This is a genomic window from Streptomyces sp. NPDC017202 (genome assembly GCF_044331705.1).
Classification (GTDB): domain Bacteria; phylum Actinomycetota; class Actinomycetes; order Streptomycetales; family Streptomycetaceae; genus Streptomyces.
This window is the reverse complement of sequence record NZ_JBIRNP010000018.1, coordinates 1-115,343: the sequence shown is the minus strand read 5'-3', so window position 1 is coordinate 115,343 and position 115,343 is coordinate 1. Positions and strand designations below refer to the sequence as shown.

General features: G+C 72.7%; 72 protein-coding genes and 1 tRNA gene. 36 read left to right on the top strand and 37 right to left on the bottom strand.

Annotated elements, in window-relative coordinates:
- The first annotated feature begins 342 nt into the window (after window positions 1-342).
- On the top strand, window positions 343-1,449 hold the full coding sequence (locus tag ACH4N1_RS27550; RefSeq protein ID WP_398101089.1) for an ABC transporter substrate-binding protein: 1,107 nt from the start codon (window positions 343-345) through the stop codon (window positions 1,447-1,449).
- A 180-nt stretch (window positions 1,450-1,629) separates the two neighbouring features.
- Here the strand turns inward: ACH4N1_RS27550 and ACH4N1_RS27545 are convergent, their stop codons facing one another.
- Both ACH4N1_RS27545 and ACH4N1_RS27540 read right to left on the bottom strand, forming a co-directional pair.
- Entirely contained in the window at window positions 1,630-4,203 is a 2,574-nt protein-coding gene (locus ACH4N1_RS27545) for an FtsX-like permease family protein (RefSeq protein ID WP_398101087.1), read from the bottom strand.
- Entirely contained in the window at window positions 4,203-4,982 is a 780-nt protein-coding gene (locus ACH4N1_RS27540; protein WP_398101085.1) for an ABC transporter ATP-binding protein, read from the bottom strand. The genes ACH4N1_RS27545 and ACH4N1_RS27540 overlap by 1 nt, the downstream gene beginning before the upstream one ends.
- Before the next feature lie 287 nt (window positions 4,983-5,269).
- On the opposite strand from ACH4N1_RS27540, the gene ACH4N1_RS27535 reads away from it, so the two are divergent.
- From ACH4N1_RS27535 to ACH4N1_RS27520, 4 genes are all read left to right on the top strand, one after another.
- The gene (locus ACH4N1_RS27535) at window positions 5,270-6,556 is read left to right on the top strand and encodes a sensor histidine kinase (protein WP_398101083.1); all 1,287 of its coding nucleotides are present in this window, start codon (window positions 5,270-5,272) and stop codon (window positions 6,554-6,556) included.
- On the top strand, window positions 6,543-7,220 hold the full coding sequence (locus ACH4N1_RS27530; RefSeq protein ID WP_398101081.1) for a response regulator: 678 nt from the start codon (window positions 6,543-6,545) through the stop codon (window positions 7,218-7,220). The genes ACH4N1_RS27535 and ACH4N1_RS27530 overlap by 14 nt, the downstream gene beginning before the upstream one ends.
- The gene (locus ACH4N1_RS27525; RefSeq protein ID WP_398101079.1) at window positions 7,217-7,417 is read left to right on the top strand and encodes a hypothetical protein; all 201 of its coding nucleotides are present in this window, start codon (window positions 7,217-7,219) and stop codon (window positions 7,415-7,417) included. Before ACH4N1_RS27530 ends, ACH4N1_RS27525 begins: the two co-directional genes overlap by 4 nt.
- A gap of 265 nt (window positions 7,418-7,682) precedes the next feature.
- The gene (locus ACH4N1_RS27520; protein WP_398101078.1) at window positions 7,683-7,964 is read left to right on the top strand and encodes a hypothetical protein; all 282 of its coding nucleotides are present in this window, start codon (window positions 7,683-7,685) and stop codon (window positions 7,962-7,964) included.
- 55 nt (window positions 7,965-8,019) lie between these two features.
- On the opposite strand, the gene drmC is transcribed toward ACH4N1_RS27520, so the two are convergent.
- Genes drmC through drmA form a run of 3 tightly spaced genes read right to left on the bottom strand, consistent with a single transcriptional unit; the run spans window position 8,020 to window position 14,503 of the window.
- Window positions 8,020-8,784 (bottom strand): DISARM system phospholipase D-like protein DrmC, encoded by a 765-nt coding sequence (gene drmC, locus ACH4N1_RS27515; RefSeq protein WP_398101076.1) that lies wholly within the window; start codon window positions 8,782-8,784, stop codon window positions 8,020-8,022.
- The gene (gene drmB, locus ACH4N1_RS27510; RefSeq protein ID WP_398101074.1) at window positions 8,781-10,676 is read right to left on the bottom strand and encodes a DrmB family protein; all 1,896 of its coding nucleotides are present in this window, start codon (window positions 10,674-10,676) and stop codon (window positions 8,781-8,783) included. Before drmB ends, drmC begins: the two co-directional genes overlap by 4 nt.
- Complete coding sequence (gene drmA, locus ACH4N1_RS27505; RefSeq protein ID WP_398101072.1) at window positions 10,673-14,503, bottom strand: DISARM system helicase DrmA; 3,831 nt, start codon at window positions 14,501-14,503, stop codon at window positions 10,673-10,675. Before drmA ends, drmB begins: the two co-directional genes overlap by 4 nt.
- A 178-nt stretch (window positions 14,504-14,681) precedes the next feature.
- On the opposite strand from drmA, the gene ACH4N1_RS27500 reads away from it, so the two are divergent.
- The gene (locus ACH4N1_RS27500) at window positions 14,682-16,853 is read left to right on the top strand and encodes a UvrD-helicase domain-containing protein (protein ID WP_398101071.1); all 2,172 of its coding nucleotides are present in this window, start codon (window positions 14,682-14,684) and stop codon (window positions 16,851-16,853) included.
- Between the two features lie 99 nt (window positions 16,854-16,952).
- Here the strand turns inward: ACH4N1_RS27500 and ACH4N1_RS27495 are convergent, their stop codons facing one another.
- Window positions 16,953-22,898: an AAA domain-containing protein gene (locus ACH4N1_RS27495; RefSeq protein WP_398101069.1), complete on the bottom strand. Its 5,946-nt coding sequence runs from the start codon at window positions 22,896-22,898 to the stop codon at window positions 16,953-16,955.
- Between the two features lie 360 nt (window positions 22,899-23,258).
- Between ACH4N1_RS27495 and ACH4N1_RS27490 the strand changes: the two genes are divergently transcribed.
- The 3 genes from ACH4N1_RS27490 to ACH4N1_RS27480 all read left to right on the top strand — a co-directional run bounded on the left by ACH4N1_RS27490 (window position 23,259) and on the right by ACH4N1_RS27480 (window position 27,485).
- Window positions 23,259-24,107 (top strand): hypothetical protein, encoded by an 849-nt coding sequence (locus ACH4N1_RS27490; protein WP_398101068.1) that lies wholly within the window; start codon window positions 23,259-23,261, stop codon window positions 24,105-24,107.
- A 116-nt stretch (window positions 24,108-24,223) separates the two neighbouring features.
- A complete protein-coding gene (locus tag ACH4N1_RS27485) occupies window positions 24,224-26,773 on the top strand; it encodes a DUF262 domain-containing protein (RefSeq protein ID WP_398101066.1) in 2,550 nt (849 codons plus the stop codon).
- Window position 26,774: 1 nt separating this feature from the next.
- Window positions 26,775-27,485 (top strand): hypothetical protein, encoded by a 711-nt coding sequence (locus ACH4N1_RS27480; protein ID WP_398101065.1) that lies wholly within the window; start codon window positions 26,775-26,777, stop codon window positions 27,483-27,485.
- 75 nt (window positions 27,486-27,560) lie between these two features.
- Here ACH4N1_RS27480 and ACH4N1_RS27475 read toward each other — a convergent pair whose 3' ends face one another.
- A complete protein-coding gene (locus ACH4N1_RS27475) occupies window positions 27,561-28,223 on the bottom strand; it encodes a hypothetical protein (RefSeq protein WP_398101063.1) in 663 nt (220 codons plus the stop codon).
- A 265-nt stretch (window positions 28,224-28,488) separates the two neighbouring features.
- On the opposite strand from ACH4N1_RS27475, the gene ACH4N1_RS27470 reads away from it, so the two are divergent.
- The 3 genes from ACH4N1_RS27470 to ACH4N1_RS27460 all read left to right on the top strand — a co-directional run bounded on the left by ACH4N1_RS27470 (window position 28,489) and on the right by ACH4N1_RS27460 (window position 32,079).
- Window positions 28,489-28,857 (top strand): hypothetical protein, encoded by a 369-nt coding sequence (locus tag ACH4N1_RS27470; RefSeq protein WP_398101061.1) that lies wholly within the window; start codon window positions 28,489-28,491, stop codon window positions 28,855-28,857.
- 58 nt (window positions 28,858-28,915) lie between these two features.
- The gene (locus ACH4N1_RS27465; RefSeq protein WP_398101059.1) at window positions 28,916-30,919 is read left to right on the top strand and encodes a serine/threonine-protein kinase; all 2,004 of its coding nucleotides are present in this window, start codon (window positions 28,916-28,918) and stop codon (window positions 30,917-30,919) included.
- A 71-nt stretch (window positions 30,920-30,990) separates the two neighbouring features.
- Window positions 30,991-32,079 carry a MerR family transcriptional regulator gene (locus ACH4N1_RS27460; RefSeq protein WP_398101057.1) on the top strand — a complete coding sequence of 363 codons (1,089 nt, stop codon included), beginning with the start codon at window positions 30,991-30,993 and terminating at the stop codon, window positions 32,077-32,079.
- A gap of 480 nt (window positions 32,080-32,559) precedes the next feature.
- Here the strand turns inward: ACH4N1_RS27460 and ACH4N1_RS27455 are convergent, their stop codons facing one another.
- Both ACH4N1_RS27455 and ACH4N1_RS27450 read right to left on the bottom strand, forming a co-directional pair.
- Window positions 32,560-34,536, bottom strand: a complete 1,977-nt coding sequence (locus tag ACH4N1_RS27455; RefSeq protein WP_398101055.1) for a hypothetical protein — start codon at window positions 34,534-34,536, stop codon at window positions 32,560-32,562.
- Window positions 34,537-34,734: 198 nt separating this feature from the next.
- Complete coding sequence (locus ACH4N1_RS27450) at window positions 34,735-37,338, bottom strand: hypothetical protein (RefSeq protein WP_398101054.1); 2,604 nt, start codon at window positions 37,336-37,338, stop codon at window positions 34,735-34,737.
- 330 nt (window positions 37,339-37,668) lie between these two features.
- On the opposite strand from ACH4N1_RS27450, the gene ACH4N1_RS27445 reads away from it, so the two are divergent.
- A complete protein-coding gene (locus tag ACH4N1_RS27445; protein WP_398101052.1) occupies window positions 37,669-40,974 on the top strand; it encodes a type ISP restriction/modification enzyme in 3,306 nt (1,101 codons plus the stop codon).
- 7 nt (window positions 40,975-40,981) lie between these two features.
- Here ACH4N1_RS27445 and ACH4N1_RS27440 read toward each other — a convergent pair whose 3' ends face one another.
- The 3 genes from ACH4N1_RS27440 to ACH4N1_RS27430 form a co-directional block, all read right to left on the bottom strand.
- Window positions 40,982-41,389 carry a hypothetical protein gene (locus ACH4N1_RS27440; RefSeq protein WP_398101050.1) on the bottom strand — a complete coding sequence of 136 codons (408 nt, stop codon included), beginning with the start codon at window positions 41,387-41,389 and terminating at the stop codon, window positions 40,982-40,984.
- Between the two features lie 169 nt (window positions 41,390-41,558).
- Entirely contained in the window at window positions 41,559-42,821 is a 1,263-nt protein-coding gene (locus ACH4N1_RS27435; RefSeq protein ID WP_398101140.1) for a hypothetical protein, read from the bottom strand.
- A 410-nt stretch (window positions 42,822-43,231) separates the two neighbouring features.
- Window positions 43,232-43,771 (bottom strand): ATP-binding protein, encoded by a 540-nt coding sequence (locus tag ACH4N1_RS27430; RefSeq protein WP_398101049.1) that lies wholly within the window; start codon window positions 43,769-43,771, stop codon window positions 43,232-43,234.
- 243 nt (window positions 43,772-44,014) lie between these two features.
- Between ACH4N1_RS27430 and ACH4N1_RS27425 the strand changes: the two genes are divergently transcribed.
- The 4 genes from ACH4N1_RS27425 (at window position 44,015) to ACH4N1_RS27410 (ending at window position 48,427) form a co-directional block, all read left to right on the top strand.
- Window positions 44,015-44,221 carry a DUF397 domain-containing protein gene (locus ACH4N1_RS27425; protein WP_398101047.1) on the top strand — a complete coding sequence of 69 codons (207 nt, stop codon included), beginning with the start codon at window positions 44,015-44,017 and terminating at the stop codon, window positions 44,219-44,221.
- 333 nt (window positions 44,222-44,554) lie between these two features.
- The gene (locus ACH4N1_RS27420) at window positions 44,555-44,926 is read left to right on the top strand and encodes a hypothetical protein (protein ID WP_398101045.1); all 372 of its coding nucleotides are present in this window, start codon (window positions 44,555-44,557) and stop codon (window positions 44,924-44,926) included.
- Window positions 44,910-47,939, top strand: a complete 3,030-nt coding sequence (locus ACH4N1_RS27415) for an orotidine 5'-phosphate decarboxylase / HUMPS family protein (protein ID WP_398101043.1) — start codon at window positions 44,910-44,912, stop codon at window positions 47,937-47,939. Before ACH4N1_RS27420 ends, ACH4N1_RS27415 begins: the two co-directional genes overlap by 17 nt.
- Window positions 47,940-47,950: 11 nt before the next feature.
- Window positions 47,951-48,427, top strand: a complete 477-nt coding sequence (locus ACH4N1_RS27410) for a GNAT family N-acetyltransferase (RefSeq protein ID WP_398101041.1) — start codon at window positions 47,951-47,953, stop codon at window positions 48,425-48,427.
- Here ACH4N1_RS27410 and ACH4N1_RS27405 read toward each other — a convergent pair.
- Both ACH4N1_RS27405 and ACH4N1_RS27400 read right to left on the bottom strand, forming a co-directional pair.
- A complete protein-coding gene (locus ACH4N1_RS27405) occupies window positions 48,406-49,248 on the bottom strand; it encodes an inositol monophosphatase family protein (RefSeq protein ID WP_398101039.1) in 843 nt (280 codons plus the stop codon). The two genes, ACH4N1_RS27410 and ACH4N1_RS27405, sit on opposite strands and share 22 nt — an antisense overlap.
- 254 nt (window positions 49,249-49,502) lie before the next feature.
- Complete coding sequence (locus ACH4N1_RS27400; protein WP_398101037.1) at window positions 49,503-50,348, bottom strand: hypothetical protein; 846 nt, start codon at window positions 50,346-50,348, stop codon at window positions 49,503-49,505.
- 328 nt (window positions 50,349-50,676) lie between these two features.
- On the opposite strand from ACH4N1_RS27400, the gene ACH4N1_RS27395 reads away from it, so the two are divergent.
- Together ACH4N1_RS27395 and ACH4N1_RS27390 are read left to right on the top strand one after the other, a co-directional pair.
- The gene (locus ACH4N1_RS27395; protein WP_398101035.1) at window positions 50,677-51,498 is read left to right on the top strand and encodes a helix-turn-helix domain-containing protein; all 822 of its coding nucleotides are present in this window, start codon (window positions 50,677-50,679) and stop codon (window positions 51,496-51,498) included.
- Entirely contained in the window at window positions 51,495-51,698 is a 204-nt protein-coding gene (locus ACH4N1_RS27390; protein ID WP_398101033.1) for a DUF397 domain-containing protein, read from the top strand. Before ACH4N1_RS27395 ends, ACH4N1_RS27390 begins: the two co-directional genes overlap by 4 nt.
- 261 nt (window positions 51,699-51,959) lie before the next feature.
- On the opposite strand, the gene ACH4N1_RS27385 is transcribed toward ACH4N1_RS27390, so the two are convergent.
- From ACH4N1_RS27385 to ACH4N1_RS27365, 5 genes are all read right to left on the bottom strand, one after another.
- On the bottom strand, window positions 51,960-52,229 hold the full coding sequence (locus tag ACH4N1_RS27385) for a hypothetical protein (protein ID WP_398101031.1): 270 nt from the start codon (window positions 52,227-52,229) through the stop codon (window positions 51,960-51,962).
- An 86-nt stretch (window positions 52,230-52,315) separates the two neighbouring features.
- The gene (locus tag ACH4N1_RS27380; RefSeq protein WP_398101029.1) at window positions 52,316-56,632 is read right to left on the bottom strand and encodes an Eco57I restriction-modification methylase domain-containing protein; all 4,317 of its coding nucleotides are present in this window, start codon (window positions 56,630-56,632) and stop codon (window positions 52,316-52,318) included.
- Window positions 56,629-59,883 carry a DISARM system SNF2-like helicase DrmD gene (gene drmD / locus ACH4N1_RS27375; protein WP_398101027.1) on the bottom strand — a complete coding sequence of 1,085 codons (3,255 nt, stop codon included), beginning with the start codon at window positions 59,881-59,883 and terminating at the stop codon, window positions 56,629-56,631. Before drmD ends, ACH4N1_RS27380 begins: the two co-directional genes overlap by 4 nt.
- Window positions 59,884-60,025: 142 nt before the next feature.
- Window positions 60,026-61,288 (bottom strand): protein kinase, encoded by a 1,263-nt coding sequence (locus tag ACH4N1_RS27370; protein ID WP_398101026.1) that lies wholly within the window; start codon window positions 61,286-61,288, stop codon window positions 60,026-60,028.
- Window positions 61,289-61,571: 283 nt separating this feature from the next.
- On the bottom strand, window positions 61,572-61,763 hold the full coding sequence (locus tag ACH4N1_RS27365; RefSeq protein WP_398101024.1) for a hypothetical protein: 192 nt from the start codon (window positions 61,761-61,763) through the stop codon (window positions 61,572-61,574).
- Between the two features lie 147 nt (window positions 61,764-61,910).
- On the opposite strand from ACH4N1_RS27365, the gene ACH4N1_RS27360 reads away from it, so the two are divergent.
- The gene (locus ACH4N1_RS27360; RefSeq protein ID WP_398101023.1) at window positions 61,911-63,932 is read left to right on the top strand and encodes an N-6 DNA methylase; all 2,022 of its coding nucleotides are present in this window, start codon (window positions 61,911-61,913) and stop codon (window positions 63,930-63,932) included.
- Between the two features lie 244 nt (window positions 63,933-64,176).
- Here ACH4N1_RS27360 and ACH4N1_RS27355 read toward each other — a convergent pair whose 3' ends face one another.
- The 5 genes from ACH4N1_RS27355 to ACH4N1_RS27335 all read right to left on the bottom strand — a co-directional run bounded on the left by ACH4N1_RS27355 (window position 64,177) and on the right by ACH4N1_RS27335 (window position 70,829).
- Window positions 64,177-66,096: an ABC transporter ATP-binding protein gene (locus ACH4N1_RS27355; protein WP_398101138.1), complete on the bottom strand. Its 1,920-nt coding sequence runs from the start codon at window positions 66,094-66,096 to the stop codon at window positions 64,177-64,179.
- Between the two features lie 39 nt (window positions 66,097-66,135).
- Complete coding sequence (locus ACH4N1_RS27350) at window positions 66,136-67,503, bottom strand: NAD(P)/FAD-dependent oxidoreductase (protein WP_398101022.1); 1,368 nt, start codon at window positions 67,501-67,503, stop codon at window positions 66,136-66,138.
- The gene (locus ACH4N1_RS27345) at window positions 67,500-67,793 is read right to left on the bottom strand and encodes a hypothetical protein (protein WP_398101021.1); all 294 of its coding nucleotides are present in this window, start codon (window positions 67,791-67,793) and stop codon (window positions 67,500-67,502) included. Before ACH4N1_RS27345 ends, ACH4N1_RS27350 begins: the two co-directional genes overlap by 4 nt.
- On the bottom strand, window positions 67,790-69,226 hold the full coding sequence (locus ACH4N1_RS27340; protein WP_398101019.1) for an FAD-dependent oxidoreductase: 1,437 nt from the start codon (window positions 69,224-69,226) through the stop codon (window positions 67,790-67,792). Before ACH4N1_RS27340 ends, ACH4N1_RS27345 begins: the two co-directional genes overlap by 4 nt.
- A 163-nt stretch (window positions 69,227-69,389) precedes the next feature.
- On the bottom strand, window positions 69,390-70,829 hold the full coding sequence (locus tag ACH4N1_RS27335) for an FGGY family carbohydrate kinase (RefSeq protein ID WP_398101018.1): 1,440 nt from the start codon (window positions 70,827-70,829) through the stop codon (window positions 69,390-69,392).
- Window positions 70,830-71,150: 321 nt separating this feature from the next.
- On the opposite strand from ACH4N1_RS27335, the gene ACH4N1_RS27330 reads away from it, so the two are divergent.
- The 4 genes from ACH4N1_RS27330 (at window position 71,151) to ACH4N1_RS27315 (ending at window position 77,505) form a co-directional block, all read left to right on the top strand.
- Window positions 71,151-72,146 (top strand): hypothetical protein, encoded by a 996-nt coding sequence (locus tag ACH4N1_RS27330; RefSeq protein WP_398101017.1) that lies wholly within the window; start codon window positions 71,151-71,153, stop codon window positions 72,144-72,146.
- A 69-nt stretch (window positions 72,147-72,215) separates the two neighbouring features.
- Window positions 72,216-73,748, top strand: coding sequence for an amino acid permease (locus ACH4N1_RS27325; protein ID WP_398101015.1), 1,533 nt, complete (start codon window positions 72,216-72,218; stop codon window positions 73,746-73,748).
- Between the two features lie 222 nt (window positions 73,749-73,970).
- Window positions 73,971-75,062 carry a mechanosensitive ion channel family protein gene (locus tag ACH4N1_RS27320; RefSeq protein WP_398101013.1) on the top strand — a complete coding sequence of 364 codons (1,092 nt, stop codon included), beginning with the start codon at window positions 73,971-73,973 and terminating at the stop codon, window positions 75,060-75,062.
- Between the two features lie 223 nt (window positions 75,063-75,285).
- On the top strand, window positions 75,286-77,505 hold the full coding sequence (locus tag ACH4N1_RS27315) for an NADP-dependent isocitrate dehydrogenase (protein ID WP_398101011.1): 2,220 nt from the start codon (window positions 75,286-75,288) through the stop codon (window positions 77,503-77,505).
- Window positions 77,506-77,873: 368 nt separating this feature from the next.
- Here the strand turns inward: ACH4N1_RS27315 and ACH4N1_RS27310 are convergent, their stop codons facing one another.
- From ACH4N1_RS27310 to ACH4N1_RS27300, 3 genes are read right to left on the bottom strand one after another with little or no spacing between them, the layout of a single operon-like run.
- Complete coding sequence (locus ACH4N1_RS27310; RefSeq protein ID WP_398101009.1) at window positions 77,874-78,386, bottom strand: hypothetical protein; 513 nt, start codon at window positions 78,384-78,386, stop codon at window positions 77,874-77,876.
- 5 nt (window positions 78,387-78,391) lie between these two features.
- Entirely contained in the window at window positions 78,392-79,030 is a 639-nt protein-coding gene (locus ACH4N1_RS27305; RefSeq protein ID WP_382784947.1) for an RNA polymerase sigma factor, read from the bottom strand.
- A gap of 7 nt (window positions 79,031-79,037) precedes the next feature.
- On the bottom strand, window positions 79,038-80,474 hold the full coding sequence (locus ACH4N1_RS27300) for a S8 family peptidase (RefSeq protein WP_398101007.1): 1,437 nt from the start codon (window positions 80,472-80,474) through the stop codon (window positions 79,038-79,040).
- A 329-nt stretch (window positions 80,475-80,803) separates the two neighbouring features.
- On the opposite strand from ACH4N1_RS27300, the gene ACH4N1_RS27295 reads away from it, so the two are divergent.
- On the top strand, window positions 80,804-83,368 hold the full coding sequence (locus tag ACH4N1_RS27295; RefSeq protein WP_398101136.1) for a CHAT domain-containing protein: 2,565 nt from the start codon (window positions 80,804-80,806) through the stop codon (window positions 83,366-83,368).
- A gap of 141 nt (window positions 83,369-83,509) precedes the next feature.
- Here the strand turns inward: ACH4N1_RS27295 and ACH4N1_RS27290 are convergent, their stop codons facing one another.
- Window positions 83,510-85,414, bottom strand: coding sequence for a LuxR C-terminal-related transcriptional regulator (locus ACH4N1_RS27290; RefSeq protein ID WP_398101005.1), 1,905 nt, complete (start codon window positions 85,412-85,414; stop codon window positions 83,510-83,512).
- A 182-nt stretch (window positions 85,415-85,596) separates the two neighbouring features.
- On the opposite strand from ACH4N1_RS27290, the gene ACH4N1_RS27285 reads away from it, so the two are divergent.
- Window positions 85,597-86,682 (top strand): M12 family metallopeptidase, encoded by a 1,086-nt coding sequence (locus ACH4N1_RS27285; protein WP_398101003.1) that lies wholly within the window; start codon window positions 85,597-85,599, stop codon window positions 86,680-86,682.
- Window positions 86,683-86,884: 202 nt separating this feature from the next.
- On the opposite strand, the gene ACH4N1_RS27280 is transcribed toward ACH4N1_RS27285, so the two are convergent.
- Complete coding sequence (locus ACH4N1_RS27280) at window positions 86,885-87,640, bottom strand: class I SAM-dependent methyltransferase (protein WP_398101001.1); 756 nt, start codon at window positions 87,638-87,640, stop codon at window positions 86,885-86,887.
- Window positions 87,641-87,787: 147 nt separating this feature from the next.
- Window positions 87,788-87,864, bottom strand: a tRNA-Pro gene (locus tag ACH4N1_RS27275).
- 860 nt (window positions 87,865-88,724) lie between these two features.
- On the opposite strand from ACH4N1_RS27275, the gene ACH4N1_RS27270 reads away from it, so the two are divergent.
- The 6 genes from ACH4N1_RS27270 to ACH4N1_RS27245 are packed head-to-tail and all read left to right on the top strand — an operon-like array spanning window position 88,725 to window position 103,554.
- The gene (locus ACH4N1_RS27270; RefSeq protein WP_398100999.1) at window positions 88,725-95,594 is read left to right on the top strand and encodes an SDR family oxidoreductase; all 6,870 of its coding nucleotides are present in this window, start codon (window positions 88,725-88,727) and stop codon (window positions 95,592-95,594) included.
- 44 nt (window positions 95,595-95,638) lie between these two features.
- Window positions 95,639-100,159 carry a beta-ketoacyl synthase N-terminal-like domain-containing protein gene (locus ACH4N1_RS27265; RefSeq protein WP_398101134.1) on the top strand — a complete coding sequence of 1,507 codons (4,521 nt, stop codon included), beginning with the start codon at window positions 95,639-95,641 and terminating at the stop codon, window positions 100,157-100,159.
- Window positions 100,156-100,473 carry an acyl carrier protein gene (locus ACH4N1_RS27260; protein WP_398100997.1) on the top strand — a complete coding sequence of 106 codons (318 nt, stop codon included), beginning with the start codon at window positions 100,156-100,158 and terminating at the stop codon, window positions 100,471-100,473. The genes ACH4N1_RS27265 and ACH4N1_RS27260 overlap by 4 nt, the downstream gene beginning before the upstream one ends.
- A 2-nt stretch (window positions 100,474-100,475) precedes the next feature.
- Window positions 100,476-101,330 (top strand): alpha/beta fold hydrolase, encoded by an 855-nt coding sequence (locus tag ACH4N1_RS27255; protein WP_398100995.1) that lies wholly within the window; start codon window positions 100,476-100,478, stop codon window positions 101,328-101,330.
- Window positions 101,327-102,490, top strand: coding sequence for a glycosyltransferase (locus tag ACH4N1_RS27250; protein WP_398100993.1), 1,164 nt, complete (start codon window positions 101,327-101,329; stop codon window positions 102,488-102,490). Before ACH4N1_RS27255 ends, ACH4N1_RS27250 begins: the two co-directional genes overlap by 4 nt.
- Window positions 102,487-103,554, top strand: a complete 1,068-nt coding sequence (locus ACH4N1_RS27245) for a class I SAM-dependent methyltransferase (protein ID WP_398100991.1) — start codon at window positions 102,487-102,489, stop codon at window positions 103,552-103,554. The genes ACH4N1_RS27250 and ACH4N1_RS27245 overlap by 4 nt, the downstream gene beginning before the upstream one ends.
- A 639-nt stretch (window positions 103,555-104,193) precedes the next feature.
- On the opposite strand, the gene ACH4N1_RS27240 is transcribed toward ACH4N1_RS27245, so the two are convergent.
- The 6 genes from ACH4N1_RS27240 to ACH4N1_RS27215 all read right to left on the bottom strand — a co-directional run bounded on the left by ACH4N1_RS27240 (window position 104,194) and on the right by ACH4N1_RS27215 (window position 110,075).
- On the bottom strand, window positions 104,194-105,525 hold the full coding sequence (locus ACH4N1_RS27240; RefSeq protein ID WP_398100989.1) for an MFS transporter: 1,332 nt from the start codon (window positions 105,523-105,525) through the stop codon (window positions 104,194-104,196).
- Between the two features lie 183 nt (window positions 105,526-105,708).
- Window positions 105,709-106,659, bottom strand: a complete 951-nt coding sequence (locus tag ACH4N1_RS27235; protein ID WP_398100987.1) for a catechol 2,3-dioxygenase — start codon at window positions 106,657-106,659, stop codon at window positions 105,709-105,711.
- Entirely contained in the window at window positions 106,656-107,732 is a 1,077-nt protein-coding gene (locus tag ACH4N1_RS27230) for a 4-oxalomesaconate tautomerase (protein ID WP_398101132.1), read from the bottom strand. Before ACH4N1_RS27230 ends, ACH4N1_RS27235 begins: the two co-directional genes overlap by 4 nt.
- A 50-nt stretch (window positions 107,733-107,782) precedes the next feature.
- Window positions 107,783-108,496, bottom strand: coding sequence for a 4-carboxy-4-hydroxy-2-oxoadipate aldolase/oxaloacetate decarboxylase (locus tag ACH4N1_RS27225; protein ID WP_398100985.1), 714 nt, complete (start codon window positions 108,494-108,496; stop codon window positions 107,783-107,785).
- Entirely contained in the window at window positions 108,493-109,245 is a 753-nt protein-coding gene (locus tag ACH4N1_RS27220; RefSeq protein ID WP_398100983.1) for a PIG-L deacetylase family protein, read from the bottom strand. Before ACH4N1_RS27220 ends, ACH4N1_RS27225 begins: the two co-directional genes overlap by 4 nt.
- Window positions 109,246-109,424: 179 nt before the next feature.
- Complete coding sequence (locus ACH4N1_RS27215; protein ID WP_398100981.1) at window positions 109,425-110,075, bottom strand: GntR family transcriptional regulator; 651 nt, start codon at window positions 110,073-110,075, stop codon at window positions 109,425-109,427.
- 233 nt (window positions 110,076-110,308) lie between these two features.
- Between ACH4N1_RS27215 and ACH4N1_RS27210 the strand changes: the two genes are divergently transcribed.
- Window positions 110,309-110,653, top strand: coding sequence for a cupin domain-containing protein (locus ACH4N1_RS27210; protein ID WP_398100979.1), 345 nt, complete (start codon window positions 110,309-110,311; stop codon window positions 110,651-110,653).
- Between the two features lie 143 nt (window positions 110,654-110,796).
- Window positions 110,797-111,957: a Gfo/Idh/MocA family protein gene (locus tag ACH4N1_RS27205; RefSeq protein WP_398100977.1), complete on the top strand. Its 1,161-nt coding sequence runs from the start codon at window positions 110,797-110,799 to the stop codon at window positions 111,955-111,957.
- Window positions 111,958-112,100: 143 nt separating this feature from the next.
- On the opposite strand, the gene ACH4N1_RS27200 is transcribed toward ACH4N1_RS27205, so the two are convergent.
- Window positions 112,101-113,132: a LacI family DNA-binding transcriptional regulator gene (locus ACH4N1_RS27200; protein WP_398100975.1), complete on the bottom strand. Its 1,032-nt coding sequence runs from the start codon at window positions 113,130-113,132 to the stop codon at window positions 112,101-112,103.
- A gap of 143 nt (window positions 113,133-113,275) precedes the next feature.
- Here ACH4N1_RS27200 and ACH4N1_RS27195 point away from each other — a divergent pair, with 143 nt between their 5' ends.
- Together ACH4N1_RS27195 and ACH4N1_RS27190 are read left to right on the top strand one after the other, a co-directional pair.
- The gene (locus ACH4N1_RS27195) at window positions 113,276-114,424 is read left to right on the top strand and encodes a phytanoyl-CoA dioxygenase family protein (RefSeq protein WP_398100973.1); all 1,149 of its coding nucleotides are present in this window, start codon (window positions 113,276-113,278) and stop codon (window positions 114,422-114,424) included.
- Between the two features lie 15 nt (window positions 114,425-114,439).
- Complete coding sequence (locus ACH4N1_RS27190) at window positions 114,440-115,252, top strand: SDR family oxidoreductase (protein WP_398100971.1); 813 nt, start codon at window positions 114,440-114,442, stop codon at window positions 115,250-115,252.
- Window positions 115,253-115,343 lie beyond the last annotated feature (91 nt).

The following is a 115,343-nucleotide window of genomic DNA, read 5'->3' as shown; positions in this document are numbered from 1 at the left end:
AGGTAGGAAAACTAGGGAACACCGGGGGTGCGGCGATGGGAACGCTCGACCGCGGCGTCCGGTTGCCGCCTCGCCTGACCTCGCGCCGCCACATCGACTTCGGCCGTGTGTCCAGCGCCATCTGTCGGCCCGTCCGATAGCGCCCTCGCGCCCTCCTGACCCACGTCCCGGGCGTGGCACGACGACGCCGTGGGCGCGACCTCCACCCCCCGCGATCCGCTCCTCCCCGAGACGGCATGCCTGCCGACGAGGGGGCGAGTGGCACGCCGGTGCACACCCGCGGGCCCCGCCCCCCACGTTCGCGTACCTCCCTGATCACCCATCCCCTGAGAGGACACCTCCGTGTCTGCCGCAAGACCGCTCACGACCCTGCGCGTCCTCGCCGTCATGACGGCGCTCCCCGTCCTGCTGACCGCCTGCGGGTACGGATCCGAGTCGACCGACGACGGCAAGAAGACCGCGGTCGCGGCCGACGCCGAGAAGCTCTCCGCCGACGAGGTGAAGATCGGCTACTTCCCGAACCTCACGCACGCCACCGCCCTCGTGGGTGTCCAGGAGGGGCTGCTCCAGAAGGAGCTCGGCGGCACCACGATCAAGGCCTCGACCTTCAACGCCGGTCCCTCCGAGATCGAGGCGCTCAACGCCGGCTCCATCGACATCGGCTGGATCGGCCCCTCCCCCGCCATCAACGGCTACACCAAGTCGAACGGCAAGAACCTGCGCATCATCGGCGGTTCCGCCTCCGGCGGCGTGAAGCTCGTCGTCGACCCGAAGAAGATCAAGTCCCTGAAGGACGTCAAGGGCAAGAAGATCGCGACCCCGCAGCTCGGCAACACCCAGGACGTCGCGTTCCTCAACTGGATCACCGAGCAGGGCTGGAAGGTCGACGCGGAGAGCGGCAAGGGCGACGTCTCCGTCGTCCGCACCGACAACAAGATCACCCCCGACGCCTACAGGTCCGGCTCCGTCGACGGCGCCTGGGTGCCCGAACCGACCGCGTCCAAGCTGGTCGCCGAGGGCGCGAAGGTGCTCCTGGACGAGTCCGACCTGTGGCCCGACAAGAAGTTCGTGATCACGAACATCATCGTGTCGCAGAAGTTCCTCAAGGAGCACCCGGACGTCGTCGAGGCCGTACTGCGCGGCTCGGTGAAGACCAACGAGTGGATCAACGCCAACCCGGACAAGGCGAAGGCGTCCGCCAACACGGCGCTGGCGGCGCTGTCCGGAAAGGCGCTGCCCGCCGAGATCATCGACCCGGCCTGGAAGTCCGTCACCTTCCTCGACGACCCGCTGGCCTCGACCCTCGACACGGAGGCGGAGCACGCGGTGAAGGCCGGTCTGCTGGACGAGCCCGACCTGAAGGGCATCTACGACCTCACACTGCTCAACAAGGTCCTGAAGGCCGAGGGCAAGGGCGAGGTCGACGACGCCGGTCTGGGTGCCCGGTAACGACGAGCCGACCCGGATGCCCGGCAACGACGAGCCGGTCCGGGCACCCGGCAACGACGAGAGGACCGGGGAGTTCCCGGAGGGTGACGTCCCCGGCGGCCACGATCTGCGGGGCCGCCGGGCCCGAGGAGCCGTTCGGCGCCCCAGGCACCGGCCACGCCGGCCTCACCGGCCACGCCGTCACTCCTTCGTCCCGACGGCCTCCACCGGACGGGCCCTCAGCAGCAGGCGTGCGGGCACCATCGCGCCGGCCACGGTCAGCGCGGCGGTCAGGCCGACGATCGCCAGGTACCCGGGCACGGAGACGGACGGCCACACCGTTCCGTTCACGGCCGTCGCGACCAGCGCCAGGGGGAAGGCCGACAGAGCGGTTCCGAGCAGGACTCCCACCACGGCCACCGTGAGGCTCTCGCGGCGCATCATGGCCATCACCTGACGGCGGGTGGTTCCGCTCAGCCGGAGCAGGGCGAACTCACGGCGCCTGGTGGCGGTGTTCATGGCCTGGGTGTTGACCACCGTGATCGCGGTGTAGGCGATGATCACGGCGACGACGAGGTAGTTGACCCAGGCCGTCGCGCGCTGCTCGGCCACCTGCGCGTCGGTCGTCGGTCCGTCGTCCAGTGAGGTGCCGGGATAGTCGGCGGCGAGCGCCGAGAGCGCTCCGGCCGGGTCCGGCCCCGCGGACGCCGACCGGACCAGCACGGACCGGTCGAGGCGGTCGGTGGTGTGCGCCAGCAGCAGGTCGTGGTCGAAGGTGACGTCCGCGAAGCCGAATCCCCGCTCGTAGACGGCGATCACCCGGCCGGTGAAGGCCGTGCCGTCCCCGAGATGCAGCCGCGCCCGGTCTCCGACGCCGAGGCCCAGCCAGGAGGCGGTGGTGGTGCTGACGGCCACCGTGCCGGAGGACAGCTCCGCAAGGTCGCCCCGCGTCACTCCCAGGTCCATGGTGGCGGCCGCGGCCCGCGGCTCGACGCCCTGAGCGCTCAGGGAGACCGCTTCCTCCTCCCCGAGCAGGGAGCCCACTCCCACCACCTTGGAGCGCACGATCCCCGTGGCCGCGCGCACGCCCGGCAACCGGCCCGCCCGCCGGGCCAGTTCGGGGGAAACGCCGGACGGCGCGGTCAGGACGTGGTCGGCGACGGTGCCGGCGTGGAGCTGGTCGGCGGACTCCTTCAGCTGCGTGGTCTGGGTGAAGACCACCGTGGCCGCGAAGGCGACGACCAGCACGAGAGGGGTGACGGCCCCCGCGGTGCGGGTGGCCTGACTGCGCGCGTTCGCCGTGGCCAGCCAGCCGGTGACGCCGGTCCCGCGCAGGGCGGGGGCCAGGATCCGGATCGCCGTGCGGGTGAGGGCCGGGCCGAGTACCGCCACCGCGATCACGAGCACGAGGACCAGGGAGTTGGCCAGCCCGACGAGGGTGAGGAAGTCGGTGCGCGTGCCGAGACCGAGGCCGGTGGCGGCGGCCGCCAGGGCCAGCAGCACGCAGCCGGTGACGGTGCGTCCGCGCCCCAGGCGCGTGGGCTCGGCCGCGGCCTCGCCGAGAGCTTCCGTCGGACGGATGCGGGTGGTGCGGCGCGAGGCGAAGAACACCGCGGTCAGCGCGGTCAGGACGGTCACGGCGATCGCGGCGAGGAACGGCAGCGGCCCCGGCGTCGGCCGGAAGTCGGGAGGCACGATGCCGTGCCCGGCGAACCGGGCGCCGAGCCAGTGGACCGCTCCGGCGCCGGCCGGGCACCCGGCGACTCCCGCGGCCAGGGCGACCGCGACCGTCTCGGCGACGAGCATGCGGCGCAGCTGACGCGGGGTGGTGCCGACGGCCCGCAGGAGCGCCAGTTCCCGGCGCCGGTGCAGGATCGCCAGCGAGATGGTGGCGTACAGGACGAAGACCGCCACGAGCAGTACGTTGCCGCCGATCGCGGTGGCGAGTTCGACGAGGTTGGCGGCGCCGACGGCGACGTCGTCGAACTCCGCCCTGCCGCGTCCCGCGCCGGTCTCGACGACGGCAGGCTGTGCGGCGAGGGCCTTCTCGACGGCCGAGGCCACCTGCTCCGGGGAAGCGCCCGGCGAGGTCAGGACCCCGAAGGCGCGGACGCCGTCGGAGGCGCTGTCGTCGAGGCGGTCCATGGCGGCGTCGGTGACGAACAGCACCGACTGGCGGGGGGTGCGTCCGTCGCCGAGCGCGACCAGCCCGGCGACGCCGTACGTGCGCGGGGTGGAGGAGGTCATGAGCCTGACGGTGCCGCCGGACCGGACGCCGGCCCTGGCGGCGAGGTCGGTGTCCAGCACGACCTCCCGGCTGCCTCGCGGCGCGCGTCCCTCGGTGAGGCGGAAGCCGCCCAGCGCGAGGCCGGCCCAGGTGTGCGCCTGGGGCACGCGACCGTTGCGGCCCGTGACGGCGTGTCCGCCGGCGAGTACGCGGACCGTGGCCCCGCGGTCCGCGACGACCGACCCGACCCCGTCGACGGCGGCTATCCGTTCCGCCGTCGACCGCGGGAGCAGGGCTCGCTCGGACAGCGGCTGCCCGCTCCCGTGGGCCGATCCGTCGGCGGACCGCACGTCGAGCACGACCTCCTGCTCGCCGGAGACGACGACCGCGGCCCTCGCGTACCGTTCGGGCGGCAGGGTGGAGCGGAGTCCGGACTCCAGGAGCACGCCGCAGGCACTGATCACCGTGGCGCCCAGGAACAGGGCGAGGAAGGTGGCGGCGAACGCTCCCCGGCGCGCCCGCAGGCTCGACAGTCCCAGGCGCAGCATCACGAGGTCCCCCGCAGTCCGGACATGATGTGCCTGACCTGCTCCGCGGTCGGCCGGTCCAGATGCCGCACGATGCGTCCCTCCCGCAGGAACAGCACGTGGTCGCCGTGCTCCGCCGCCACGGGGTCGTGGGTGACCATGACGACCGTCTGGTGCAGGTCGGTGACCGTCTGCCGCAGGAGCGCCAGGATCTCCAGGGCGGTGTCGGGGTCCAGGGCGCCGGTCGGCTCGTCCGCGAACAGCACCTCCGGCCGGGTGACCAGGGCCCGTGCGACGGCCACGCGCTGCTGCTGCCCTCCGGACAGTTCCGCGGGCCTGCGCTCGAGCAGCCCGGACAGCCCCGTTCTCCCGGTGACGTCACGCACCCAGCCGTCGTCCGCGCGCGTGCCCGCCAGCCGGAGGGGGAGGGTGATGTTCTCGGCCGCGGTGAGGGAGGGCAGCAGGTTGAACGCCTGGAAGACGAATCCGACGCGGGTCCGGCGCAGTTCCGTCAGCCGTGTCTCGTCGAGCCGGGCCAGGTCCTGCCCGCCCAGGTGCACCGTGCCGGACGTGGGCCGGTCGAGACCGGCGGCGCAGTGCAGGAACGTGCTCTTGCCGGAGCCGGAGGGCCCCATGACGGACGTGAAGGTCCCGGGCGTGATGCCGACGCTGACCTGGTCCAGAGCCGCCACGCCGGAGGCCGCGCTCCCGTAGTACTTGGTGACCTTCGTCAGTCGTACGGCGCTCGTGGTGGTGACCGGGGCGGCGGCCGGTTCGTCGCGGCTGTGCAGCCTGGCCATGGAGTCCTCGCAGGTCGGTGGGGTGTGAGAACTCCACTTCAGCCGAGGTGTGGGCCCGTGGCCTCCTCCCCCGCGGCGAAGTCCGCGCTCCTTCGCGCGGGCGAGGCGGGCGGAGGGGTCCTGCGTCCGGACGAGCGGACGCGGCGGGGCGACGGCACCGTCGCGCGCGGGTCTCCTCCTCGCGGAGGAGGTGGCGGGGAGGAGGTCTGCCGGGGCATGTCCGCCTCCAGGCAGAGCCGCGGCCCGCGAAGGCCCGTCTACGGTGGGGTCATGAAACTGGTGGGGTCATGAAACTGATGGACTCGTTCGCGGGGCTCCGCGTACCTGCCGCCCTGACCGACACGAGTCTGGCGGCGGTGGTGGCCGCGGGCTGTCTGGCCCTGCCCGGTGTGATTCCCCCGGGCGGACCGGAGCTGCGCGGCCCGGACGCCCGGTGGTTCGCGCTCGTCCTGCTCTCGACCCTGCCCATCGCCCTGCACCACCGCTTCTTGTGGGCGAGTCCGCTGATCGTGGCGGCCGCCACCAGCACCCTTCAGGGGCTGTCGTACATTCCCGACCTCTCCGGCCCGGAAGGCACCTCGATCGGCCCGGCCTACCTCGGCGTGGCCGTGGCCGTCTTCCTCACCTCCGTACGGTGCGAGCCGCGGATCACGACGCCGACGGCCCTGCTCATTCCGGTGCACGCGTTCGTCGAGGCGCTGCTCGCCTCCGCCGGGAACCGCATCGCCACCTTCCTGACGGACGCCCTGCTCCTGCTGGCGGCGTGGGCCCTGGGGCTCCTGATGCGGGCCCGGACGGCGATGCGCAACGAGGCGGTGGAACGCGCCGCCGCCCTGGAACGGGAGCAGACGGCCAACGCCCGCGCGGCCGTGATGGCGGAACGGGCCCGCATCGCCAGGGAGATGCACGACATCGTGGCGCACAACGTCAGCCTGATGGTCGTCCAGACCATCGCGGCCGACCGGGTCCAGAACCGCTCCCCCGAGAAGGCCCACGAACTGCACGCGACGATCGAGCAGACGGGGCGGGACACCGTCACCGAGCTGCGCCGGCTGCTGAGTGTGCTGCGCACCGACGAGGACGCCGACGACGACCCCACGCGCCAACCGCCCCAGCCGACCGTCGACGCCCTTCCCGAGCTGATCGACTCGGTCCGCGCCACCGGCCTGGACGTCGACCACCGCACCGCCGGGACCCCGGTCGTCCTGCCGGCGGGCGCGCACCTCACGGTGTACCGGGTGGTCCAGGAGGCACTGACCAACACCCTCAAGCACGCCGGTCCCACCCGCACCGGTGTGAGCCTCGACTGGGACGGGGACGGCGGCCGGCTCGTCGTGCGGGTCTGCGACGACGGCCCCCGCGACGACGCCCGTCCGCACCGGCCGCCGACGGCGCCGACCGGCACCGGTCACGGCCTGCTGGGGATGCGTGAGCGCGTCTCCGCGGTCGGCGGCACCCTGTACACGGGCGCGCGGCCGGGAGGCGGCTACTGCGTGCACGCCACGCTGCCCCTGCCCGAGCCGGACGAGACCACCGCACAGCACGAGGGAAGCCCACGGTATGCAGCCCATTAGCGTCCTGCTGGTCGACGACCAGCCCATGATCCGGACGGGGTTCCGGCTCATCCTCGAGGCGGAGCCCGACATCACCGTCCTCGGGGAGGCGTCCGACGGCCACGGCGCCGTCGAGGAGGCCCGTCGGCTGTCCCCCGACATCGTGCTCATGGACATCCGGATGCCGCACATGGACGGTGTGGAGGCCACCCGGCTGCTGTCGGAGTCGGGGTCGCCCAGCCGGGTCATCGTCCTGACCACGTTCGACCTCGACGCGCACGTCGTGGACGCGCTGCGGGCGGGCGCGAGCGGTTTCCTCGTCAAGGACGGCCCGGCGGACTCGCTGGTGAGCGCCATCCGTACGGTGGCGGCGGGCGACGCCGTGCTCGCCCCCCGGGTCACCCGACGGCTGCTGACGCGGTTCGCCGCGATGTCCCCGGAAGCCGAGTCGGCGGTGCCGGCCCGCCTGGACGCCCTGACCTCCCGGGAGCTCGACGTGCTGCGTGCCCTGAGCCGGGGCCTGTCGAACGCGGAGATCGCCCAGGCCCTGGGCATCGGGGACACGACCGTCAAGACCCACGTGGCCCACATCCTGGCCAAGTACGGCCTGCGCGACCGGATCCAGGCGGTGATCCTCGCCTACGACTGCGGCCTCGTGACCCCGGGCACGACGGGGAGGGCGTGAACCAGGGGCCGGGCGGGGAGGGCCGGCAGTGCGTCCGGCGCCGTACGCCCCTGCCGGCACGGGCGACGCAGCGGCAGGGGTGGGGGCAGGTGCCCGGGCCGACGATCGTCGGGGCCCTGCGGCAGCTCGGCTTCACCGGCGGGGACACCCTCGTGCCGGAGCGCCCGTCCGCCCTCGACGACGCCGGACGCGGCTGACTCCGCCGTGCGACGGCGCGTCACGGACCTGTACGCCCCTGTACGGCAGCGGCCCGGCCGCGCTCCGACGGCACTTCGCCGCCTCCCGGACGGCCGACCGGACGTCCACCCTGACCCGGCCCGCCGTTCTGCGGCCGGGCGGACGCGTTCGGGAAGCCCTGCCGCAGACCCGGCTCCACCGACACGGCATTCTGGACCGGTACCGCTGAACTCCTGCCCGGGGAAGGAGAGTTCCCCGGGGAAATCGATCGATCGGACAGCACCAGTGGATGTTCTCGTTCTCCTCGTCATCGTCATGACCGGCGTCACCACGATCGTGACGGTGGAGAGCAGGGCCAGTCGGCTCGACAAGCGGATCCGGGGCCTGGAACGCAAACTCGACGTGCTGTTGGACCACTGGGGCCTGGAGGCCGGCGATGCCGCACTGGCCGAAGTGGTGGCGCTGGCACGTGCCGGGAACGACGTCGCCGCGATCCGGAAGTACCGGGAGGTCACCGGTGCCGGCCTCCTGGAGGCCAAGCAGGCCGTCGACCGGATGAGCCGCTGACACGGGCGGGGCCGCACCGGTCTGCTTCGCGCGGGCAGCGGCGGCCGGGTCGGCTTCAGAGTCGGAGCGGCCTCAAGATCCCCAGCCGCTGCAGTTCGACGATGTGTTCCGCCGCTCGTCTCGGCGCTTCACCACCGCTCACCAGAACGCCCGCCTCGATGTTGCGGTGAGCCGCGGACTCGGTCAGGTTGGCGCTGCCCAGGAAGAGCGTCCGCCGATCGGCCACCGCGAGTTTGGCGTGCTGACGCGAACGCGCTTCGTCGGCCCGGTCCCGCGCCCAGTGCCACAGGTTCAGGCCGGGAACGGAGGTGAACGCCTCGGCCGGCTCACGGCCCTTGAGGAGCCCTCTCGCACCGGCCAGCGTCTCGACCACCACGTGGATCTTCACGCCGCGTTCTGCGGCTGCCTCGAGAGCCCGCGACAGAGCCGGGTACGGGCGGGCCGCGTAGGTCATGGCCAGCAGTTCGGCAGTGGCCTCGTCGATGACGTCGATGAGCACTTGGGCGGTCGCCCGCACCGGCACGGCGGGAGTCGACGGGCCGGTCCACACGGTGCGGACCCGCACCCGGTCCCGGGCCCGCAGCATGGCCGCGACGTAACCCCGCACATAAGCCGCGGCCTCGGTGGGCGGGACCGATTCCCTCTCCATGGCCTCGTACAGCTCGGCGACCGCTTCGCCGGTTCCCGGGCCGGTCAGTTCGGTGCGGGCACGTTCCTTGCTGCCTCGCCGCGACAGCAGCCCGGCGAGGTCCTTCCCCCGGGAGAGGCCGAGGACCGCGACGGCGGCGGCCGCCGCGGCCTCGAAGTCACGCCGGCTCACGGCAGCAGACCCGCGGGCGTCAGTATCTGGTCCTCGTCCCCGGACAGCGGCACGAGGAAGCGACGGTCGAGGAACCGGTTGGCACGCTCACAGGTGGTCTCGGAGACGAAGAGACAGACGTGGCAGGCCGCCCCGTGGAGGTAGTCGCCCGGGTCGTGGGGAAGACGCTCCGAGCACAGTGGATCGGCCGAGCAGTGCCCGGCGTCGGCCAGGGCCCTGCGGACGATCCGGCCGAAATGACGCTCCTCGGCGAGGGAGACCAGGCCGCCGAGCGTGCCCTCGGAGTCCGGAACGGCGGTGTAGATCAAGATGCCCGTCCGCGGGTTCTGTCCGTCACCGGCGTAGATCCGTTCGGCCAGAGAGGCCGAGCTGTAGCCGCACTCCAGGGCGATGGTGCGGATCAGCAGGTGGGAGAGGGTGTGCAGGGCGATGTAGCGGGCACCGGGCCAGCCGTGGAAGGGGTCGAAGTCGCTCGTCTTGCGGTCCGACTTCCGGTTGGTGCGGAAACGGCCGTAGGCCTCCCGGTGCGCCTCCATCTGCGGCGACTTCTCCATGCGCGCCACCCACTCCGCCATGAGGTCGTCGCGCACGCGCAGGAAGATCCCCTCTCCGCGGACCTCGCTGGCCGGCACCCAGTTCTGTGTGCCCCGCGACAGGTCCACGCGGGTGGCGATCTCCGGGGACTCGGGATCGGGGGCGTCCAGCCGGGTGAAGCCGATGAGGGCCCGCGCCTCGCGCAGTCGCTCGACCTGGCGGACGTCCGAGAAGAGCTCGTCCAGCGGAGCGGGAACGGACACCGCTCTGAGGGCGAAGTCGTCACTGGGCAGCGGGACGGGCCCCGACAGGGCGTCCCATTCGGGGCGGAAGAGGTCGGCCTGGACGTCGGGAGCGGAAGGTGCCGGACCGGCACTGCCCTGCTTGCGGGCCACGACGGCCGCGAAGACGGCGTCCGCGTCGAATTCCTGGAGGAACCCGAACTGCGGCAGGGTCGCCATGAAGGTGAGCTGGCTCCGGTCCTGGACCTTCTCGAGTTCCGGCCAGTGGTCGTCGAGCAGCTTGTCGACGTCCCCGCCCTGGCCCTTGGGCAGCGCGAGCGCGCTGAGGGTGAGCGGGAACCACTGGTTGGAGGCGCCCGCGACCATCAGCACCGAACTCTGGTCACAGCCGTCCGGCGCGTAGGTGCCCAGGTGCGGGTGGCGACCACGGCACCGGGGCAGGTGACGGCGTCCGCGTTCGCCCATGGCCTCGCGGATGTTGCGCTTGGCACCACAGGCGACGCACTCGATGGTGACGTTGGCCGCCTGGTTGCCGCCGTGGTCCTTCATGCGCAGCTTGGGGCGCGGCATCCTGCCGCAGGCCTGCCCGTGGTGGACGTACGGGGTGTAGGGAAACTCGTCCAGATGGCCTGCCGTGCACACGAGGGTGAAGCGGGCGGCCACGGCGAGCGGGGGCTTGCCCCGCTTGCAGTCGTGGACGAACTTGGCCTCGTGGGGCGCGCGCGGGTTGGCGTTGACGAAGGTGAACTCGTCGGAGTCGACGGCGGCGAGGACGTTGCAGGCGGTGCAGCGCAGCCACTGCGGGAACGGCGCGACGGGCACGCCGACTCCCTGCGCCGCCCAGCCCCTGGGATCCGCGTCCGCCCCTTCGAGCCAGGGGGCGGCGCGCAACTGCTCGATCTGTCCGCGCCCGTGGCGCTGGAGCGAGCGGTTGACGGCGGCGCGCAGCCGGGGTTCGTCGATGTCGTAGTCGGTGATGCCGGAGTAGCTCCAGGCGTCGGTTCCCCTGACGAGGACGGAGAAGTTCGGCAGGTCGACGAGGGAGCCGACGCCGGCGGTGAACATGAGGTGGCTGGGGCGGACGGCTCCGACCCTGCGGTTGCTCCACGTGGTCATCGCTGTGCCTTCCTGGGGGTGTCCGCGGTGGTGGGTCCGTACTCGTCGCTGTCCACGGTGGCCGCCAGGTCGCGGTCGGCGCCGTCGTCGGCGCCGGCCGTCCCGAAGCTCCAGTCCGGGCCGCCGCCCGAGGGGTCTTCGAGGAAGGCTCCGCCGCCGGGCAGGAGCAGGTTGATCTCGTTCTCCGTCTCGCGCATCGACATGCCGACGGTCAGTTCGGTCCAGCGGGATCCGTCCGCCCGCCGGAGCAGTCCGTTCACGACGGTGGTCTTGTGCTTCTCCTTGCGGTAGCCGAGGGCCGCGCTGTTCTCGTCCCGTTTGCGGCGCCACTCGTCCTTGAGCCGGTCCAGCCGTTCGCTCAGGTACTGACGGGGGAGGTCGCCCCCCACCCGTTCCGCGCGCTCCAGCAGTCGGCGCTCGACGTCGCGGGCCAGCGGACCGTCGAGGTCCACCTGGTGGGCGTCCAGGTTGCGCGAGGTGTCGTAGGCCGCCTGGCGCAGCGCCGCCACGTAGGTGGCGGCGACGCCCCGGTCGAGGGCGCGGCGGGTGAACGGGGTGACGGAGAGGGCCTCGACCTGGCGGTAGAACGTGGCGTGGTAGTGCTCGAAGTCCTCGTAGTGGGCGAGGTCCCGGGGGCGCGACCAGTTGTAGAGGGTCACCACGAGGCCGGGGCGCGAGGCGTCACGGCCGACGCGTGAGGACGCCTGGATGTACTCGGCGGTGTTCTTGGGCTGACCGACGACCAGCATCAGGCCGAACCGGGAGACGTCGACGCCCACTTGGAGCATGGAGGTGGCGAGGACGACGTCCACTGCCTGCCTGGCCATCGGCGTCATCGCGGCACGGGGTTCGCGTTTCTCCTTCGCGGCGACCGCGTACTCCCGCAGGAAGGCGCGTCGCCGCTCGGAGGTGTCCCGCTCGGGGTCGAACCCGGTCTCCAGGCGTTTGAGGGCGGCGCCGATGTCGGAGGAGGAGATGCGCGAGGTCAGTTCCTGGAGGTTGAGCATGCCGGTCCGGCTCACGATGCGGTCGGCCAGGGTGTCCCGGCCCCGGCGGCTGCCGTTGGAGCGGACCCTGGTCGTGATGTCGTCGTCCATGTACCGCCGCATGCCGGCGAGTTCACGCGTGGCGTTGAAGTAGCCGACCAGCGTCATGTACGGGTCGGCCGGCTTGCCGTAGTCGTCGAAGAGCTGCTGCCCGGCCAGGAGCAGGATCTCCGCGACCCGGATCTCGGCGGCCTTGAGGCGGGTGCCGTGGGCGCACACTCCGAGGTAGCGCCGGCCCGGATCGGCGCGGCTCAGTTCGACCTGCCGGGAGAAGAAGGTGTCCCCGACGTCGAGGACCTGGGGCGGGAAGACGGCCACCTTGCGTCCGAAGACGCCCAGGACCTGGTCGGCGGCCCGTTTGGTCGTCGCCGTGGAGGCGACGATCTTGGGTCCGGTCTCGTGGCGTCGCCCCTCGGCGTCGGTGACGCTCCAGGTGCACAACTGGTCCACGGCGGATTCGAAGAGACCGACGGTGGTGCCGAGGGCTCCGGAGATCAGGTGCAGCTCGTCCTGGATGACCAGGTCCGGGGGACGCAGGCGCGTCACCGGCTGCGCGGTGACGCCGGGCAGGTCTCCCCTGGCGTTGTGGCGGCTGCCGCACCCGGTCTTGGCGTCGAGGTCGTCGTGGCGGTAGCCGTGGCGCGGGCACAGCTCGGTGACCCTGCCGAACAGCAGGCCGGCGTAACCGTTCCAGGGGAGCTGGGCGAACTTGTCCACGGTGGCGATCAGCAGGGACGGTGCGAGCCGGTAGATCTCCTCGTCGACCGTGAGCACCGGGATGCCCTCACCGGGCGACTCGCGCCGGGAGAAGGGGCAGCGGTCCTCGCCCTCCCCGCGCGGGCAGTAGACAAGGACGCGACGCCGTCCTTCGTCGTACTCCATGTGGGAGCGGGCCGTCAGTCCGGTTCCGCACCACGGACAGGTGAGGACCTGGAGGACGCGGGCGTGCTTGTCGCTCGCGTTCTCCCGGGCCTCGGCGATCTGCTCCTTGGCCTCGTCGAACCAGTTGGGCGAGACGGATGTTCCCACCCACAGCCCGATGCGGAAGGGGGTGGCACCCCAGCGGACGTCTCGGGCGAACTCCTCGCGGCGCAGGACTTCGCAGGCAGTGACCAGGGCGGCGGCGCGCTGGAACTGCTGGGCGGTCAGAAGGCGGAGGGTGTAGCGCATGAGGACGCCGACGCCCGCCTCACCGCTTCGTGCCTCCGTGCCCGAGCCGATGGTGCCCTGCAGGCGCCGCAGCGCGAACGTGTAGGCGGCGAGGCCCAGGTAGGCCTCGGTCTTGCCGCCGCCGGTGGGGAAGAAGAGCAGGTCGACGAGGGCTTCCCGGCCGGTGCCGCGGTGGGGGTGTCCGGGCCGGCTGAGGGAGTCGAGGTTGAGCAGGACGAAGGCGAGCTGGAAGGGGCGCCAGCTGGCGCCCGCCTTGCCCTTGGCGTGGATCTCGTCGTAGGCCTCGCGGTAGGAGGCCCGGTCGTCCTCGCGTCCGGCGCGGGCGGCGGCGATCGCGGTGTTGCGGCGCTGGAGGGCCATGGCCCGGTTGGCGAACCGGAAGGCCTCCAGGGCGGTGTCGTCGGCAACGAGCCGGTCGATGCCGAGGGTGATGCGGTCGCAGATGTCCAGTGCCTGGTCGATGGCGACGTCGGCCGATGCCCGCAGGTCGTCCGGGAGCGAACGGGCCTCGGCGCGCTGTTGTGCGAGCCAGGTGCCGTAGCCGTCGGCGAGCGGGGCGAGGGCGGCGCTCAGTTCGGACCGTCGGGCGGGCACCGCGAGGGCCGCGAGTTCGTCCATGCCGAGTTCGAGCCCGCGGAGCAGGTCCTGCTCCCGCACGGTCGGCGCGGTGGTGGCCCGGACGTCGTACTCGGGCAGCCAGGTGGTCGTGAGGCGGTGGGCGTTGCGTTCGCCGTCCCGCACGTGGGCGTGCACGGCGATGTTGCGGCCCTTGGCGTGGCTGAGACTGTCCCGGTAGAGAAGCCGGAGCCTGCGCTCCTCGGCGTCCTCGGTGCCGTAGCCGCCGTGGGCGGGGTCGAGCGGGTCGTCGACCGGGTGGAAGACCGCGGCCTGGTCGTCCGGAAAGGCGGTGACCACGAGCTCCGTCTGGAAGAGCCAGCGGGCGTCGCGGGCCTCGCGGCTGTCCTCCTGCCGGTTCACCAGGGCCAGTTCGACGACCCGGAGATCCTCGGCTCCGGCCCGGCCGGTGTGCCGGCGCACCTGCACGTCGAGGACGACCCCTCCCCCCTCCAGTTCGACGGTGTGGTCCGTGGCACCCGTGACGTCGATGTCCACCGGGTGCTCGACCGGCTCGCGCGACCAGACCCTGCGGGTCGTGCCCCGGTCGGTCGCCTCCTCCGACTGCGTGTAGCGGCCCCAGCGGGCGGTGACGCTGAGCGTGCCGACGGAGGCGGGAACCATGAACGACAGTCCCATGGAGGAGGCCCAGATGTGGCCGGCGGCCTGCGGGGTCAGCCGGTCCTGCAGCTCGGTGTCGTCGCCCTCCTGTTCGTCGCCCGACTCGCCGTCCGCGCTCTGGGCGGCCGCGAGGGCGATCCGGTCGGCGGTGACGGACCGGGGCCGCGGCCCGAGCATGCCCACGAGATACCGGTCCCGCGGTCCGGAGGAGGCACTCGGCAGGGTCTCGGTCCCGCCGTCCCACGGACCCAGCAGATCGCGGCGGACATAGGTCACGAGTCCGTCCCGGACCTCGTAGGAGTCCCCGGCGCGGAACGTCTGGGGCACTTCGTCGAGCGGGTGCGGAACAGCGGCCTGGGCGGGCTGGGCCGGCATGCGGTGGGTCCTTCCGAACGGATCCGATGGAGCACGGGCGGGATCGTACGTGGGGCAGCAGACGAAGAATAGATCGTTGACTCAGTTCACACAATGAATATCCGACGCTCCGTCGCTCCGGCCGGCCGGAGTCTCTAGGCTAATCCCGATCTCCGCCCACCCGTCACCGAGGACCCCGATGCCCCGACTCGCTCTTTCCGACGACTTCGTCGCGGACCTCATCTCGCTGCAGCGACCGGTCCAGAAGGAGGTCAACGACGCGATCCTGATGTTCCGGAGCATGACCGTCCCCCAGCTCCACGCGAGCAAGGGCATCCATCTGGAGAAGCTCGAGCGGGCCCGCGATCCCCGGATCCGCACCATCCGCATCACCAAGTTCCACCGGGGCGTGCTCCTGGCCCCCGACGACGGCAGCGACCTCTTCACCCTGCTGCGGGTCGCGCCGCACGACGAGGCGATCAACTGGGCCTGCAAGCGCGCCTATTCCGTCAACGGCGCGACCGGTGGTCTGGAGGTGCGCAACGTCGAGGCCCTGGAGCAGATGGAGACCTATTTCGAGACGAAGGCGGACACCGCGCCCGCCCGTCTCTTCGCGGGCCACTCCGACACCGTGCTGCGCGACCTCGGCGTCGACGACCAGGTGTTGAGACTGGCCCGCGTCTGCGTCACGGCCGACGACCTGACGGTCATGGCACCGCCCATGATGCCCGCCGACCAGTACGAGGTGCTGTGGTTCCTGGCGCAGGGCGAGTCCCCCGAGGACGTCTGGGAGCAGTTGATCGCCCCGCGGGGCCAGACCGTGCGCACGGCCAAGGACCGGCCCGCGGTCACCCTCACCGAGGCGATCCTCAACACGCCCGACCGCATCGTGGAGGTGACGGGCCCCGGCGAACTGGAGCGCATCCTCACCGAGGACTTCACCCGCTGGCGGATCTTCCTCCACCCCGCCCAGCGCCGCCACGCCTACCACCCCGGTTTCAACGGTCCCGCACAGGTCACCGGCGGTCCGGGCACCGGCAAGACGGTGGTCGCCCTGCACCGCGTACGGCACCTGCTGCGCACCGGCCGCGAGGGGGACCGGATCCTCCTGACCACCTTCACCAACGCCATGGCGGCAGCCCTGCGGGACAGCCTCGCCCTTCTGCTCGGCGACGCGGACGCCCACCTGTTGGAGCGCGTCGACGTCACGACGGTGGACTCCCTCGCCGCACGGGTCATCAGGGAGGCGAGGGGCAGTGCCCCGAAGCCCCTCTCGGCCGCCGCGGAGAAGAGCGCCTGGACCCGTGCCGTCGCACGCGAGGAACTGCCCTGGACGGAAAAGTTCCTGTCCCAGGAGTTCCGCAACGTCGTCCTGGCGCAGGGACTGCGCACGCCCGAGGAGTACCTGCGCTGTGTGCGGCGTGGCCGCGGCACCCAGGTCGGCCGGGTGCAACGCGCCCGGTTGTGGCGGGTGATGGAACGGTTCACGGCGGACCTCGCCTCGCGCGACGCGGCGACGTACACCCAGCTGTGCGACCAGGCGGCCCGCATCCTCGCCGAGGGCTCTCCGCGCTACCGCCACGTCGTCGTGGACGAGGCGCAGGACCTGCATCCCGCCCAGTGGCGCGTACTGCGCGCCTGCGCCGCCGTCCGGGCCGACGACATCTTCCTGGTCGGCGACCCTCATCAGCGCGTCTACGACTCCCGCGTGTCGCTGCGCTCGCTGGGCATCGACGTCCGCGGACGCGCCTCCCGACTGCGGCTCAACTACCGCAGCACGGAGGAGATCCTGCGCTGGTCCGCGTCCCTGCTCGACGGCCGGCCGGTGGGCCGGCTCGGCGAGGACGACGACGAGGACGGCGGGCGGGACTCGCTGCACGGTTACCGGTCCCAGTTGCACGGCCGCGTCCCGGCGGCGCGCGGGTACGGCAGTCAGGACGAGGAACTGCGGGCACTGGTCGAACAGGTGCGGACCTGGATCGAGCAGGACGGGGTGAAGCCGTCCGAGGTGGCGGTGTGCGCCCGGTTCAACACGATGGTGGACGCGATCATCACGCGCCTGCGCCGCGAGCGCATCCCGGCGGTGGCGGTCAAGGACAACCCCGGAGCGGACGTGTCGGGCGTCCGCGTGGCCACCATGCACGCGATGAAGGGACTGGAGTTCCGGTGCGTGGCCGTGGTGGGCGTGAACTCCGGTGTGCTGCCGTTCGCCCCGCAGGTGACACCGGACGACGTCGATCCCGTCCAGCACCAGTCGGATCTGCTGGCCGAGCACTGCCTGCTGTTCGTCGCCTGCACGCGGGCCCGCGACGCGCTGGCGGTCTCGTGGAGCGGTGAGCGCAGCCGGATGCTGGATCCGGTCGTCGGCTGACGCGGGCAGGCTTCGGTGCCCCGTACCCGGGACGGGGTACGGGGCACCGAGGCCGTCACTGCGGGAGCCTGCGCCCCCGCTCCGGTCCACCGGACATCGTCAGACCCGGATCTCCCGGACGACGGCCGTGTGGGTTCGGCCCCGGGAGGCGTCGTACGGGATCTCCCGGCCCCTCGGCTGCCACATCAACGCCTGTCCCAGCGGGGACGACGGGGAGATGACCTCCGCGTCCTCGGTGGGCAGCTCGGCGACGGTGTACAGGGTCGTGTCGTCGACCTTTCCGTCGAACTCGAGGACCAGCAGCGCTCCGGGGAACACCGTTGCCGGTATTCCTTCCTGGCCGACGTGCACGGCGTCGAGGAAGGTGCGCAGGAAGCCGAGCCGCTTCGTACGGCGCTCCCGCTGGTCGGCCCTCGTCCTCCTGAGGAAGACGAGGTTGGCCGGGTCCGCGTCCACGGGTGTCTCGTCGGGAGCGTCGATGGCGGCCTGCAGTCCCTGCATCTCGCGCACCAGCCGCTGGAACGCGGCGGCGGGGATCTCCCGGACGGGGAGGACGTTCCGCGCGACGGGGGACGCCGAACGGGGTGCCGGCTGCGCGGCCGGTTCCTCGGTCGGCTGCGCGGCCGGTTCCTCGGCCGGCTCCTCCCGGAGGGCCGGCCAGGACAGGCGCGGATCCTCGGACCCGACGGCGGAGGGCGGTGCCGTCTCCGGCGCGAGGTCGGGCGCCGGGCCCGGGTCCTGGGGGCGCTCGTCCGCCCGTTCCTCCTCCACCCCGTCGTCCTCGTCCCGGCCGTCGGCCGGCGGCACCGGGGACGCCGTCGCCCCGGGAGCGGCATCGGCGAGCGTCTCGGGGACCTCCGGCCGTTCGGGGAGCGGATCGATGCCGAGCCGCTCCAGTTCCGCCCAGAGCGGGGCGAGGGCCTGCTCGCGGTCGAGGTGGAAGCGGCTGCCGCGGATCCGCACGAAGGTCCAGTCGACGCGCTCCAGGTCCCGCTGGCGGGCGGCGGCGGTGGAGGCGTCCTCGCCCTCGGCGAAGGCGTCGCCGTCGCAGGCGACCGCCAGTCTGCGGGTGCCGCCCTCGACGACCAGGTCGATGGTGTGGCGGCCGACCCGGTAGCCGGGCCGCACCCGGTAGCCGCGGGCCGTCAGCTCCAGGTACACCTTCTGCTGGAACAGGCTGTCGAACGACTCGTGGCGCACGTCGGGCCGCACCTCGCCCTCCACCGCGGTGATGTCCTCCTCCGCGGGCCGGGTGAGGTGGTCGAGCCACCGTCGGCGCAGGTCGTTCTCGTGGAACTGCTCCGGCCGGGCGCTGTGGAACACCCACACCTGGTCCTGGGCGCGGGACGCGGCCACGTTGAGCCGCTGCTCGTACGTCTTGCCGTTGAAGCCGCCCGGTACGGTCCCGGCCGCGGTGGTGGCCGAGTTGACGCAGGAGACGAACAGGACGTGGCGTTCGTCGCCCTGGAAGTCCTCGGCGTCGCCGACCCGGATGCGCCGCTCCTCGCGCTGTTCGTAGTCGAGGCGTTCGGCGAGCAGGTTCTCCAGTTCCGTCAGGTGGCCCTTGGCGCCGCGGAGGCTGACGACGCCCATGGTCTTCCCCTCGTACGCGGGGTCGGCACAGCAGCGCGCGACCGCGTCGACGAGGGCCTCGGCCTCCGCGGTGTTGACCAGCCGGTCGTTGCCGCCGGTGGCCTCCCCGCCGTCGACGTACACGGTGCGGACCGGGGGCAGCCGGTCGGCGCCGTACTGCCGCAGCGGCTGGAGCCGGCCGTTGTAACAGAGGTCGTTGGAGAAGGAGATGATCTCCGGCATGCACCGGAAGTGCTCCTTGAGCATGAGCGTGCCGCGGCCCGCGGACAGCGCCTCGGTGAGGTCGAAGAAGCTGGAGTCGGGACCGAAGAGGCTGCGCACGTCCGGTTCGAGCGCGGTCAGCAGCCGGTCCCGCAGGTGGAAGTACTCGTCCTGCTTGAGGCCGACGTTGGACGGGCTGACCTGCTTGCTGTCACCGACGACCACCATCCGGTCGGCGAGCCAGCTCAGCAGCATGGCCTCCAGGCCCGACTGGCTGGCCTCGTCGACGATGACGACGTCGAACATGCCGGGCCGGTCCATGGGGACGGTCTCGGCCACCTGGTGCAGCGGCATGATCCAGGCCGGCACCGCCGTCTGCGCCTTGCGCAGGGCGGCCTGGGCGTCGCGCCGGTAGCGGTGCTGGTACTTGCCCTTGATGCGGCGGGCAGCCTGCTGGTAGGCACTGAGGGCGCGGGACTGGTCGCCGGTCAGCAGCCCGAGGCAGCGGTGCCAGGCGCGGGCGGCGGCGAGCCGGGCGAGCATGATCCGGGCCTCGTCGTCGGCCTCCGTCAGGCGGCGGCGCAGGGCGCGCTCGGCCTCCGGGTCGGTCAGTCGTTCCATCCGCTCGCGCCACGCGGACCAGGCCCAGGCGGCGGCGAGCAGCGGCAGCCGGACGTCCCACGCGCTGTCCTCCGCGGAGCCGGTGACGCGCTCGGCGAGCGAGGGAAAGGCCTCGCGCACGCGGGTGAGCGCGGCGTGCTCCTCGGCCCGCAGCCGGGCGGCCTCACGCACCTCGGCGATCTCGTCGCTGAACTCCCGGTAGCCCTGCGGGTCCCGGGCACGCACGGCGTCGAGCGCGCGGACGACCGCGGGGGCCACACCGGGCCGTTCGCTCCACGCGCGCAGCAGTTCCTCGGTGTCCGCGATCGCCTTGCGCGACCGCTCGGCGGCCCGCAGCGTGGTCGCGGCGCGCAGCAGGGCGCGTACGGCGTTCTCGACCGGTGCGTCGTGCCAGGTGGCGACGGCGAGTTCGGGCGAGGTGGCGGCGGCGGTCAGCACGTCGGTGCGGGCGGCGACGACGGCGAGCAGGGCCTCCAGGACGTCGGCGTCCTGCCGCAGCCGGGCCAGGCGCGGACCGTGGCCCTGCCACGCTCCGGCCGGAGCGCCCCACTCGGCCTCCACCTGGGCCAGGCACAGTTCGAGCTGGACGCGGGCCACGACGACGGCCGCGGTGGCGGCGTCCTCGGGGGACCGTCCGTCGACCCGCACGGCCTGCACGAATCCGCCGACGGCCTTGGCGAGCCTGGAGCGGGTGCCGAGCGGACCGCGCAGCTTCTGTCCCTGGGCGAGACCGTCGTACAGGGTGGTGGCCTGGCCGAGGGCGGTGGCCGGGTCGTACTGCTCCAGGCCGCTGACCATCGCGGTGCCCAGCGTGGTGAGCGAGGCGTCGAGCGCCGTGAGGGCGTCGGTGACGGCGGCGTGCCGGCTGCGCGTCTGCCAGTCCTGGCCGGCCGTCACCTCCCCCAGGAGTGCCACGGCCCACTCGCCGGCGGCGGCCGCGAGGGACGCGGCACGCGCCCTGGCGCCGGAGAACGCGTCGAGGGCCGTCGTCAGCCGCTGCTGCTCGGTCTCGCTCAGACCACGCACGGCCGCGTCGTACCGCAGGCTCAGCGGATCCTGCCGTACCGCCTCGTGCGCCTCCTCGGCGGAGCGCACCACCTGCACGGCCTCCTCGAAGTCGCCGGGGCCGGGCAGCTCGGAGGGACCGGGCACCTCGGCCGCGAGGGCGCGGTGGTGCGGCGTGAACGCGCGCGTGGTGTGCAGCAACCGCAGCGCGTCGTCGGAGGTCAGGGAGGGCTGCTCCTGGGGCACCGGGCCGAGCCAGTCGTACCGCTCCGTCTCGGCGGTGAGGCGCTCGGCTATCTCCTGGAGGCTGCCGGTGTAGTCGCCGATCTCCGCCTCGAAGCGGTGGGTCTCCTGCTCGCGCAGTACGGCGAGGTCGCGCAGCATGGCCTGCTGGGCCGACCGGGCCGCGGCGAGCCGCGCCTGGAGCGTGCGGATCTCGCTCTGGGACGCCTTGGGGTCGTAACCGGCGTACTCGCCGAGGATCCTCTGCACGGACACCTCGAGTTCGCGCTGGGCGGCGGCGCCGTCCTCGGTGCGGCTCACGCACAGGTCGCGGATGCTCTCGGGCAGCTTGTCCCGCAGGACGCGCAGGGCGCGCGGCGTGTGACTGGTGATGAGGACCCGTTTGCCCTGGGCGAGCAGGTCCGTGACGAGGTTCGCGATGGTGTGCGTCTTGCCGGTGCCGGGCGGGCCCTGCACCACGACGAGCCGGTTGGCGCGCAGGCGTTCGGCGATGGTGCGCTGCTCCTCGTTGGCGGGCAGCGCGAAGTACATCTCGCCGGTGCCGGCGTCGGCACCGTCGCCCTCGGCCGCCGCAAGGTCGGCGGCGGTCAGCGCCCCGTCGCGGCCCGCGATGTAACCGAGCAGCTCGGTGGGGGGCGTGCCGGCGTCGATCTGACGCGCGATGGCCTTGAGGGCGTCCATCGTCGACCGGCGGTTGCGTTCGCGCAGGACGAGCGCGGGGGTGAGTCCCACCTGGGGCACGTCGAGCGTCCGCGGCCGGGCACGCTCCACGGTCGGCGCGTAGCTTCCCGCGCTGTGTGCCGCGTTGACCCAGCTGCGCAGGGCGGTGTGCACGGCGTCGAGGTGTGCGGGGTCGGTGACGTCGGAGCCCTCCTCCAGGACGCCGACGATCTGCTCGCGCACGGGCCCGGGGACGTGCTGGGCCCCCTCCAGCATGCCCTCTTCCAGTTCCAGGCCCGGACCGGTCGGGTCGGGGGCGGCGGTGAGGGTGCCGGTGGCCGGGTCGAGCCGGATGCCGGCCCGATGTGTGACCAGGTGGCGTTCGACGCGCTGGCCGCCGGCCGTCTGCCAGGTGAGCCGGCCGAGCCCGAGGACGAGTTCGTAGGCCTCACCGAGGTTGGCGGCGTCCTCGTGCATCTTGTGCAACCGGTCGTACAGCCTGACGACGGGGTCGATGGCGCGTCGCCGCTCGGCCCAGGCGAGCCACTCCTGCTCCCAGGCGGCGTACAGCTTCTCGATCTTCTCCCGCTTCGGGTGGTCGTCGAGCTCGTGGTACGTCTTGTCGAGGGGGATGCCCTGGGACCAGTCCGGGAATTCCGGCTCGATCCGGCGGCGCAGGTGCGGGGCGCGGGTCTGCTTGAAGTCGCGGACGCGGGTCTCGTCGATCCAGGGCGCGAGGAGGGGCGCGGGGTGCGGGGCGTCCTCGCGTTCGGGGCGTTCGAGGGTCAGCCAGGCCGGTTCGTCGGTGCCGAGGGCTCCGTCGAGCATCACGGCGACCTCGAGGGCGTCCGGCAGTTCCTCGAACCAGACGGTGCCGGCGGCGCCGTCGAGCGTGCGGACGGGGCGTGTCTTCGACTCCTCGGCCTCGGCGAGGAACCGGAAGATCTGGCGGACGCGGGTAGCGTCGAGCTCGTCGGGGGAGAGTTCCTGGTGCCGCGGGGACACGATGGCGGCCTGGGGTTCCGTCGGCCGCGCGGCGGCGGGGGCGCTCGGCCGCTCGGGGGCGGTGGGCTGTGCCGGTACCGCGTCGAGCACGGGCCGGTCGGAGACCGGAGTGGTCCCCGCGTCGAGGAGGCCGTCGCGCTCGTCCACCGGCTCCGGCTCCGTGCCGGCGAACAGGGACGGCTGCTGCTCGCCGAACAGCGCCTCCTGGTCCGGGAGGAGCGCCTGCGCCGTGCGCACGGCCGTCGCACGGGCCGCGGCCGGTACGGGCACGGCGGCCCGCGCCGTGGTGAAGGTGATGCTCTCGCGGTCGTGCGAGTGGGGGAACCTCACCTCGACGTCCAGCTCGTCGGCGGTGCCGGCGGGGATGCTGTAGGCCCAGGTCACGGAGGCCCGGCGGCCCTTGCGCAGGGTGCCCGTGAGCTCGTCGTCGAGCAGCTCGCCCCGATAGTCGTGCACCTGACGCCCCGTCTTGCCGTACGGCCCGCCGCGCACCAGCAGGGTGATGCCGTCGACGTCGAGGGGCCGGGCCGTCCCGTTGCTCAGGTAGAGCGTGCACCGGACGAGGTCGTCGCCCCGCCGGTACCCGTCCGAGTCCTCCGGATCGACCAGCTCGTACGGCACGACGTCGTCGACGCGGACGTGCAGTCCGTCGCCGTACCGGTAGTCGGTACCGACCGGCTGCACACCGTCGCCGAGCTCGCTCTCACTCTGGCTCACGCGCCACCCCACTGCTGTTCAGGGCCACTTGGGTGGCCACTTGACGTCATCCCGCCCGACCCACCGGAGCACGCGCATGACGCGCCCCCCGACGCGTCGACCCAAGTGTGAACTGAGCACACGCGCGAGGGTATCAGCACGATCCGGAGCCGGGACGCAGCGGAACCATGTCGCCACGCACCGCCACCGGACCCCGGGTCGACCCCCGAGCGCACCGGGCACACCCCATGCAATCCCATCCAGAGCAGGAAAACAAGAAAGATTATTCGTTGACTCTGTTCACAGAATTACTTCATGATGTGCACGGGCGCCACGCACGTGACCGCCCGCCACGCCCCGGAGAGAAAGAGGCCACGCGCCATGCGCATGGAAGTGCTGCACGTCAGTCCCGAGTTGGCAGCGGAGTGGCTCACCCGCAACACCAGCAACCGCCCCCTCAGCAAGAGCGCGGTACAGCAGCTGGCCGGCCGGATCCAGCGGGGCGAGTGGCAGTTGACGCACCAGGGCATCGCGTTCGACGAGGACGGTGTACTGATCGACGGACAGCACCGACTGGCGGCCATCGCCAAGGCGGGCATGACGGTACCGCTGACCGTCACGCACGGTGTCCCGCGCACCGCCTTCACGGTGATGGACACCGGGCGCAAGCGCACCGGCCGGGACACGCTCGCGCTGGCGGGAGAGGCCAACTCGACGCATCTGGCAGCAGCCCTGCGCGGCCTCCACCTGTACCTGAACGCACCCAACTCGGCCTGGAGCGGCGGCTCGTCCGTGACCAGCAACGACCAGTTGCTGACCATGCTCGACCAGCACCCCGGCATCCGTGACGCGCTGCATCACGGCATCGCGCTCAACCGCGCGTGCCGCATCACCGTCACGGCGGCGACCATCGGCTGGTACGTGACCACCCAGGCACGGCCCGACATCGATCAGACCCCGTGGAGGGAGGGAATCGTCACGGGCGCGCGACTCGAGCCGGGCGATCCCCGCCTCACCCTGCGCAACACGATGCTCAACCTCGCCACGGGCACGACCCACCGCCGTCGCGACGACTCACGCGAACACCTGCTCTACTACCTCAAGGCGTGGAACGCGTGGGCCGAGGGCCGGTCCATCAAGCTGTTGCGCCGCTCCCCCAACGAGACGATGCCCCGGATCTCCCGGCAGCCGCCTGCGGTTTCGGAAAACGGGGTACTCCGTCTGCCGTGAACGGCCGCAAAACCCCTCAACGTTGACTGAGTTCACTGTAGGTTGAGTGACCGCCGTGGGGCCCTGAGTCGTCGGGCGGACCGCCAGGCCGCCCACCGGGCAAGGAAAGGAAGCGCATGCGCGCGCAGGAGATCACCTTCCTCAAACTCGTCCAGGGAGAGAAGCAGTTTCAGGTCCCCCTCTACCAGCGGACGTACAGCTGGGGCGGGGAACAGCTGAGGCAGCTCTGGGAGGACATGGGCGAACTCGTCGACCAGCACCTGTCCGGCGAGGCCGTCACCCCGCACTTCCTGGGATCCGTGGTGCTCGCCCCCGGCCAGATCCAGGCCGGCGGTGTGCAACGGTGGCTGGTCGTGGACGGCCAGCAGCGGCTGACGACGCTGATGCTGGCGTTCACCGCGTTGCGCGACCATCTCAAGAAGACCGGTGATCCGCGCGGCGCGGACCGGGTGCACCGGCAGATCCTCGTGAACGAGTTCCACGAGGGCCTCGATCACTACCGCCTGCTGCCGACCCAGGCCGACCGCGAGGCGTACACGGCATGCGTGCAGTCCCGTGCGGAGGCGGGCGGAAGCGACAACGTCGGTGCCGCCTACCGGTTCTTCCTCGGCGCGCTCGCCGAGGGACGGGAGGCCGCCGGCGACGACCGGTGGATCACGACGGTCGGGACCGTCCTCAAGGACCTGCTGTCGATCGTGGAGATCACCGCGGAGTCCGGCGACAACGTCTACCGGATCTTCGAGTCGATCAACAACACGGGCGTCGGGCTGAGCCAGAGCGACCTGTTGCGCAACTACGTGTTCATGCTCCTGCCCAAGCGGGGTGAGCGGGTCTACCAGGAGCTGTGGCTGCCCATGCAGCAGAGCCTCGGCCCCAAGAACCTCGAACTCCTGGTCTGGCTGGACCTGGTGGTGCGCGGCCACCACAAGACCAAGCAGAGCGAGATCTACCGGGAGCAGCAGAAGAGGCTCCAGCCGCTGGCCGGCGACGAGGACGCGCTGCAACGCGAGATCTCTCAATTGGCCGAACGAGCGGGTCGGTTCCTCCGCATCATCGAGCCCCGGCGTGAGCAGTCACCCGCACTGCGCGCCGTGCTGGAGCGCCTCGGCACCTGGGGCGGCCAGACCCACTACCCGCTGGCCCTGCACCTGCTGGACCTCGTCGACGGCGGGACCACATCCGCCGAGGACGCGGCGGAGGCGTTGCGGTACGTCGAGTCCTATCTGGTGCGGCGGCTCATCTGCCAGACACCGACCACCAACCTCAACCGCATTTTCATGGAGGCGCCGAAGGAGCTGGAGACCGACCGCCCCGCCGCCGAGGCGGTCCGGCGGTTCCTGTCCGGCCGGCGCCGCCGCTGGCCCAACGACGAGGAGCTGGGCGAGGCGATCCGCGGCAAGCCGTTCTACTGGAGCGGTCGTCCTCCTCAGCGGAGCTACATCCTGCGCCGTCTGGAGGAGAGCTACGGCTCCTCCGAGCCCGTCGACTTCGACAAGGCGTCCCTGAGCGTGGAGCACGTCCTCCCCCAGCGGCCGGCCGCCTCGTGGTTCGACCTGCTCGCCGACGAGACCGAGCCGAACCAGACGCCCCAGGAGCTGCACGACCTGCTGGTGCACACGCTGGGCAACCTCACCCTCACCGGGGACAACGCGAAGCTGTCCAACAGCCCGTTCGAGCGCAAGCAGCAGATCCTCGACTCCAGCGCCCTGCGCATGAACCAGGAGATCGCCGCGGAGAAGCGCTGGGGCAAGGCCGAGATCCTGGCCCGCGCCGACCGTCTGACGGAGCGGGCGGTGGAGCTGTGGCCCGGACCGATCGGCGGGGTCAAGCCGGCCGGCGAGGAGTGGCCGGGCTGGGCCGAACTGCGAGCGGCTCTGGTGGCGATGCCGAGCGGCACGTGGACGACGTACGGCGATGTCGCCGAGCTGATCGGCAGCCACCCGGTGCCGGTCGGCACCTATCTGGGTGCCAACCCGGAAGTCATGGGGGCGTATCGGGTCCTCACCGCGGACGGAAAGGTCTCCCCGGCGTTCCGCTGGGCGGACGGCGGTGACAGGCCGCCGCCGCGGGAACTGCTGACGAGCGAGGGCGTGAAGTTCGACCCGTCGGGCCGGGCCGACAGGTCCCAGCGCCTGACCGCCGCGGAGCTGGCCACCCTGCTCGGCAAGGACGTCGCCCAGCCCGCCTCGCACGCCCCGCTCCCCGAGGGGGAGGACGCGGCGCCCGCCGAGCGGTTCCGCGCGCAGTTGCGGGAGCACTGGCCGGAGGCTTGCGCGGGAGTGCTGGGGACGCTGGACTTCTGGCGCCTGCAGGGTGGTCACGTCACCTACGGCAGGCACGAGGAGACGAGCTGTTTCCCGATGCTCGACGCCGGCACGAGCCGCCACCCTCATCTGATCTGGCCCATGGCGATCTACCCGGTGAGCGGAACGGTCGAGGTCGTCTTCCAGTACCTCAAGGACCGCAGTCCCTTCGACGACTCCGAACAGCGCCGTGAGCTCCTGAACCGCCTCAACAAGATCGAGGGGATCGACCTGCCCGAGGCGAAGCTTGAACTGCGGCCGTCCTTCCCGCTGCGGGTGTTCGCGGAGCACGGGGAGGAGATCTGCGGCGTACTGGACTGGTTCGTGCACACGGCGGCGCTGGATCTGGCGCGGCGGGACTGAGGTGCGCGTGCCCGGGCTCCCGGCCGATCTCCTCGTCCCTCCCCGGGACGAGGTCCTCGGCCTGGCCATCCCCTTCGACCGGAAACGCTGGCTTTCCCATCTTCCCGACGCCACCTGGTGGCCCGCCGAGCTCGACGGGTGTCCGTGCGTCGGCCGGTGGCCGCGGGTGGACCGCCGCACCGTACTGGGCATGGCCGACGGAGTCGGCACCGTCGAGGGACGCAGGCACCTGCTGATCGCCGCGCTGGTCTGGGGCACCGGTACCAAGGCGCGGTCCGTGAACCGGCGGGGACACATCTTCGCGCACACCTCGGCCACGCACATCGACGCCCGGCTCGCCACCGTGCTCACCGTGCTGCGGGAGAGGGGAGCCGTGGCCGCGTACCGCGCCTGCCGCAACGACCAGCGCATCCCTTATCTGGGCCCGGCGTTCTTCACCAAGTTCCTTTACTTCGCCGGTCACGAGGACCCCGTCGGCCCCTTTCGCCCCCTCATCCTGGACGGTGTCGTGTCGCGTGCTCTGAAGGACCGGAAGGCCGTCGCGGAGAACTGGCCGCTCAACGGCTGGACCACGGAGCAGTACGCCCGGTATCTGGACGTCGTCCATGAGCAGGCGGCGTCGGCGGGGGTCATGCCCGACGCCGTGGAGGCCGCCTGGTTCGCCCGGGGCAAGCGGCTCCCGCGCTCCGGCCCCGAGTCGGCGTCCGGCTGATCCGCCACGGTCCGCTGCCGTCCCCCGTCGACGCAGCGGGGGCGGTCACCGGACTGGGGCGGAGCCGCCCCCCGGTCAGCAGTTCTCGCCGAACTTGACGGCCTCGATCGTCACCGGCTGTCCGTCGAGCTCCACCCCGGCGGCCGGGTCGGTCGAGCAGACCTGCCAGTTCGACTCGACGAGCACCATCCGGTCCTGGCCGGAGACGTCGTCGACCGTGATGCTGGTGGAGCCGTCGAGTGCCTGGCGGGCTACCTTGACGGACTTGCCCGTGAAGTCCGGCATGGTGGAGCCGGCCTTCTCCGGTTCACCCTGGTCACCACCGGCGGGGCAGGTCTCCTCCAGCTTGACGGTGCCGAAGTCGACCTTCGTGTCCGTCACGTGCGTGCCGGACGCCGGGGTCTGGGAGCACACCTTCCAGCCCCGGTCGAGGATCTGGTTGCGGCCCCGGCCGAGGGCGTCGTGCGAGGTGAGGTGGTAGAAGCCGGCGGCCTGTGCCTCGTCCTGGGCGCTCTGCAGCCCCTTGCCGACCATGTCCGGCAGCTTCGCGGTGGCCTCGGCGGCGGCCGAGGAGTCCCCGGCGCTCTCGTCGGCGCCGTCGGCAGGCGCTTCGGAGGCAGGAGCCGTGGGAGTGGTGCCGGTGGGCTTGGCGTCCGTGCCGGTTTCGGTGGTCGGACCGCAGGCGGTGAGCGCGGCGAGCAGCAGCGCGGCGGCTGCCGAGGTGCGGGTGGTGCGCATGGTGTCCCCCAAGGACGTCGCGGATGACAGTGGTCCGTCGTGCGGACACGGGCGCGGCTCGCCCCTCCGGTCGAGCGCGGCGAAATGCCCGAGCGGCGATGAACCGGACATCGCTCAACGGCATTTGCCCGGCTCAGTATGCAGTTCGTGGACTGAGTTCACAAATCGATTTCATAAATTTGACGTGCACCCCTGCCCCCTCTCGCTCACGGCCTCTAGGCTCTGATCCGGCTCGAGATCGAGTACCAGGGGTGGGGAGAAGGCGATGAAGAAGGACACGCTGGAGTACGAGCAGGCGCTGGGCGCCGTGGTCGACATCCTGCGGGACCGGGCGCGTGTGGGTGCGGCACCGCTGTCGTACGGCGACCTCAGTGGCGAGTTGGCCCGCCGCGGTCATCAAGTCCCCGCCCACGAAGGGCCCATGCCCCACCTGCTCGAGGACGCCTCGGTCCGGGAGAGTCCGGACGGATCGCTGCCACTGCTCTCCGCCCTGGTGGTCCTGCGGGAGACCGGCCGCCCGTCCGGCGGCTTCTTCAAGCTGGCCCGGCGCGCGCCGTACAAGCGGCCGGGCGACGACATGGAGTTGTGGGTCGAGGAGATCAAGCAGCTCGAACAGCACTACGCCGGCCGCTGAAGGCGCGTCGGCGACGGGCGGGAGCACACCGCCGTAGAACCGCATGAAGGAACAATCTGTGAACGAAAACGGATCCGGTGGAAGAGTCCAGCCGGCTCGTCCCGGCGACCCCTCCCGCATAGGCCCGTACCGGATCGTCGGCCGTCTCGGCGCGGGGGGCATGGGGACCGTCCATGCCGGCCTCGCCCCCGACGGAACGCGCGTCGCGGTGAAGGTGATTCATCCCGAGCAGGCCCAGGACCCGCAGTTCCGGGCCCGTTTCAAGCGGGAGGTGGAGCTCTCCTCGCGCGTCACCGGCCCGTATCTGGTCCCGCTCCTCGCCGCGGACCCCGATACGGAGAGCCCGTGGCTGGTCACCGCCTACGTTCCCGGCCCCACACTGCACCAGCACCTGCTCGACCACGGCCCGCTCACCGGGGGAAGTCTGTACGCGCTCGCGGCCGCCACCGCACGGGCGTTGGAGGCCGTCCACGCCGCGGGCGTGGTGCACCGTGACGTGAAGCCGCAGAACGTCATCCTCACGGCCGGCGGCCCCCGCGTGCTGGACTTCGGGATCGCGCACGCGGCCGACGGCACCAGTGTGACCCGCACCGGTGTCATGACCGGCACCCCCGGCTGGATCAGTCCCGAGCAGTACCGCGCGGGGACCACCGGGCCGGAGGGCGACATGTTCGCCTGGGGCGCGCTGGTGGCCCACGCGGCCACCGGAAGGCTGCCGTTCGGCACCGGCGCACCCGATGTGGTCGCGTTCCGCGTGATGTCCGGGGAGCCCGACCTGGACGGGGTTCCCGCACCGCTGCGCCCGGTCGTGGAGAAGGCGCTGTCCAAGGAGCCGGGGGACCGTCCGCCGGCCACCGGGGCCGCCCGGGAGTGCGCGGAGCTGCTGGCCTCCCAGGTCACCCAGGTGGTGGGTGACGGCGCGGTGCCGGCGACGGCCGTGGACACGGTCACGGCCGTCTGGGACGTGCCGGCCGAGGACGATCCGGCATGGCATCTGCCCCCGGTCCGGAGCCGTTCGGGGAAACGGCTGGTGGGCGCCGTGGCCCTGGTGGCGGCCGTCGTCGGCGGCCTGGCGGGCGGAGTGGCGGCCCTGGCGCCCGGCGGCGCGGGGGACGACGACCGCACCGCGGCCTCCGCGGCCTCGGCGTCCCCCATTGCCTCCGCCGGCTCGGGGCAGCAGTCCGCGAACACCGGGGAGAGCGGCGCGACGGGGATCGAGCAGCCGGAGCAGCGGGCCGCGAGTGACGACGCGGCGAGCGCGGCGAGTTGGCGGCAGGCGCGTACGGCGCAGGGTGAGGGCGAACACGACATCGTGCGCGCCGTCCTGCACGACCAGGGCGTCACCGCCCGGGACCTGAGCCCGATCCGGCTGACTCCGGGAGCCGTGAGGTTCCACGAGTCGCGCCGGGAGGTCTACTTCTCGTACAGCGTCACCTCCGACGAGGAGGGGACGGCGTACGCGGAGACCGAGATCGCGCGGTCGATGTGCCTGACGCTGAGGGATGTCGTCCTCCGCCTCCACCCGGACCTGCCGTACCGCTCGTACGTCACGGTCAGGGAGGAGGCGGGCCGGGAACCGCAGGTGACGTGGCGGGAGGACTTCGTCGGGGACGAACAGTGCCTGTCGGCCGCCGAGGACGACGCGGACCCGGCCTGGGAGCCGGACGAGAACGGCCTCGGGGAGGCCATGGTCCCCAGCACCGACGGCGACGAGATCAGGGTCGCGGACCGCGCCGCCCGGCGGATCATCGAACGGACCAACGGGATGCGCTCGACGCTCGGGACCGACCAGGTGCTCGGCAACGAGGAGATCAAGGTGGGCTTCGACCCCGCCGGGTCGGCCATGTACGTCTGGTCGGAGTACCTGATGTGGAATCAGGGGCAGGTCGAGACGTGGGCGGAGACGGCCGCGGGTGAGGCGTGCCGGGCCCTCGTGGACCAACGGCGGATCGCGGGCGGGGGATGGCCGTACACCCGGTACGCCGTGGCGGAGATCGGCGGGTCCGGCTACCTGATGATCCGCTGGGGCACGGCCACCACCGAGGCCGACTGTCCCGCCTGAGCGGGGTCCGGCCGGCCGGGGTTGACCCTCGACCTGGTGAAGGGCCCAGGGTTGCGGGTGTGGAGAGCGAGATGCACAGCATTGGCGAGATGGCCCGGGACAGCGGACTGGGCGTGAGCACCCTGCGGTTCTACGACAGGGCCGGGGTGCTGGTCCCGGCCCGGGTCGATCCGGTGAGCGGCTACCGCTGGTACGCCGCGGAGCAGGTGGCGGAGGCCCGGCTGCTGGCGCGGCTGCGCCGGGCCGGCATGCCGCTCGCGGACATCCGGCTGGTGCTGGCCGGCTGGTCCAGCGCGGACACCGACCTGGTGCGCAAGCTCCTGCAGACGCATCTGCGCCGCCTCGAACTCGGGCTGTCCGAGGCCCGTGGCGAGTTCTCCACGCTCCGAGCCCTACTCGACCGCAGGGAGAACCCCATGACCTCGCCCCGTACCACCACCGGCACCGCCCGGCTGACCGCCTCCGCCTCCGGACTGGCGGCCGCGCTGGACGCGGTCCGCTTCGCGGTCGGTTCCGATCCGGAGCTGCCGATGCTCGGCGGCGTCCTGTTCGACGCCGAGGACGGCGGGCTCCACGTCGTGGCCACCGACCGCTATCGCATGGCGGTCGCGCGGGCGGACACCGCGGGGCACGGTGGTCCTCGCGTCCAGGTCATCGTGCCGACCCCGCTCGTGGACGCGATGCGGGCACTGCTGGACGCCGAGGAGTCGGTGGAACTCGCGCTGGACGGTGCGCGGGTCACGCTGGAGGCCGGGGACCGCCAGGCGGCCGGCCAGTGCCTCGACCACGACTTCCCCGACTACCGCCGCCTGGTCCGCCTGCCGGCCGGGCGCCGCGCCCTCGTCGACGTACCGGCTTTCCGCAAGGCGGTGGAGACCGGGCCCGTGCGCATCGGCGAGGCACGTGGGGAGGACGGCGTCTCTCCCGAGCTGAGCGTGCTCAGGGTGGTGGACGACGGCACGGTGGCCCTGTGCGAGGACGGCGACGACGGTCCGGACAACGTGGCCGTCAACCGCGCGTTCCTGCTGGACGCCCTCGCCGCCGGAGCCCGGGACCGGCTCGTCCTGGAACTCGGCTCCCCCACGGCACCTCTGGCGGTCCGCCGCCCCGACGACGAGGGGACGTTCTCCCTGCTGATGCCGGTCCGCCTGGAGAACTGACCACGGGGCGGACGGTGCGGCGTACCTCGGCTCCGCAGCCGAGCCGCCCAGGTGGGTCCCTGCCTTGCCCGCGCCCCGCTCGTCCCGCTACGGCCCGGCGCGGCCACTGGCCGTAGCTCCCGGGCGCCTGGGTTCGGGCATCGTCGGCACCGGTTTGAACCCGGTGCAGTCAGCCCGCTGAGCTGGGGTGACAATCAGGGGCGGTGGGCGGCGTGAACCGTCCGCGCTCAGGTGGTGGCGCCGGACGCCGACTCGGCGGCAAGGAGGCCTGTGGTCGCCACGCGGCGGCGACCACAGGACTTCTACAGCCAGTTGCGCCCCCACGAGCAGCGCGACCCGCGGGGCACCATGGACAATATGGCCCGGTTCGTCCGAGGTGCAGGAAACCTGCCGTGATCGACGGTTCCACGGCAGGCCCTGCACGGGGTCGCCGTCGTCACCACCGGGGGAGTTTCTTCGGAAGGTTCCGAGAGTGTCTGCTCAGCGGACGGTGACGGAGGGCGTGGTGGCCGAGCCGTTGGTCCAGCCGTAGCGACGCGCGGTGACCTTCACTGTGATCCTCTGCCCCTTGTCGGCCTTCACCAGGACGTACGTGGACTTGGTGGCACCGGCGATCGAGATGCCGTTGCGCTTCCACTGGTACGTGTAGGAGGTGGCGGCCGGTGACCAGGTGCCGTGCGTAGCCGTCCGTTTGTAGCCGACCTTGGCCGTGCCCGCTGCGGAGGGCGCGGTGGTGGCCTTCAGGGCAGGGCCGACCGCCACCGTGGCGGAGGGCGAGGTGGAGGTGACCGAGCCTGCGCCGGTGCTGACAGTGGCCCGGCAGGAGACCTTGTGGTTGTAGTCGGCGGGGGCGAGGGTGCGGGTCTTGCCGCTGACGCCGGAGACGACCGCGCCGTCGCGCAGCCAGGACCAGGCGACCTTGGTGTGGTAGCCGGTCCAGGCGGCGGAGCAGGTGACGGTGGAGCCGGTGCGGGCGGTTCCGCTCATCGCGGCCCTCGAGGTGATCTGCGGCTTGCTGAGCAGGGTCTGCGACTGGGTCCACACCTGGGAGGTGTAGCTGCCGGGGGACGCGTACACCGCCTTGCGCCACACCACGGTGGCTCGGCCGTCAGGGCCGGCGGCCACCTCGCCGGTGAGGGCGTCGGTGTTGGGGACAGCGGCGACGGGCAGGCTGTCGAGAGCGGTCGCCGTGCTCCACACGCCATCGGTTCGCACCGCCCACTGCAGGTAGTTGTCGTCGCCGTTGTTGATGCTCGGCGTCTGCGGCCACACGACCTGCACCGTTCCGTCGGCACCGACGGAAGCGGACACCTGCCACTTGACGTATCCCGTGGACAGAGTCTTCGGCGGGGACCACACGCCGGTGCCCGCGGACCGGGTGATCGCCCGTACGACCGGCGTTCCGTCGGCGCTGCTCCAGCCGGCCCATACGTAGGTGACATCACCGTTGGGGGCGGCCAGAGGGCCGCTGCTGTCGCTGAAGTTGATCGAGGGGATCGCCGTCTGCGTGGCGCCCCAGGGCCCGGTGGGCGAGGTCCTGGTCGCGGACTTCAGGTCGCCGGTGCCCATGTTCTCGCTGGACGCGGTGTGCCAGAGCACGGTGGTGGCGTCGTGGGCGTCCATGGTCACCTGCACGTTGCCGGACGTCTCGTCGGTGCCGGGCAGGACCGAGGCGCCACCCCAGGTGCCTGCGGCCGAGGGACGGGTGGAGGTGGTGACAGCATGGTCATGAGTGAAAAAGTCGTACGCGTCCCAGGCTGCGGTGGCCGCCCCGTCGGGAGCTACGGCAACCGACAGGTCGTAGATGTATCCGCTGGAAATGGATCCCAGGGACTGCGGGGTGGACCAAGCCGGGGCGCCGGGAGCCCGCGTAGCGCTCATGACCTGGGACTTCAGAGACCCGTCGCCCTGGTTCCACACGGCGGTGACGGTGCCGTCGGCCGCCGGGGCGAGGCGGGGCGTCGACAGTGACATGCCGTCGTAGGACACGATGGGCGCGGGATCCGTCCAACTTCCCGTCGCCGGATCCCAGTCGGCGGCAAGCGCGGTGAGCGAGCCGTCCAGGCCGCTGCCGTCCAGCCAGGTCACCACGGCCCGCCCGCCGACGGTCACGGCCAGCACGGCTTCACCGTCCTTGCCCCGGCCTGTCGCCAGAGTGTGCGGAGCGCTCCACATCCCGCTCCCGGCCGGCTTGACCGCGACCTGGATGTCCCACGTAGTGGCGTCCGACGCCTTGTTGCGCCACAGTGCGAACGCAGTACCGTCACCGGCGGTCCTGACGTCGATCAGGCTCTGCTGATCGCCGGCACCGGTCAAGGCGGCGGCGGTGCTCCACGGACCTGCCACCGCGGTGTAGCCGGCGGCGGTGGCGGGAAGGGCGGACCCCAGCGTGACCGAGGCCAACGCCGCGGTGAACGCCACCACGGCGCCCCTCGGTCTCCATGTGTTCAGTCCCACGACAGCTCCTGTCTCAGACGGGAGCGCGCACCGCACGCCCCGCAACGCTCACGAATCGGCGCGGGGAAGGGCGCATGCCACGAGGGCACTCCCCGCCATGCGGCGGGCTGGATCACGTCGGCGCACACTCCGCAGCATGTCGCGGGAGTCACCCCTGACCGGAGCGGACATCGCGACACTCCCCCAGCGCCGGAACGATCATGACAGCATATGGTCCGGCCCGCCTTGCCCGTTACCGGCAATCTCAGGGCGGCCTTCCTTCCGGCCGGGCACAAGGAAGTGCATCGATCCGTCGCCACCCGCTCCGGCAAACGCCATTACGTCCGCCTCGGCACCGCGACCGCCGCAGCGCTCACCGTCCGGCTCCGCACATGACCGACCGGACAAGTCCTGGTGCCGGGCCCCGTCCTCCAGTGCCGCAACCCGGGGAACGAGGCGGGGCGGCAGTGGGCGGGGCGGACGGACGTGGGCGGCGTGGGCGCGCTCCTGTTCCCGTTTCCAGATCGTCAGCAGGGCTTTGTCCGTCTGCGGAACGGCGAGCCCGGCGGCCGTGAGGATGTCCCTGAAGAAGGCCACCGGGCCGCCCCCGGGGGCCGTGACCAGCGCGGAGAGCAGAGGAGTGTCGGCATCGGCCCCGGCTCGTCTGTCGAGCGTCAGCAGCCAGTGCCGGGAGCCCAGCTCCGACTGCCCGGTGTCCAGGTCGCCGAGCACGATGGTGCCGCCCTGAGAGGCGACTCCGACGAGTTGTCTCCGGAGCCGGTCCACGGGGTCCACGGCGGGCGTGGAACGCCTGGACGGTTCCCTCGACCGCGCCGACCTGGCCCTGCTCTCGGCGGCCTCCAGCCGCGCCTGCCGTTTCGCTTCCTTGTCGGCACGCTGGTTCGTCGCTTTCAGGCTGTCGTTCACGGCCTTCAGTTCGTCCTCGACGAGACGGACGTAGTACCCGGAGCTCCGGTCGGCGACCTTGGCCCGTTGCGCGGCCGGCAGAGGTACTCCGTCGTGGTGCGCGAGCCATGTCTGCGCCTCGCTGAGGGTCTTTCGCGCGCGCTTGCGCGTCGGCTTGTCGAGGAGACGCAGGGGTTCGGTGAGTTCCCGGACGAGGGAACGCAGGCGCTTCACCATGGAGGTGTCGGCGACCGCCCTGCCCATCGGTCCGGCCGTGTTCACGTGGCGGTCGGCGGGGCGCCGTACCTTGGCCGCGGGGGGCGGGCCCGCGTTCTTCCTCGCGAACTGCCGGACCAGTGGCTGTTCGGGCTTCAGGGAAAACCGCGGCGGCATCGTACGCGGGGGTGTCCCGTAGGCGGCGAAGGCCCGTTCCGCCTCGACCGTGGCCCAGCGCTTGATCCTGGACGCCGTGCCGGCGTACGCGACGCCGAGCCGCGAGAGGACGTCGGCCAGGTACGGAAGCGGCGCGTCCCCCTCCCGGATGAGCGCCGACAGGACCGGCGCGTGGTCGCGCAGCGGGCTGTCCAGCTCGACGAGCAGGTGCCGCCGGTCGGTGTGGGAGTACTTCGCCAGTTCGGGGTCCACCGTGCGGGCGAGGGTCTCCCAGGTGGTCGTGGTGTGCAGGCGGGCGTGGTTCGCCAGGGCGTCACGCAGAGCGGTCACCAGCTCGGAGCGGGTCATGGGCGCGGGGGCCGGCGGCGCGTCGTGCGGCGACGGCGGTTCGGTCACCGCGGTCCGTGTCGTCGCCGGGACGGGTGTCGTCGGTGTCGGTGACGCCTGCGCCTGCGCCGTCCGGCTTACGGGCTCCGGGGCGGGCGGGGCTTCCGGGGCGGCGGGCGGGATCCAGAGGCCGGTTCGCTGGGCCTCGTGGGCGTTGAGGCGCGTGTAGCGGTTCGCCTCGACCGCCCAGCCTCCGCCGCTCTCGGTGATGAGCAGTCGGGCGCCGTCGCCGACGCGGTAGACGTGTTCGGCGGGCGGCACGTCGGTGTCCCCCGGAAGGGACACCAGTGCGCGGACGATCGGGCTGTCCACGGGTTTCACGTCGGCGACCAGCAGGTGCCGGTCCTCCACCGCGAACGGGGAGTCGGCCGGCGCGTCGACCTCGGGAGCGAGGGCGAAGACGAGTCCGCCCTGGAGGGGAAACACGGTGGGCCGGGGCCGGGGGCGGGTCAGGTGGATCCGCTCGGTGTCCGGTGTGGTGATGCCGGACGGCGTCAGCACGCACTCGTCCAGGAGTGTCCAGGAAACCGTGCGGTCCCGCGCCTCGGCGCCGATGTGGACGCGGCGCTCACCGCCCACCGTCTCGCAGCGGACCCGGAGGCAGTAGCCGTGGCGGCCGACGAACTGCTGGACGATCGGCCCTTCCGACGAGAAGATCCAGTCGACGCCGTCGGCGTCCGCGGCGAGTTCGTCGTCGGTCCGGCGCCATGTCCGGTAGTCGAGGGCGCTGAGCTGGAAGCGCAGCCGGCGGCGGCTGCCGGGCAGGTGGACGTCCACCGCGTCGCCGGGGCCGCTGCCGAGGTCGCGCGTCTCGACCCGTCCCTTCGTCTTCCGCTTGCCGAGCAGCCGTTGCACCCCTCGCTTGATGAAGAGGTGGTCGGCGCTGGACTCACCGTTGTTCTTGCGGTGGCACACGGGAGCGGTCGCGTGGTGGGCGAAGTGACACACCTTGGTGGTGTACCGCCGGTCGCTCAGTTCCCCGCCGCAGCCGCCGAGTTGCAGCCCGCACCAGTAGCTGTAGGAGGGGTGCGCCTTGCGCCAGCGGTCCAGTTCCCACGCGTCCATCGGCAGGATCACCGGGTGATCGGAGTTCTTGTTCCCGATCACGGCCGTCTGCACGAGGCGGTGGTCGAGCATGGGACCTCGCAGTGGTACTCAGAGGAATGTCCGCCCAGCCGGCGCGGGCGACACGATCCACTTCAGTATGCTTTTCATGCACTGAGTTCACAAGGAATTCGCTAAATCACGCATACACTCTTGCCCTTCTGGTGCGGGTATCGCACACTCACGACGCATACACACCGGCGGCGAGGGCGGGAACTCCGGCCGTGGACGGCCGTACGAGCGCGTGAGCCGGGCGCGCCAACCGATGTACGCGCCCTGCCGTTTGGTTGAAAACTGCCCCATACTGCGCATCAGGAGGGGTCGGCTCCGTGTCACGTCCGGGGCCCGAGGTCTGGGGGGACCATGGCTGACGCACGCCTGCAGTGGTTACAGGACGCCGTCTCGGAGTTCGGCGCGGAGTGCAGGCGCAGTCTGGCGGGGCCGGGTGACCCCGAGGCGGCGATCCGGGGACCGCTGGAGCAGTTGTTCCGCGCCGTGGGGGAACATCACGCCCTGCGCGAGATCAGCTGGCACCCGGAGGCGCGTATACCGCACCTCGGGGTCCGGCCCGACTACGCCGTGCGCGTCGGCGCGGACATCACCGGATACATCGAGGTGAAGCGTCCGGGGAAGAGCATCGACCCCGACGGCTTCACCGGTCACGACAAACGGCAGTGGCAGCGTCTGCGGGATCTCCCGAACCTGCTCTACACCAACGGCACCCACTGGCGCGTCTTCCGGTACGGCGTGCAGATCGGCGAAGAGGTAGTGCTGTCCGGGGCCTTGAAGAGCGCCGGGGGAAAACTGTCCGCCGCGGACCCGGCGGCCTTCGACGCGCTCGTGCGAGTGGTGCTCTTCTGGAAACCGCCGGAGATCCTGCGGGTGTCGGTGCTCGTCCAGCACATCGCACCGCTGTGCCGTCTGCTGCGCGAGGCCGTGCGGGAGCAACTGCGGGCCGAGGCCGGGCTGGACGCCGACGATCCCACCGCCGACCGGCCCTTCACCGGCCTGCGCAGCGACTGGCGCCGCTATCTCTTCCCCACCGCCGACGACGCGACCTTCGCCGACGGCTACGCCCAGACCGTCACCTTCGCCCTGCTCCTCGCCCGCACGGAGGGCATCCGGGTCACCGGCACGAGCTTCCACGAGATCGGCCGGCGGCTCCACGCCGGTCACGCCCTGATGGGCAAGGCCCTCCAACTCCTCACCGACAACGTCAACGAGCGGTTCGAGGTGACCCTGGACCTCCTCGCCCGCACCGTCGAATCCGTCGGATGGGAGACCATCCGGCAGGGCAACCGGGACGCCTACCTCCACCTCTACGAGTCGTTCCTCTCCGTCTACGACGACGACCTGCGCCGGCGCAGCGGCTCCTACTACACCCCGCACCAGGTGGTCGAGGAGATGGTGCGGCTCACCGAGGAGGTCCTGCGCACCCGCCTGGGCAAGGCCCGCGGCTACGGCGACGAAGGCGTCCACATCGTCGACCCCGCGATGGGGACGGGAACCTACCTGCACACGATCATCGAGCGGGTGGCGCGGCAGGCCGCCGCACGTTCCGGCGACGCCATGGCGCGCGACGCGATCGGCCGCCTCGCCGGGCGCCTGTACGGTTTCGAACTGCAGATGGGTCCGTTCGCGGTCGCCGAACTCCGCGCCGCCGACCTGCTCAAGAAGCACGGCGCCGAACTCCCGCCGGGCGGGCTCAACCTCCACGTCACGGACACGCTCGACGACCCCTACGTCCAGGAGGAGCAGCTCGCCTCCACCTACGCGGCCCTGTCGGTCTCCCGTGCCCGCGCCAACCACGTGAAGGCCAACGTCCCCGTCACCGTGGTCATCTCCAACCCGCCCTACGACGACAAGGCCGAGAACCGCGGCGGCTGGATCGAGAAACGCGTCAAGGGCCAGGGCCGCCCTCCCCTGGACGACTTCCGCCACCCCGGGAACGGCCGCTACGAGCACGCCCTGAAGAACCTGTACGTCTACTTCTGGCGCTGGGCCACCTGGAAGGTCTTCGACGCCCACGCGGACGACCGGCACGGCGTCGTCTGCTTCATCACCCCGTCCGCCTTCGCCACCGGCCCCGCGGGACGGGGCATGCGCAACTATCTGCGCCGAACGTGCGACGAGGGGTGGGTCATCAACCTGTCGCCCGAGGGGCAGCGTTCGGACGTGGCCACCCGCGTCTTCCCGCACGTCGCCCAGCCGCTGTCCATCTGCGTCTTCGTCCGGCGCACGGACCACGACGCCACCCGCCCCGCGCGCATCCACTACCGGGCCCTGCACGGCAAGCGTGCCGAGAAGTTCGCTCAGCTCAGGGCGGTGGGTCTGGACGACGACGGCTGGCGGGATGCGCATGGGGAGGGAGTGCGGCCGTTCACTCCGGTCACGTTGTCCGGGTGGGACGACTATCCGGCGTTGGCCGAGTTGTTTCCGTGGGGCAGTCCGGGCATCAAGGCCAACCGATCTTGGGTGACATCCCCACTCGCATCCGTTCTGCAGCGACGGTGGGCGCGCCTCACGAGCGAGGAGGATCCGCAGTGGAAGGCGCGGCTTTTCAAGGAGACCCGCGACCGGCTGCTGGACAGCAGACCTTCCGGTCTACCGGGAATGCCCACTCCCGCTCGCACCGTCAACGAAGAAGCCGGCGCCTGCCCGCCGATCAAGCAGATCGCCCTACGCAGTTTCGACCGTCAATGGCTGATCGCCGACAACCGGGTACTCGATTTCCCCCGCCCCGATCTGTGGGAGTCGCTCCAACCCGGACAGATGTTCCTCAACCAGCAACACACCCACGTGATCAGCACTGGTCCGGCGCTGGTTGCAACAGAACTGCTACCGGACACCGACCACTTCAACGGCCGAGGCGGGAGGGCACACCCCGTTTTCCACCCCGACGGTACAGCCAACACCCCCAAAGGCCTGCTCCGGTATCTGGCGGACGCTCTCGATCTGGACGGGATGACCGTGCATGATCTCGCCGCCTACTCGGTGGCCGTCGCCGGACACAGCGCCTTCACCGAGCACTTCGCCGAGGAACTGCTCACCGCAGGCGTCCGGTTGCCCCTCACCCGCGACCCGGAGCTGTGGCGCGAGGCGGTCCGGGTCGGCCGTGCGTTTCTGTGGGCGGCCACCTACGGCGTGCGGGGCGATCCGCCCGACACGCTTGCGTCCGGCCAGGAGGGCGTCGACTTCCCTCCGGGGGACCCGCGCCAGGTGCGGTACGTGACACCGATCGGCTCCGCCGTGCCCGACACGCTGACGTACGACGAGGAAAGCCGCACCCTCCGTGTGGGGCCGGGAGCCTTCACGGGGGTCCCGCCCGAGGTCTGGAACTACGAGGTCGGCGGCATGCGGATCGTGAAGAAGTGGTTCGGCTACCGGAAGGCCTCCCCCACCAGCCGGAAGACGAGCCCGCTGGACGACCTCCATGTCACGGCGTGGCCGAGCGAGTGGTCGGCGGAGCTGGTCGACCTGTTGTCCGTCCTGCGGCGCCTGGTCGACCTCGCTCCGGCGCAGCAGGCCCTCACCACGAGGATCGTGAACTCCCCGGTCGTCACCGTCACCGACCTCACGTCGGCGGGCGTTCTCCCACCGCAGCCCGGGGCGGCCCGTGCCCGGCGACGCGTCGTGCTGGAGTTCGACCGACCGGCGGACGAAGCGTGAGCCGCCGCTACGCGCCGCCGTCGGCCGTGACGTGGGCCTCGGCCTGCTCCAGGGTCCACGTCCCCTCCGCGAGCCGTCTCAGGGCGTGGCCGGCGGAGCGGGGCGCCGCACCGCGCGCCACGGTGTCGGCGAAGGAGACCACCGCGCTCAGCCGGGCAGCCATCTCGTCGCACTCCGCCGAGCGCAGAGCGGCCGCCCCGGTGGCGGTGAGTCCGAGTGTGCCCCGGTCCTCGTCCCGCTGCTCGACCAGTCCTGCCCACAGCAGCGTGGGCAGGACGTCCCGGACCTCGTCCGTGTCGAGGTCCCGGACGGCATAGGACTCCGGCCCCGCTTCGGGGACCGGGAGGTCGCAGAGATCCAGTTCCCGCAACAGGCGTTGCTGGAGCGGCGAGAGCTGTCCGACGGGATCGAGCATGGCCCCAGTATGGCCCGTGCCGCGTACCGCGAAGGTGACGACGGTCCGAACCGCGTGCCACCGCTCGGTGCCGCCGCTTCCGAAGTCGGGCGTCGCCGGCCCTGGGCACGCACGTGGTCCCGGCGGCAAGCGGGCCGGGCCGTGCGCGTGGTGGACGGGCGGCGCTCGCTCAGCCCTGGCCGTCCCCTTCCGCTTCCGCCTCGCCCCCGCGCCGCCGGCGCACCCGCTCGGCGATCCCGTCGGAGAGCCTGCCCTTGACCGTGCCGGCCCGGTCGAGGGCGACCTTGCCCCGGCTTCTGGCGGCGCCGACGCCCTTCGCTCCGGTCTCGAGCGCCTTGTCCCGCACTTCGGTGGCCGCTTCGACCCATCGTCTCGCCTCCGACGACGGGCCTGCGGACCCGATCCCGAGCCGCTCGTGGAACTCGTGGACGCCGATCGCCACCTGGTTGCTCGACTGGACCACGGCCGGCGACTTGGCGGGGTGCAGCAGCACCTTCGCGTTGGCCGTGCCCGCGACGGCGTCCATCCGGGCCAGCAGCCGCTCGGTGCTCCGCGAGATGAGTTCCCGCCGGTCCTGCCTGGCGGCCTTGAGGCCGAGGCGATGGGCGTCCAGTTCCTCCGGGGACGCGTCCAGCACCCGGTCGAGTTCGAGCACGGCGACGGCGTCCTGCAGCTGGAAGCAGCGGGCCAGGACGGCGAGCCACTCCCGCACCGGGGACTCGGCCTCCCTGACCGTGGTGACGAGGTCACCCATCTTGGACTGCCGCTCCATCTTTTCCGCCGTCGCGTCGAGTTGACGCAACGCGTACACCTGGGTCTCCGCGATCGCCGTCGGCGCGTCCTGCACCTTCGACCACATGACGTCGTCGACCCTGCCCCTCGCCTCGCGGATGGTCATGGTCTCGTCGATGACGAAGCCCACTCCGATCATGCGGGACAGCACCGTGTCCTTCTGGGCGCGCAGCACGTCGTCGACCTTCGCGTCGATCGAGGCGAGGTAGTCGGAGATCTCCTCCATGCTCTGCTGCATCGCGACCTGCGACATGAGCTTCGCGGCGTTGGCGAGGGCCGCCGGGTTGCCCAGGAACGCTCGGGGCCCCCTCGCGAACTCCACGAATCCCTTGATCTGCCCCTTCTGCCCTTTCAGCACACCCGTGCTGAAACCGGTCTTCGCGCTCTCCCTCAGCCCGTACTTCTTGACGAGTTGCGCCGACTTCGGGGTCAGCTTCACCCAGCGCCCGGAGTTCGCGGCGATCTCCGAACCCACCTGCGCGGCCGAGGCCCCGACGCCGAAGACGTGCTTGAGCCAGTGCGGTCCGAGATCCCGTGACGACGACAGTCCCTCCGAGGCGAGGAAGCGGTCGACGTCCGCCGCGTCCCCGACGACCATCAGTCCGTCGTCGTCACTGATCAGCTGGATCTCGTGGTCCATCGCCCGCTCCTGAAGTCGCGTCTCGCAGTGGTGGGTGGCCGGGGTGCGCGGCGATCACCGGGGAGTTCCGAGGTCTTTCGACGGCGGGAGAGCGAGGCGCCGGCCCGAACAGTGCTGAGGCTCGCCCCCTCGCGCCGACGTGGAGCCGGCGTCCGGATCGACACCGGTTCCTCATGGTTCGGAACGCCTTCGACGTCGATACGCCGTCGGGCCGACGGCCACTCGACCCGACCTCGTCTTCCGGGCTGCCGCGTCGTGGAACCCGACAGTCGGCGCCATCACTGCGGAACCGCACGCGCACACGCCGACCGGCCGCGCCCACCCGCTCACTCGTTCCCCCCGGCCACGCGCGCCTGCCCGCCGGAAGGGCGGGCGGCGGTTGACCGGCACCAGGATGGCACTCCATGCACTCAGTTCACAAGAGTCGATCGTTCTGACGGGTCCACCGCCGCCCGGACCTCCTCCGCGGCAGTGCGGAGGAGGGGATGCGACACCGGCGGGGAAGGGAGGGCCACTTCGCCCCAGACGGTCTTCGTGCAGGCGTCCCGGCTCTCCCAGCCCCAGTTCTCGACGTGTGCCCGCACCAGCAGGAGCCCTCGTCCCGAGGAGGCGTCGAGCGCCTGCGAGAGGGCCGAGTCGGGTTCGGGGTGGCGCTCCGGGCGGGTGTCGGTCACCTCGACGCGGACGGTGCCGTGTTCGGGCAGCAGGAGCAGCGTCAGGCGGAAGTCCCGGCCGGGGAGGCGTCCGTGGGTGACGGCGTTGGACGCCAGTTCTGCCGTGACGAGGGCGACGGCCTGCGATGTTTCGGAGTCGTACGGGATCCCCCAGGCCGCGAGCTGCTGGCAGGCGAGGCGGCGCGCGAGACGGGCGCCGCGTGCGGTGCTGCTAAGGCGGACGGTGAACTGCGGTGCGCGAGTGGGTGGTTCGGCACTGACGTTGGATGACTTCACGGAGTGACCGTCTCGTCATGCGGATCGCCTGACGAGGTCGGGCTTCCGTACCTGATCACGCGGTACGGCAGGTGTACGGGTTCGTGCGCGTGGCCGTGACGACGGATCGGCCGTCGCCGGTCACCGCGGAACACTGTGCGGAACAAGGAAGGCGCGATGGACAGGACGCCCCAGAGGGAATGCGGGACCACCGGCCGGCGTGGGCCGGACAAGAAACGTCCGGGAGCGCTTGGCAGGAGAGCCATGGGCATCGGCCGGCGTGTTGAGCAGCCCGGCGGCCTCGCGTGGTTCAAGAGCACCTGCAGCGGAACCGACGGCGGTGGCTGCGTCGAGGTGGCCGCCGCAGAGAGTGCCGTGCACGTACGGGGCTCCAAGGCCGTGGGTGACGGCCCCGTGGTGCGGGTCGGCCGGGGCGAGTGGGCCACGTTCACGGCGCTCCTGGCCATGTAGCGCCACTGGAGTTCCTGGGGGTGGCGGGGGGGGGGGGGGGGGGGGGGGGGGTGGGTGGGGGGCGCGACCCCCCCCCCCCCCCCCCCCCCGCCGGCGGGGGGGGGGGGGGGGGGGGGGGGTGGTTTGTCCCGACTCACCCCCCCCCCCCCCCCCCCCCCCCACCGCCATGCTTCCGGCCCAGAAGACGGAACCCTCGGCGTGCATCGGTGCCGAGCTGTAGTCCTGGCGCTTCAGCACTCCTATCGTGTTGCCACGTTCTCACCACGACGCTCAGGGGGTTCGGTGGATCCTGCGACCTTGGCATCAACCGCGGCGGCAGCGTTGGTCGGGGCCATGGCGACCGATACGTGGCAGCACGCGCGTACCGCCGTTGTGGATTTATGGCGGCGCGCCCTTCCTCGGCGGGCCGACACGATCGAGGCAGAGCTGGTCGAAGTCCGTGAAGAAGTCCGGTTGGCTCGTCAGGCCGGCGACGAAGACGCGGAACAAGGTCTCGCCGAGGACTGGCAACGCAGACTCATGCGTTTGCTGCGAGAGGATCCGGATCTGGCCGCCGAGTTGCAGCGCGTGCTCGACGACGTGCTGGTGCCTTCCCTTTCCGCCTCCGATGAAGAACGTGTCCGTTCCATCGTCATGAATGCGACGGCTTCCGGAAACAGTCGCGTCTACCAGGCCGCCCGGGACATCCATGTCGCCGAAAGCTGAAGAGGTTCCCGAGGGAAGGGCGGGCAGAGAGCAGGAGGAGTCCCGGATCGTTCTCCAGGCGCACGTCGCCGACTCGGGCCGTATCTACCAGGCCGCCAGGGACATCAACGTCTTCGAGGCGGGTTCCGCCGCCGCGTTCACCGATGCCGAAGTGGGCCGGGTGGCAACCGAGTCCATGGTCCGCACGCGGTCGCTCATCGCCTCCATCTCGTCGTACGCACCGGTTGACCTCGCCTATCGGCCCCCTTCGGACGCGATCAGCGTTCTGAGGGCGTTCTTGGACTCGTCGTCCCGCGTTTTCGTCGTCAAGGGACCACCGGGTTCCGGCAAGACCGCCCTGACTTATCATCTGGCGGATCAGATGGGTCTCGACGTCAGTTTCCAACTGCATTCGGCCGATTCCTGGGACTTGCCCCGGTTCGAGCTGGCCGCGGAGATCCTGCGCTACGCGTCGGTACCGCGTTCGGATGACGCGTTGCTCACTCTGGAACAGGCCGGTGTCCGTCTCGACAGGCCGTGCGTGGTGGTCGTCGACGGCATCGCCTCCCAGAGCCGGTTCGATGCGGTGGCCCGGCAGGTGGACCGCATCCTCCGTCAGGTCACCGTGCCCGCTCTGCGTTTCCTCCTGGTCGTTCGAACCCCTCCGGACATCGAGATGTCTGCCTACCCCGTGCTCTCCGCCACGGTCCACGGTCAGTCCGGCGCCCGTCCACGCGGAACGTCCTACGAACTCGTTCCCTGGAGCACGGCCGAGGCGCGAGCGGCCTGGAACCGGTCGCGCAAGCCTGGTGAGGCCTCCTTCAGCGAGCTGCCGGCAGCCGTCCGCCAGCTCGCCCGGCTGCCGCTGTACATGAGATTGATGAAGGCCGCCGGGCTCGACTCGACAGACAGTGAGGTCAACGGTTACCGGCTGGTCGATCACTGTGTGGCCGCTGTGCTGCCGGCCTCCGGGCATGATCCCGTGGATCTCTCGGAGACGTTGGCCGACGCCGCTCATCGGGCGACTCCGGAGCTCGTTCCTTCCGTCCTCCGGTCATCGCAACCACCGCCCTCGTCCACCGCAGACCCCCTCGACGTGGAGGCACCGCCTCTCGTTCACAGAGGAGCGGACGGGGCTCCCGTCTTCATCCACGATGTGGTCCGCGAGTACTTCCTGGCCACCAGGATCTCGGCCCTCTTGGAGGAACAGGGCAGGTCGTCGTCGACGGTTGTCGCTTTCAACGATCTGGCCAAGAAGGCCATGGGGTCCGCGGCGGCCAGAGGTGTCTTCGAGTTCACTGTCTACGGTCTGGACCGGTCGGCGCCCGACCTGCTGGCCGCCCTCGTGGTGTCCCCTGCGGTACACGTAGGTTCCACCCTCCCTCTCGTCCTGGGCCTGGTCGCCCGGGGCGGGGTGCGGTTCGCCGACGAGCACGTCCTGCGGGTGTGCGCCCGAAGGTGCCGACGCGAGGCATCCGCCGAACTGGCCAGGTCACTCCTTGCCGTGCCTGCGGTCGCCGACGCCCTGGGGGCGGATTACGCCCCGTGGCTCGCGGAGTCGCTGAAGCAGTTCGGCCCGGCGGTATGGCCGCAGCTCGTGACCGCCATCGAGCTGTCCCTCGATGCCCAGGGCATCAGGAGGCTGTTGAACGCCTCCGATCTGGGCCATGCGGACGAGGCCACCTTCTTCGCCCGTTACCACTACGTGTTCCTGTCGTCCGAGGCCGAGTCGGGCTCGGAACCGCTCGACACGTTTTTGGAGCATCCCGACTGGCGGGTACGAGCGGCCCTCGCCGACGGCATCCGGGACAAGCAGTCGCCTCGGGCCGAATCGGCGCGGGTCATCATGGACCGGTTGGTCTACGACGCGGACTACAAGGTGCGCGCCGCAGCGGCTCGGGCCATCGGGCAGGCCGAATCGGACCTGGCCGAGCACCATCTCGAAGTGCTGCTCACGGACGACAACTGGCACGTGCGGAGCAGCGTGCTGCAAGGGCTGCTCTCCGGGAGTGGTGGGCCCGTCGATACCCACTCCACCACCGTCATGGCTCTCGACCTGCTCCGTTCCGAGCCCGACTGGCAGTGGTGTCCCGCCCAGATCGCCACCCACTACGAGCGCCTGCTCCTTCTGAGCGGTGTGTCGAGTCCGAGCCCGGGATCGACCGGGCGGACGCGTGCCCTGTTCGAGCTCCTGCGCGAAGCACGCACCGGTTGGACCTCTCTTCCCGGCGATGTGTGTGACGCCCTGGTCACGGAAGGGCTGAGTGTGCCGAGCTGGCTCGTCCGGCGGGAGGCCGAGGCTTTCACCCGGTCGGCCCAGGAGTCGGGTCCGGTCCCGTCCGTCTCCTCGTTGGCCGCCCCGTCGCCTCCTGACGCCTATCGGCGCTTGCGCGGCGGCAGATCCATCCAGATCGCACTGGACCTCCACGATCTGGACCAGGCCATCGAAGTGGCGCAAGCCGTGGCCGCGGCGGGTGCCGATTTCATCGAGGTCGGTGATCCGTTGATCAAGACGGTGGGGGTCATCGCGGTGGAACGGATCAAACGCGCCGTCCCCCATGTCACTGTCGTCGCGGAGATGATGTCGGCCGACTGGGGACGCGACCAGGTGGTGCTGGCAGCCGAGTACGGAGCCGACGTGGTCTTCCTCATAGGGCCGGCCAGCACCGCCAGTGTGGCGGCGGCCGTCGACGCGGGGCGGCGTCTGGGCGTGCCCATTCTGTTGGACGTACCGTCCCACCACGTCTCCGCCCATTGGATCACCGACATGGAACAGGCTGGTGTGGACGGTTTCGCCATCACGACGAACATCGACATCGGAGTCGGCAGCAACCACCCGCTGGCCCGTTCCCAGGCGCTGCGCAGTTGGACAAGACTCCCGGTCGCCGTGTCCGGCGGTTTCAGCTCGACCGACCGGACGGTGCTGCGCAGCCCCGAGTGGGACGTGCTGATCGTCGGCCGCAGCGTCACGGAGGCCACCCACCCCACTACCGCAGCCCGCCTGCTGACCCAGTTGATCAACCAACCGGAGTGAGACCCACCGCCATGCACGTCACCCCCCTTCACCAGAACATGATCCCGGACGTCATCAAGTTGATGGAGCAGGGAGCCCCCTACATCCGGCCGCGTACCGCATCGGACTACTGGCTGTACGCGCGTCTTTTCGCCTCCTCGTGTCCGGTCGCCCTGGTCGACGGAGAAGTCGCAGGAGCGGTCATGGCGTTCCGCAGCCAGGAGGATCCCGCGGAGGTCTACGTCCAAGACGTGGTGACCAGTCCCCGCCATCGGAGACTCGGGGTGGCGAAGGCACTGCTGGAACATGTACGGATGCAAGCCGTCTCCTGGGGCTGCGCCCGTGTCTACTTGACCTCCGAACCCGAGAACACCGCAGCTCAGGCCACCTGGCTCTCGCTCGGTTTCCGGAATGTGCCCGGAGAGATGGAAGTGAACGGCGTATCGGTCCGCAGAGACTTCAAGGGCCCCGGCAAGCATCGGGCCGTCTACCAACTGCTGTTGTCCTGACCCTCCGTGGTGTCCGCGCCGACCACGTGCTCCTCGATTCCGTCGAAGAGCACGTCGGCTGCGGCCAGCACGCCTGTGCCCAGTGGCCTCACTCGTGCGCCCGCCTCACTCGCGATGAGTCGCCCCGCCGCCCAGTCCCAGCGTGAGGCCCGGTCCTCGAAGTAGGCGTCCAGGCGGCCGGCGGCGACCCAGCACAGGGCCAGCGCGGTCGAGCCGAGCATGCGCACACCCGCCACATCGCCCACCAGGTCGGCCAACCGGGCGCCTTGCTCGCTACGGTGAGAGACGTCGTAGGCATAGCCGGTCGCGATCAGCGCGTCGTCCAGGGCACCGGGTAGCGGTCCCCTGAGGCGTTCCTTCCCCAGGAAGGCACCTTGTCCCTCTACCGCGGAGAAGGTCTCGTCGTGCAGCGGGTCGAGGACCACGCCCACGACGGGGGCCCAGCGCCCGTCACGCCACTGTTCGCATGCCACGCTGACACTCCAGAAGGTGTGCCCGCGCAGGTAGTTGACCGTACCGTCGAGTGGATCGACCACCCATCGAAGCCGGCTCTTGCCGATCTCGTCGCTTCCCTCCTCGGCAAGGATGCCGTCCTCGGGGCGATTCCGGCGCAGCCAGCCGGTGATCGCCGCCTCACTCGCGAGGTCGGCGCCGCTCACCGGGTCGGTGTGTGCTTGCTTGTAACGGACGTCGGTGACCGCTCTGAACGAACGCAGCAGTTCGACTGCTCCCGAACAAGCTGCTTGCTGCGCGGCTGCCAGGCAGTCCTGCAACTCCTGCCGGGGCAGTGACGGTTGCTGTTCCAGTTCCACAAGGCTCATGGGTGGGAGGGAACCCGACGGTTCGACGGGACGCAAGTCCATCGATCCCGCCTGCGGTCGCGTGTCGAGGGCCTGACGCGTGGGACGGCGCGATGGAACCGGTCGGGTTGCCGCTTCGCGGGGACTGGGCCGGCCTGGCTTCATGAGGGAGATCCTGTGAGCACGGAGCCAGGCCGGCCAGACCTGGCAGCCGTACCCGGAAGTTCTGTACGGCTCCTGTACGAGCCGACAGTGCAGGTGCCGGGACCCCGGACTCACGCCTCGACGCGCAGCCAGATGTCGCCGGTGCGGAGCCAGAGGGTGCCGTCGCGGCCCTGGCCGCAGCGCATGACGACCCTGCCGGGTACGTCGACTGTCCGGTGGTCGGTGGCTGTCCAGGCGGTGCCGTCGAACTCGGCGCGGGTGAGGGTGACGGTCCGCCGGTCGTGGTCGCGGCGGGTCAGTACCGCCCGGTCGCCGCGGACCGCGAATCCGTCCGGGTCGCGGACGGGGCTGCGGTGACTGGTCACTTCGCCGGTGGACGGGGTGATCCGGGTCAGGAAGGTGCCGGTCCGGCTTCCGGAGTACCAGACCAGCCACACCTGGTCGTCCTCGGTCGCGGCCGTGCAGCCCTCCAGCGGGTGGTCGGGCAGCCGGCCCCGCGGGTGCCATGTCGCGCGGCCGTCGGTGTCCCAGCCCGCGAGGCCGGCCGCGGACTGCGGGTGGCCGCCGTAGACGCCCTCGTCGCCGTAGGCCGTCCAGATCCTTCCGTGGCGGTCGGTGACGAGGGCGGGGATGTCGTCGCCGACGCAGAACTCGCCCTGGGACGTTCCGGAAGCGGAGAACACCACGGCGTTGGGCTCCCAGGTGCCTTCCGTCTCCCCCAGTCGCGTACGGCTGCCCACCAGCAGGAACCGTGACTCCGGGAGAAGGGCGAGGTGGCTGGGCCGGATCCGGACGTCCTCGATCGGGGTACGTCGCTCCCCCTGCCCCGTGAGGGTCACCAGCTCGCCGCCGAACGGACCTTTCAGGCTCCACCCGACCCACCCTTTGACGTGGGGGCTGCGCTTCAGGTACCGCCGGTGGACCAGCACGACCGCCAGTTCCCCGGCCGGCCCCACGGTCCATCACAGGGCCTCGTACCCGCGCGAGGCATCGGCGGCGGGCAGGCTCCACGCCTCCTGCACGACGGCATCGGCGTGGTCGCTCATCTCGTGACGCGTCATCGGGATCGGTCACCTCGGGGACTCCGGGGGCCGACGCCGCCCGAAGATCACCACCTTACGGGTCACGGGGACGGTGTCCCACGGGTTTCTGTACGGGCGTTGTACGGCTCCGGAGGCGTGTCCCCGTGCTCGCGGCCCGCGTTGGACATGGTCCCGGCGGCGGGCGCGGGTTTCGGGACGGAAGGGCGTGAGGGCGGTGCGGGAGACGCGGAACGGTGGCGCGGTGAAGCCGAAGGAGGAGGGCCCGGACCTGCCGGGGGCGTGGTCGGCGTACGGCAGGCTGCTCCAGCACCTGCGCAAGCGGGTCGGGTTGAACCAGCAGGAGCTCGGCGAGGCCATCGGTTACTCGCTGGAGCAGGTCGCCTCGGTCGAGCAGGGACGACGGCCGGCGAAAGCGGCGTTCACACGGGCGGCGGACCGGGTGTTGGAGGCAGGCGGGGTTCTGGAGGTGCTCCAGGACGAGGTGGACCGGGCGAAGTTGCCGAGGTTCTTCCGTAACTTCGCGGTCATCGAGGCGGAGGTGGTGAGCCGCTTCTCGTACGATCCGCTGCTGGTGCCGGGGCTGTTGCAGACGGAGGGGTACGCGCGGGCGGTGTTCGCGGGGCACTGCCCGCCGCTGAGCGAGGAGATCATCGACCAGCACACGGAAGCGCGGTTGAGTCGGCAGAAGCTGCTGACTCGGGTACCGCTGGCGGAGCTGTCGTTCATCGTGAGCGAGGAGGCGTTGCGCGATCCGGTGGGCGGCCCGGAGGTCATGGGCGAGCAGTGGCAACGCCTGCTGGAGGTCAGTGCGTTGCGGAACGTGGAGGTGCAGGTCATGTCCGCCAGGCGGGGGTTCCATCCGGGTAAGAACGGTCCGTTCGTGGTGGTGGAGTCACACGAACACCGGCTCCTCGGGTACTTCGAGTCGCAAGGGGTCGGGTGCGTTGTCACGGATCCCGCCGAGGTCAGCGCCTTCGCGCTGCGCTATGGCAAGCTGCGATCGCAGGCCTTGAACGTCGAAGAGTCTGCGCGGCTCATCGAGCGGATGGTGGGAGAGACATGAGCGTGGAGCAGGTGGCCGACAACGTGAACGCGCTGCGCTGGTTCAAGAGCAGCTACAGCGGGTCAGACGGCGGCGACTGTGTGGAAGTGGCTGTCGGCCTGGACGCCGTGTACGTACGGGACTCAAAGGTCGCGGGTGGCAGGCCAGTGCTGCGGGTAGGCCCAGGAGAGTGGGAAACGTTCGTAGCGCACGCTGAGTAAAGCTGGTGACATAGAGCGGTGGCCTTGATGCAGGAGCAGCTTCAATAGATCGAGGAGGATCCGCCTGGAGGTTGCAACCAGCGTCCAGAGCAACTGAGCGGCCGAAAATCTCAGCCTCACCAGCCGCCTACCCCTGTCACCCATGCAATACCCCAGCGGCATTGACGGCTCAAGGTGTCGGCAACCTGATGCAGTCAGCCGGGTGCTCCGGGCGCAGGGCACCCGGCTGACTGTTATCCCGTTACCGAGTAGAGCTCAACTTCAGTTAGCTTCAGACCACTTCGCGAGGCCAACTACGCCTCCCTGTTCGGCAGCGTCAAGGGCTTCCTTGGCACGGCTCACCGCGCTGGCAAATTTGGCGAACTTCTCACGATTGAACAGCAGAACGGTGGTGGAATCCTCGTACGTCTCCTCATTCTCGCTGTGAGTGAACAGAATCACACGGTTGCCGATTTCCGAATCATTCATGACGCTCAGCTTCACGAAATCGGAGGCAATGACAGGCAGAGTTTCAATATCTATGTTGAACATTTGGGTTATGCTAACTTTCTTGATCCGTTGCCGCATGGACGGCATTTGTTTTTCGATACCCTATGCTCGCATATCGAAAGCTTGCTTCAGAACAGGGCGCCTTCGGCGCCCTCACCGAAATCCGACCCACCTCGCGCGGCGAGCTGCTCTTTGCGCTTACGGATGGCATCCGGGGAGGGTGGAGGCAGGTCGGGATGCTTTTCCCTGGCCTTATCCTCCGTCACTCCTCTGTGCAGACCGAGATGCACCTCGTCGGTGTACGCTTGGTGGTTCAACTGGCGCAGGCGGTCAATGATCTCGGTCCGGGCGAGCAGGCCGATGGTGTAGCGGGGACCCTGGTCGGTCTCGTAGAAACCGTGCTCCAGCGAGAATGTTTCGTGGTTTAGGTCGGCCGGCAAAGTGGCGCCAGACTCGTCGAGAAGATCGTACCAACCATATGCCTCGACCGTAGCCCTATCGATCTCCTCGTGAATACGGCGAAGCTCGACGATGCCTTCGTCCTTACAGTCAGGATCGTGAACCATATTATAGGTTGCCGTTAGACCCACATTTCGTTCCACCATAAAGTTTCGGCGATATTCATGCAACCGCTCACCAGCCACATGAAGGCGATCGGTAAGCGAAGGCCGCACCAAGGTCTCAAATACATCTGTAATATTGTAGCTGAGGTCCGCTTTCAAGGTAGCGCTGCGATCCAAGGCCCACCAATAATGCACGCCACTACTCAGTAGGCCCAGCAGCCCGAAAGAGTCGGAGGCAAAAACACCCAACTTCTGGGAAAACACTTGCCCCGTAGGAACAATGACGGGCATAACCGTTTTACTAACGAGCGTAATGACGATACACGTTTCAAGTCGAGAGATTGCAGCAGTCATCGCCGGACGCTTCTCAGCATAATGCCACCAATAGTCGCGATATGCTTTTCTATTATTCAGCTCACGTTGAGGCTTAACGTCTCTGACAACTTTTGCATACGCTTCCGGATACCCCTTACATCTCCCTTCAGGCCAATCATGGAAGTTTACTACCCAACGCTCCGATCCGTGACCTACGTTAGTATTCACATCCTGTCCATTTACATACCTAAACACTACATCCGCATAACGGGGGTCGGATTCAATCCAAGCGCGAGCCTCCGACTCAGGCATCGTAAAACCAATTGCGTCAATTTTACTGCCAGCGAACATGACGCCAGACATCTGCACGAGCGACTCCGCCCAGGAGGACGTGCGAGTTTCGAGATTCAGTGATGTGGTAATTCCATTCGGCGCCGAATCCCCTCCGAGGACCTTGCTAGCACCCATTTCCATCCGTGCTTTACTAGCCCAAACTACACAATATTCCAGCTGTGCAGACTTTGACGGCCAGGGTGCACTCTTAAGTGCCCGGCGAATAGTCCAGCTACTCTCCAATTGATCCAGCCCCACCTCCCGCGTGTCCCCTTGAGCCAGCGTGTTAGTTGCAATAACCCCTGCCTGCCCAAAAGCATTCAACAAATCGCGCGCACGCAAAGTAAAATAGGCGACCAGATCCGCATTACCGCGCTTTTCGCCAGCTAGATATTCAATCAGATATTCCCTATAGGACTCTCCCATGGCGCCAGTAAGCTTACTACCACCCAAGAATGGCGGATTTCCTACGACGGCATCGAATCCCCCCCTGAGCGAAAACACCTCGGGGAAGATAAGCGGCCAATGCACTGGAAGCCGTCCCAGTGCACCCTGAATCGATTCCGCCGCCAGCCACTCCTCAGCTGTAGCCCGAGCCCCCTGCAACACCTCGGAGTCGTCCTCGACTCCCTCCTCCACAATCTGCCGCACGATCCACGCAGCCCGAGGAAACAGATCCCGAACCCGCTCCCCGCCCTCCTCCTCGTACCAAGGCACCCGCCCAGAAGCACAAGTAGCCAGCGCAGCCCCCGCGATCAGGTCCCCCACCAGCCGCAGCCGCCGCGAGTGCCGGTTGACCTCCTCCAGCCGCTCCCGCTTCTTCTGGAGCGCCGGCAGGTCGACGCCCTTGATCGCGGTGATCGCCAACCGCTCGCGCGTCAGCTGGTCCACCAGCTCCCGCGCCTGTTCGGCCAGGACGTCGGTCTGGCCGCTCGGCTTCATGTGGACGGACTGGAGCTGCTCCATGCTGTGCACGCCCAGCAGCGAGTCGCCGCACACCAACCGGTCGTCCAGGAAGGTGAACGGCCGCTCCGGGTCCATCGACACCAGCCACAGCGACAGCTTGGCCATCTCCACGGCCATCGGGTTGATGTCCACGCCGTACAGGCAGTGTTCGATGACCTGGCGGCGGGCCTCCACCACCACGGGGTCCTGTTCGGCGTCGGCCGCCGTCACGGCGTCGACGGCGCGGCCGGCCCGGTAGACCATCGCGTCGGTGCGGCCCTCGTTCTCCCAGGCCTCGATGAGGCGGTCCGCGAGGTAGCGGCAGGCCGCCACCAGGAACGCCGCCGAGCCCATCGCGATGTCCGCGACCTTCAGGTCCAGGATCTGGTCGGCGGACTTCAGCCGCCACTCCCCCGTGTCCGCCGTCTGGAGCGGGCCCGGCTCGTAGACCAGGGGCTCCAGCGCGTGCAGGACGACCTCCTCGGCGAGGAAGCGGGGCGTGTAGTGCGTGCCCGTGTTCTTGCGGAGCGAGGACTCGGTGACGTACAGGGTGCCGTTGGGGATGACCGTGGGCAGGCCGCGCAGGTCGTCGCGGAGGATGCCGACGAAGGGCAGCAGGCGTTCCGTGAGGGCCGGGTCCTTGGTCACCGCGTTGAGGCGGCGGGTCGCCTCGGCCGTCTCCTCCGCCCCGAGCGGGGCGAGCTTCTTCTCCAACTGGCCCGCCGTCGCCGGGGGCTTGGGGTCCTTCCACTTCTCGTGGACGGCCTTCGCGAGCGCCTTGACCGACGAACCCGCCTTCGCCGCCAGGGACTCCAGCTCCCGCAGCGGGACCTCGTGTTCGAGGCCTTCGGGGCCGATGAGGCCCACCATGTGCTCGGTGGCGCGGCGGCCGTCGAAGGAGAGCAGGCCCTCGTAGACGTAGCCGATCTGCTCGACGTCCAGGGCGCGGAAGCTGAGGGTGCGGACCTCGCGGTCCTTGCCCTTGCCGACGCGGACCTCCTGGACGGACTGGAGCATGTGCAGGACGGTGCGGTCGTCGATGGGGAGGAGCGGGGTGGTCAGCTCCAGCCAGGGGTGCTTCTCGGGGTCGAAGATCGAGCCGTCGTAGGCGGGGAGGCGGAAGCCGGAGCCGGGGTGGTCCACTCCCCCGTGCACGGCGTGGAAGAGGGCGATCAGGCGGTGCCAGGCCGAGGTGGTGTGCTCCAGGGAGGTCTCGCCCTCCTCGTCCGCGCGCGCCTTCAGCTCGTCGCGCAGGAAGCGGGCGGAGTACGAGCGGGCGTACACCTCGTTGTCGGCGGGGAGCAGGCCGCGTTCCTCGGCGAAGAGGAGGAAGACGATGCGCATCATCACCGCGACCGCGCCGCGGTAGACCTCGCCAGCCGACACCCCGGACGCGTGCAGGCCCCGCGCCCCGTGCTCGACCGCGCGCACGTCGGCGCGGCCGATGGCGTCGACGAGGAGTTCGACGGCCTGGCGGACCTGGACGCCGAGCGCCTCGGTGACGTCCTCGCCAGCGGCGAGGCTGGCCTTGAGGAGGCCGACGAGCGTGTCGGGGTCGTCGTACTCGAAGAAGCGGCGGCGGCCCAGCAGGGAGGCGAAGGCGCGGACGACGTTGCGTTCGGCGGCCTCGTTCCAGCTGATGGAGTCGAAGACGGCGGTGGTGGTGACGCCGCCGAGCGGGGCCCAGACCAGGCACCACCAGCGGCCGTCGGTGACGAGGCCGAGGGGGACGCCGTGGTGGCGGAGCAGGCGGGCCAGGCGGTCGGCGGGGGACGCGGCCCAGTCGCCGCCACCGCCCGCGCGGGAGGTGGGCGCGGTGCCCGCCGGCACGGTCACGCCGAGCACGCGGACGCGCTTGGCGGCGGACTCCGCGTCCGGTTCGGCGGCGAGGTCGGCGCCCGGTTCCACCAGCGCGAAGTCGGGGCGGACCTCGGTGCCGTGCTCGGCGACCCGCAGGGTGAGGCGGTCCAGGCCGTGGTGCTCGGCGTCCCCCTGGCGGAAGGCGAGGGCGTCGTCCCAGCCCAGCAGGCGGCGCAGGACGTACGCCACCCACTCGTCGCGGCCGGCGACCGTGTCGGTCTGCCAGTCGGCGTGGCGGGCGCGCAGGCGGGCGCGCTCGTCCTTCTCCAGGGTGTCGAGCTGGGGCCAGGCGCGCAGCAGGACGGGCATCGTGAGGAAGGGGCCGGAGACCTCGGTGAGGTCCAGCCACTCCTGGTGCTGCCGGCGGCCGTCGACGGCCTGGGCCTTGGCGGCGGCTACTCCACGGCTCACGGGGCGGCGGGGGCTCATCGGCGGGCTTCCTTTGCGGGGACGACGAAGACGACGGCGGCGGGGAAGAGGTGCGAGCGGGGCTCGCGGTAGCGGGCGGCGATGGCGGCGAGCTCGCGCTCACGCTCGGCGGGGAGGCCGTCGAGGCGGTACTGCCAGCGCTGGCGGTCCTCCTCGAACTGGCGGCGCTCGTGCCCGGTCAGTTCGTGGGTGGAGAGCAGGGCGAGCTGTTCGCCCTCGCCGTCGCCCTCCTCCTTGAGCTTGGTGCGCAGGGTGTTCTCGAAGCGGTCGAGGGTGGCGGTGATGCGGCGCTCCTCCTCGGCCCGGCGGTCGGCGAGGCGGCTCTCCAGCTGGCGGCCGAGTTCCGCGGCGCGGGCCTCCAGGGAGCGGTAGAGGGGGTCGCGGAGCCTGGGCCAGGCGTCGGTGAGTTCCCTGCGCAGGTGCGGGGCGGCCTCGGTGCCCTCGGTGAGGGCGCGGGACAGGACGCGGCCCTGTTCGTTGACCGACTCCCAGCGGCGGAAGCGGCCGGTGTCGCCGAACCAGCCGCCCGCGTACAGGACCTCCTCGTGCAGGCGGGTGCCGTCCGTGCCGACGAGGACGTAGCGCGCGTACGCGGAGACGAGGGTCGTGGTGACGGCCGGGTCGTCGGAGACGACGGCGGTGACGCGGCTGAGGCCCACCGAGTCGGCGTTCCAGACGGCGGCGGTGAGCAGGCGCGTGGAGAGGGCGACGAGGGGGTGCTTGAGGTGGGCGAGGACCACGTCGTCCCGGCCCCGCGCGGCGACCTGCGGGGAGAAGGTGAGGGGGCGCTGCTCGCCCTCGCGGAGCTTGTGGGCGAGGCCGCGGGTGGCCCGCTCCCAGCTGCCGGACAGGGGCTGCACCTCGAAGAGGTCGCCCGGCTCGAAGTCCTCGGCGCGGACCGTGGAGGGCAGGAGCCGCGGCTGGTGGTCCAGGGCGAGGGCGGTGTCCACGACGCGCTTGACGGTGGCCGGGGTGAGGCCGAGGACGTTGACGGTCTCCTCGTACTGGTCGGCCAGCTTCTTCGTCTGCGCGGTGACGTTCTGCTCGGGGGCGACCTCGCCGCCGGTGCGGCGGCCCTTGATGGGCTTGGGCCTGGCGTTCTCGATGTCGACGGGCGCGGTGTCGCCGGTCATGCGGCGCTGTACGGCGTCGGCGAGGACGGCGTTGACGGAGCCGAGGTCGTGCTCCATGCGGGCGACCTTCTTGGCGACGCGGGAGAGGAACTCCAGGTCGGCCTCGTAGGAGCCGGCCTGGGCCTGCTGCCAGCCGGAGCCGATGAAGTGGGTGATCTCCGGGTCCTTCTTCTGGCCCCAGCGGTCGATGCGGCCGATGCGCTGTTCGAGCTTGTTGGGGTTGAAGGGGATGTCGTAGTTGATCAGGCGGTGGCAGTGGTTCTGGAGGTCGATGCCCTCGCCGGCGGCGTCGGTGGCCAGCAGGATGCGGACCGTGCCCTCGGGGCGCGACGGCTCGGTCTGGAAGCCGAGGCGGATGCGCTCGCGCTCCTCGGTGGCGAGGCCGCCGTGCAGGCGCTCGACGCGGCCGCCGTCGGCGAGTTCCTCCGCCTGGAGGAGGTCGTGGAGCCACTCCTGGGTGTCGCGGTACTCGGTGAAGATCACGACCCGCTCGTTGGTCCACCGCTTGCCGTCGGGGCGGCAGATCGCCTTGATCTCGCGGATCAGGGCCTCGGCCTTGGAGTCGGGGGCGGCCTCGTGGGTGAGCGCCCAGCGCTCCATGTGCTGGAGCAGGTCGAGTTCGCGGCCGTCCTCGGCCGGGGTGAGGGAGGTGGAGCGGGTCAGGGCGTCGTCCTCGGCGTCGACCAGGCCGGTGTCGTCGAGGTCGGCGACCAGGTCGGCGAACTCCTCCAGCCACTCGGGGACTTCGGCGGCGGCCGAGCGCCCGCGGGCGGGACCGGTGTCCTCCAGGTGGGAGAGGTAGACCTGCACGGTGTGCAGGAAGGCCGCCGGGGAGGAGAACAGGCGCTTCTTCAGCAGCAGGGTCACCAGGTCGGCGGCGCGGCGCCCGCCGCGGGCCTTCGGGGTGAGCTTCCCGCGGCGCAGCTCGGCGAACTCCCCGAGGAGCTGGTGGATCTCGCGCTCCTCGGGCGTGTAGTCGACGGGGAGTTCGCGGGTCCTGCGGGTGCGGAAGCGGGGCGTGCCGTCGGCGTTGGTGACCGTCGACTTCAGGCGGCGTACGACGGTGTCCCTGAGCGCCTCCTTGTCGGGGTCGACGCCGCGGGCGAAGCGCTGGTCGTCGATGAGCTCCAGAAGGGCGGTGTAGGACTCGGGGTAGCCGTTGTGCGGGGTGGCGGAGAGGAAGAGGCGGTGCTCGAAGTGCGGGACGAGGCGCCGGATCAGCTTGGTCTGCTGAGAGTCGACGGCGTACACCTGCTTGGGCGCGGCGGGTGCGACGTGGTGGGCCTCGTCGAGGACGAGCAGGTCGAAGAAGCGCTTGTGCTCGCCGTCGGGGCTCTCCTCGGGCGCGCCGACGACCTCGTCGAGGAGGCGCTGGGCCTTCTGGCCGCGCAGCCACGGCAGGGAGACGATGGTGAGCGGGTGGACGCGGAAGGGGTTGGCGGCCGTACCGTGGGTGCGGCGCAGGCGGGCGCAGTGCTCGGAGTCGACGATGGTGAACTCCAGGCCGAACTTCTCGGCCATCTCATCGCGCCACTTGAGGGTGAGGCCCGCCGGGCAGACGACCATGACGCGCCGGGCGCGGCCGCGCAGCAGCAGTTCCTGGACGACGAGTCCGGCCTCGATGGTCTTGCCGAGGCCGACGTCGTCGGCGAGGAGGAGGTTGACGCGGGGGGCGCCGACGGCGCGGGAGACCGGCTCCAGCTGGTACGGCTCGACGGCGACGCCGGAGCGGAACGGGGCCTGGAGGGTCCTGGCGTCGGCGGAGGCGACGGCGGACCAGCGGACGGCGTCGAGGAACGCGGCGAGACGGTTCGGGGGGTCGAAGGAGTCGGTGGCGGCGTCGGGGAGGGAACCGGCGGGCAGCACGCGGCGGCCGGGCTCGACCTCCCAGATGACGGAGAGGGTGTCGCCGAAGCGGCCGTCGGCGACGGACTGGAGGTGGACGAGGGTCGCGGGCCTGCGCGCCTCGCCTGCGTCGTCGCCGTCGCGGGACGGTGACGGGGACGGCTCGACGCGGGCGACCACCCAGGACTGGCCGCGCACCTCGACGAGGTTGCCCTCCTCGGGGAGCTGTTCGGCCCCCGCCGGCTCGGTCTCGCGCTGAGCTGCTGACGTCATGGGCGCTGTTCCCCTCGGTTCTCTCCTGCGGCCGTCCGCAGACAGTGTCCTGTCTCCCCACCGGAGCGGTACGGTCGCAGATTAACACGCAGTGTTGACTGTGAACACAGATTACAAAATCATCATGCGGGGGTGGGGCGCGTCAGGTGATGCGGCGCAGGCGGTTCAGCAGCGTGCGGGACCGGCCGTGCCGGGGGTCGGTGTCGGACAGGACGCGTTCCTCGTCGCCCACCAGGCGGCTCAGCAGCTCGGTCGCCGCGTGGCGCTCACCCGTGCGGGCGAGCAGCACGGCGATCTCGTAGCGCGTGTCCAGCACCTCCGGATCGTCCGGTCCCAGGAGGCCGCGCTGTTCGGCGAGGACGGACCGCAGTTCGTCCAGCGCCTCGCGGGTGCGGCCGAGGGCCCCCACGCACAGGGCGTGTCCGACCCGGGCGGCGAGCACGTCGTCCGGTGCGAGCCCGGCGTCGGCCGTCAGCTCGGCGTACTCCCGCAGGGCGTGTGCCGGCCGGCCCGCCCTGCGGAGACGGTCCGTCTCGGCCAGGCGGGGATGCGGGATCCTCGGCGCCGGGGGGCTCACCCGCGGGGGCGCGCAGGCGGCCGCACGGACGGCCACCTCGGTCGCGGAGACGGGCCGGTCCTCCGGCTCCTTCTCCAGGAGCGCGTACACCAGCTCCCGCAGTGCGGCGGGCACCCCGGAGCGGCGGTCCTCGATCGGCGGCACCGGGTCGTGGGCGTGCCGGTGGTACAGCATGAACGGGCCGCCGGAGGCGAAGGGCGGGACACCGGTCAGCAGCTCGTAGAGCACACAGCCCAGGGAGTACAGGTCGCTGGCGGGCACGGCCTGGCCCACGGCCTGCTCGGGGGCCATGTACACCACCGTGCCCGGGGTGGCGTTCGCCGCGGTGAAGCGCGTCTCGCCGGGCTGCGGGTCGAGGGCCGCGGCGACACCGAAGTCGAGGACCTTGACGTCGCCCCCGGGCGTGATCATCAGGTTCGAGGGCTTGAGGTCGCGGTGCACGACGTTCTGGGCGTGCGCATAGGCGAGCACCTCGGCCGTACGCCCCGCGATGTCCGCGACCCGCTCGACGGGCAGCGGGCCCTCGCCCTTCAGGACGGCGTCGAGGGCGCGGCCGGGGATCAGGTCCATGACGAGGTAGAGCTCGCCCTCGTGGCTGCCGTGGTCGTGGACGGCCGGGATGCCCGGGTGGCGCAGGCGGCTGGTGAGCCGCGCCTCGCGGAGGAAGCGCCGTTCCAGGGAGGTGAACCCCGCGCCTCCCGCGCGAGGGGCGACCAGCTTGACCGCCACCTCGTGGCCGTTGCTCCGGTCCGTCGCCGCCCAGACGACCCCCATGCCGCCGCGGCCCAGCTCCCGGGTGAGCTCGTAGCGTCCAAGGCTTCGCCGCATCGCACCCGTCCCCCGTCCCGGCGCCCCGGCGCCCTCGACATCCCGCGGCCGGGCGGGGTCGCCCACCCGGTCGGCGCGGCCATTTTCTCACCGCTCACACGGGTCCCGGCCCTTGCGGGACCGGAAAGGGACACCGGGGGTCCTCCGGCGCTGCGGGACGCAGTGCCGGCTCGGGGCGCGACGCGGGGAGATGGGGGGCCAGTGCCACGTACACCTCGGTCGCGGAGGAGGGCCGGTCCCGCGGACGCTCGGCGAGCAGAGCGGTGACGAGGTCGCCCAGGGCTCACGGGACGGGGACGGCGGAGTCCGCGACGACGGGGACGGCGAGGAGTTCGGCGGCGACGGTCCTCACGGCCACGGGCCGCTCCAGCCGCAGGTCGCGCCCCTGCCGGACGTGGCCCATCAGACCGTGACCGAGCACCGATGTGAGCCGGTAACGATCAAGGAGCACCGTTCCCGGCGTGAATCTCTGCATTTCTCCCGTCCTCCACATTTCCTGCACACCAAACCCAAATATTTGTACTGTGAACACAGTTAATGGGCGTAGTAGCCTCTCTTGTGAAGCCGCCCGAAGTTCGCCCCCACCGGCCCGTGCAAGAGCCCAGCACCTCGGAGACTGTCGATGAGCACCACCGGTTCCGTACCCGTCAGCCTTGCCGAGATCGCTCGGATCGCCGGCGTGGGCCGGGCCGCGGTCAGCAACTGGCGCCGACGCCACGACTCCTTCCCCACCCGGATCGGCGGCACGGACGTCAGCCCCCAGTTCTCCCTCGCGGAGGTCGAGCGGTGGCTCAGGGAGAACGGCAAGCTCGACACCATCGGCGGGCGCGAGCTGCTGTGGCCCCGGTTCGAGGCACTCGGCAGCCGGGACGAGTCGGGGCTGGCCATCGCCGAGGCGGCCCGCCGTATGCGCTCCCCCCGCTCACGAACCTCGCCGGTGGAACTCACTCCCGGAGCCGAGGAGCTGGTCGACGAGGCGGCGGAGCTGGGACGGACCGAGGGGGCGCGCGAGACGTTCGAGTTCCTGCTCCAGCGATGGCTCGAGACCCATGTGCGCCAGCTGAGCACGACGCCTCCCCCGCTCGCCGCCCTCATGGCCCGGATCGCGCTGGGCGTCCGCGTCGGCTCGGGCGACGGCGACCGCTCGGGCGACGGCAACGGCAACGGCAACGAGGAACTCACGGTCCTCGACCCCGCCTGCGGCACGGGGCACCTGGCTGCCGCGGCCATGCGGGAATGTGCCGGCCCGGGCCTGGCGGTACTGGCCTGCGAACGGGACCCCGCCCTCGCCGCGCTGGCCGCGGCCCGGCTGGCGTTCGTGGCGGACGAGCACGAAGCCCGCACGGAGATCGCCACGGCGGACGCCCTGCGCGAGGACCCCTTCACCGGTCCGCGGGCGGACATCGCGCTCTGCAATCCGCCGTTCAACGAACGCGACTGGGGCTACGAGGAACTCGCCACCGACCAGCGCTGGACACACGGTCTGCCGCCGCGGACCGAGCCGGAACTGGCCTGGGTGCAGCATCTGCTCGCCCATCTCGCACCGGGCGGGGCGGCCGTCGTCGTCCTGCCCCCCGCGGTCGCCTCGCGCAAGGCCGGCCGGCGCATCCGAGGCTCCCTGCTCCGGACCGGCGCGCTCCGGGCCGTGGTGGCGCTGCCCCCGGGGAGCGCGCAGCCGCACAGCGTCTCGCTCCAACTGTGGATCCTCAGGGCCGCACCGGACGGACCGGGCGCGACCCCGCCCGGCCAGGACGCGCTGCTCGTCGACGCGACCCGCTTCGCGAGAGCCGGCACACGCGATTCCGGTCCCGCCTGGGAGGCGCTCGACGCCTTCGTGCTCTCCGCGCTGGAGGCTCTCGACCGCCCCGACACGGACCCGCCGTACGGCGCCGTCCGCGTCCCGCTCATCGACCTCCTGGACGACGAGGTGGACGTCACACCGGGGCGCTACACCTCGCTGAGCACCGAGCCGTCCGGCCTCGAACTCGCGAAGACCTGGAAGGAACTGGGGTCGGTCCTCACCGACCTGGCCCGCGGCGCCCAGCGGCTGGCGGAACTGAGGGTGGAGACCGACAGACCGCAGACCATGGCCACCGTCGGGGACCTCGTCAAGGCCGGTGCGCTGTCGATGCGCGCCGGACAGCAGCCGCCCGACGGCACGACGAAACCCGGCGCCGCCTCCGTGCCCCTGCTCACCGTCTCCGACCTGCTGACGGACGGCACCCCCAGTGGGCTCGTCGCCCCCGGGACGGCGCCGGTGATCGCCGAACCGGGCGACGTCGTGGTCGCCGGAGTGGTGCGCGCGTTCAAGGCGTGGGTGCACGAAGGGCCTCCGACGGCCCTGGGGCCGCAGCTCCACGCGCTCCGGGTCGACCCGGCGAAACTGGACGCCCACTTCCTCGCCGGCTGCCTGCGCGCGCCCTCCAACGGCCGTCAGGCGGGCACCCACGCCTCCAGTTCGTCACGGGTCGACATCCGGCGCCTGCAGGTGCTCCAGCTCCCCCTGGCGGAACAGGCGGCGTACGCCGAGGTCTTCCGCACCCTCGAGACCTTCGAGGAGCAGCTCGTCAGCGCCGACGGCACGGGCAGGGGCCTGGTGAGCGACGTGACCGATCTGCTGGCCGCGGGTGGGCTGGACGTCTGACGTCCGGGCCGCGGCGGACGCACGGTCCTTCAGCCGTCGCGGTACAGCTCCGTCAGAAGGGCGATCGTGACCCGGGCGGCGGGGTGCGGGGGGGGTGACCGGCCCCGACGGGGCGGGCACGGCGGCGGCGGGGCGGGACTGACCGGCGCCGGCCGCGCCCCGGCCGGCCGCGCCGGGCGCGCCGGGCGCCCGTACCGGCAGGCACCGCCCCGTACAGGCACCGCCCCGTACCGGCAGGCCCGCCTCACGCCGTCGTCGCCACCGCCGTCACCGCCGTCACCGTCGCCTCCGTCACCGTCGCCTCCGTCGCCGGCCTCTCGAACTGGGTGCGGTACAGCTGTGCGTACCGGCCGTCCGCCGCCAGCAGGGTCTCGTGCGTGCCGCGTTCCACGATGCGGCCGGACTCCACGACCAGGATCAGGTCGGCGGACCGCACGGTGGACAGGCGGTGGGCGATGACGACGGCGGTACGGCCCTGGAGGGCTTCGGCGAGCGCCTCCTGGACGGCCGCCTCGGAGGTGTTGTCGAGGTGGGCGGTGGCCTCGTCGAGGATGACGACCCGCTGGCGGGCCAGCAGCAGGCGGGCGATGGTCATGCGCTGGCGTTCGCCGCCCGAGAGGCGGTAGCCGCGCTCGCCGACGACCGTGTCCAGGCCGTCGGGCAGGGAACGGACCAGGTCGTCGAGGCGGGCCCGGCGCAGGGCGTCCCACAGGTCGTCCTCGGGAGCCTCGGGCCGGGCGAGGAGCAGGTTGGCGCGGACGGTGTCGTGGAAGAGGTGGCCGTCCTGGGTGACCATGCCGAGCGTCGCCCGCAGGGAACCGGCGCTCAGGTCGCGGACGTCGACCCCGCCGATGCGGACGGCGCCCTCGTCGACGTCGTACAGGCGCGGCAGCAGCTGGGCGATCGTCGACTTGCCGGCGCCGGAGGAGCCGACGAGGGCGACGGTCTGGCCGGGTTCGGCGCGGAAGGAGACGCCGTGCAGGACCTCGGCGCCGTCGCGGGTGTCGAGGGCGGCGACCTCCTCCAGGGAGGCGAGGGAGACCTTGTCGGCGGAGGGGTAGCCGAAGCGGACGTCGTCGAACTCGACGGCGACCGGGCCCTCGGGCACCTCGCGGGCGTCGGGCTTCTCCTCGATGAGGGGCTTGAGGTCGAGCACCTCGAAGACGCGCTCGAAGCTGACCAGCGCGCTCATCACCTCGACGCGAGCCCCGGCGAGCGCGGTGAGGGGGGCGTACAGGCGGGTCAGCAGCAGGGCGAGGGCGACGACGGCGCCGGGGTCGAGGGTGCCGTCCAGCGCGAGCCGGCCGCCGAGGCCGTAGACGAGGGCGAGGGCCAGGGCCGACACCAGGGTGAGGGCGGTGATGAACACCGACTGGGCGGTGGCCGTGCGGACGCCGATGTCGCGGACCCGGGCGGCGCGCTCGGCGAACTCGGCGGACTCCTGCTCGGGGCGGCCGAAGAGTTTCACGAGGGTGGCACCGGGCGCGGAGAAGCGTTCCGTCATGCGGGTGCCCATCACCGCGTTCAGCGCGGCCGCCTCGCGCTGCATCTCGGCCATCCGGCGGCCCATGCGGCGGGCCGGCACCACGAACACCGGCAGCAGGACCAGGGCGAGCAGGGTGACCTGCCAGGACAGGGTGAGCATGACGGCGAGGGTGAGGACCAGGGTGACCAGGTTGCTGACCACTCCGGACAGCGTGTTGCTGAAGGCTCGCTGGGCGCCGATGACGTCGTTGTTGAGGCGGGAGACGAGCGCGCCGGTGCGGGTGCGGGTGAAGAAGGCGACCGGCATCCGCTGCACGTGGTCGAAGACCGTGGTGCGCAGATCGAGGATGAGCCCCTCCCCCAGGGCCGCCGAGAGCCTGCGGCCCAGGATGCCGAACGCCGCCTCCAGCACGGCGATCAGCGCGATGAGCAGGGCGAGGCGGACGACGGTCGCGCCGTCGCCGTGCGACACGATCGTGTTCACGACGCGGCCCGCGAGGACGGGCGTGGCCACGGCGAACAGCGCGGTCACCACCCCGATGAGGACGAAGGCGACGATACGGCGGCGGTGCGGGCGGGCGAAGGCGCCGATGCGGCGCAGCGCGGCACGGTTGAAGGGGCGGCGTTCGTGCCGGGCGTGCATGACGCTGTACAGCTGCGTCCAGGCGGTGGTCTCCATGCTCATGGAGAGACCGTAGGACCTCGACCGGAGTTGAGGTCAACATGGCGGCGGGAAAGCACCCTGCGAGAAAGCACCGTGCGAGAAAACGCCGTGCGGGGCGACCGTCACCCGGACCGGGCCGGCGTCGGGGTCGACGCGGTGGGTCCAGTCGGCGGGCAGGCGCAGGGTGCGGTTCGGCAGTGCGGTGCGCAGCCGCTCGCGGTGCAGGACGCGGCCGTTCTGGGTGACGTGCAGGACCGGGCGGGTGAGTTCCGTCGCCGTGCGCAGGACGTACGGGAGCCGGTCGGCCGGGGTGACGCGGTTCGGGGCGATCCAGCGCAGGGGCGGGTCCACGGTCAGGGGGACGGCGGGCGGGCGTCCGGTGCCGGCCGTCCGGCGTTCGGTACGGGTGCCGGTGCCGGTGCCGGCTCGGGTATCGGTGCCGGTTCGGGTATCGGTGCCGGTTCGGGTGTCGGCATCGGCGAGGTGGTCCAGGACGGCGCCCGCCGCGTGGACGCCGTCGCGGGCCGCGGTCGCCGCGCTCTCCGCGGGGTGCAGCAGGCTGCCGGCGGCGAAGACGCCCGGTCGCGAGGTGTGCAGGGTGCCGTCGACGGCGGGGCCGCGGGTGCCGGGGTCGAGCGACAGGCCCGCACGGCGGGCCAGTTCGTGGTCGGGGACGAAGTCGCCGGTGAACACGACGGTGTCGCAGGGCAGTACGGCCGTCCGGCCGTCGCGGTGCCGGACGCGGACGCCCGACAGGCGTCCTTGGCCCAGGAGTTCGGCGACGGTGGTGTGCGTGAGAAGGGGGATCCCGTGGCGCAGGCGGGCGTCGGCGGCGCGGGCCGCGGCGATCTGCGGGCGGGCGTGCTCGGTGAGCATCGCCACCACGGTGGCGCCCGCGGCCCGTACGGTGCCGGCCGCCGCGTAGGAGACGTCCTCGGCGCCGACGACCACGGCCCGTGTCCCGATGCGCTGCCCGTGGAGGTGGACGGCGCGCTGGAGTTCGCCCGTGGTGTGGACGCCGGCCGGGCGGGTGCCGGGCACCAGACGGGCGGCGCGCGGGCGTTCGTGGGCGCCGGTGGCGAGGACGACCGCGCGCGCGGTGAGCGTCTCGGGGCCGTCGGGGCCCACGGTGTGCAGGGACAGCGGGCCGGCCCAGTCGAGGGCGGTGACGCCGGGGCGGACGGTGGCGCCGGCCCGCCCGGCGGCGGCGACCAGCAGGCGGGCGTACGCCGGGCCGGTCAGGGGGTGCAGGAGGGTGCCGTAGCCGCCGTGCGCGCAGTGGCGGGGTGTTCCGCCGGGCTGCCGTTCGCGGTCCAGGACCTCGACGCGCCCGGCGCCCGCCGCGGCGAGGCGGGCGGCGGCCGCGAGTCCGGCGGGGCCCGCGCCCACGATCAGGACGTCCACCTCGCGTGCGGCGGTCATGCCGGCCTCGCCTTCCCCGGCCGGGCGGGCACCGCCGACGCCTCCACCGGCAGGGATCGGACGGAAGCGGCGCCGTGGGTCCCGCGGCCGGGACCACGGGAGGCGCCGGGCCGGTCGTGCCCCGCGCCGAACCGGTCGTGCCCCGCGCCGAACCGGTCGTGCCCCGCGCCGAACCGGTCGTGCCCCGCGCCGAACCGGTCGTGCCCCGCGTCGGGCCGGTCGTGCCCCGCGTCGGGCCGGTCGTGCCCCGCGCCGAGCCCCACGGCGTCGAACCCGCGTCCGGTCGTCATACCGCCTCCGTCTTCCCCGGCTCCCCCGTCTTGCCCGGCGGGGCCGCCGCGGCCGTCGCCTCCGCCAGGAGGGCGCGGACCTCGGGGCCGCAGTGCGTGCCCTGGCAGCGGCCCGCGCGGGCGCGGGTGCGGCGGCGCAGGCCTTCGAGGGTGCGGGGCGGGATCGGGCCGGCGAGGGCGTCGCGGAGGTCGCCGCGGGAGACGCGCTCGCAGTGGCAGACGAGGGTGCCGTACTCCGGGTCGGCGGCGATGCGGTCGGCGGCGGGGCGCGGGTCGCGCATGCGCACCGGCTCCAGGGGCCGGGCGGGACCCAGGTCGAGGCCGGTCCCGTCGGCCAGCAGGGCGGTGACGTGGGCGGCGATGGCGAGGGACGCGGTGAGGCCGGTGGAGCGGATGCCGCCGACGGTGACGTGTCCGGCGTCCCGGTGGGCGGTGATGCGGTAGTCCTCGTGCTCGGTGGCGGCGCGCAGACCGGCGTAGACGGCGGTGACCTCCTCGTCGAGGAGGGCGGGCAGGATGCGGGCGCCCTGGGCGCGCAGGGCGGCGAGGCCCTCGGCGGTGGATCCGGTGGCCCGCTTGTCGTCGAGGTCCTCGGCGGTGGGGCCGAGCAGGACGTTGCCGTACACGGTGGGGGCGACGAGCACGCCTTTGCCGAGGGCGGTGGGGACGGGCAGCAGGATGTGGCGGACGAGGCCGCGGGTGAGGGTGTCGAAGACGATGAGCTGGCCGCGGCGCGGGGTGACGGTGAAGTCGTCGTGGCCGAGCAGGGTGTCCAGCGTGTCGGCGTGCAGTCCGGCCGCGTTGACGAGGCGGCGGGCGCGCAGGGTGCCCCGGGCGGTGCCGAGCGCGTGGCCGCCGTCCTGTCGGCTCACGTGCGTCACCGGTGCGTTGAGGTGGAGGTCCACGCCGTGCCGGACCGCCTGGGTGGCGTACGCCAGCGGGGTCGTCCACGGGCAGACGACGCTCTCGCCGGGCACGTGCAGGGCGCCGAGCGCGCCGGGGCCCAAGTGGGGTTCGCGTGCGTAGAGTTCGGCCGGTCCGAGGAGGCGGGCAGCACGGTACTCGTTGCGTTCGGCCTTCTCGGCGAGGCGGGGCAGGGCGGCGAGCTGTTCGTCGTCCCAGGCCACCAGGAGCGCGCCGACCGGGTCGACGGGGATGCCGGACTCGGCGGCGTACGCGGTGAGCAGGCGCGCTCCCTCGCGGACGAGCCGTGCCTCGAGGGAGCCGGGGACCGCGTCGAAACCGGTGTGCAGGATCGCGGTGTTGGCCTTGGAGGTGCCCTGCCCGATGTCGTCCTGGGCCTCGACGAGCGCGACCTTCAGGCGGGGCCGGCGGGCCAGTTCGCGGGCGACGGCGCAGCCGACGACCCCCGCGCCGACGATCACGACGTCGTACGGGTCCGTGGGCAGCGGCCCTTCGGCGGTCACCGTCATGCCGGGGCCCCGTCCGACAGAGCGTCCGCTGTCGCCGCCGTGCCGGAGACACCGTCCCGCGGGCCTTCGGCGGCGGCCGTCACCCCGGAGGCACCACCCCACGAACCCCCGGCGTCCACCATCACCCCGGAGGCACCGCCCCACAGACCCCCGACGGTCACCGTCATGCCGGGGCCCCGTCCAGCAGGACCTTCACCGCGGCGCGGAAGCGGCCCAGGCGGTCCGCCGCCTCGTCGGGCGTGACGCGGGGCTCGTACACCGCCGACGGCTCGGTCTCGGGGAGCGCTTCGGCGAGGGTCGTGCCGTCGGCGGTCCCGAGGCGGGCCAGGGCGCCCACGCCGAGGGCGGTCGCGTCGGGCAGGGCGGACACCTCGACCGGGCGTTGCAGCAGGTCGGCCTGGGTCTGCATGAGCAGGGCGGAACGGGTCAGGCCGCCGTCGACCCGCAGCAGGGTCAGGGGGGTGCCGAGGTCGGCCGCCGCGGCCTCCGCCAGCTCGACGACCTGGGCGGCCAGGCCCTCGCACAGGGCGCGCACCAGGTGTCCGGGGGTGGTGTCCAGGCCGAGTCCGGTCAGGGAGCCGCGCAGGTCGCCGCGCCACCAGGGGGCGGCGAGTCCGGCGAGCGCCGGGACGAAGGTGACGCCGCCGCTGTCGGGTACGGACGCGCCGACGGTGTCGAGGTCGGCGGCGCCCGCGATGACGCCGAGGTCGGTGAGCCAGCGCACGGCGGAGGCGGCGGTGTACACCTGGCCGTCGAGGCAGTGGTCGGTGCGTCCGGCGAGCCGCCAGGCGACGCAGCTGACCAGGCCCGAGGTGCCTCGTCGGGGGGTGCCGCCGGTCGGGGCGAGGAGGAACGCCCCGGTGCCGTAGGTGCACTTGGCGGTGCCGGGTGCGGTGACGCGCTGGGCGAGGAGGGCGGCCTGCTGGTCGACGGCGAGGCCGGTGAGCGGGATGTCGTACCCGAACTCGCTTGTCGTACCGACGGGTTGGGCGTTGTCGACGATCTCCGGGAGCCGCTCCCCGTCCAGCCCGTGGAGGCCGAGGGCGCGGGGTGACCAGGTGACCCGGTCGAGGTCGAGGAGCTGGGTGCGGCCGGCGGTCGCCGCGTCGGTGACGAAGGCGCCGGTGAGGCGGTGCGTGAGCCAGGCGTCGCTGGTGGTGACGACTCCCCGGGTGGTCAGGTGACGGCGGATCCAGGCCATCTTGGGGGCGGCGAAGTACGGGTCGACGGGCAGACCGGTCAGTTGCCGTAACTCTTCTGCGTGCGGGGCGAGTTCAGCGCACAGGGCGGCCGCGCGGCGGTCCTGCCAGACGAGGGCGTCGGTGAGCGGGCGGCCCGTCGCCGGGTCCCAGGCGAGGACGGTCTCGCCCTGGTTGGCGAGGCCGAGCGCCACGACGGGCTCACCGGCCTCGGCCAGCGCGCACCGGCCGGCGTCGAGCACCGAGGCGTACAGCTCGGCCGGGTCCACCTCGACGAGGCCGCCGGGCAGGTGGCGGGGGTGTACGGCCGCGAACCCGGTTCCCAGGACGCCGCGTTCGGGGCAGACGACCAGGGCCTTGGTGCCGGACGTGCCCTGGTCGACGGCGAGTACCGGACCCGTCATCACGTCCCTTCCCAGGTGATCGGCGGCCTTGGCCCCGTCGGTGATCGGCGGCCTCAGCCTGCCTCCGGGCGGCCCGCCCCGTCAAGCGGCGCCGGCCGTCCCCACCTGCATCGATCCGGCCACTCCAACGCCGCCTGATCACCGCTCAGTTGCAGTATCACCAAGCCTGGTCGGATCGATCCGGAAACGGGTGTGAGCGGTGCGGGCCGGGCCCTATAGTGACCGCCGACCCAGGCGATCTCCTCATCTGCCGCCCCGAGGAGGGCTGTTGTTACTCCACCCTGCCGTCCCGCCCCATTCCCGACCGGGAGCGAGCGGCTGATGGCCAGAGACGGAGCACGCCCCGCCTACGATCCCGCGGGCCACGACGGCGAACTGCGGGCGGCCCTGCAGGAGGTGCGCACCGGCCGCTGGCTGTCGATGCGGACCCTGCTGGAGCGCACGACGCGGTGGTGGCAGTGGACGCAGCGCACCCAGGTGCTCGCCGCGGGGGCGGCCGGGACCGATGTGGTCCGGGCCTGGCTCGCCGAGGAGCCGGACAGTGTGCCGGCCGCCGTGATGGCGGCGCGGGTCGCCGTCGAGCGGGCACTGCGCGCGCACCGCGAGCGGCACCGCCGTACGCACGAACTGTGGATCGAGGCCTGGGACCTGAGCCAGAGCGCCGCCCGGGCCGCGCCGGCCGACCCGGTGCCGTGGGTGTGCCTGCTGGCCCTGGCCCAGCTGGACCGCGAGCAGTCGTGGGAGGAGCACCGGGCGCCGCCGCCGGACCCGACCCTGCCGCCCGGCCCGTGGGGGCTGCTGGCGGAGGCCGTCGAGCGCGACCCGCACAACCGCGAGGCCCACCACCGCATGCTCCAGTTCCTCTACGCGCGTGCGGCGTCCGGGCGGCTGGCGGAGGCGGCCGGATTCGCCCAACTGGCCTCCCAGAACGCCCCGCCGGGTTCGGCGCTGCACGTCCTGCCGCTGTACGTGCGGGTCGAGCGCTACCGGCGCGGCGGCGGGCGGGAGGCCGCCCTCGACCTGCACTGGGTGGCCGACGACGCCGCCCGTGAGGCGCTGCACGCGCACACCGCGTGGTTCGGGCGCAGCGCCGCCGCGGAGCGCTCCCCGCTCGACCTGAACCATCTCGCCCACGCGCTGTGGGGTGCGCACCGGTTCGCCGACGCGGCAGGGGTGTTCGACGCGATCGGCCCCTACTGCACGCCCCTGCCCTGGGCGTACCGCACCGCGGTGCCCGGTGATCACGGCCAGGCCGTGCAGGTGTTCCTCCAGGCCCGCACCCGCAGCCGACCGGCCGCGCGGCACGTGCCCGACTGACGGGCCGTCATCACACACTCGTCCGACCACTCTTACGTATCCGCTCGAACCCCCTTCGGAGGATTTGGCATGTCCGGCGCTACCGAACCACCGCTCGCCACCCCCGTCCCGCGACCAGACGAGGAGCAGCGGTTACGCGAACTGGGCTACCGGCCCGTGCTGGCCCGCCGCATGGGCGGCTTCGGCAACTTCGCGATCAGCTTCTCCGTCATCTCGATCCTCTCCGGCTGCATGACCCTGTACGGCTTCGGCATGGGCGCGGGCGGCCCCGCGGTGATGCTGTGGGGCTGGGCCGGGGTGGGGCTGTTCGTGCTGTGCGTGGGGCTCGCGCTGGCCGAGGTCACCAGCGCGTATCCGACGTCGGGCGCCCTGTACTACATGGCGGACCGGCTCGGCGGGCGCCGCTGGGGCTGGTACACGGGCTGGCTGAACCTGCTCGGACTGCTCGGCGCGATCGCCGGGATCGACTACGGCGCCGCCCTGTTCGCGGGGGCGTTCGCCAACCTCCAGTGGGGCTTCGAGCCGACGCCGGAGAAGACGATGCTGATCTTCATGGCGATCCTGCTGCTGCACGCCGTGCTGAACCTGTTCGGGGTCCGCCTGGTCAGCGTCCTGAACTCGGTCTCCGTGTGGTGGCACCTGGCCGGAGTGGCGCTCATCGTGGGCGCGCTGGCCGTCGTCCCCGACCACCACCGCTCCCCGTCCTTCGTCTTCGGCGAGTTCGTCAACGACACCGGCTGGGAGAACCCGGTGTACGTGGCGGCGATCGGCCTGCTGCTGGCCCAGTACACGTTCTCCGGCTACGACGCCTCGGCGCACCTGTCGGAGGAGACCGCCAACGCGTCGGTGTCCGCGGCGCGCGGCATCGTCCGCTCGATCTGGGTGTCCTGGGCTGCGGGCTTCGCCCTCCTGGCGGGCCTCACCTTCGCCATCCAGGACTACGACGCCACGCGCGCCACCGCGACCGGCGTGCCGCCCGCGCAGATCCTCCTGGACGGGCTCGGCACGGACGGGGCGAGCGCGCTGCTGCTCGTGGTGATCGTCGCGCAGCTCTTCTGCGGCAACGCCGAGGTCGCCGCGGCCAGCCGGATGGTGTTCGCGTTCAGCCGGGACGGCGCCCTGCCGGGCTCGCACCTGTGGCGCAAGGTCAGCGCCCGCACCCAGACCCCGGTCGCCGCGGTGTGGCTGTCGGTCGGCGTGGCCTGCGTCCTGGCCCTGCCGTCGCTGTACTCCGCGACCGCCTACGGCGCGGTCACCGCGATCAACGTCATCGGCATCACACCCGCGTACGCCATCCCCGTGCTGCTGCGGCTGCGCGCCGGGGACCGTTTCCGGCCGGGTCCCTGGAACCTGGGCCGCTGGAGCAGGCCGGTCGGCTGGGTCGCCGTGGTGTGGGTGGCCTGTGTGACGGTGCTGTTCTGCCTGCCGCAGTCGTCCCCGGTGACGGCGGACACCATGAACTACGCGTCCCTAGCCCTCGTCGTCGTGCTGGTCCTCGCCACGGTGTGGTGGTTCGTGGCCCGCCGTTCCTACGGCACGCCCACGGCGGCGGCGTACGGATCGGACAAGGAACAGGCGGAACTGGCCGAAGGCATCGTCTGAGCCGGTCGTCCGAGCCGGTCGTCCGAGCCGGTCGTCCGAGCCGGTCACCGGGTACGAACCGCCGTCGCGCATACGGCAGGATGAGCGGTCGCGTCCGTGCACGGGACGGGCGCGACCGCACTTCGCACTTCCCGGAACCGAGCAGGTGACCCACGTGACGACACATCACATCCGGCCGTCGGCGCCCCCCTTCGCCGCGAACCGTCCCTCCGGAGGCGACCGGTGAACCGCGCGCTGACCCTCGACGACGCCGTCCTCGCCGGAATAGCCCTGGCCGCCGGCCTGTTGGTGGCGTTCGCGTCGCGGACGCTGCTGCGCTGGCTGGCCAAGCACGCCAAGCGCACCAAGTGGAGCGGCGACGACGTCGTCGTGGACGCGCTGCGCACGGTCGTGCCGTGGGCGGCGCTGGTGGGCGGCGGGGCGGCCGCGGCGGCCGTACTGCCGCTGACCAGGCCCGTCCAGCACACCGTCAACCAGAGTCTGACCGTCCTGCTGATCTTCGCGGTGACGGTGTCGGCGGCCCGGGTGATCGCCGGGCTGGTGCAGAGCGTCACCCACGCCCGCTCCGGGGTGGCCGGATCCGCCACCATCTTCGTGAACATCACGCGGGTGCTGGTCCTGGCGCTCGGTTTCCTGGTCGCGCTCCAGAGCCTCGGCATCTCGATAGCGCCGATGCTGACCGCCCTCGGCGTCGGCGGTCTGGCCGTCGCGCTGGCCCTCCAGGACACCCTCGCGAACCTCTTCGCGGGCATCCACATCCTCGCCTCCAAGACCGTGCAGCGCGGCGACTACATCCGGCTCAGCAGCGGTGAGGAGGGCTACGTCGAGGACATCAACTGGCGGCAGACGACCGTGCGCGCCCTCTCCAACAACCTGGTCGTCATCCCCAACGGGCAGCTCGCCAAGTCGAACATGACCAACTTCATGCGCCCCGAGCAGCAGCTGACCATCCTGGTGCAGGTGGGGGTCGCCTACGACAGCGACCTGGAGCACGTCGAGCGGGTCACCTGCGAGGTGGTCACCGAGGTGATGACCGAGACCACCGGCGCCGTGCCCGACCACGAGCCGCTGGTCCGCTTCCACACCTTCGGCGACTCCCGGATCGGTTTCACGGTGATCCTCGGCGTCGGCGAGTTCAGCGACCAGTTCCGGATCAAGCACGAGTTCATCAAGCGCCTGCACCGCCGCTACCGCGCCGAGGGCATCCGCATCCCGGCGCCCGCCCGCACCGTGGCGCTCCAGCAGGGCGCGGTGGTCATCCCGCAGCAGCGCGCGGGCGAGGACCTGGTGCCGCCCGCGGCCCTGCACGACTGATCCCGCCGGACGACCCGGCCGGCCCGGACACCCTGGACGCACCGGCAGGGCTTCGGGCCCCGGGGGCCGGACGGCCCGAGGGGCGGAGAGCTCGAGGGGCGGAGAGCTCAGGGTGCGGCGGCCGGTCCGGAAAGGACCGGCCGCCGTGGGGTCCTGTCGAGTCCGGGTCGGTCACGAGATATCTTGATGTCGAGCAATGTTGCAGACGTGGAGCGGAGCACCGGTGACTGACTCGACCATCATCTATACGCACACTGACGAGGCCCCGGCCCTGGCGACGTATTCCTTCCTGCCGGTGGTCCAGGCGTACGCCTCGCAGGCCGGTGTCTCCGTGGAGACGCGGGACATCTCGCTGGCGGGACGCATCATCGCCGTGTTCCCGGAGTACCTGACCGAGGACCAGCGCATCCCGGACGCCCTGCACGAACTGGGCGAGCTGGCGAAGACGCCCGAGGCGAACATCATCAAGCTGCCGAACATCTCGGCGTCGATCCCGCAGCTCAAGGCCGCGATCGCCGAGCTGCAGGCGCAGGGCTACGCGCTGCCGGCCTACCCGGACGACCCGCGGACCGACGAGGAGCGGGACGTCCAGGCCCGCTACGACAAGGTCAAGGGCTCGGCCGTGAACCCGGTCCTGCGCGAGGGCAACTCCGACCGCCGCGCCCCCGCGTCGGTCAAGAACTACGCCAAGACCCACCCGCACCGCATGGGCGCCTGGTCGTCGGAGTCCAAGACCAACGTCGCGACCATGGGCGAGAACGACTTCCGCTCCACCGAGAAGTCCGCCGTGATCTCCGAGGCCGGCGCGCTGCGCATCGAGCTGGTCGGCGAGGACGGCACCACCACCGTCCTGCGCGAGTCCGTCCCCGTCCTGGAGGGCGAGGTCGTCGACGCCTCCGTCCTGCACGTGGCCGCGCTGCGCGAGTTCCTGACCGCCCAGATCGCCCGCGCCAAGGCCGACGACGTGCTGTTCTCGGTGCACCTCAAGGCCACGATGATGAAGGTCTCCGACCCGATCATCTTCGGTCACGTGGTGCGCGCCTTCTTCCCGAAGACCTTCGAGCAGTACGGCGCGACCCTGGCCGCCGCCGGCCTGACCCCGAACGACGGTCTCGGCGGCATCCTCAAGGGCCTGGAGACCCTGCCCGAGGGCGACGCGATCAAGGCCTCCTTCGAGGCCGAGCTGGCCGAGGGCCCGGCCCTGGCGATGGTCGACTCCGACAAGGGCATCACCAACCTGCACGTGCCGTCCGACGTCATCGTCGACGCCTCGATGCCGGCCATGATCCGCACCTCCGGCCACATGTGGGGCCCGGACGGCCAGGAGGCCGACACCCTCGCGGTGCTGCCGGACTCCTCCTACTCGGGTGTCTACCAGGCCGTCCTCGACGACTGCCGCGCCCACGGCGCCTTCGACCCGTCGACCATGGGCTCGGTCCCGAACGTCGGCCTCATGGCGCAGAAGGCCGAGGAGTACGGCTCCCACGACAAGACCTTCGAGATCAAGACCGCCGGCACGGTCCGCCTGGTCGACCGGGCCGGCAACGTCGTCCTGGAGCAGCCGGTCGCCGCGGGCGACATCTTCCGCGCCTGCCAGACCAAGGACGCCCCGATCCGCGACTGGGTCAAGCTGGCCGTCACCCGCGCCCGCGCCACCGGCGCCCCGGCCGTGTTCTGGCTGGACGAGACCCGCGCCCACGACGCGCAGCTCATCGCCAAGGTCGAGGCGTACCTGGCGGAGCACGACACCGAGGGCCTGGACATCCGGATCCTCGCCCCGGTCGAGGCCACCAAGCTGTCGGTGGAGCGCATCCGACGTGGCGAGGACACGATCTCGGTCACGGGCAACGTCCTGCGCGACTACCTCACCGACCTGTTCCCGATCCTGGAGCTGGGCACCAGCGCCAAGATGCTGTCGGTGGTCCCGCTGATGGCGGGCGGCGGCCTGTTCGAGACGGGCGCCGGCGGCAGCGCGCCGAAGCACGTCCAGCAGCTGGTCAAGGAGAACTACCTGCGCTGGGACTCCCTCGGTGAGTTCTTCGCGCTGGTCCCGTCGCTGGAGCAGTACGCCGACTTCACCGGCAACTCCCGCGCGAAGGTCCTCGCCGACGCCCTCGACCGCGCCACGGCGACCTTCCTCAACGAGGACAAGTCCCCGACCCGTCGCGTCGGCGGCATCGACAACCGCGGCAGCCACTTCTACCTGTCCCTGTACTGGGCGCAGGAGCTGGCGCAGCAGACCGACGACGCCGACCTCGCGAAGGCCTTCGCCTCGCTCGCCGAGACCCTCGCGGCGAACGAGCAGAAGATCGTCGAGGAGCTGAACGCCGTCCAGGGCGAGCCGGCCGACATCGGCGGCTACTACCAGCCCGACCCGGCGAAGGCGGCGGCGGTCATGCGCCCGTCGGCCACCTGGAACGAGCTGCTCGCCTCCCTGAGCTGACGCCCGTCCGCCGAACCTCCGCCCCGACCGGCACACCGCCCGGCCGGGGCGGAGGCGCGTCCGGGCGCGGTCACGACCACGACTCGGGGCGGGGGCAGGTGTCGGGCGGAGGGGCACGCCGGGCGGGGCACGGTGATGTGGCACCTTGATCAGGCCGCTTGCGGTCGCGGAACTGGTCGACGCGGTCTCCGGCTGACGGACGCGGGGCCCGGTGGGCGCGGGCCCTGGTGGGCACGTGGGGCCTGTCGTGGGAGGGCCGCCCCCACCCCGGGGCCGGCCGGTTCCCGCCCCGTCCGCCGGGACTGCCGCGGTCACGCGGTCACGCGGTCACGCGGTCACGCGGTCACGCGGTCACGCGGTGGACGGTGTCAGGCGCGCATCCACTCGGTGACCACCACCTCGCCGCCCGCGCGCAGGCGCAGGGCGAACGGGCCGGTGGGCCGGGCCTCGCTGGTGAAGCGGCCCATGTCGTCGGCGGTCAGGGCCGCTCCGGCGCGGGGGCCGTCGAGTACCTCGACGGAGGCGGACTGCGGGGGCAGCAGCTGGCCCATGATGCCGCGGGAGGTCACCTCGACGTCGACGGTCAGCCCGCCGGTGTGGAAGGTGAGCATCCGCGGGACGTCCACCGCTCCCCTGACCGGGATGGCGTCGACCAGCGAGTCGAAGGTCAGCTCGGCGATCTTCGCGTCGAGGTCGTGCAGCGCGTAGGCCTCGACGGCGAGCAGCCGCAGCTCGGCCGGTACCGGGTCGAGGATCGCGGCGGCCTCGCGGAGTTCCGCCTCCAGGCCCGTGTGGTCGGACTGCCGGTCGGACCGCGCGTCGTGGCGGGTGTCGTCGAAGGCGTCGCCGTCGAAGGTGTCGTCGTCCATGTCGTCGTCCATGTGGCTCACAAGGCTCCCCGTGCGTCGAGTCGGGCCCGCAGGCGGCGCAGGCATCGCTGGCGCATCGGTCCGATGCTGCCCACGGCGATGCCCAGGGCGGCCGAGACCTCCTGGTAACTGGGCGGCGGCGAGGAGATCAGCACCCGCAGCAACTGCCGGCAGCGCTCACCGAGCGCCTCGAACTCCTGCCAGAGGTGGCGGACGCGCTCGCTCTGCGCGGCCGCCTCCTCCGAGTCCAGCACCGACTGTTCCGGCGTACGGTCCTCGCTGACCCGGTCGAGCAGCTGGGGATCGTCCGTCGGGGTGAGCCGGCGCAGGCTCTTGATCACTTTCAGGCACTCGTTGCGCGTGGTGCTCGCCAGCCAGGAACCCGCCTTGTCGGGTTCGCGGATCCGCCCGAGGTGCTGGGCGAACCGGAACCACACGGTCTGGTACACCTCGTGCCCGTCGGCGTCGGAGAGCCGGTGCGCGCGCACGACGGACCACACCAGCGGGCTCAGCCCTTCCACGATCGCCTTCCAGGCCGCCGTGTCGCCGTCGACGGCGGACCGGACGAGCGCGCCGACTTCACTACGGTCCACGGTCCCACCCCTTGTGTACGGCACGTCATCGTACGCCGTGACGGGGCCGGACCCGGACCTCATGACGCCCTCACGCCGGCACGGCCGGCTGCCCGACGGGCACCGGTGTCCAGGTGGCCGGCAGCAGCGCCGGCACGTGGGCTCCGCGCACCTCGGCCGGTTCGGCGTGCGCGGCGAGCAGTTCGCGGGCGGCGGCGCGCGGGTCGGTCAGGCCGTTGGCCGTCATGTGCGCGGCGACGAGACCGGCGACGACGGGCGTCGCGAAGGAGGTGCCGCTCCACGAGGCCAGTCCTTCGAACATGACCTGGTCGGGCTTGCCCGTGCCGGCCGCCCGCTCCTCGCTCAACACCCCGGTGTGGCGCGGCGACTGGCAGGTGCAGGCGTAGGTGAAGCCGTAGCGGCAGGCGTCGTAGGTGGAGTGCTGGTACACGTACGGGACGGGGCTGCCGAATCCGGTGAGGGCGCTGGTGAGGCGCTCGCCGGGGGCGTAGACCCGTACCCAGGGGCCGTGGTTGCTGAAGCAGGCGCCGAACTCCCCGTCGCCGCGCAGCGCGCCGACCGACAGCACCGCGTCCGCGTACTCGGGCAGGGCGGCGTAGGCGGCGGGCCAGAAGGGCGTGGCACTGGCGTTGTTGCCCGCGGCGGCCACCAACAGGGTGTGCTGCGAACGCAGTTCCTCCATGAAGGCGGCCACGCCGAGCAGGCCGTCGACGCGGCCGTTGGAGGTGCCGGCGGAGAGGCTGAGGATGTCGGGCCAGCCGCCCTGTTCGACGGCCTCGAACAGCTTGTCGCCGAAGTCGTACTCGAGGATCGCGCCGGCGTCGTTGAGGGTGTTGCGCACGGTGATGTCGGTGTCGGGGGCGACGGCCGCGACGAGCCCGGCGATGAACGTGCCGTGGCCGACGTACTGCTGGAGGACGCCGTCGTCGTCGGTCTCCCGGATCTGCGCGTCGCCCCCGGTGCGGGCGAGGAGGGGGTAGGAGCGGTGGTCGTGCATCAGGCCGGTGTCGACGACGAGCACGCCGACGGCGCCGGCCGGGTCGTGGGCGGCCTGCGCCGGGGCCGGGTTGGGCGTCGCGTCGTAGGCGGCGGGCACCGGCTCGTCGCCGGGGCAGGCGTTGACCGCGATGGACACCACGTGGTTGCGGCTGACCAGCCGGCGGCCCACACGGTCCTCGGTGCCGCGCAGGGCGCGCAGGGCGCCCGCGACGGCACGGTCCGTGCCGGGCACGCCCTGGCCGGGGTCGGCGACCTGGATGCGGGTGATGCCGGAGCGGTTGGCCTGCGGTCCGGCCCGGCGCACGTGGTCGGGGGTGAGATCGGGGGCCGCGGTGAAGTGGGTGCGGACGGCGTCCTCGACGACCTGGGCCTCCTCGCCGTCGCGTGCGAGGACGACGCCCTTCTCGTAGATGAACTCGGCGGAGTCGTCCGGTCCCATCGCCAACGGCACGCCCGGCAGCGCGCGTTGGATCTGACCGAACTGCTCGTGGAATCTCCGTGGTGCCATGACCCGTCCTCCCCTGAACCCGATGCTCGTCTATCAGACCCGCGGAACCCCTGTCTGATACAGGTGGTGCGACGACAGCGGGGAGGGGCGCGGTTGCGACCGCGCGCCCTCGGCGTGCGCGGCGGTGCGCGGCCGCGTTTCGAGAGGCGCACGACGGGCGGTGCGCGGCCTCGCTTCGGGGGACGCGGGACGGGCGGTGCGCGCGTCCCGTTGACACAACGTCTCACAAGTACGACCTGAAACGACCTCAGCCCTGTGTGCGATGCGACCGGAGCACTACCATCCGTGGGGTGACAGCGGGAAACGACGCGGTCCTCGAACTGCTGCCCATGGTGTTCGCCGCCCCCAACGACGCCCTGGCACGGGCGGAGGGAGTGCTTCACACCGATCCCCCGCCCCTGCACGCCTCGGTCGCCCACCAGGTGATCGGCATCTGGCAGCGGGACTGGGGCGACCTGCGTCTCGCCCTGGACCACCTGCGGCGCGCCCGCACGCTGGCGGCGCGCGCCGACTCCGCGGAGCGGGAGGCGGACGTCCTGGCCACCCTCGGCGTGGCCCTGGTCCACGCGGGCCGCACCCGGCAGGGCCTGGCGGCGTTCGAACGGGGCATCGAGCGCGGCACGGGGCACACCCGCGCGCGCGTGCGGTACCGGCGGGCGTACTCCTGGTGGGTGCTGGGCCATCACCGCGAGGCGCTGGACGACCTGCGCCGGGCGATCACCGTGCTGCGGCAGGCGGACGACGTCATCTGGACGGCGCGCGCCCTCACCCTGCGCGCCACCGTGCACCTGGCGCTCGGCGCGGTGGACCGGGCCGACGCCGACTTCACGGCGGCCGAGGCGCTGTGGGACACCACCGGCCAGGAGCACGACAAGGCCGACGCGGTGGAGAGCAGGGGGCTGGCCGCGTTCCGCTCGGGGGACGTCCCGGCGGCCCTGCGGCTGCTGGACGAGGCCGAGGAGCGGTACGCCAAGCTGGGCACGCCCACCTTCATGCTCGACATCCGGCGCTGCGAGGTGCTGATGGCGGCCGGGCTGGCGCCCGAGGCGCTGGCCGAGGCGGACGCGGCGATCACGGTCCTCGACGGGATCGGCGGGCAGTCCACCCGCAAGGCGGAACTGCTGCTGGCCGCGGCGAAGGCGGCCCGGCTGGCGGGCGATCCGGGCACGGCGACCGCGCGGGCGGCGCTGGCCGTGCGGCTGTTCGCCGGCCAGCGCCGCACCTGGTGGGAGGCGCACGCCCAACTCGTGCTGATCGAGGCCCGGGTGGCGACCGGGCGGAGTTCGGGGCGGCTGGTCGCGGACGCGGTGCGGGTGGCGGAACGGCTGTCCTCCTTCGGGGCACCCGCCGCGCCGGAGGGCTGGCTGCTGGCGGGCCGGATCGCGCTGGACCTGCACTGGACCGAGGACGCCGAACGCTATCTGGCGGTCGCCGCCCGCAGCCGGCGCAGCGGGCCGCCGCTGGCGCGGATGACGGGCTGGGCGGCGCAGGCGCTGTGGGCGCGGGCGACCGGTTCGGGGCGGGGCGTACTGGAGGCCTGCCGGCGCGGCCTCGACGTCCTCGACGACCACCGCACGACGCTGGGCGCCTCCGAGCTGCGGGCCCGTGCCACCGCCCAGGGAGCCGAACTCGCCGCGCTCGCCCAGCAGGTGAGCCTGGAACGGGGCGGGCCGCGGCGACTGCTGGTGTGGAGCGAGCGCTGGCGGGCCACCGTCCTGTCCGCGCCGCCCACCCGGCCGCCCGCCGATCCCGCGCTGCTCAGCGGACTGACCGCCTACCGGGAGATCGCCGCCCGCGCGGAGGGCGCGCGGATGGACGGCCGTCCGGTGCCGACGCTGGAGCGCGAGCAGCGCCGTCTGGAGCGGGAGATCCGCTCCCGCACCCTGCACATCCGGGGTGATTCCCCCGGGGACGGCGACCGGTTCGACGTGGGCCGGCTGCTGGAACGGCTCGGCGACGAGCGGCTGGTGGAGATCGCCGTACTGGACGGGCGGGTGCAGGTGCTGCTGTGCGGGGGCGGGCGGGTGCGCGGGTTCGCGGGCGGGCCGGTGGCCGAGGCGGAACGGGAGGCCGAGCACGTGCAGGCCGGGCTGCGGCGGCTGGCGCACCCCGGCGCGGACGCACGGCTGCCGGTGGTGGAGGCGGCCGGCCGGCGACTGGAGAACCTGCTGCTGGGCGAGGCCGCCGCGCAGTTGGGGCCCGGCCCGGTCGTGATCGTCCCCCCGGCCCGGCTGCACCAGGTGCCGTGGGCGCTGCTGCCGGCCCTGCGGGAGCGGGTGCTCAGCGTGTCGCCGTCGGCGGGCAGTTGGCTGCGGGCCCGGGAGACCGACCCCGTGCCGGGCGGGCGGCACGTGCTGGTGCGGGGGCCGGGCCTGGCGTCCGGGGGTGCCGAGGTGCCGGAGGTGGCGGGCCGGTACGGCAGGCCGACGGTGCTGGAGCACGCGGACGCGCGGGTGCCGCGGGTGCTGGAGGCACTGGACGGGGCCGCGCTGGCGCACATCGCCGCCCACGGCACCTTCCGGGCGGACAGTCCCATGTTCTCGTCCCTGCGCATGGCCGACGGCCCGCTGATCGTGCACGACTTCGAACGCCTGGCCCGCAGTCCGTACCGGATCATCCTCTCCAGCTGCGACACCGCCCGCCTCGCCTCGGTGGGCGCCGACGAACTCCTCGGCCTGGTCACGGCGTTGCTGCCGCTCGGCACGGCCGGAGTGGTGGCGAGCAGCGCACCGGTCAACGACGAGGCGGTGGTCGCGCTGATGCTGGCCCTGCACAAGGGGGTCAGCGCCGGCCTGTCCCTGGCGGAGGCGCTGCGCGACGCCCGCGCCGCCCTGCCGGGGGACGCGCTGCACCAGGCGACGGGGTGGGCGTTCACCGCCTTCGGAGCCGCGTGAACGCCCCTGGCCCGGCGGACGGGGGCCCTCGTGGCCCCGGCGGACGGGAACACCCGCCGCCCGCCACCTACCGCCCGCCGCCTACCGCCCGTCACCCGGCGCCCACTGGACGTGGGCGCCCGCCGCCCGCCGCCCGGCGGATCAGGCCGTCCGGGTGTCGGGCAGGTCCACCAGCCACGGCAGCGCCGCGCGGTCGCTCGCGCCGAGGCGGGTGTACGCGCCGTACAGGTGATTGCCGACGGTGCGGACGGACAGGGTCAGCCGCTCGGCGATCTGCCGGTTGCTGAGGCCGGCCGCCGCGAGCGTGACGATCTGGCGCTGCCGGGCGGTGAGTTCGCCCAGCACCAGTCCCGCCAGGGCGGGGGTACGGGCGCCCTGGCACCGGCGGGCCAGGGCGACGGCGCGGGTGCGCGCGGTGCGGGCCGCGCGCGGATCCCGGTGCAGTTGCGCGGCCCGTGCGTGCGCCTCGGCCGCGAACAGCAGGAAGCCCCGCTCCTCCAGCTCGGCGGCGACCCCGTCGAGTCCGGGCCCGTCCCCGCGGGCCAGGGCCTCGGCGTGCCGCGCGAAGACGCCGCCTTTGGGAGCGGCCCGCCGCACGGCGTCACCGGCGCTCGCCCGGTCCGGCGTTCCGGACGGCGTTCCGGACGGCGTTCCGGACGGCGTTCCGGACGGCGTTCCGGACGGCGTTCCGGACGGCGTTCCGGACGGCGTTCCCCGCCTCACCACGAACCGGCTCGGCGGAGTGGAAAGCGGCCGTGGCGGCGACTCGACCCGTCCGGCCTCCGGGGAGGAGGCCCGTCCGGGGCCGCGGGCGGGGGCGAACTCCTCCCCCAGCCCCTCCGTCGCGCAGCCCAGTTCGAACAGACAGCCCGCGTCCCCCGGCGTCCCCGCCAACCCCTCGCGTGCCCAGGCCACCGCCTCCCGCAGTTCCCCCCGCAGCCGGGCGAAGCGCGCCCGCACCGCCGCGTACCCGGCCGGAACCGGTTCCCCCTCCCCCACCAGCCAGTCCCCCACCGGCGCCACCCCCGACCGCACGTCCGCCGCGTCGATCCGCCGCAGCAACTCCGCCGCCTCCGTCTCCAGCGCCGCCCCGCACGGCGGCCGGCCCGCCGCCAGCCGCCGGGCCCGCAGCCTCCCCGCGGCCGCCCGCAGCAGCGGACCGTGCAGCGGGGAAGCGAGCCGAACCGCCGCGTCGTCGTCGGCCCGGACCAGCCCCTCGGCCTCCAGCCGTTCGAGAACGTCCAGGTCCGGCCCGGCCGCCGCCGCGGCCAGTGGCAGCGGCTCCGCGAAGGCGAGCCGGTCGAGGACCTCCCGCTCCTCGGGGCGGGACCGGCCGAGCACGGCGGCGGCCCGCTCGCGCAGGGCGGGGGTCACCGGGACCGGCCCCCGCCACCTCCACTCCCGACCGTCCGTCCCCCGGTCGAACCGCCCCTGGTCCCGCAGCGCGTCCAGCAGGTCACGCAGCACACTGAGGTCGCCCCCGGCCAGCCGGTGCAGCCGGTTGACGGTGAGCGGCTCCGGACCGGCCCCGGCCACGGCGGCCAGCACCCGGGCGACGTCCGCACGGGGCAGGGGCTCCAGGGCCAGCCGCGGCAGGAGGTCACCCGAACGCAGACGGGCCACGGCGTCCGGCGCCGGCACTCCGTCCGCGACGAGGATCAGCAGCCGGGTGCGTCCCTGCACGGCCAACTGGTGGACGACGGCCGCGGAGTCGTCGTCCAGCAGCTGGGCGTCGTCGACCAGCAGCAGCCGCACACCGGACAGCAGGTGGACCGCGCGGTGCAGGGTGACGCCCTCGGGCAGGAGGTGAGCGAAGGCGGCGAAGGCCGTGCCGCGGGTCTCCGGCGTGCCGGCCACCCGCACGCACTCCGCCGCGCGCACCGCCTCCGCGGCCAGCCGACTGCGGCCGACGCCCGGCGGCCCGGTCACCACGGCGCCCGGCCGCCCGGCACCCAACGCACCGCGCAGCAACTCCAGTTCGTCCTCACGGCCGGTGAACGGCCACGGCAGCGAGGAGAGCGGCCGAAGGGGCCTTGCGTCATGCACGGAGGCGTCACGCACAGAGGTGTCATGCAGGGAGGTGTCATGTACGGAGGTGTCGTGCAGGGAGGTGTCATGTACGGAGGTCGTCACGTCTACAGGAGTCCGCCTACTCAGGCCTGATACAGGGCGACTTGAGTAGGCACCGACTCAGGCCCCGGGCACCGCTCCCGGGCAATCTGGTGGCCATGACCGCCCGTTACTGCTCGCTGACGCGGCAGCCGGCCCCCGCGTTCGCTCCGGGGCTGGCCGCCGAGCGGCTCGGCGCGCTGATGAGCGGACGCCGCATGTGGGTCAACGGCACCGTGCTGCACTACTGCTTCCTGGACGGCGACAGCGACGGGTCGGTCATCCCGGTGCCGGGTTCCGGGGGGACCCGGTGGGTGTCGTGGGTCGGCGACGAGGCCCAGCGGGAGGTGGTGCGGGACGCGTTCCGCGAGTGGGCGGACCTCGGCATCGGGGTGTCGTTCGCCGAGGTCGACGACCGCTCGGAGGCGGAGTTGCGCGTCGGGTTCCAGCAGGGCGACGGCTCCTGGTCCGCGGTGGGCCGGGACGCGCTGCGGGCGGGTCTGAACGAGCGCACCATGAACTTCGGCTGGGACCTGACCGCGTCCGGGGAGCGCGGGACGGCCCTGCACGAGATCGGGCACGCGCTGGGCATGCAGCACGAGCACCAGAGCCCGTTCGCCGGCATCCACTGGGACGACGAGGCCGTGTACGCCGACCTGGCGGGCCCGCCGAACCACTGGAGCCGGGACCGCACCTACTTCAACGTCCTGCGCAAGCTGGACCCGGCCGAGGTCAACGGCTCGGTGTGGGACCCGCAGTCCGTGATGGAGTATCCGTTCCCGGCGGGGCTGATCCTGGAGCCGGAGCAGTTCCGCGGGGGCGTGCACCCGCCCGGTGGGCTGTCGCCGCTGGACAAGGAGTTCGTGCTCCGCTGGTATCCGCCGCCGGCCGCGTCGCGGCCGCCCGTGCTGGTGCCGTTCCGCTCGGTGCCGCTGTCGCTGGCGGCGGGTGAGCAGGCCGACTTCACGATCGAGCCGCCGGAGACCCGCGAGTACACCTTCGGGACCTTCGGGGACGGTGACGCGGTCGTGGTGGTCTTCGAGGAGCGGGACGGCGAGCCCCGCTTCCTGGCCGGGCGGGACGACGGGGGCACCCCGCACAACGCCGCCGTCAGGGCCCGGCTCGTCAAGGGCCGACGCTACTTCGTCCGTGTCCGGCTGTACTGCGGCTGGGGCGCGGGGGAGACCGCCGTCATGTGCTGGTGACGGCACGGGACGGCGCCGTACGCGCCCAGGACCACAGTCCGGCGCCGGGGGAAAAGGGCCGGCGTCCGTAGCCTTCGGGGGAGGGAGACGGGCGCCGGCCGCACCCGGCGCGGCCCGCGGCGGTGGGGCGTGGACGCGGCTGTGGGGCGTGGATACGGCCGTGGATACGGCCGCCCTGTTCGCGCCGGGGCCGCCCGGCGGTTCACTCCGCGGCCGTGGGGCCCGGCAGCCGGTACACCGACACGTGGGACCGGGACTCGGCGGTGAACTCGGAGCCGGTCCAGTCCGCGTGCCGCGACTCCAGCCCGAAGCCGGCCAACTGGGCCATGAGGTCGAGTTCGGCGGGCCAGACGTAACGGTGCGGGCTGCGGTCCAGCCGCGCCCGCCGGCCGCTGCCGTCGAACCTGAAGTGGTGGGAGACGACGTGCTGGCGCAGCACGTCGTAGGTGTCCAGGCCGATGTAACCGGGCTCGGCGTGCCAGACGGTCGCCTCCTGTCCCGGTGGGAGCCTGCGCAGTTCGGGCACCCACAGCTCGACGACGAACCGCCCGCCGGGTCCCAGGTGGCGGGCGGCGTTGCGGAAGCACGCGACCTGCTCGGCCTGCGTGAGGAGGTTGGAGATCGTGTTGTAGACGAGGTAGACCAGCGTGTACTCCCCCGGTGCGCGGGCCGTGGCCATGTCTCCGACGACCACCGGGATCGCCGACTCGTCGGCCTTGGCGCGCAGTTGTCCGAGCATCGGGCGGGACAGTTCCACGCCGGTGACGGGCACGCCCCGCGCGGCGAGCGGCACCGCCACCCGCCCGGTCCCGATCGCGAACTCCAACGCCCTTCCGCCGGAGGCGAGTTCGGCGAGCCGGTCGACGGCCGGTCCGAGGACCTCGGGGGCGAACATGCCGGTGCCGGGAGTGTCGTAGCGGGCGGCGGTGTCGGCGTCCCAGATCTGCTGCTGCTCCATGGGCTCCACGATGGTCCGGCCTGCGGGAGCTGTCCAACGGTTTGCCGCCCGCGACGGCGGCCACCGCCGAGGGGGCCCGTGACCGGATCCCGGGTACGGGAAAGGCCGCCTTCTCGTCCGAGAAGACGGCCTCCGACCACATCGTGCTGGTCGGGACGACAGGATTTGAACCTGCGACCCCTTGACCCCCAGTCAAGTGCGCTACCAAGCTGCGCCACGTCCCGCCGCGTCCCGCGCCGGTGAACCGTGGGAACGCGCAGGTAAACACTACCGCACGCATACCGGTACCGGCGCCGCGGTCGCGGCCGGACGGGGCGCCGGGCCCGACGGGCGGGCGACACGGCACGGCGGGCGGGCGGGCGGCGCGACGGACAGACGGCACGGCGGACGGGCGGGCGGCACGGCGGACGGGCGGCGCGACGGACAGGCGGCACGGCGGACGGGGACCGGCAGGACAGGCGGGAACCGGCAGGGCGGACGGGAACCGGCAGGGCGGCGAGGCCCGCAAGGGCATGGACTTCGGCGGCCTGCCTCGGATGGCCGCCGGCATCACGGCGACCACCTTCACCGACGACCCGCAGCGCGACCGCGTCCCGGCCGTCGCGCCGGCCGGGGTGCGCGCCGCACGCCGAGCGGCGCGCACCCGAAGGGCGCGACGCCGGGGCGGGCGGATCCGGTCCCTTCCCGGTCACTCGGATGCGACACACGAATTTTCCCCGCGGGTCACATTCGGGCGGACCTTTCGGCCCCGCTTTCCGGACATGCGCTCCAAAGGAACCCATTTCCGTCGCTCGTGCATGTTTCAACAATGTGTGGAGCGGATGGAACGGGTCAGCGAGAAAAGCAATAGATCCGTTTTCCTCCGCCGTGGCCTTTTCTCCGAAGGTGACCGAATCGATGCGGCATGAAACCGGGCGGTCGTTCAAACGTTGACTGGCGAGTAATAAGCCCACTACCTTTCGACGCGCTCCGAAAAGCGCTTTCCACGGTATTCCGCGGTGATCTTCTCCCGCCGGGATCCCGGTGCACGCCTTTGCTGTCCCGAACCCCCCACCGTGCGGTTTCACCTTGATTCGGAGAATCAATGACGTCCGCTGTGCGCTCCGAGGACATGATCATCGGCATCACTCCATTCGGCGAACCCGATGCCGGGCTCGCTCTCGCGATCGCCGGGGCCGGCGGCCTCGGCGTGCTCGATCTCGGGGACGGCGGCCGAAGATCGCGCGAGGCGCTGGCCCGGTTGCGGCGCGCGGCGCCGGGCGGCTTCGGGGTCAGGGTGGGCCCGCGCTGCCGGCTGTCCCCCGCCGACCTCGGGACCGACGGCCCGCACACGGTGGTGCTGGCCGCCGACTCGGCCTGGCCGCTCGGCGAAGTCGTCGCCCGGCACCGTGTCCTCGTCGAGGTCACCGATCTGCCGGGCGCCCGGGAGGCCGCCCGCGCCGGCGCGCACGGTCTGATCGCGCGGGGTGGCGAGTGCGGCGGCCGGACCGGCACGCTGAGCACCTTCGTGCTGCTCCAACAGCTGCTTTCCGCACCGGAGCCGGACCTGCCGGTGTGGGCCTGCGGGGGCATCGGCCCGCACACGGCCGCCGCCGCGGTGGCCGGCGGGGCGGCCGGGGTCGTCCTCGACGGACAGCTCGCGCTGCTGGCCGAATCCGCGCTGCCCGAGGCGACGGCCGCCGTCCTGCGCCCCCTGGACGGCTCGGAGACCGTCGTCGTGGCCGGTCACCGGGTACTGCTGCGCCGGGGGCCCGACGCCCCGCCCCTCCCCGCGGACGCCGGTCCCGAGGAGGTCGCGGCCCTGCTCGGCGGGCGGGACCCGCGCACCCGGCTGCTGCCGGTGGGCCAGGACGGCTTCCTCGCCGCCCGGTTCGCCGACCGCTGGGGGGACGCACGGCGGACGGTGCGGGCGCTGCGGGACGCGGTGCGCGACGCCGTGGGCGACGAGGGGACCGTACGGGCGCCGGCGGCGGGGTCCGCGATGAGCCGCGCGCTGGGCACCCGGCTGCCGGTCGCCCAGGGACCGATGACGCGGGTCAGCGACGAGGCGGGGTTCGCGGCGGCGGTCGCCGCGGACGGGGCGCTGCCGTTCCTGGCGCTGGCACTGGCCGACGGCGAGCGGACGCGGACGATGCTGGCCGGGACGCGGGACGCGGTGGCCGGCCGGCCCTGGGGGGTCGGCGTGCTCGGCTTCGCGCCGGAGGAGGTACGGGCCGCACAGCTGGAGGCCGTACGCGAGGTGCGGCCGACGCACGCGATCATCGCGGGCGGGCGGCCCGCGCAGGCACAGGCGCTGGAGCGGGACGGGATCCGGACCTTCCTGCACGTGCCGTCGCCGGGGTTGCTGCGGCAGTTCCTCCAGGCCGGTGCGCGCCGGTTCGTGTTCGAGGGCTCGGAGTGCGGCGGGCACGTCGGACCGCGTCCGAGTTTCCCGCTGTGGGAGGCCCAACTCGCCGTCCTGGAGGACTACGTGGAGGACGGCGGCGACGCCGGTGACCTCGAGGTGTTCTTCGCGGGCGGGGTGCACGACGAGCGGTCCGCCGCGATGGTCGCCGCGCTCGCCGCGCCGCTGACCGCGCGCGGGGCCGCCGTCGGCGTCCTGATGGGCACGGCGTACCTGTTCACCGAGGAGGCGGTGGCGCACGGGGCGATCCGGCCGCTGTTCCAGCGACAGGTGCTGGCCGCCGACCGCACCACGCTGCTGGAGTCGGCTCCGGGGCACGCCACGCGCTGCGTGCCCAGCCCGTTCGCGGCCGGCTACCGCGAGGAGGAGGCCCGGCTGCGCGCCGGAGGAGTCCCCGACCGGCAGATCTGGGAGGAGCTGGAGCGGCTCAACGTCGGACGGCTGCGCCTCGCCAGCAAGGGGGTGACACGGGATGCGGACGGCGCCCTCGCGCCCGTCGACGAGCAACGGCAGCTCGCCGAGGGGATGTTCATGGCGGGCGAGGTGGCCGTGCTGCGCTCGGCGACCACGACGCTCGCCGCGCTGCACGCGTCCGTGACGACGGGAGCGGCCGCGTTCCTGTCCCGGCGGGCCGCCGAACTCGGCGTCGGGAAGGCGCCGCGCCCCCCGGCGCCTGCGCCGCTCGACATCGCCGTCGTCGGCATGGCCTGCATGTTCCCGCAGGCACCCGACCTGTCCACGTTCTGGGCGAACGTCGTGGGGGGCGTGGACGCGGTCGGCGAGGTCCCGGCCGACCGCTGGGACCCGGCCGTGCACCACGGCGCGTCCACCCCGTCGAAGTGGGGCGGCTTCCTGCCGCCGATCCCCTTCGACCCGCTGCGCTACGGCATCCCGCCCGCCTCCCTCGGCCACGTCGAGCCGGTCCAGCTGCTGTCCCTGGAGGCGGCCCGACGGGCCCTGGAGGACGCCGGATACGGCGACGGGGGAAGGGAGTTCGACCGTTCCCGCACCTCGGTGGTGTTCGGCGCGGAGGCCGGCAGCGACCTCTCCAACGCGGCCACCCTGCGGGCCGTGCTGCCCTCCTACTACGGGACGGTGCCGCCGGGCCTGGACGAGCAGCTGCCGCGGCTCACCGAGGACTCCTTCCCGGGCATGCTCGCCAACGTCATCTCCGGCCGGATCGCCAACCGGCTCGATCTGGGCGGCGCCAACTACACCGTCGACGCCGCCTGCGCCTCCTCGCTGGCCGCGGTCGACGCCGCCTGCAAGGAACTCCTCGCCGGCACCAGTGACGTCGTGCTGTGCGGCGGCGCCGACCTGCACAACGGGATCAACGACTACGTCCTGTTCTCCTCGGTGCACGCCCTCTCCCCCACCGGCCGCTCCCGCGCCTTCGACGGCTCGGCCGACGGCATCGCCCTCGGCGAGGGCGTGGCCTGCGTGGTCCTCAAGCGGCTCGCGGACGCCGAGCGCGACGGCGACCGGATCTACGGCGTCGTCAAGGGCCTCGGCTCCTCCAGCGACGGCCGCTCCCTCGGACTGACCGCGCCCCGCCCCGAGGGGCAGCGGTCCGCGCTGGAGCGGGCCTACGCGAGCGCGGGCGTCTCTCCGGCGCGGGTCGGCCTCGTCGAGGCGCACGGCACCGGCACGGTGGTCGGCGACCGCACCGAACTCGCGGTCCTGGACGAGGTGTTCCGCGAGGCGGGCGCCGAGGCGGGCAGCTGTGTGATCGGCTCGGTCAAGTCGCAGATCGGGCACACCAAGTGCGCGGCCGGGCTGGCCGGCCTGATCAAGGCGGTGCTCGCCCTGTACACCGGCGTGCGGCCGCCGACGCTGCACGTCGAGGCGCCCAACGCGGCCTGGGACGCGGACCGCAGCCCGTTCGCCTTCCACACCGAGGCCCGGCCGTGGGCCGCTCCCGCCGGTGAACGCCTGGCCGGGGTCAGCGCGTTCGGCTTCGGCGGCACCAACTTCCACGTGGTGCTGGCCGCCCACGCCGGCGGGGCGCCTTCGGCACGGGGACTGGACGCCTGGCCGGCCGAGCTGTTCGTGTTCCGCGGCCGGGACGAGAAGTCGGCCCGGCACGCGGTGGAGGAGCTGCTGCGGGCCGCCGGGGCGGACGGCCGCCCGTGGCGCCTGCGCGACCTGGCGCTCGGTGCGGCACGGCGCTCGGACGCGAGCACCGACCCGGTGCGGATCGCGGTCGTGGCGAGCGACGTGGACGACCTGACCGGGAAGCTGCGGGCCGTGCTCGACACCCCGGCCGCCGCCGCCCCCGCCGCCCGCGGGATCCACCTGGCCGGTGCCGGGGGCGCCGACGGCGGCAAGGTCGCCTTCCTCTTCCCCGGGCAGGGCAGCCAGCGCCCCGGCATGCTCGCCGAACTGTTCGTCGCCCTGCCCGAGTTGCGCCCGCACCTGGAACTGGGGCGGGCGCACGCCGACACGCTGTACCCGCCGGCCGCGTTCGACGACGCCACCCGGGAGCGGCAGCGGGCCGCCCTCACCGACACGAGGGTGGCGCAGCCGGCCCTCGGCGTGGCCGGGCTCGCCGCGCACGCCCTGCTCACGGCCGTCGGCGTGGAACCGGACATGGCCGCCGGGCACAGCTACGGCGAGCTGGTCGCCCTCTGCGCCGCCGGGGCCCTCGCCCCCGAGACGCTGCTGGAGCTGAGCGGCGAGCGGGCGGCGGCGATCCTCGGGGCCGCCGGGGAGGACCCGGGGACCATGGCCGCGGTCGCCGCCGGCGCCGAGGAGGTGGAGCAGGCCCTCAAGGCGGCCGAAGCACCGGACACCGTCGTCGTCGCAGGCCGCAACTCCCCCCGCCAGACGGTCGTCTCCGGTCCGACCGACGCGGTCGCCGAGGCCGTACGGCTGCTGCGCGAGGCCGGTCTCGACGCCCGGCGGATCCCGGTGGCGTGCGCCTTCCACAGCCCGCTGGTGGCCGGCGCCGGCGACCGCTTCGCCGAGGCCCTCGCGGACCGCCCGGTGCACGCCCCCGAGTTCCCGGTGTGGTCCAACCGCACGGCCGCCCCGTACGCCGCCGACGCGGACGCGGTCCGGGCCGAGCTCGCCGCGCAGATCGGCGCCCCCGTCTCCTTCGTCGAGCAGATCGAGTCGATGTACGAGGCGGGTGCGCGCGTCTTCGTCGAGGCCGGTCCCGGATCGGTGCTGACCCGGCTGGTCGGGCAGATCCTCGGCGAGCGCCCGCACACCGCGGTCGCCTGCGAGCCCCGCCCCGGCGGCGGTCTGCGCGACTGGCTCGACGCCCTCGCCCGGCTGGCCGTCGCGGGCCTGCCGGTGCGCGCCGGACGGCTGCTGCGCGGCCGGGACGCCGTCGACGCGGTACGCGCCCCCGCGCCCCGGCTCCCCGGCTGGACGGTGGACGGGCAGCTCGTCCGCACCGCCGCCGGCGCCCTGCTCCCCGGTGCCCTCGCACCGGCCCGACGAGTCGCGGACACCCTGGAGACGACTGTGACGCCCCATGCCCCGCACGGCCTGCCGTCCGACCGGGACGCGCTCATCGCCGAGTTCCTGCGCACCAGCCGGGAGATGATCGCCGCCCAACGGGACGTGCTGCTCACCTACTTCGGCGGCGCGCCCGGTGCCCCGGTCGCCGCGCCCCTCCCCCCGCAGGCGCCGCTGCCCGCCGTGGCGGCCGTGCCGCAGGCGCCCGGACTGCCGGCCGCGGCGGCGCCGGAGCCGGCGCCGGAGCCGGCGCCGGAGGCCGCCGGGCCCGTGGACGTCCAGCGGGTGGTCCTGGAGATCATCAGCGAACGCACCGGCTACCCGGTCGACATGATCGAACCCGACCTCGACCTGGAGGCGGACCTCAGCATCGACTCCATCAAGCGGGCCGAGATCGCCGGTGAGCTGGCCAGGCGGCTGGGCGCCGGGAGCGGCGCGGACCTCAGCTCGATGGCCGACGCGGACCTGGAGGAGCTGGCGAAGGCGCGTACGGCGGCGGCGGTGACCGGCTGGCTCACGGCCCGGCTGGGCACGCCCGCCGCGCCGGAGACGGCGGCTCCCCCGGACGAGCCGGTTCCCGTGGCGGACGGGCCCGCGCCCGCGGAGGCCGTGGCCGGTGAGCCGCCCCGCCGGCACGTCCTGCGCCCGGTGCTCCTGGACGGTCCCGGCGGTGCCGATCCCGCCGCCCTGTTCCCCGGTACCCGCTGGCTCGTCCTCGGTGACGCCCCCGACGGTGACGCCCCCGGCGTGGCGGCCGCGCTCGCGGCGTCGGGCGCCGAGGTCGTCGTACGCGACCGGGACCACCTGCCGGGTGACGGGGACGGGCCGGTGGACGGGGTGCTGTACCTCGGCGCGCTCGCGGACGACGGCACGTCCGTGCTGCCGGACGCGTTCCCGGTGCTGAAGGCGGCCCTGGCACGCGGGCCCAGGTGGCTGCTGGCCGTCCGGCCGGCCGGCGGCGACGCACGGTCGGCGGGGCTGCGCGGCCTGTTCCGCACCGTGGCCCGGGAGTACCCGGAGACGGTGGCGCGGGTCGTCGACCTCGCCGACGTCTCGCCCGCCGCGGTCGCGGAGGCCGTGGCGCTGGAGGCCGCCGCACCGGACCGTACGCCGGTCGTGGTGCGGTCGGCGGCCGGGCGGCACGGGTTCGAGCTGGTGGAGGCGCCGCTCGGCGCCCTCGCCGGCACGGGCGCCGGCCCGGCCGGGGACGGCGCGGCCGAGGCCGCCGCGCTGGGCCTGGACCGGGACTCGGTGGTGGTGCTGGCCGGCGGGGCGCGGGGCATCACCGCGCAGTTCGCCGCGGCGCTCGCCGGTGCGGCCCGCTGCCGTCTGGAACTCCTCGGCCGCACCCCCGTGCCGGACGCTCCGGAGGACGCGGACACCGCGGCCGCCCGCACCCCGGCACAGCTGCGCGCCGCGCTCGCCGCGCGCGGCGGGGCGACACCGGCCGAGATCAACCGTGCCGCCGAACTCCTGCTCGCGCAGAGGGAGATCAGGGCGACCCTGACGGAACTCGCCGCGCTCGGCAGCCGGGTCCGCTACCGCTCGGTCGACTTCCGCGAGCCGGACGCCGTCCGCCAGGCCGTGAAGGAGATCCACGCCGAGCACGGCCGGCTCGACGGCGTGGTCCACGCGGCCGGGGTGATCGAGGACCGGCTCATCGCCGAGAAGAGCGCCGAGTCCTTCCGCCGGGTCTACGGCACGAAGGCCGGCGGTGCCCGGGCGCTGCTCACGGCGTTGGAGGAACTGCCCGCCGCGCCCGCGTTCACGGTGCTGTTCGGCAGCATCTCCGCCGTCCTCGGCAACCGCGGCCAGGCCGACTACGCGGCGGCCAACGACGCCCTGGAGTCCCTCGGCGCCGCCTTCGCCGCCCGCACCGGCCACCGCGCGCTGACCGTGCACTGGGGCCCCTGGGCGCCCGCCGCCGGGCACGGCGGCATGGTGGGCGCGGAGCTGGCCCGCGAGTACGCCCGGCGCGGCATCCGGCTGATCGACCCGGAGGAGGGCACCGCGGCGCTGCTGCGGGAGCTGGCCTGGGGCGAGGAGTCCGCGACGGCCGTCGTCCACACCGCCTCGGGCTGGTGACCGCCGCCGTGACGCCTCGTCAGGTACCGGTCGCCATCGTCGGGATGGCGGTGCTGCTGCCGGGCGCCCCCGGCCTGGACGCCTACTGGCGGAACCTGCGGGACGGCGTGGACGCCGTCGGGGAGGTGCCGGACGGCCGCTGGGACGCGGACTACTACCGTCCCGGCACCGCCTCCGAACCGGCCGTCGCGGACCGGGTGTACGCGCGGCGGGGCGGGTTCGTGGACGGGCTCGCGCAGGTCGAGGTCACCCGGTTCGGGATCATGCCGAACTCGGTGGCCGGGACCGAACCCGACCAGCTCATCGCGCTGCACGTGGCCGCCGCCGCGCTCGACGACGCGGGCGGCGCGGACCGCCTGGCGGACCGGGGGCGGGCCGGCGTCGTCCTGGGCCGGGGCGGCTACCTCACGCCGGGCCTGGTGCGGCTGGACCAGCGGGTGCGGACCGCCGGCCAGCTCGTGCGCACCCTGGGCGAGTTGCTGCCGGACCTGTCGTCAGGCCAACTCGACCGGGTGCGGCAGGCGTTCACGGACCGGCTGGGGTCCGACAGCCCCGAGTCGGCGATCGGTCTGGTGCCCAACCTCGCCGCCTCCCGGATCGCCAACCGGCTCGACCTGCGCGGCCCCGCCTACACGGTGGACGCGGCCTGCGCCTCCTCACTGGTCGCCGTCGACCAGGCGGTGGGCGAACTCGCCACAGGCCGCTGCGACCTGATGCTGGCGGGAGGCGTCCACCACTGCCACGACATCACGCTGTGGAGCGTGTTCTCCCAGCTGCGCGCCCTCTCCCCCAGCCAGCGCATCCGGCCCTTCCACCGGGACGCCGACGGCATCCTGATCGGCGAGGGCACGGGCGTGGTCGTCCTCAAGCGGCTCGCCGACGCCGAACGCGACGGCGACCGGATCTACGCCGTCGTCCGGGGCACCGGCGTGGCGAGCGACGGCCGGGCGGCCGGGCTCGTCAACCCCGATCCGGGCGGCCAGGCACAGGCCGTCCGGCAGGCGTGGCGGGCCGCCGGGCTCGATCCGGCCGCACCCGGTGCGATCGGCCTGCTGGAGGCGCACGGCACCGCCACCCCGGCCGGTGACGGGGCCGAACTGGCCACGCTGGCGGATGTGTTCGGGCCCGGCGACGGCGAGGCCGTGCTCGGCTCGGTGAAGTCGATGATCGGGCACGCCATGCCGGCCGCCGGTGTCGCCGGACTGGTCAAGGCCGCCCTCGCGGTCCACCACGCGACGCTGCTGCCGACCCTGCACTGCGACGACCCGCACCCGGCACTGGCCCGCACCCGCTTCCGCACGCTGGAGAAGGCCGCCCCCTGGGAGACCTCCCCGGACCAGCCGGTCCGGCGGGCCGCGGTCAACGCGTTCGGGTTCGGCGGAATCAACGCGCACGTGGTGCTGGAGGAACCACCGGGGGGCCGCGGCCGGGCCGGCGCCCGCCCGGTGCCGGGGACCCGCGGCCCGGCCGGCGCCCGCCCGGCGCCCCACGTCACCGAAACCGAGCCGGTGCTCCTGCTGGCCGCCGACTCGCCCGAGGGGCTCGCCGCCCTGCTCGACGCCGACGACGGCACCGTGCGCGCCGCCGGACTCGATCCGGCCCGGCCCCACCCGGAGGCCGGGCCGGCCCGGCTCGGGATCGTCGGCCCGACGGACAGACGGCTCGCCCTGGCCCGTCGCGCGGTCGCCAAGGGGCGTGCCTGGCACGGCCGCAGCGACGTCTGGTTCCGGCCCGGCCCCCTGCTGGGCGCGGGCGGCGGCAAGCTGGCCTTCCTCTTCCCCGGTCTGGAGGGCGACTTCACCCCCCGGGTGGACGACGTCGCCGACCACTTCGGGCTGTCCGCGCCCGCGGTCGCCGAGGACGGCGCCCGCGACCTGGGCCGGCACGGGCTGGGCGTCGTCGCCGTCGGCCGTCTCCTGGACACGGCGCTGCGCCGGGCCGGGATCGTGCCGGACACGGTCGCCGGGCACAGCCTCGGCGAGTGGACGGCGATGGCGGCGGGAGGGCTGTACGCGGGGGACGAGGTCGACGCCTTCATGGCGGACTTCGACCCCGCGGCCCTCACCGTGCCGGGCCTCGCCTTCGGGGCGGTCGGCGCGCCCGCGGAGCGCGTGCTGGCCGCGCTGCGGGAGGAGCGGTGGGCGGGGGCCGGTCTGGTGCTCTCGCACGACAACGCGCCCGGCCAGTCGATGGTGTGCGGCCCGGACGAGGCGGTCGGGGAGTTCGTGCGGGACTTCCGCGCCCGGGGCGTGCTGAGCCAGGTGCTGCCGTTCCGCTCCGGCTTCCACACGCCGATGCTGGCACCCCACCTCGGCCCGATCAGGGAGGCCGCCGGACGGTTCCGGCTGCACCCGCCGCACACCCCCGTGTGGTCGGGGACGACCGCCGCGCCCTTCCCCGCGGACGAGGCGGGGGTGCGGGAGCTGTTCGTCCGGCACCTGCTGGAACCGGTCCGCTTCCGGCAACTCGCCGAGGCCCTGCACGCGGCGGGCCACCGTGTGTTCGTCCAGGTGGGTCCGGGGCAGCTCGGTTCCCTCGTCGGCGACACGCTCGGCGGCCACGACCATCTCGTCGTCGCCGCCAACTCCCCGCACCGCACCGGCCTCGCCCAGCTCCGCCGGGTCGCCACCGCGCTGTGGGCGGCGGGCGCCGAGGTGGCGCCGGCACCGGCGGCGCGCGCCAGGGCCGTGCGGTCCCGGCGGCAGCCGGTCGAACTGGACCTGGGCGGCGGCCTGGTGTCGCTTCCGCCCGGCCAACTGGAATCGTTGCGGGCCGGTTTGAGGCAGCCGGCCGGCAGCCCCGCGACCGCCGCCCTCGGTTCCCTCGACGCCCTCGTGCCCGGTTCGCCGGTCGCCGCCGAGCTGTCCGCGCTGCTCCAGGACACGGCGGACACCGCGGCCGCCCTGCTGACCGCGCCGGCCCGCGCCGGGCATCCCGCCGCGCCGCCGCCACTCACCCGGCCGCCGCTCACCGGGCGACCGCCCACCCCGCCGCCGTCCGGCCCGTACCGCACGACCGTCCGGGTCTCCCCCGACACGATGCCGTACCTCCTGGACCACTGCTTCTTCCCGCAGCGGCCCGGCTGGCCGGACGTCTTTGACCGGTGGCCGGTGGTGCCGGCGACGACGATCGTGCAGCACATCATGGACGCGGCACGGCAGGCCGCGCCCGGCCGGGTGCCGGTCGCCGTGCACGGGGCGCGGTTCGAGGAGTGGCTCACCGCCACCCCCGCCGTCGACGTCCCCGTCACCGCGGTCCCCGAGGGTCCCGACCGGCTGGCGGTCTCCTTCGGCCCGCGGGCCCGCGCCAGCGTCGAACTCGCCGCCGCCCACCCGGCCCCGCCCGCCCCCTGGCCGGCCGGCACCGCCGCCGAGCGGGTCCCCGCGCACACGGCCGGCCAGCTGTACGCCGAGCGCTGGATGTTCCACGGCCCGGCGTTCCAGGGCGTCACCGAGCTCAGCGCGATCGGCGACCGGCACGTCCGGGGCGTGATCACCACCCCGTCCGCCCCCGGCGCCCTGCTGGACAACGTGGGCCAGATCCTCGGCTACTGGATCATGGCGACCCGCACGGAACGCACCGTCGTGTTCCCGGTCGGCATGCGCGAGATGCGTTTCCACGGGCCGCACCCGGCGCCCGGGACCCCGGTGGAGTGCCTGGTGCGGATCACCTCGCTCACCGACACGTCCCTGGAGGCCGACGTCCAGCTGACCGTCGGCGGCACGGTGTGGGCGCAGCTGCACGGCTGGCAGGACCGCCGCTTCGACAACGACCCGAGGACCCGTCCCGTCGAGCGCTTCCCGGAGCGCAACACCCTCTCCGAGGCCCGTCCGGGCGGCTGGTCGCTGCTCCACGAACGCTGGCCCGATCTGGCGTCCCGCGAGCTGATCATGCGCAACTCGCTGGCCGGTCCGGAGCGCGCGCAGTACGCGGAGCACGCCCCCCGGGGCCGCCGGCAGTGGCTGCTGGGCCGGATCGCCGTCAAGGACGCCGTACGGCGGTGGCTGTGGGACCGGGGCGAGGGGCCGGTCTTCCCGGCCGAACTGCGGGTGCACAACGACGAGGCGGGCCGGCCGTACGTCACCGGTGTGCACGGCCGGGTCCTGCCGCCGCTGGACGTGTCGCTGGCGCACTGCGCGGAGGCGGGCGTGGCGATCGTGCGGCCCCACACGCCGTGGCCGGGTCCCGGCATCGACATCGAGGAGGTCACGGACCGGACGCCGGAGACGCTGGCCGCCGCCCTCGGCCGGGACGAGCTGCGGCTGCTGCGCGCGCTGACGTCCGACGGGGCGTCCGACGGCTCCGAGGCGTGGTGGTTCACGCGTTTCTGGGCGGCGAAGGAGGCCGTCGCCAAGGCGGAGGGCACCGGGCTGCGCGGACGGCCGCGGGACTTCACCGTCCTCGACGCCGCCCCGGCCGGCGACCTGCTGACCGTCGCGGGCCGCCTGGAACGCGCCTACACCGTGCACTGCGCACCGGCCGCCAACCCGCCCCGTCTGCCGGACCGCGCGTACGTCGTGGCCTGGACGACGGGCCCCACCGAAGCGAAGGAGTACGACCGATGACCCCCCACACCCCCGTCACCGCCGACGAGACGACCGTCCTCGCCGACCTCACGGAGATGCTCGGCCGGCTCATGGCGGACGAGTACGGCCTCGACGACGTCGAGATCGGCCCGCACACCACCTTCAACCGGGACCTGGAACTGGAGAGCATCGACCTGGTCACCCTGGCCGGGCTGCTCCAGGAGCGGTACGGCGACCGGGTCAACTTCGCCGAGTTCCTGGCCGGCATGGAGTTCGACGAGATCATCGAGCTGACCGTGGGACGGCTCGTCGAGTACGTCGTGGCGGGCCTGAAGACCGCGGAGGCGAGCTGACGATGGCCATGGTCGACACCGGCGCCGTCCGGTTGCACGTGCAGCGGCTCGGCCCCCGCGACGGCCGGCCGGCCGTCGCCACCGTGGTGCTGGTGCACGGCCTGCTCACCGACAGCCTGGCCAGCTACTACTTCACCGTGGCGCCCGCGTTCGCCGCCGCGGGCCTGGACGTGGTCATGTACGACCTGCGCGGCCACGGCCGCAGCGAACGCCCCGCCGACGGCTACACCCTGGACCACAACGTCGACGACCTGGAAGCGCTCCTCGACCGCCTCGCGGTGAGCGGCCCGGTGCATCTGGTCGGCAACTCCTACGGCGGGACGGTCGCGTTCGGCTACGCGGCCCGGCATCCGGAGCGGGCGGCGAGCGTCACCCTCGTCGAGTCCGAACCGGCCACCGCCGCCTGGGCGGTGAAACTGGGCGGCATCCTCGACCGGGTGGTGACACAGCTCGCGCACAACGAGCCCGACGCCATCGCCTGGATCACCGCGCACCGCGGCCACAACACCGCCCGGCTGGCCAGGGGCGCGGCCCGCCTCGCCCGCGAGACCACGCTGGGCGGGGACATCCCGGCCAGCCGGGTGCTGACGGAGGATCAGATCAGGGCGGTGCGCTGCCCGGTGCTCGGCGTCTACGGCGGCGACTCCGACCTCGCCGAACTGGCGCCCTGGCTCGAGGCGTTGCTGCCGGACTGCCGGACCGTGGTGATCGCGGGACACGAGCACTCGGTGCTGGTGGAGGCGGCCGCGGCGGTGGGCGGCCACGTCCTGGCGCTGGTGCGGGAGACGGAGGGATCGGGCGGTCGGGCACGCGTCCCGGCGCGAGAGGCCGAGCGGGCGGGGGCGAAGGTCCGGTGAGCCGCTACCTGTTCGTGGTGCCGCCGCTGACCGGGCACGTCAACCCGGCCGTGGGCGTGGCGGCCGCCCTCGCCGGGCGGGGGCACGAGGTGGCGTGGGCGTGCCCCGATCCCGCGCTGGTCCGGCGGCTGGCGGGACCGGGCGCCGAGGTGTTCGCCTGTGCCGGGGCGCCGGACGGGAGCCGGCCGCCCGAGCTGCGCGGACCCGAGGCGCTGAGATTCCTGTGGGAGTGGTACCTGCTGCCGCTCGCCGAGGCGATGGTGCCGGGGGTGCGGGCGGCCGTGGAGCGGTTCGGGCCGGACGTGGTGGTCGCCGACCAGCAGGCCTTCGCGGGCGCCCTGGTCGCGGAGCGCCTGGGCGTGCCGTGGGCGACCTCGGCGACCACCTCCGCGGAGTTCACCGATCCGCTGGCGGGACTGCCGAAGGTGCGCGCGTGGCTGGAGGAACGGCTCGGACGGTTGCGGGTCTCGGTCGGGAACCCGGCCGACGGCGCCGATCCGCGGTTCTCGCCGTGGCTCGTCCTCGCCTTCAGCGCGCCGGAGCTGGCGGGCCCCGCCGAGGGCGTCCGCTGGGTCGGCCCCTCGATCGCGGCCCGGCCCGCCGCGGCCGGTTTCCCCTGGGAGTGGCTCGACGCCGGGCGTAGGGCCGTGCTGGTGACGCTCGGCACGGCGAACACCGACGTCGGCGGCCGCTTCCTCGAGGTGTGCGTGGCGGCGCTGCGCGAACGGGCGGACCGGGTGCAGGGGGTGGTCGTCGATCCCGGCGGCACCCTGCGGCCGCCGCCGGCCGGCGACAAGGACGTCCTGGTCGTCCCGTCCGTTCCCCAACTCGCCCTGTTGGAGAGGGGGGTGGCCGCCGTGGTCTGCCATGCCGGGCACAACACGGTGTGCGAGGCGCTGTGGCACGGCATCCCGCTGGTGGTGGCCCCCATCCGCGACGACCAGCCGGTGGTGGCCGGCCAGGTCGCGGACGCGGGGGCCGGGGTGCGGGTGCGGTTCGGCCGCGTCGGCGCACAGCGGCTGGGCGCGGCCCTGGACGCCGTACTGGACGCACCCGGCCACCGGGCGGCCGCCGAACGGATCGGGGCCGCCTTCCGGGCCGCCGGCGGGGCGTCCGCCGCCGCGGACCGTCTCGAGGAACTCGCCGGGGAGGCGCGATGAGCGACCAGAGCGACCAGAGCGAACGGATCGCGGCGCTGCGGCCCGGCTACCGGGACGATCTCGCGGCGGGCGTGGACCGTTTCTTCGAGCCGCGCCGCACCGACTGCCCCTGGTGCGGTTCGGCCCGGCTGACCACGCGGCTGCGGACCACGGACCTGCTCCAGCACAAGCCGGGCCGGTTCGTCCTGGACCGCTGCGAGGACTGCGGGCACACCTTCCAGAACCCCCGGCTCGGCGCTGCGGGGCTGGAGTTCTACTACCGGGACTTCTACGACGGGCTCGGCGAGAAGAAGCTCGGCGACACCTTCGGCGGGCGCACGAGGATGTACCGGGGGCGGGCCGAGTCGATGCTGCCGCACGACGCCGGGCCGAAGACGTGGCTGGACGTCGGCACCGGGCACGGGCACTTCTGCGCGGTCGCCGGTCAGGTGCTGCCGGGCACGGCGTTCGACGGACTGGACTTCACCGACGGCGTCGAGCTCGCCGAGCGCGAGGGCCGGGTGCGGCACGGCTACCGGGGCGCCTTCCCCGACCTCGCGCCCGAACTGGCCTCCCGTTACGACGTGGTGAGCATGTTCCACTACCTGGAGCACAGCACCGACCCCGACCGGGAACTGCGCGCGGCCCGGGAGGCCGTCCGGCCCGGCGGGCACCTGCTGATCGAGGTCCCGGACCCGGAGAGCCGCTACGCCCGCCTCCTCGGCCGGTGGTGGCTGCCGTGGCTCCAGCCGCAGCACCTGCACTTCGTGCCGGTCGCCAACCTGCGGGAACGGCTGGCGGACCTCGGGTTCACGGTGGTCGCGGAGCAGCACGCCGAAGCGCACGACCCGGTGGACCTGCTGGCGGCCGTATGGCTGTCGCTGGACCACGCGGCGCCGCGCGAGGACGCGCCCTGGCTGCCCGAGCCGCCCGGCCGGGCACGCCGCGCGCTGCGGGCCGCGCTGTTCCTCGCCGGTGTCCCGGCGCTGGTCGCGGGCACCCTCCTCGACCGGTTCGCGGTCCGGCCGCTGTCGCATCGGCTGGGCCTGTCCAACGCCTACCGGATCGTGGCGCGGCGCGACTGAGGGACGGGGCGGCGCGCCCCGCGGCCCGGGGCCGGTCCGGCAGGGCGACCGGGCGCCCGTGTCCCTCGGTGGGACGCGGATGCCCGGTCGCCCTGCCGGCTGCCGCTGTGGCCCTGTCCGGCCGTTCCCCGTCCGGCCGTCCGGCTGTCACCGGCAGGGCGACGCCCGGCTTCTCGGCGCGTTCCGTCAGATCGCGCCCCGCCTTCTCGGGTGGCGGTGGTACGCCGGACGCCGGCCCCCGTCACCTCTGCGGTGCGGTGGCCGGCGTCCGTGCGTGCCCGCGGGGCCTGTCCGGCGGGTCAAGTCGGAGGAAACCGATGGTGCCTTGGAGCCGAGGTGAGCGGGGGCTGGTGCGTGCGGCTGCAAGGCGGAGGGGGGCGTCGACCCGGTGGGGGTACCTCCCGGCCGAAGGCCGGGGGACGTCGGCGACCGACGACAACGCCGCTGGGGGCACCCCCTCCGGGGGAGGGCGTGCCGGACCCCGCGTCTCCGGCATGATCCGCCGGACAGGCCCTAGGGCCGGGCCCCGTCGCGGGCCGGCGTCCGGGGCCCGTCGGGAAGACCCGGAGAGGCCCGGGAACCGGGATCCTGGCGGAAAGGCCTGACGGCCGGGCAGCCCCTGACCGGCTGCCCGGCCGGTCAGTGCGCGGCCAGCGGCTGCTCGCGCGGGCTGTCCCGGACGGCCGTGCGCGGGGTGCGCAGGGCCGCGATCCCGATGAGGACCATGGAGGAGACGCCGGCGAGCGCGAAGGCGGTGAACCCCCGGTCGCCCTGGCCCGAGGCGAGGAGCTGACCGCCGAGCCACGGGCCGAAGACGGCGCCGAAGCGGCCCATGCCCGAGGTCCAGCCGACGGCGGTGGCGCGGGTGTCCGGGGCGGAGCGGATGGAGACCGTCGCGTAGATCATCGTCTGGGCGCTGTTGAGGAAGACGCCGGTGAGGAAGACGACGATCATCGTGACCGCCATCGGCATGTGCACGCTGAGCAGGTACACGCCGGCGGCCGTCAGCGCGAACCAGACCGCCGAGACGCGCGGGGCGCCGAAGCGGTCGGCGGCCCGGCCGGCGACCAGCATGCCCACGATGCCGCCGAGGTTGAAGACGACCACGAAGGACAGCGCGGAGCCGAGTTCGTACCCCTCGGCGCGCATGAGGGTGGGCAGCCAGGTGGCGACGCCGTAGACCAGGAGCAGACCGCCGAAGGAGGCCGGCCAGTACAGCAGGGTCCGGGTCCACTCGCCGTCGCGGAAGAGGCCGGCCAGGTTGGTCCAGCGGTCGCCCGCGCCCGCCGCGGCCGGCTTGGCGGCGGGCGGTTCGACGTCGTAGCGGGCGGCCAGCGCGCGGGCCTCCTCGGTCCGTCCCTTGGCGACGAGGAAGCTCAGCGACTCGGGCAGGAACCGGGCGAGGACCGGCGCGAACAGCAGCGGCAGCACGCACACCCAGAACGCCGCGCGCCAGCCGACGGGGTCGACGAGCCACTTGGCGACGTAGGCGGAGAGGATGCCGCCGGCGTGGTGGGCGGTCATCAGCAGGCCGATGACGAGGGCGGCGCGGCCGCGCGGGGCGTAGTCGGAGACCATGCTGATCGCGGTCGGCAGCAGTCCCCCGAGGCCGATGCCGGCGAGGGTCCGGCCGAGGCCGAAGACGGCGACGCCGTCGGCGAGGGCGCACAGGCCCGAGGCCAGCGAGAAGAGGGTCACGCAGGCGACCATCAGCTTCTTGCGGCCGATCCGGTCGGCGACCGTGCCCGCGGTGAGCGCGCCGATCAGCATGCCGAAGGTGGCGTAGCTGCCGAGGTCGCCGGCCTGGTCCGGGGTGAGGCCGAAGGTCCTGGTCTCCAGCAGGTGGGGGAGGACCGAGCCGTAGATGAACATGTCCAGGCCGTCGAAGAGGACGGCCAGCCAGCAGAGGCCGACGACCAGGAAGGCCAGTCTGGTGCCGCGGGCGGACAGGGGGGAGGGGGAGGAGGACATCTTTGTTTCCTCTCGTGCGGGCGGGGTGCCCCGACGCTAGAGACCTGCGGCGATTTTCGTCAACACTTTTGTCAACAATCTCATCGACGACTGGTCCCGCGTCGGGGCGGCGCGGCCCGGCAAGAGCCGCCGGAGGGCCACCGCGAGGCCGTCAAGGGCCGTCCGTGGCGCCTGGGAGGGGTGTTACGCGACCGGCGGGGTGCCGTGCGTGTGGAACGACTCGATGGTCTTCAGACCCCAGGCCTGACCCTTCTTGCGCTCCTCCTCGGTCCAGGTGATCAGCGGCCAGTCGGGCGCGAGCACCAGGCGGGTGAGCGGGTTGCACAGTTCGATCCGGTTGCCGCCGGGCTCGTAGACGTACAGGAAGAACGTCTGCTGGATGGCGTGCTTGTGCGGCCCCGTCTCGATGAACACACCGCTGTCGATGGCGAGATCGGCGGCGCGCAGGACGTCCTCGCGGGTGTCGGTGGCGAAGGCGACGTGGTGCAGCCGCCCGGCACTGCCGGTCCAGTCCGAGGTGTAGACGACGTCGTACGACTTGTTCGTGTACGTCAGCCAGCGCGCCGCGATCCTCCCGGTGTCGAGCCGGATCTGCTCGGTGGGCCGGGCGCCGAGGACGTGTTGCTGGAACTCGGCGTTGGCGAGGACGTCGGCGGCGAGGAAGTTGACGTGGTCGAGTCGCCGCACGCCCACGCCGCGGTTGGGCTTGGCCTGCGGCTGGTTCTTCAGCGCCGGTTTCAGCTCGTCGGGGGCCCGGTAGTGCTCGCTCTCCCAGTACAGGGCGTGCTCGTGGCCGTCCGGGTCGGTGGTGACGTACAGCTTGCCGAGGCCGGGTTCGTCCTCGGCCCAGTGGCCGGTGCCGCCCGCCTCCTCGACCGCCTCGACCCGGCGCCGGAGCGCCTCCTCGCCGGAGGTGCGCAGGGCGAGCCGGCCGAGGCCGGGGGTGTCACGGGCGGTGAGGACGAGGCTGTGGTGCTCGTAGTCGTCGTAGGTGCGCAGGTAGACCGTGTCGCCGTCCTGGCCGTTGACGGTGAGGCCCAGGTAGTCGGTGAAGAAGCCGACGCTGGCGTCCAGGTCCGGGGTGAACAACTGGGTGTGGCCGATGTGCGCGATGTCGCCGAGCGGCGGAGTCATCGGGGACCTCCAAGGGGGTGCGGGTGGATCGGCGCCGTCCCGGCGGACCGCGGGAACACGGTGCCGTCGAAGATCTTGCGGGCCGTACGGACCACGGCCGTGCGGCGGGCGGAGGGCAGGCCCTCGGGGGTGGTGCCGAGGCTACTTTCGATGTCCAGGAATCCGGTGGGATGTTCTATGCGAATTCGGTCACTGCCGGGCTCGAGGTCGGCCAGTTCGGCACCGACGCCGCCTTCGATGCGAAGGCCCGCCGCGACACCCGCCGCGCCGAGCACTCCGATGGAGGGGTGGCAGCGCACCGGAATGAAGGTGCGGGTGGTGACGGCGCCGCCGTCGCGGGGCGGGGCCAGCAGCGTGACCTTGGGCACGGTGGCGTCCGTCACGTCCCCGAGCCCCATCCGGCGGCCCGCCTCCAGCCGGATCCGGTGGAGCCGGTCGGCCAGGCCCCGGTCGGCCTCCAGCTCGGCGGGCGGCTCGTAGCCGGTGATCTTCAGGGAGGTCGCGGCGATCAGGACCGTCGGCATGCCGTTGTCCACGCAGGTCACCTGGACGCCGTCGATCTCCTCGCGGACGCCGCCGGTGGGCAGGAGCGGGTTCGGGCCCGGCGGGAACTCGATCAGCACGGGCGCCGCGGCACCCGGCACACCGGAGATCTCCGCTTCGCCGGTGTAGTCCACCCGGCCGCCGGGCGTGGGGAAGGTCGCCGTGGCCCGGTCGCCGCTGTTGACCATGCGGATGCGGACCGAGGTCTCGTCCGGGCCCGCCGGGACCAGTCCGCGCTCGACGGCGAACGGGCCGACGCCGGCGAGGATGTTCCCGCAGTTCTGACGATCCGTCACTTCCGCTCGGTCGACCGCTACCTGGAGGAACAGGTAGTCGACGTCGGCGTCCGGGTCGGCGGAGGGCGAGACCACCGCCACCTTGCTGGTGAGCGGGTGGGCGCCGCCCAGGCCGTCGATCTGACGCTCGTCGGGACTGCCCATGATCCGCAGCAGCAGGTCGTCCCGCGGACCCGGTTCGGCCGGCAGGTCGGCGGCGAGGAAGTAGGCGCCCTTGGAGGTGCCGCCCCGCATCAGCAGGCACGGCACCCCCTCGGGCACACCGCCCACCTCGGGCACACCGCTCACGAGGGCTCCCCCGCGTCCGAGACGTACTCCTCGTACGTCCGGTACTCGACGCCGAGCCGCTTGAGCGTGTCCCTCAACCCGTAGCGGTCCAGGCCGAGTTCACCCTGGAGGAATGCGGCGCGGGACTTCGCCTCCTTCGCCTCGCGGGCCTCGGACGCCTCGGCGACGGCGCGGGCGCGTTCGCGCGGGACGACCACGACCCCGTCGTCGTCGGCGAGGATCACGTCGCCGGGGCGGATCACCTGGCCGTCGACGGCGACGGGGACGTTCACCGAGCCGCCGGTGGCCTTCACCGTGCCCTGCGCGCAGACGGCACGGGACCAGGCCGGGAAGTCCATCTCGCGCAGTTCCCGGGTGTCGCGGATACCGGCGTTGATCACCAGGCCGCGCACGCCCCGCTGTCGCAGCGCGGTGGCGAACAGTTCGCCGAACATGCCGTCGGTGGACGGCGAGGTGGTGGTGACGACGAGGACGTCGCCCTCGCCGCACTGCTCGACGGCCGCGTGGATCATCAGGTTGTCGCCGGGCCAGCTGAGCACCGTGACGGCGGTGCCCGCGATCCGTACGCCCTGCTGGACGGGCCGGATCTGCGGGCCCAGCAGGCCCGTTCGCCCCATCGCCTCGCTCACGGTGGCCACCCCGAAGGCGGCCAGCGCCTCGACGTCCTTCGCATCCGCCTTCGGCGGGCCGGTGACGATCACGCTGCTCATGCCAGCTCCTTCGCGATCTGCGGGTAGGGGCGCATGTAGGCCTCGGCCATCGTCCTGTGCGCGAGGCCCAGGTTGGGACCGGCGTTGCGCTTGAGCTGGACGCCGCGGCGGACGGCGAGGTCGGTGTAGTAGTCCCACAGGTGCTGCTGGGCGCCGAGGCACTCCATGGCCTTGCGCTTGGTCTCCCAGACCTCGGTGATGTCGAGGAGGACCTCGGGCCGGAAGCCGCTCATCTCGGGCTGGTGCGGCTCGAAGTAGAAGACGGGCGGGGCGCCGATGATCTCGCCGGGGCCCGGATAGCCGATGGCCTGGGCGAGGACACGGGCCTCCAGGGCCATCCGGTTGGCGGCCGGGTGGTCGCCGTTGTACGGGTCCTCCGTGGGGTGGGTGAGGACGACGTCGGGCTGGGTCTCGCGGTAGACCTCGACCAGTCTGTCGGTCAGTTCCGCGGTCGCGACCAGCGGGTAGTCGCCCGCGTCGAAGAAGCGCACCTCGGCGCCGAGGGTGGCGGCGGCACGTTCGGCCTCGTCGCGGCGCATCGCCTTGATCTCGTCCAGCCGCTTGCCCTCGCGCCACGCCTTGGCGGACTCGCCGCGCTCGCCGAAGGTCAGGCACGCGACGGTGACCTTCTCCCCGCGCGAGGCGGCCAGGGCGATGGCACCGCCCGCCCGCCACACGAAGTCACCGGCGTGCGCGGTGACGACGAGGGTCGATCGGGGTGGGCGGGCGGGCGCTGTGGCCTGGGTCATGCTGCAATCTCCCTTGTGGGGCGACTCGCCTCCGGAGCGCTCCCGCCGGCGTCCGTGAAAGACCGCGACCGCGCGGTCGGCCCTCGGGGCCGCACGCACGCTCGCGCTCCGGACACCGGCGCGTTCCTTCGGACCGGTCGCCGTGGTGACAGGTGGGCGCCCGCCCCGCGCAGCCGTGATCAGTCGCGCAGTGCCTCGATCACGCTGGTGAGGTGGGCGCGGACGGCCGCCTCGGCCGCCTGCGGATCCCTGGCCCTGATCGCTTCGATCATGGCCAGGTGCTCGTTCAGGGATTGCTGCGGACGCCCCGGCCTGAGCGCCAACTGGAAGCGGTGCCGGACCAGTTGTGCGTTGAGCCGCTCCAGCAGTTCCTGCGCGGTCCGCTGGTCGGAGAACTCCCGGATGCGGACGTGCAGTTCGTGGTTCAGCTCGGAGTAGGTCACCGGCTCACCGGCGGCCACGGCCTTGCTCATCGCGGTGCCGAGGTCGGTCAGCCGGTCCAGTTGGCCGTCGCTGGCCGCGACGGCGGCCTTCGCCGCGCACAGCCCTTCGAGGACCATCCGGCACTCGGTGATGGCGACCGCCTCGTCCACGCTCACCACCCGCACCCGCGAGCCGCGGTTGCGGATCCGTTCGACGAGTCCCTGGGACTCCAGATCGATGAGCGCGGCGCGGATGCTGGCCCGCGTCACACCGAACTGCTCGGCGAGCTCGTTCTCCACCAGCCGCTGTGCCGGTGCCATCTCGCCGTGCAGGATCGCCTGCCGCAGCTGCGCGAGCGCGTGCTGCCTGGCCTGCTCCCCGGTGCTCGGACGGGCTTCTGTCGGCATCGTTGCCCTCCCTGAGTGAGTGCCTGTCGAACCTAAATCTAGCCAAACAAGATTGTCAACAATTTTGTTTTCCGTATTGCGGCCAGGCCCGCCGTACCGGTGGCCAGGCCCGCCGTACCGGTGCGGCCCGCGCGTCGGCCGACTCCGCCGCGCGACGATGTGTCCCGGCGAACGCCCCGACAGCGCACACTCTGTCAACACCCTCCCGCGCGCAGCGTCGTTAGGGTCGCCCCATGAGACCCAGCTTCGCTCTCCACGTCCCCGACGCCGATCTCCGACCCGAGCCGCTCGACCCGGGGCAGATCGTGTCCGGGACGCCCGAGGTGACCGGCAAGGTGGTGTGGGAGTCGGCGGACGGGCGGCAGGTCCGCGGGATCTGGCAGATCACGCCCGGCGTGGTCACCGACACGGAGGCGGACGAGCTGTTCGTCGTGGTCAGCGGCTCGGCGACCGTCGAGGTCGAGGGCGGGCCCACGCTGCGCGTCGGGCCCGGCGACATGGCCGTACTGCGGGCCGGCGACCGGACGACGTGGACCGTGCACGAGACCCTGCGCAAGGTGTACGCGATCAGTCTCTGACGGCGCGGTCCGCCGTGGGAGGCGCGACCGTGCGGTGGACCGTTCCACGGGCCACCCGGTGGCCACAGGCCTTGACACCCCGGAAACCGGAAGATCAGGGTGGCCTGGACAAGGTGTGGACCGGTCCAAAAGGGGCTGCTGCCGTGAGTGATCCGCTGGGTGTCGCCGTCGTCGGGTTCGGCTGGATGGGCCGCGTGCACACGCGGGCGTACGCGCGCGTGCCGCACCATTTCCCGCGGCTCGCCCTGCGGCCCGAGCTGATCACGGTCGCCGAGGAGGTACCGGGCCTGGCCGAGGAGGCCGCCGGGCAGTACGGGTTCGCCTCGGCGGTGCGCGACTGGCGGGAGGTGGCCGCCGACCCGCGGGTGGCGGCGGTCAGCATCACCGCGCCGAACTTCCTGCACCGCGAGATCGGTGTGGCGATGGCGGAGGCCGGCAAGCACCTGTGGATCGAGAAGCCGGTGGGCCTCACCGCCGACGACGCCCGTGCGGTCGCAGACGCGGTGACGAAGGCGGGTGTCCAGGGCGCGGTCGGCTTCAACTATCGCAACGCGCCCGCCGTCGAGGCGGCCCGCGAGCTGATCGCCGCCGGCGACATCGGCGCGGTCACCCATGTCCGCATCCGCCTCTTCAGCGACTACGCCGCCCACCCCGACGGCGCCCTGACCTGGCGCTACGAGCGTGAGCGCGGCGGCAGCGGAGTCCTCGGCGACCTGGCCTCGCACGGCGCCGACCTGGCCCGCTTCCTGCTCGGCGAGATCACCTCGCTGACCGCCGACACGGCCGTCTTCGTCCCCGAGCGGGCCCGCCCCACCGGCACCACCGCCGGCCACACCCTCGCCACGGGCGGCGTACGGGGCCCGGTCGAGAACGAGGACTACGTCAGCTGCCTGCTCCGGTTCGCCTCGGGCGCCCGCGGTGTCCTGGAGGCCTGCCGGGTCTCGGTCGGCGAGCAGAACTCCTACGGCTTCGAGGTGCACGGCACGCGCGGCACCGTGTCCTGGGACTTCCGCCGGATGAACGAACTGGCGGTCGGCCGCGGCACCACGTACCAGGACCAGCCCGTCAGCACGGTGTACGTCGGCCCCGGCGCGGGTGAGTTCGGCGCCTTCCAGCCGGGCGCGGCGAACGCCATGGGCTACGACGACCTGAAGGTGATCGAGGCGTACCGCTTCCTCCGCTCGATCGCCGAGGGCACCCCGTACGGGGCGACCCTCACGGACGCCGTGCGCAGTGCGGCCGTACTGGACGCGATGGCCCGCTCGGCCGCGGACGGGACCTGGGTGGACGTCCCCGCGGCATAGCGCGCCGGTGTCGCCGATGCCGCCGATGCCGCCGGTGTCATGCTCCGTGGCGTGCGACGGCCGTCGCACGGCGTCGCGCCATGGCGGCCGGCGGCAGGTCGTACGGCGTCACCCGACGGCGGCCGGCGGCAGGTTGTACGGCGTCACCCGACGGCGGCCGGCGGCAGGTTGTACGGCGTCACCACCTGGATCGCCGACGGCAGCACGGGCCCGGCCGGCGGCAGCGCGCCGTGGGCGCGCATCACGGCGTGGCAGGCCTCGCGCATGTCCTGGCGCAGGTCGTGGTGGAGCACGGCGGACAGCCGGTGTTCGCGCAGCAGGCGGGTGTTGTCGTGGTCGAGGTCGTGGGCGACGAACACGGCGCACGCGCGGCCGAGGTCGGCGAAGGCGCGCAGGGTGGCGATGTTGCCGCCGCCGATGGAGTAGACGGCGCGGATCTCCGGGTCGCGTTCGAGGGCGGCGCGCACCAGGTCGTACTGGGTGGCGTCGAGGCCCTGGCCCTCGGCGATCTCGACGAGCGCGCGGTGCGGGTGGCGGGCGCGCATGGCGCCGCGGAAGCCCATCTCGCGCTCCTCCTCGTTGCGGAAGAACCCGCTGCTGAGGCTGGTGAGCACGTTGCCGGGCCGCTCGCCCAGCCACTGGCCCATGAGGTAGGCGGCGGTGGCTCCGGCGGCCCGGTTGTCGATGCCGACGTAGGCGAGGCGGGCGGAGGCGGGCAGGTCGGTCACGAGCGTCACCACCGGGACGCCGGCCTCGGTGAGCCGGCCGACGGCGGCGGTGACCTCGGGGACGTCCGGGGCCTTGAGGACCACGCCCTGCGAGCCGCGCCGGGCGATCCGGTCCAGGGTGCGGACCAGTTCGGCGACGGGCCCGGTCTCCCGGAAGTGGAAGCGGGAGCGGACGACCGCCGGGCGCAGCGACGGCAGCTCGGCCTCCAGGGCGGCCCGCACGGCGGTGGAGAACCGTTCCGGCGTCTGCATCACGATGTCGATCATGAAGGTGCGGCCGACCAGCCTGACCTGGGTGCGCTGCCGGTCGAGGTCGGCGATCGCCCGGCGGACCTCCCGTGCGGTGCTCTCGCGCACCCCTCCCCTGGCGTTCAGGACCCGGTCCACGGTGGCCTCGCTGAGCCCCGCCTGGCGGGCGATCTCACGGATCGGGAAGGGATGGCCCATGTCGGCGGCTCCTTGAGGGGTTTTTGATGGCTTCCTGCTGGTTGTTCGAGGGGTTTGTACTGACAAGAATGACAGCACCGAACCACGCTTGTCACCGAACCATCCCTGGTCACCGAACCACCCCTGGCACCGAGAGGACGACGATGTCCTTCACCCCCTGGCTGTCCGAGCGGGACTGCGACCTCGACGCCTTCCGCGCGCTGGTCGAACGCGGCACCGACGCGGCCGACCACCCCCACGCCTCCCGCGTGGAGCACGACGTCCCCGTGTACGACGGCGACCGGCTGCGCGGCGGCAGCGCCCCGGACGTCGGGGCCGAGCTGGTCCGCGCCCTCACCGACGGGCCCGGCGTCGTGGTCGTCCGGGGCGCCTTCCCCGAGGCGGCGGTCGTGGACCGGCTGACGGCCGTCTTCGACGCCCTGATCGCCGGGCAGCGGGCGTCCGGCAGGGCCGCCGGCGACCACTTCGCGAAGCCCGGCGCCAACGACCGCGTGTGGAACGCGCTGGAGAAGGCGGCCCGCCACGACCCGGAGGCGTTCGCCGACTACTACGCCAACGACGTCCTGGCGCTGGTCTCGCGGGCCTGGCTCGGCCCCGGCTACCAGGTCACCTCGCAGGTCAACGTCGTCCATCCGGGCGGCGCCGCGCAGAGTCCGCACCGCGACTACCACCTCGGGTTCCTCTCGAACGAGGCCGCGGCCGCCTACCCGGCGCACGTCCACCGCCTCTCCCCCGTGCTCACCCTCCAGGGCGCCGTCGCCCACTGCGACATGCCCGTGGAGTCCGGCCCGACGATGTTCCTGCCGTACTCCCAGGCGTACGAGCCCGGCTATCTCGCGTGGCGGCTGCCGGAGTTCCGCGCGTACTTCGAGGAGCGGCACGTCCAGCTGCCCCTCGCGAAGGGCGACGCCGTCTTCTTCAACCCGGCGCTGTTCCACGCGGCCGGCACCAACCGCTCCGCGGACGTCCGCCGCACGGCCAACCTGCTCCAGGTGTCCTCCGCGTTCGGCCGGGCCATGGAGACGGTGGACCGGGAGGCGGTGACGAACGCGGTCTATCCGGTGCTGCTGAAGCGCGCCGCGGACGGCGCCGACCCGGCCTGGCTGGAACGGGTGGTCGCCGCGTGCGCCGAGGGCTATCCCTTCCCCACCAACCTCGACAGCGACCCGCCGGTCGACGGCCTGGCCCCGCCTTCGCAGGCGGACACCGTGCGGCGGGCGCTGCGCGAGGCCTGGACCCCCGACATCCTGCGGGACGCGCTGCGGGCGGGCGCCGAGCGGCGCACGAGCTGAAAGGACCCTTCCTCCATGGGACCCCTTCCCTCCGAAGATCCCTCCTCCTCCGGGGGACTCCTCCGCGACAAGGTCGTGCTCGTCAACGGCGGCAGCCAGGGTGTGGGCGCCGCGATCGCGCGGGCCGCCGTCCGCGAGGGCGCGGTGGTGGCCGTCACCGGCCGCCGTCCGGAGCCGGGCGAGGCGCTGGTCGCGGAGCTGGCCGCGGCCGGCGGCACGGCGGTGTTCGTCCGGGCGGACCTCGCGGACGCCGCACAGGCCAAGGCCGCCGTGACCCGCACGGTCGAGGCGTACGGCCGGGTGGACTGCCTGGTGAACTCCGCCGGGCTCACCTCACGGGGCACGCTGCTGGACACCACGCCTGAACTGTTCGACCAGCACATCGCGATCAACCTCAAAGCGCCGTTCTTCGCCATGCAGGCCGCCGTCGCGGACATGGTGGGCCGCGGCGCGCCCGGCACGATCGTCAACATCATCACCTCGTCGGCGCACGGCGGGCAGCCGTTCCTCGCCCCGTACGTCGCCGCCAAGGCGGGGCTGACGGGCCTCACGCGCAACGCGGCGCACGCCCACCGCTTCGACCGGGTCCGCGTCAACGGCCTGAACATCGGCTGGACGGCGACCGAGGGCGAGGACGCGACCCAGCGGGCCTTCCACGGCGCCGGGGACGACTGGCGCGAGCAGGCGGCCGCCCGGCTGCCGATGGGCAGGCTCGGCCAACCGGACGAGATCGCCGACTTCGTGGTGTTCCTGCTGTCCGAGCGGTCCGGCGTGGTCACCGGTTCGGTGATCGACTGGGACCAGAACGTGCTCGGCGGCCTCGACTAGGTGGTGTCTTCAAATGATCTTGAGTGGTGGATCATGGTCGGGTGATACGTCGCCATGAACTGTCCGATGCGGAGTGGGAGTTCGTCCGGCC

What these genes read in the sequence shown, in the direction of transcription:
- ACH4N1_RS27545 (WP_398101087.1), bottom strand. Translation starts at nt 4,203, where the DNA reads ATGCTGCGCCTGGGACTGTCGAGCCTGCGGGCGCGCCGGGGAGCGTTC.
- ACH4N1_RS27540 (WP_398101085.1), bottom strand. Translation starts at nt 4,982, where the DNA reads ATGGCCAGGCTGCACAGCCGCGACGAACCGGCCGCCGCCCCGGTCACC.
- ACH4N1_RS27535 (WP_398101083.1), top strand. Translation starts at nt 5,270, where the DNA reads ATGAAACTGATGGACTCGTTCGCGGGGCTCCGCGTACCTGCCGCCCTG.
- ACH4N1_RS27530 (WP_398101081.1), top strand. Translation starts at nt 6,543, where the DNA reads ATGCAGCCCATTAGCGTCCTGCTGGTCGACGACCAGCCCATGATCCGG.
- drmB (WP_398101074.1), bottom strand. Translation starts at nt 10,676, where the DNA reads ATGACCACGTGGAGCAACCGCAGGGTCGGAGCCGTCCGCCCCAGCCAC.
- drmA (WP_398101072.1), bottom strand. Translation starts at nt 14,503, where the DNA reads ATGCCGGCCCAGCCCGCCCAGGCCGCTGTTCCGCACCCGCTCGACGAA.
- ACH4N1_RS27500 (WP_398101071.1), top strand. Translation starts at nt 14,682, where the DNA reads ATGCCCCGACTCGCTCTTTCCGACGACTTCGTCGCGGACCTCATCTCG.
- ACH4N1_RS27490 (WP_398101068.1), top strand. Translation starts at nt 23,259, where the DNA reads ATGCGCATGGAAGTGCTGCACGTCAGTCCCGAGTTGGCAGCGGAGTGG.
- ACH4N1_RS27485 (WP_398101066.1), top strand. Translation starts at nt 24,224, where the DNA reads ATGCGCGCGCAGGAGATCACCTTCCTCAAACTCGTCCAGGGAGAGAAG.
- ACH4N1_RS27475 (WP_398101063.1), bottom strand. Translation starts at nt 28,223, where the DNA reads ATGCGCACCACCCGCACCTCGGCAGCCGCCGCGCTGCTGCTCGCCGCG.
- ACH4N1_RS27470 (WP_398101061.1), top strand. Translation starts at nt 28,489, where the DNA reads ATGAAGAAGGACACGCTGGAGTACGAGCAGGCGCTGGGCGCCGTGGTC.
- ACH4N1_RS27460 (WP_398101057.1), top strand. Translation starts at nt 30,991, where the DNA reads ATGCACAGCATTGGCGAGATGGCCCGGGACAGCGGACTGGGCGTGAGC.
- ACH4N1_RS27450 (WP_398101054.1), bottom strand. Translation starts at nt 37,338, where the DNA reads ATGCTCGACCACCGCCTCGTGCAGACGGCCGTGATCGGGAACAAGAAC.
- ACH4N1_RS27445 (WP_398101052.1), top strand. Translation starts at nt 37,669, where the DNA reads ATGGCTGACGCACGCCTGCAGTGGTTACAGGACGCCGTCTCGGAGTTC.
- ACH4N1_RS27440 (WP_398101050.1), bottom strand. Translation starts at nt 41,389, where the DNA reads ATGCTCGATCCCGTCGGACAGCTCTCGCCGCTCCAGCAACGCCTGTTG.
- ACH4N1_RS27435 (WP_398101140.1), bottom strand. Translation starts at nt 42,821, where the DNA reads ATGGACCACGAGATCCAGCTGATCAGTGACGACGACGGACTGATGGTC.
- ACH4N1_RS27425 (WP_398101047.1), top strand. Translation starts at nt 44,015, where the DNA reads ATGGGCATCGGCCGGCGTGTTGAGCAGCCCGGCGGCCTCGCGTGGTTC.
- ACH4N1_RS27420 (WP_398101045.1), top strand. Translation starts at nt 44,555, where the DNA reads ATGGCGACCGATACGTGGCAGCACGCGCGTACCGCCGTTGTGGATTTA.
- ACH4N1_RS27415 (WP_398101043.1), top strand. Translation starts at nt 44,910, where the DNA reads ATGTCGCCGAAAGCTGAAGAGGTTCCCGAGGGAAGGGCGGGCAGAGAG.
- ACH4N1_RS27410 (WP_398101041.1), top strand. Translation starts at nt 47,951, where the DNA reads ATGCACGTCACCCCCCTTCACCAGAACATGATCCCGGACGTCATCAAG.
- ACH4N1_RS27405 (WP_398101039.1), bottom strand. Translation starts at nt 49,248, where the DNA reads ATGAGCCTTGTGGAACTGGAACAGCAACCGTCACTGCCCCGGCAGGAG.
- ACH4N1_RS27390 (WP_398101033.1), top strand. Translation starts at nt 51,495, where the DNA reads ATGAGCGTGGAGCAGGTGGCCGACAACGTGAACGCGCTGCGCTGGTTC.
- ACH4N1_RS27385 (WP_398101031.1), bottom strand. Translation starts at nt 52,229, where the DNA reads ATGTTCAACATAGATATTGAAACTCTGCCTGTCATTGCCTCCGATTTC.
- ACH4N1_RS27380 (WP_398101029.1), bottom strand. Translation starts at nt 56,632, where the DNA reads ATGAGCCCCCGCCGCCCCGTGAGCCGTGGAGTAGCCGCCGCCAAGGCC.
- drmD (WP_398101027.1), bottom strand. Translation starts at nt 59,883, where the DNA reads ATGACGTCAGCAGCTCAGCGCGAGACCGAGCCGGCGGGGGCCGAACAG.
- ACH4N1_RS27370 (WP_398101026.1), bottom strand. Translation starts at nt 61,288, where the DNA reads ATGCGGCGAAGCCTTGGACGCTACGAGCTCACCCGGGAGCTGGGCCGC.
- ACH4N1_RS27365 (WP_398101024.1), bottom strand. Translation starts at nt 61,763, where the DNA reads ATGCAGAGATTCACGCCGGGAACGGTGCTCCTTGATCGTTACCGGCTC.
- ACH4N1_RS27360 (WP_398101023.1), top strand. Translation starts at nt 61,911, where the DNA reads ATGAGCACCACCGGTTCCGTACCCGTCAGCCTTGCCGAGATCGCTCGG.
- ACH4N1_RS27355 (WP_398101138.1), bottom strand. Translation starts at nt 66,096, where the DNA reads ATGGAGACCACCGCCTGGACGCAGCTGTACAGCGTCATGCACGCCCGG.
- ACH4N1_RS27350 (WP_398101022.1), bottom strand. Translation starts at nt 67,503, where the DNA reads ATGACCGCCGCACGCGAGGTGGACGTCCTGATCGTGGGCGCGGGCCCC.
- ACH4N1_RS27345 (WP_398101021.1), bottom strand. Translation starts at nt 67,793, where the DNA reads ATGACGACCGGACGCGGGTTCGACGCCGTGGGGCTCGGCGCGGGGCAC.
- ACH4N1_RS27340 (WP_398101019.1), bottom strand. Translation starts at nt 69,226, where the DNA reads ATGACGGTGACCGCCGAAGGGCCGCTGCCCACGGACCCGTACGACGTC.
- ACH4N1_RS27335 (WP_398101018.1), bottom strand. Translation starts at nt 70,829, where the DNA reads ATGACGGGTCCGGTACTCGCCGTCGACCAGGGCACGTCCGGCACCAAG.
- ACH4N1_RS27330 (WP_398101017.1), top strand. Translation starts at nt 71,151, where the DNA reads ATGGCCAGAGACGGAGCACGCCCCGCCTACGATCCCGCGGGCCACGAC.
- ACH4N1_RS27325 (WP_398101015.1), top strand. Translation starts at nt 72,216, where the DNA reads ATGTCCGGCGCTACCGAACCACCGCTCGCCACCCCCGTCCCGCGACCA.
- ACH4N1_RS27310 (WP_398101009.1), bottom strand. Translation starts at nt 78,386, where the DNA reads ATGGACGACGACATGGACGACGACACCTTCGACGGCGACGCCTTCGAC.
- ACH4N1_RS27305 (WP_382784947.1), bottom strand. Translation starts at nt 79,030, where the DNA reads ATGAGGTCCGGGTCCGGCCCCGTCACGGCGTACGATGACGTGCCGTAC.
- ACH4N1_RS27300 (WP_398101007.1), bottom strand. Translation starts at nt 80,474, where the DNA reads ATGGCACCACGGAGATTCCACGAGCAGTTCGGTCAGATCCAACGCGCG.
- ACH4N1_RS27295 (WP_398101136.1), top strand. Translation starts at nt 80,804, where the DNA reads ATGGTGTTCGCCGCCCCCAACGACGCCCTGGCACGGGCGGAGGGAGTG.
- ACH4N1_RS27285 (WP_398101003.1), top strand. Translation starts at nt 85,597, where the DNA reads ATGACCGCCCGTTACTGCTCGCTGACGCGGCAGCCGGCCCCCGCGTTC.
- ACH4N1_RS27280 (WP_398101001.1), bottom strand. Translation starts at nt 87,640, where the DNA reads ATGGAGCAGCAGCAGATCTGGGACGCCGACACCGCCGCCCGCTACGAC.
- ACH4N1_RS27270 (WP_398100999.1), top strand. Translation starts at nt 88,725, where the DNA reads ATGACGTCCGCTGTGCGCTCCGAGGACATGATCATCGGCATCACTCCA.
- ACH4N1_RS27265 (WP_398101134.1), top strand. Translation starts at nt 95,639, where the DNA reads ATGGCGGTGCTGCTGCCGGGCGCCCCCGGCCTGGACGCCTACTGGCGG.
- ACH4N1_RS27260 (WP_398100997.1), top strand. Translation starts at nt 100,156, where the DNA reads ATGACCCCCCACACCCCCGTCACCGCCGACGAGACGACCGTCCTCGCC.
- ACH4N1_RS27255 (WP_398100995.1), top strand. Translation starts at nt 100,476, where the DNA reads ATGGCCATGGTCGACACCGGCGCCGTCCGGTTGCACGTGCAGCGGCTC.
- ACH4N1_RS27245 (WP_398100991.1), top strand. Translation starts at nt 102,487, where the DNA reads ATGAGCGACCAGAGCGACCAGAGCGAACGGATCGCGGCGCTGCGGCCC.
- ACH4N1_RS27240 (WP_398100989.1), bottom strand. Translation starts at nt 105,525, where the DNA reads ATGTCCTCCTCCCCCTCCCCCCTGTCCGCCCGCGGCACCAGACTGGCC.
- ACH4N1_RS27235 (WP_398100987.1), bottom strand. Translation starts at nt 106,659, where the DNA reads ATGACTCCGCCGCTCGGCGACATCGCGCACATCGGCCACACCCAGTTG.
- ACH4N1_RS27230 (WP_398101132.1), bottom strand. Translation starts at nt 107,732, where the DNA reads ATGCGGGGCGGCACCTCCAAGGGCGCCTACTTCCTCGCCGCCGACCTG.
- ACH4N1_RS27225 (WP_398100985.1), bottom strand. Translation starts at nt 108,496, where the DNA reads ATGAGCAGCGTGATCGTCACCGGCCCGCCGAAGGCGGATGCGAAGGAC.
- ACH4N1_RS27220 (WP_398100983.1), bottom strand. Translation starts at nt 109,245, where the DNA reads ATGACCCAGGCCACAGCGCCCGCCCGCCCACCCCGATCGACCCTCGTC.
- ACH4N1_RS27215 (WP_398100981.1), bottom strand. Translation starts at nt 110,075, where the DNA reads ATGCCGACAGAAGCCCGTCCGAGCACCGGGGAGCAGGCCAGGCAGCAC.
- ACH4N1_RS27210 (WP_398100979.1), top strand. Translation starts at nt 110,309, where the DNA reads ATGAGACCCAGCTTCGCTCTCCACGTCCCCGACGCCGATCTCCGACCC.
- ACH4N1_RS27200 (WP_398100975.1), bottom strand. Translation starts at nt 113,132, where the DNA reads ATGGGCCATCCCTTCCCGATCCGTGAGATCGCCCGCCAGGCGGGGCTC.
- ACH4N1_RS27195 (WP_398100973.1), top strand. Translation starts at nt 113,276, where the DNA reads ATGTCCTTCACCCCCTGGCTGTCCGAGCGGGACTGCGACCTCGACGCC.
- ACH4N1_RS27190 (WP_398100971.1), top strand. Translation starts at nt 114,440, where the DNA reads ATGGGACCCCTTCCCTCCGAAGATCCCTCCTCCTCCGGGGGACTCCTC.